Annotated in this window: 102 protein-coding genes, 2 tRNA genes, 3 rRNA genes and 1 pseudogene (2 of these 108 cut by a window edge); 78 read left to right on the forward strand and 30 right to left on the reverse strand. The window is 50.9% G+C overall.

All coding sequences use genetic code 11. The features are described 5' to 3' along the window. From speA to ACWAU0_RS08355, 6 genes are all read left to right on the forward strand, one after another. A protein-coding gene (gene speA / locus ACWAU0_RS08330) for a biosynthetic arginine decarboxylase (RefSeq protein WP_033156804.1) crosses the window boundary here: on the forward strand, nt 1–516 show its end. Its footprint begins 1,311 nt before the window's first position; the window shows 516 of its 1,827 coding nt (coding positions 1,312–1,827); the start codon falls outside the window, past its left edge; the stop codon is at nt 514–516. A gap of 64 nt (nt 517–580) precedes the next feature. Next, a complete protein-coding gene (locus ACWAU0_RS08335; RefSeq protein WP_458138893.1) occupies nt 581–1,189 on the forward strand; it encodes a GDSL-type esterase/lipase family protein in 609 nt (202 codons plus the stop codon). Between the two features lie 71 nt (nt 1,190–1,260). Next, a complete protein-coding gene (locus ACWAU0_RS08340) occupies nt 1,261–2,127 on the forward strand; it encodes an NAD(P)-dependent oxidoreductase (protein ID WP_445367649.1) in 867 nt (288 codons plus the stop codon). 16 nt (nt 2,128–2,143) lie between these two features. Further along, nucleotides 2,144–3,463: a UDP-glucose dehydrogenase family protein gene (locus tag ACWAU0_RS08345; RefSeq protein ID WP_458138894.1), complete on the forward strand. Its 1,320-nt coding sequence runs from the start codon at nt 2,144–2,146 to the stop codon at nt 3,461–3,463. Between the two features lie 32 nt (nt 3,464–3,495). After that, the gene (locus ACWAU0_RS08350) at nt 3,496–3,762 is read left to right on the forward strand and encodes a DUF4160 domain-containing protein (RefSeq protein ID WP_458138895.1); all 267 of its coding nucleotides are present in this window, start codon (nt 3,496–3,498) and stop codon (nt 3,760–3,762) included. A 13-nt stretch (nt 3,763–3,775) separates the two neighbouring features. After that, entirely contained in the window at nt 3,776–4,018 is a 243-nt protein-coding gene (locus ACWAU0_RS08355; protein ID WP_458138896.1) for a DUF2442 domain-containing protein, read from the forward strand. 1,475 nt (nt 4,019–5,493) lie between these two features. On the opposite strand, the gene ACWAU0_RS08360 is transcribed toward ACWAU0_RS08355, so the two are convergent. Then, nucleotides 5,494–6,891 (reverse strand): amino acid permease, encoded by a 1,398-nt coding sequence (locus ACWAU0_RS08360; RefSeq protein WP_033156798.1) that lies wholly within the window; start codon nt 6,889–6,891, stop codon nt 5,494–5,496. A 13-nt stretch (nt 6,892–6,904) separates the two neighbouring features. Then, nucleotides 6,905–7,660, reverse strand: a complete 756-nt coding sequence (locus tag ACWAU0_RS08365) for a pentapeptide repeat-containing protein (protein WP_458138897.1) — start codon at nt 7,658–7,660, stop codon at nt 6,905–6,907. A gap of 290 nt (nt 7,661–7,950) precedes the next feature. Here ACWAU0_RS08365 and ACWAU0_RS08370 point away from each other — a divergent pair, with 290 nt between their 5' ends. Genes ACWAU0_RS08370 through ACWAU0_RS08385 form a run of 4 tightly spaced genes read left to right on the forward strand, consistent with a single transcriptional unit; the run spans nt 7,951 to nt 11,889 of the window. After that, entirely contained in the window at nt 7,951–9,390 is a 1,440-nt protein-coding gene (locus tag ACWAU0_RS08370) for a UbiA family prenyltransferase (RefSeq protein WP_458138898.1), read from the forward strand. A gap of 3 nt (nt 9,391–9,393) precedes the next feature. Next, entirely contained in the window at nt 9,394–9,759 is a 366-nt protein-coding gene (locus ACWAU0_RS08375) for a DMT family transporter (protein WP_033156796.1), read from the forward strand. Nucleotides 9,760–9,784: 25 nt separating this feature from the next. Continuing rightward, the gene (locus tag ACWAU0_RS08380; RefSeq protein WP_494522853.1) at nt 9,785–11,428 is read left to right on the forward strand and encodes a hypothetical protein; all 1,644 of its coding nucleotides are present in this window, start codon (nt 9,785–9,787) and stop codon (nt 11,426–11,428) included. Then, a complete protein-coding gene (locus tag ACWAU0_RS08385) occupies nt 11,425–11,889 on the forward strand; it encodes a DciA family protein (protein WP_458138900.1) in 465 nt (154 codons plus the stop codon). Before ACWAU0_RS08380 ends, ACWAU0_RS08385 begins: the two co-directional genes overlap by 4 nt. Nucleotides 11,890–11,961: 72 nt before the next feature. Here the strand turns inward: ACWAU0_RS08385 and lpxC are convergent, their stop codons facing one another. From lpxC to ACWAU0_RS08490, 21 genes are all read right to left on the reverse strand, one after another. Further along, nucleotides 11,962–12,888: a UDP-3-O-acyl-N-acetylglucosamine deacetylase gene (gene lpxC / locus ACWAU0_RS08390; RefSeq protein ID WP_033156794.1), complete on the reverse strand. Its 927-nt coding sequence runs from the start codon at nt 12,886–12,888 to the stop codon at nt 11,962–11,964. Nucleotides 12,889–12,998: 110 nt separating this feature from the next. After that, entirely contained in the window at nt 12,999–14,159 is a 1,161-nt protein-coding gene (gene ftsZ / locus ACWAU0_RS08395) for a cell division protein FtsZ (RefSeq protein ID WP_033156793.1), read from the reverse strand. Nucleotides 14,160–14,182: 23 nt separating this feature from the next. After that, nucleotides 14,183–15,409: a cell division protein FtsA gene (gene ftsA / locus ACWAU0_RS08400; protein ID WP_020483769.1), complete on the reverse strand. Its 1,227-nt coding sequence runs from the start codon at nt 15,407–15,409 to the stop codon at nt 14,183–14,185. A gap of 20 nt (nt 15,410–15,429) precedes the next feature. Continuing rightward, nucleotides 15,430–16,173 (reverse strand): cell division protein FtsQ/DivIB, encoded by a 744-nt coding sequence (locus tag ACWAU0_RS08405; protein ID WP_458138901.1) that lies wholly within the window; start codon nt 16,171–16,173, stop codon nt 15,430–15,432. Then, the gene (locus ACWAU0_RS08410) at nt 16,160–17,110 is read right to left on the reverse strand and encodes a D-alanine--D-alanine ligase (RefSeq protein WP_458138902.1); all 951 of its coding nucleotides are present in this window, start codon (nt 17,108–17,110) and stop codon (nt 16,160–16,162) included. Before ACWAU0_RS08410 ends, ACWAU0_RS08405 begins: the two co-directional genes overlap by 14 nt. Beyond that, nucleotides 17,107–17,985 (reverse strand): UDP-N-acetylmuramate dehydrogenase, encoded by an 879-nt coding sequence (gene murB, locus ACWAU0_RS08415; RefSeq protein WP_033156791.1) that lies wholly within the window; start codon nt 17,983–17,985, stop codon nt 17,107–17,109. Before murB ends, ACWAU0_RS08410 begins: the two co-directional genes overlap by 4 nt. Continuing rightward, nucleotides 17,985–19,412, reverse strand: coding sequence for a UDP-N-acetylmuramate--L-alanine ligase (murC, locus tag ACWAU0_RS08420; protein WP_458138903.1), 1,428 nt, complete (start codon nt 19,410–19,412; stop codon nt 17,985–17,987). The genes murB and murC overlap by 1 nt, the downstream gene beginning before the upstream one ends. Beyond that, nucleotides 19,409–20,473, reverse strand: coding sequence for an undecaprenyldiphospho-muramoylpentapeptide beta-N-acetylglucosaminyltransferase (gene murG / locus ACWAU0_RS08425; RefSeq protein ID WP_445367660.1), 1,065 nt, complete (start codon nt 20,471–20,473; stop codon nt 19,409–19,411). Before murG ends, murC begins: the two co-directional genes overlap by 4 nt. After that, nucleotides 20,470–21,636: a putative lipid II flippase FtsW gene (ftsW, locus tag ACWAU0_RS08430; protein ID WP_051669999.1), complete on the reverse strand. Its 1,167-nt coding sequence runs from the start codon at nt 21,634–21,636 to the stop codon at nt 20,470–20,472. The genes murG and ftsW overlap by 4 nt, the downstream gene beginning before the upstream one ends. Beyond that, nucleotides 21,630–23,000 carry a UDP-N-acetylmuramoyl-L-alanine--D-glutamate ligase gene (murD, locus tag ACWAU0_RS08435; RefSeq protein WP_445367662.1) on the reverse strand — a complete coding sequence of 457 codons (1,371 nt, stop codon included), beginning with the start codon at nt 22,998–23,000 and terminating at the stop codon, nt 21,630–21,632. The genes ftsW and murD overlap by 7 nt, the downstream gene beginning before the upstream one ends. A 2-nt stretch (nt 23,001–23,002) precedes the next feature. Next, the gene (gene mraY / locus ACWAU0_RS08440) at nt 23,003–24,085 is read right to left on the reverse strand and encodes a phospho-N-acetylmuramoyl-pentapeptide-transferase (protein ID WP_033156788.1); all 1,083 of its coding nucleotides are present in this window, start codon (nt 24,083–24,085) and stop codon (nt 23,003–23,005) included. Then, nucleotides 24,085–25,449 (reverse strand): UDP-N-acetylmuramoyl-tripeptide--D-alanyl-D-alanine ligase, encoded by a 1,365-nt coding sequence (locus ACWAU0_RS08445; protein ID WP_445367663.1) that lies wholly within the window; start codon nt 25,447–25,449, stop codon nt 24,085–24,087. The genes mraY and ACWAU0_RS08445 overlap by 1 nt, the downstream gene beginning before the upstream one ends. Continuing rightward, nucleotides 25,446–26,906, reverse strand: a complete 1,461-nt coding sequence (locus ACWAU0_RS08450; protein WP_494522855.1) for a UDP-N-acetylmuramoyl-L-alanyl-D-glutamate--2,6-diaminopimelate ligase — start codon at nt 26,904–26,906, stop codon at nt 25,446–25,448. Before ACWAU0_RS08450 ends, ACWAU0_RS08445 begins: the two co-directional genes overlap by 4 nt. Next, the gene (locus ACWAU0_RS08455) at nt 26,903–28,630 is read right to left on the reverse strand and encodes a peptidoglycan D,D-transpeptidase FtsI family protein (RefSeq protein ID WP_445367665.1); all 1,728 of its coding nucleotides are present in this window, start codon (nt 28,628–28,630) and stop codon (nt 26,903–26,905) included. Before ACWAU0_RS08455 ends, ACWAU0_RS08450 begins: the two co-directional genes overlap by 4 nt. Further along, complete coding sequence (ftsL, locus tag ACWAU0_RS08460; RefSeq protein ID WP_020483757.1) at nt 28,631–28,903, reverse strand: cell division protein FtsL; 273 nt, start codon at nt 28,901–28,903, stop codon at nt 28,631–28,633. Beyond that, nucleotides 28,903–29,832, reverse strand: coding sequence for a 16S rRNA (cytosine(1402)-N(4))-methyltransferase RsmH (gene rsmH, locus ACWAU0_RS08465; protein WP_445369916.1), 930 nt, complete (start codon nt 29,830–29,832; stop codon nt 28,903–28,905). Before rsmH ends, ftsL begins: the two co-directional genes overlap by 1 nt. A gap of 5 nt (nt 29,833–29,837) precedes the next feature. Then, nucleotides 29,838–30,326, reverse strand: coding sequence for a division/cell wall cluster transcriptional repressor MraZ (gene mraZ / locus ACWAU0_RS08470; protein ID WP_020483755.1), 489 nt, complete (start codon nt 30,324–30,326; stop codon nt 29,838–29,840). Between the two features lie 372 nt (nt 30,327–30,698). Next, the gene (gene gpsA / locus ACWAU0_RS08475) at nt 30,699–31,700 is read right to left on the reverse strand and encodes an NAD(P)H-dependent glycerol-3-phosphate dehydrogenase (protein WP_458138905.1); all 1,002 of its coding nucleotides are present in this window, start codon (nt 31,698–31,700) and stop codon (nt 30,699–30,701) included. Nucleotides 31,701–31,705: 5 nt separating this feature from the next. Next, nucleotides 31,706–32,179, reverse strand: a complete 474-nt coding sequence (gene secB, locus ACWAU0_RS08480) for a protein-export chaperone SecB (protein WP_171697287.1) — start codon at nt 32,177–32,179, stop codon at nt 31,706–31,708. Between the two features lie 33 nt (nt 32,180–32,212). Continuing rightward, on the reverse strand, nt 32,213–32,503 hold the full coding sequence (locus ACWAU0_RS08485; protein WP_319961664.1) for a rhodanese-like domain-containing protein: 291 nt from the start codon (nt 32,501–32,503) through the stop codon (nt 32,213–32,215). Nucleotides 32,504–32,682: 179 nt separating this feature from the next. Next, nucleotides 32,683–32,994, reverse strand: coding sequence for an ArsR/SmtB family transcription factor (locus ACWAU0_RS08490; protein ID WP_458138906.1), 312 nt, complete (start codon nt 32,992–32,994; stop codon nt 32,683–32,685). A gap of 390 nt (nt 32,995–33,384) precedes the next feature. Between ACWAU0_RS08490 and ACWAU0_RS08495 the strand changes: the two genes are divergently transcribed. Together ACWAU0_RS08495 and ACWAU0_RS08500 are read left to right on the forward strand one after the other, a co-directional pair. Beyond that, nucleotides 33,385–34,596, forward strand: a complete 1,212-nt coding sequence (locus ACWAU0_RS08495) for a murein hydrolase activator EnvC family protein (protein WP_458138907.1) — start codon at nt 33,385–33,387, stop codon at nt 34,594–34,596. Nucleotides 34,597–34,633: 37 nt separating this feature from the next. After that, complete coding sequence (locus ACWAU0_RS08500) at nt 34,634–35,998, forward strand: S41 family peptidase (RefSeq protein ID WP_033156778.1); 1,365 nt, start codon at nt 34,634–34,636, stop codon at nt 35,996–35,998. A gap of 111 nt (nt 35,999–36,109) precedes the next feature. On the opposite strand, the gene ACWAU0_RS08505 is transcribed toward ACWAU0_RS08500, so the two are convergent. Beyond that, nucleotides 36,110–36,565 (reverse strand): DUF934 domain-containing protein, encoded by a 456-nt coding sequence (locus ACWAU0_RS08505; RefSeq protein ID WP_458138908.1) that lies wholly within the window; start codon nt 36,563–36,565, stop codon nt 36,110–36,112. After that, entirely contained in the window at nt 36,552–38,204 is a 1,653-nt protein-coding gene (locus ACWAU0_RS08510) for a nitrite/sulfite reductase (RefSeq protein WP_458138909.1), read from the reverse strand. Before ACWAU0_RS08510 ends, ACWAU0_RS08505 begins: the two co-directional genes overlap by 14 nt. Before the next feature lie 212 nt (nt 38,205–38,416). Between ACWAU0_RS08510 and nhaD the strand changes: the two genes are divergently transcribed. The 3 genes from nhaD (at nt 38,417) to rpmE (ending at nt 41,861) form a co-directional block, all read left to right on the forward strand. Beyond that, nucleotides 38,417–39,724 (forward strand): sodium:proton antiporter NhaD, encoded by a 1,308-nt coding sequence (gene nhaD, locus ACWAU0_RS08515; protein WP_458139208.1) that lies wholly within the window; start codon nt 38,417–38,419, stop codon nt 39,722–39,724. A gap of 334 nt (nt 39,725–40,058) precedes the next feature. Then, a complete protein-coding gene (locus ACWAU0_RS08520; RefSeq protein ID WP_458138910.1) occupies nt 40,059–41,366 on the forward strand; it encodes an AmpG family muropeptide MFS transporter in 1,308 nt (435 codons plus the stop codon). Nucleotides 41,367–41,660: 294 nt separating this feature from the next. Beyond that, nucleotides 41,661–41,861 (forward strand): 50S ribosomal protein L31, encoded by a 201-nt coding sequence (gene rpmE, locus ACWAU0_RS08525; RefSeq protein ID WP_081607938.1) that lies wholly within the window; start codon nt 41,661–41,663, stop codon nt 41,859–41,861. A gap of 71 nt (nt 41,862–41,932) precedes the next feature. Here the strand turns inward: rpmE and ACWAU0_RS08530 are convergent, their stop codons facing one another. After that, a complete protein-coding gene (locus tag ACWAU0_RS08530; RefSeq protein ID WP_458138911.1) occupies nt 41,933–44,296 on the reverse strand; it encodes a penicillin-binding protein 1A in 2,364 nt (787 codons plus the stop codon). Between the two features lie 210 nt (nt 44,297–44,506). Here ACWAU0_RS08530 and ACWAU0_RS08535 point away from each other — a divergent pair, with 210 nt between their 5' ends. From ACWAU0_RS08535 to ACWAU0_RS08765, 47 genes are all read left to right on the forward strand, one after another. Next, nucleotides 44,507–45,568, forward strand: coding sequence for a pilus assembly protein PilM (locus ACWAU0_RS08535; RefSeq protein ID WP_020483743.1), 1,062 nt, complete (start codon nt 44,507–44,509; stop codon nt 45,566–45,568). Beyond that, entirely contained in the window at nt 45,568–46,140 is a 573-nt protein-coding gene (locus tag ACWAU0_RS08540; protein ID WP_458138912.1) for a PilN domain-containing protein, read from the forward strand. The genes ACWAU0_RS08535 and ACWAU0_RS08540 overlap by 1 nt, the downstream gene beginning before the upstream one ends. Next, nucleotides 46,137–46,763: a type IV pilus inner membrane component PilO gene (locus ACWAU0_RS08545; RefSeq protein ID WP_458138913.1), complete on the forward strand. Its 627-nt coding sequence runs from the start codon at nt 46,137–46,139 to the stop codon at nt 46,761–46,763. The genes ACWAU0_RS08540 and ACWAU0_RS08545 overlap by 4 nt, the downstream gene beginning before the upstream one ends. Next, a complete protein-coding gene (locus ACWAU0_RS08550) occupies nt 46,760–47,317 on the forward strand; it encodes a pilus assembly protein PilP (RefSeq protein WP_084153287.1) in 558 nt (185 codons plus the stop codon). Before ACWAU0_RS08545 ends, ACWAU0_RS08550 begins: the two co-directional genes overlap by 4 nt. A 2-nt stretch (nt 47,318–47,319) precedes the next feature. Beyond that, entirely contained in the window at nt 47,320–49,563 is a 2,244-nt protein-coding gene (locus tag ACWAU0_RS08555; protein ID WP_033156770.1) for a type IV pilus secretin PilQ, read from the forward strand. A 141-nt stretch (nt 49,564–49,704) separates the two neighbouring features. Further along, nucleotides 49,705–49,830 carry an LPS translocon maturation chaperone LptM gene (gene lptM / locus ACWAU0_RS08560; RefSeq protein ID WP_084153286.1) on the forward strand — a complete coding sequence of 42 codons (126 nt, stop codon included), beginning with the start codon at nt 49,705–49,707 and terminating at the stop codon, nt 49,828–49,830. A 3-nt stretch (nt 49,831–49,833) separates the two neighbouring features. Beyond that, nucleotides 49,834–51,084: a diaminopimelate decarboxylase gene (gene lysA, locus ACWAU0_RS08565; protein ID WP_101052638.1), complete on the forward strand. Its 1,251-nt coding sequence runs from the start codon at nt 49,834–49,836 to the stop codon at nt 51,082–51,084. A gap of 5 nt (nt 51,085–51,089) precedes the next feature. Continuing rightward, entirely contained in the window at nt 51,090–51,917 is an 828-nt protein-coding gene (gene dapF, locus ACWAU0_RS08570; RefSeq protein ID WP_458139209.1) for a diaminopimelate epimerase, read from the forward strand. Continuing rightward, a complete protein-coding gene (locus ACWAU0_RS08575; RefSeq protein WP_458138914.1) occupies nt 51,914–52,603 on the forward strand; it encodes a DUF484 family protein in 690 nt (229 codons plus the stop codon). Before dapF ends, ACWAU0_RS08575 begins: the two co-directional genes overlap by 4 nt. Before the next feature lie 5 nt (nt 52,604–52,608). Beyond that, on the forward strand, nt 52,609–53,502 hold the full coding sequence (xerC, locus tag ACWAU0_RS08580; protein ID WP_458138915.1) for a tyrosine recombinase XerC: 894 nt from the start codon (nt 52,609–52,611) through the stop codon (nt 53,500–53,502). Nucleotides 53,503–53,903: 401 nt separating this feature from the next. Beyond that, nucleotides 53,904–55,437: ribosomal RNA gene (locus ACWAU0_RS08585) — 16S ribosomal RNA — on the forward strand. Between the two features lie 60 nt (nt 55,438–55,497). After that, nucleotides 55,498–55,574 (forward strand) — tRNA-Ile (locus tag ACWAU0_RS08590). A 117-nt stretch (nt 55,575–55,691) separates the two neighbouring features. Then, nucleotides 55,692–55,767: transfer RNA gene (locus ACWAU0_RS08595), tRNA-Ala, on the forward strand. 322 nt (nt 55,768–56,089) lie between these two features. Continuing rightward, nucleotides 56,090–58,984: ribosomal RNA gene (locus tag ACWAU0_RS08600) — 23S ribosomal RNA — on the forward strand. Between the two features lie 198 nt (nt 58,985–59,182). Further along, nucleotides 59,183–59,298 (forward strand): 5S ribosomal RNA (rrf, locus tag ACWAU0_RS08605). The 16S, 23S and 5S rRNA genes sit together here with 2 tRNA genes alongside, the layout of an rRNA operon. 136 nt (nt 59,299–59,434) lie before the next feature. Beyond that, complete coding sequence (gene grxD / locus ACWAU0_RS08610; protein ID WP_458138916.1) at nt 59,435–59,755, forward strand: Grx4 family monothiol glutaredoxin; 321 nt, start codon at nt 59,435–59,437, stop codon at nt 59,753–59,755. A 1,976-nt stretch (nt 59,756–61,731) separates the two neighbouring features. Then, entirely contained in the window at nt 61,732–62,484 is a 753-nt protein-coding gene (gene amoC, locus ACWAU0_RS08615) for a bacterial ammonia monooxygenase, subunit AmoC (protein ID WP_033159228.1), read from the forward strand. A gap of 117 nt (nt 62,485–62,601) precedes the next feature. Next, nucleotides 62,602–63,351: an ammonia monooxygenase, bacterial type, subunit AmoA gene (gene amoA / locus ACWAU0_RS08620; protein ID WP_458138917.1), complete on the forward strand. Its 750-nt coding sequence runs from the start codon at nt 62,602–62,604 to the stop codon at nt 63,349–63,351. A gap of 89 nt (nt 63,352–63,440) precedes the next feature. Continuing rightward, nucleotides 63,441–64,685 (forward strand): bacterial ammonia monooxygenase, subunit AmoB, encoded by a 1,245-nt coding sequence (gene amoB / locus ACWAU0_RS08625; RefSeq protein ID WP_020483729.1) that lies wholly within the window; start codon nt 63,441–63,443, stop codon nt 64,683–64,685. A 116-nt stretch (nt 64,686–64,801) separates the two neighbouring features. Then, a complete protein-coding gene (locus ACWAU0_RS08630; RefSeq protein WP_033159243.1) occupies nt 64,802–65,206 on the forward strand; it encodes a hypothetical protein in 405 nt (134 codons plus the stop codon). Between the two features lie 733 nt (nt 65,207–65,939). Further along, nucleotides 65,940–67,307 carry a type VI secretion system-associated FHA domain protein TagH gene (tagH, locus tag ACWAU0_RS08635; protein ID WP_458138918.1) on the forward strand — a complete coding sequence of 456 codons (1,368 nt, stop codon included), beginning with the start codon at nt 65,940–65,942 and terminating at the stop codon, nt 67,305–67,307. Between the two features lie 79 nt (nt 67,308–67,386). Then, on the forward strand, nt 67,387–68,727 hold the full coding sequence (gene tssK, locus ACWAU0_RS08640; RefSeq protein ID WP_458138919.1) for a type VI secretion system baseplate subunit TssK: 1,341 nt from the start codon (nt 67,387–67,389) through the stop codon (nt 68,725–68,727). Nucleotides 68,728–68,731: 4 nt separating this feature from the next. Beyond that, nucleotides 68,732–70,042: a type IVB secretion system protein IcmH/DotU gene (icmH, locus tag ACWAU0_RS08645; protein WP_458138920.1), complete on the forward strand. Its 1,311-nt coding sequence runs from the start codon at nt 68,732–68,734 to the stop codon at nt 70,040–70,042. A gap of 45 nt (nt 70,043–70,087) precedes the next feature. Beyond that, nucleotides 70,088–73,600 carry a type VI secretion system membrane subunit TssM gene (tssM, locus tag ACWAU0_RS08650; protein WP_458138921.1) on the forward strand — a complete coding sequence of 1,171 codons (3,513 nt, stop codon included), beginning with the start codon at nt 70,088–70,090 and terminating at the stop codon, nt 73,598–73,600. Then, nucleotides 73,597–75,144 carry a type VI secretion system-associated protein TagF gene (gene tagF / locus ACWAU0_RS08655; RefSeq protein WP_319963150.1) on the forward strand — a complete coding sequence of 516 codons (1,548 nt, stop codon included), beginning with the start codon at nt 73,597–73,599 and terminating at the stop codon, nt 75,142–75,144. The genes tssM and tagF overlap by 4 nt, the downstream gene beginning before the upstream one ends. A 697-nt stretch (nt 75,145–75,841) precedes the next feature. Then, nucleotides 75,842–76,873 carry a type VI secretion system protein TssA gene (gene tssA, locus ACWAU0_RS08660; RefSeq protein WP_523070782.1) on the forward strand — a complete coding sequence of 344 codons (1,032 nt, stop codon included), beginning with the start codon at nt 75,842–75,844 and terminating at the stop codon, nt 76,871–76,873. Nucleotides 76,874–76,918: 45 nt separating this feature from the next. Beyond that, nucleotides 76,919–77,449 carry a type VI secretion system contractile sheath small subunit gene (gene tssB / locus ACWAU0_RS08665; protein ID WP_033159221.1) on the forward strand — a complete coding sequence of 177 codons (531 nt, stop codon included), beginning with the start codon at nt 76,919–76,921 and terminating at the stop codon, nt 77,447–77,449. Nucleotides 77,450–77,452: 3 nt separating this feature from the next. Beyond that, entirely contained in the window at nt 77,453–78,940 is a 1,488-nt protein-coding gene (gene tssC, locus ACWAU0_RS08670; RefSeq protein WP_026603012.1) for a type VI secretion system contractile sheath large subunit, read from the forward strand. 166 nt (nt 78,941–79,106) lie between these two features. Then, a complete protein-coding gene (locus ACWAU0_RS08675) occupies nt 79,107–79,589 on the forward strand; it encodes an Hcp family type VI secretion system effector (RefSeq protein ID WP_033159220.1) in 483 nt (160 codons plus the stop codon). Between the two features lie 60 nt (nt 79,590–79,649). After that, nucleotides 79,650–80,456 carry a type VI secretion system accessory protein TagJ gene (locus ACWAU0_RS08680; RefSeq protein WP_101053069.1) on the forward strand — a complete coding sequence of 269 codons (807 nt, stop codon included), beginning with the start codon at nt 79,650–79,652 and terminating at the stop codon, nt 80,454–80,456. Next, nucleotides 80,456–80,959 (forward strand): type VI secretion system baseplate subunit TssE, encoded by a 504-nt coding sequence (gene tssE / locus ACWAU0_RS08685; protein WP_033159218.1) that lies wholly within the window; start codon nt 80,456–80,458, stop codon nt 80,957–80,959. Before ACWAU0_RS08680 ends, tssE begins: the two co-directional genes overlap by 1 nt. 2 nt (nt 80,960–80,961) lie before the next feature. Continuing rightward, nucleotides 80,962–82,848 carry a type VI secretion system baseplate subunit TssF gene (gene tssF / locus ACWAU0_RS08690; RefSeq protein ID WP_319963149.1) on the forward strand — a complete coding sequence of 629 codons (1,887 nt, stop codon included), beginning with the start codon at nt 80,962–80,964 and terminating at the stop codon, nt 82,846–82,848. After that, a complete protein-coding gene (gene tssG / locus ACWAU0_RS08695; protein ID WP_101053073.1) occupies nt 82,830–83,885 on the forward strand; it encodes a type VI secretion system baseplate subunit TssG in 1,056 nt (351 codons plus the stop codon). Before tssF ends, tssG begins: the two co-directional genes overlap by 19 nt. Nucleotides 83,886–83,918: 33 nt before the next feature. Further along, on the forward strand, nt 83,919–86,612 hold the full coding sequence (gene tssH, locus ACWAU0_RS08700; RefSeq protein WP_458138923.1) for a type VI secretion system ATPase TssH: 2,694 nt from the start codon (nt 83,919–83,921) through the stop codon (nt 86,610–86,612). Nucleotides 86,613–86,715: 103 nt separating this feature from the next. Continuing rightward, complete coding sequence (locus ACWAU0_RS08705; RefSeq protein ID WP_205451567.1) at nt 86,716–87,300, forward strand: hypothetical protein; 585 nt, start codon at nt 86,716–86,718, stop codon at nt 87,298–87,300. Nucleotides 87,301–88,015: 715 nt separating this feature from the next. Continuing rightward, nucleotides 88,016–88,546 (forward strand): putative adhesin, encoded by a 531-nt coding sequence (locus ACWAU0_RS08710; protein ID WP_205451566.1) that lies wholly within the window; start codon nt 88,016–88,018, stop codon nt 88,544–88,546. A gap of 331 nt (nt 88,547–88,877) precedes the next feature. Further along, nucleotides 88,878–89,345, forward strand: coding sequence for a hypothetical protein (locus ACWAU0_RS08715; RefSeq protein ID WP_205451565.1), 468 nt, complete (start codon nt 88,878–88,880; stop codon nt 89,343–89,345). Next, nucleotides 89,342–89,647 (forward strand): hypothetical protein, encoded by a 306-nt coding sequence (locus ACWAU0_RS08720; protein WP_205451564.1) that lies wholly within the window; start codon nt 89,342–89,344, stop codon nt 89,645–89,647. Before ACWAU0_RS08715 ends, ACWAU0_RS08720 begins: the two co-directional genes overlap by 4 nt. Nucleotides 89,648–89,720: 73 nt before the next feature. Beyond that, nucleotides 89,721–90,314 carry a DUF6931 family protein gene (locus ACWAU0_RS08725; RefSeq protein WP_033159211.1) on the forward strand — a complete coding sequence of 198 codons (594 nt, stop codon included), beginning with the start codon at nt 89,721–89,723 and terminating at the stop codon, nt 90,312–90,314. Nucleotides 90,315–90,324: 10 nt separating this feature from the next. Next, the gene (locus ACWAU0_RS08730) at nt 90,325–90,618 is read left to right on the forward strand and encodes a PAAR domain-containing contractile injection system baseplate protein (protein ID WP_101053084.1); all 294 of its coding nucleotides are present in this window, start codon (nt 90,325–90,327) and stop codon (nt 90,616–90,618) included. A gap of 46 nt (nt 90,619–90,664) precedes the next feature. Further along, complete coding sequence (locus ACWAU0_RS08735) at nt 90,665–92,617, forward strand: type VI secretion system Vgr family protein (protein ID WP_458138924.1); 1,953 nt, start codon at nt 90,665–90,667, stop codon at nt 92,615–92,617. 151 nt (nt 92,618–92,768) lie between these two features. Then, entirely contained in the window at nt 92,769–97,202 is a 4,434-nt protein-coding gene (locus ACWAU0_RS08740; protein ID WP_458138925.1) for an RHS repeat-associated core domain-containing protein, read from the forward strand. Beyond that, entirely contained in the window at nt 97,199–97,681 is a 483-nt protein-coding gene (locus ACWAU0_RS08745) for an immunity 26/phosphotriesterase HocA family protein (protein WP_458138926.1), read from the forward strand. The genes ACWAU0_RS08740 and ACWAU0_RS08745 overlap by 4 nt, the downstream gene beginning before the upstream one ends. A gap of 211 nt (nt 97,682–97,892) precedes the next feature. Further along, the gene (locus tag ACWAU0_RS08750; protein ID WP_458139210.1) at nt 97,893–100,211 is read left to right on the forward strand and encodes an RHS repeat-associated core domain-containing protein; all 2,319 of its coding nucleotides are present in this window, start codon (nt 97,893–97,895) and stop codon (nt 100,209–100,211) included. 7 nt (nt 100,212–100,218) lie between these two features. Next, the gene (locus tag ACWAU0_RS08755; RefSeq protein ID WP_458138927.1) at nt 100,219–100,662 is read left to right on the forward strand and encodes a hypothetical protein; all 444 of its coding nucleotides are present in this window, start codon (nt 100,219–100,221) and stop codon (nt 100,660–100,662) included. Nucleotides 100,663–100,697: 35 nt separating this feature from the next. Then, on the forward strand, nt 100,698–101,153 hold the full coding sequence (locus tag ACWAU0_RS08760) for an RHS repeat-associated core domain-containing protein (protein ID WP_458139211.1): 456 nt from the start codon (nt 100,698–100,700) through the stop codon (nt 101,151–101,153). Between the two features lie 57 nt (nt 101,154–101,210). Beyond that, nucleotides 101,211–101,543 carry a hypothetical protein gene (locus ACWAU0_RS08765; protein ID WP_458138928.1) on the forward strand — a complete coding sequence of 111 codons (333 nt, stop codon included), beginning with the start codon at nt 101,211–101,213 and terminating at the stop codon, nt 101,541–101,543. Nucleotides 101,544–102,018: 475 nt separating this feature from the next. On the opposite strand, the gene ACWAU0_RS08770 is transcribed toward ACWAU0_RS08765, so the two are convergent. Next, nucleotides 102,019–102,141 carry a hypothetical protein gene (locus ACWAU0_RS08770; protein WP_458138929.1) on the reverse strand — a complete coding sequence of 41 codons (123 nt, stop codon included), beginning with the start codon at nt 102,139–102,141 and terminating at the stop codon, nt 102,019–102,021. Nucleotides 102,142–102,239: 98 nt separating this feature from the next. On the opposite strand from ACWAU0_RS08770, the gene ACWAU0_RS08775 reads away from it, so the two are divergent. The 4 genes from ACWAU0_RS08775 to ACWAU0_RS08790 all read left to right on the forward strand — a co-directional run bounded on the left by ACWAU0_RS08775 (nt 102,240) and on the right by ACWAU0_RS08790 (nt 105,424). After that, the gene (locus tag ACWAU0_RS08775) at nt 102,240–102,956 is read left to right on the forward strand and encodes an RHS repeat-associated core domain-containing protein (RefSeq protein ID WP_458138930.1); all 717 of its coding nucleotides are present in this window, start codon (nt 102,240–102,242) and stop codon (nt 102,954–102,956) included. Continuing rightward, a complete protein-coding gene (locus ACWAU0_RS08780) occupies nt 102,934–103,656 on the forward strand; it encodes a hypothetical protein (protein WP_523070783.1) in 723 nt (240 codons plus the stop codon). Before ACWAU0_RS08775 ends, ACWAU0_RS08780 begins: the two co-directional genes overlap by 23 nt. Before the next feature lie 118 nt (nt 103,657–103,774). After that, a complete protein-coding gene (locus ACWAU0_RS08785; protein WP_503428547.1) occupies nt 103,775–104,602 on the forward strand; it encodes an RHS repeat-associated core domain-containing protein in 828 nt (275 codons plus the stop codon). 153 nt (nt 104,603–104,755) lie between these two features. Then, on the forward strand, nt 104,756–105,424 hold the full coding sequence (locus tag ACWAU0_RS08790) for a hypothetical protein (RefSeq protein WP_458138933.1): 669 nt from the start codon (nt 104,756–104,758) through the stop codon (nt 105,422–105,424). Between the two features lie 59 nt (nt 105,425–105,483). Here ACWAU0_RS08790 and ACWAU0_RS08795 read toward each other — a convergent pair whose 3' ends face one another. Next, nucleotides 105,484–105,699 carry a hypothetical protein gene (locus ACWAU0_RS08795; protein WP_458138934.1) on the reverse strand — a complete coding sequence of 72 codons (216 nt, stop codon included), beginning with the start codon at nt 105,697–105,699 and terminating at the stop codon, nt 105,484–105,486. Between ACWAU0_RS08795 and ACWAU0_RS08800 the strand changes: the two genes are divergently transcribed. The 3 genes from ACWAU0_RS08800 (at nt 105,625) to ACWAU0_RS08810 (ending at nt 107,497) form a co-directional block, all read left to right on the forward strand. Continuing rightward, on the forward strand, nt 105,625–106,152 hold the full coding sequence (locus ACWAU0_RS08800) for an RHS repeat-associated core domain-containing protein (RefSeq protein WP_503428548.1): 528 nt from the start codon (nt 105,625–105,627) through the stop codon (nt 106,150–106,152). The two genes, ACWAU0_RS08795 and ACWAU0_RS08800, sit on opposite strands and share 75 nt — an antisense overlap. A 96-nt stretch (nt 106,153–106,248) precedes the next feature. After that, entirely contained in the window at nt 106,249–106,998 is a 750-nt protein-coding gene (locus tag ACWAU0_RS08805) for an IS5 family transposase (protein ID WP_129871393.1), read from the forward strand. A gap of 109 nt (nt 106,999–107,107) precedes the next feature. Further along, nucleotides 107,108–107,497 carry a hypothetical protein gene (locus ACWAU0_RS08810; RefSeq protein WP_458138936.1) on the forward strand — a complete coding sequence of 130 codons (390 nt, stop codon included), beginning with the start codon at nt 107,108–107,110 and terminating at the stop codon, nt 107,495–107,497. Here the strand turns inward: ACWAU0_RS08810 and ACWAU0_RS08815 are convergent. Beyond that, nucleotides 107,463–108,560, reverse strand: a complete 1,098-nt coding sequence (locus tag ACWAU0_RS08815) for an IS5 family transposase (protein WP_458138937.1) — start codon at nt 108,558–108,560, stop codon at nt 107,463–107,465. The genes ACWAU0_RS08810 and ACWAU0_RS08815 overlap by 35 nt on opposite strands. 188 nt (nt 108,561–108,748) lie before the next feature. On the opposite strand from ACWAU0_RS08815, the gene ACWAU0_RS08820 reads away from it, so the two are divergent. Beyond that, complete coding sequence (locus ACWAU0_RS08820) at nt 108,749–109,564, forward strand: hypothetical protein (protein ID WP_458138938.1); 816 nt, start codon at nt 108,749–108,751, stop codon at nt 109,562–109,564. Between the two features lie 80 nt (nt 109,565–109,644). Here ACWAU0_RS08820 and ACWAU0_RS08825 read toward each other — a convergent pair whose 3' ends face one another. After that, a complete protein-coding gene (locus tag ACWAU0_RS08825) occupies nt 109,645–109,905 on the reverse strand; it encodes a hypothetical protein (protein WP_458138939.1) in 261 nt (86 codons plus the stop codon). Between the two features lie 31 nt (nt 109,906–109,936). On the opposite strand from ACWAU0_RS08825, the gene ACWAU0_RS08830 reads away from it, so the two are divergent. The 8 genes and pseudogenes from ACWAU0_RS08830 to ACWAU0_RS08865 all read left to right on the forward strand — a co-directional run. Continuing rightward, on the forward strand, nt 109,937–110,419 hold the full coding sequence (locus ACWAU0_RS08830) for an Imm26 family immunity protein (RefSeq protein WP_458138940.1): 483 nt from the start codon (nt 109,937–109,939) through the stop codon (nt 110,417–110,419). 82 nt (nt 110,420–110,501) lie between these two features. Then, a protein-coding gene (locus ACWAU0_RS08835; RefSeq protein WP_458137018.1) for an IS3 family transposase occupies nt 110,502–111,685 on the forward strand; the annotation gives its coding sequence in 2 pieces (ribosomal slippage) (nt 110,502–110,766 and nt 110,766–111,685; 1,185 coding nt in all). A 425-nt stretch (nt 111,686–112,110) separates the two neighbouring features. Then, complete coding sequence (locus tag ACWAU0_RS08840; RefSeq protein ID WP_458138941.1) at nt 112,111–113,091, forward strand: integrase; 981 nt, start codon at nt 112,111–112,113, stop codon at nt 113,089–113,091. After that, nucleotides 113,088–113,285 carry a hypothetical protein gene (locus ACWAU0_RS08845; RefSeq protein ID WP_458138942.1) on the forward strand — a complete coding sequence of 66 codons (198 nt, stop codon included), beginning with the start codon at nt 113,088–113,090 and terminating at the stop codon, nt 113,283–113,285. The genes ACWAU0_RS08840 and ACWAU0_RS08845 overlap by 4 nt, the downstream gene beginning before the upstream one ends. Nucleotides 113,286–113,336: 51 nt before the next feature. Beyond that, a pseudogene (locus ACWAU0_RS08850) lies at nt 113,337–113,582 on the forward strand (Imm10 family immunity protein); the annotation flags it as partial. A 371-nt stretch (nt 113,583–113,953) separates the two neighbouring features. Next, the gene (locus ACWAU0_RS08855) at nt 113,954–114,358 is read left to right on the forward strand and encodes an SMI1/KNR4 family protein (RefSeq protein ID WP_458138944.1); all 405 of its coding nucleotides are present in this window, start codon (nt 113,954–113,956) and stop codon (nt 114,356–114,358) included. A 151-nt stretch (nt 114,359–114,509) separates the two neighbouring features. Continuing rightward, nucleotides 114,510–114,917 carry a hypothetical protein gene (locus tag ACWAU0_RS08860; protein ID WP_458138945.1) on the forward strand — a complete coding sequence of 136 codons (408 nt, stop codon included), beginning with the start codon at nt 114,510–114,512 and terminating at the stop codon, nt 114,915–114,917. 291 nt (nt 114,918–115,208) lie between these two features. Then, a protein-coding gene (locus tag ACWAU0_RS08865; RefSeq protein WP_458138946.1) for a hypothetical protein crosses the window boundary here: on the forward strand, nt 115,209–115,343 show its 5' portion. The gene runs 39 nt beyond the window's last position; the window shows 135 of its 174 coding nt (coding positions 1–135); it begins with the start codon at nt 115,209–115,211; the stop codon falls past the right edge of the window.

Genomic DNA, 115,343 nt, shown 5'->3' on the forward strand with positions numbered 1-115,343 from the left:
TTCTGCAATTTCTCCTTGTTTCAATCGATGCCGGACATTTGGGGTATCGATCAGATTTTCCCGATTATGCCCATTCATAATCTGCAGCAGCAACCCAACCGGCGTGCGGTCCTGCAAGACTTAACCTGCGATTCCGATGGCCGTATCGATCAATACGTCGATCATCAGAACATCGCCAACACCATGCCGCTGCATAGCATTGCCGAAGATCAGGACTATCTGATCGGCTTTTTCATGGTCGGCGCGTATCAGGAAATTTTGGGTGATATGCACAATCTATTCGGCGACACGCATTCGATCAATATCGAACTGGAGGGAGACAGCTATCGTTTCGGTGACTTCATGGAAGGCGAGGATGTCAGCGAACTGCTGGATTATGTGCATATCAATACCGAAGCGTTAAAAACCGCCTACCGGCAAAAGTTGGGTGTCAGCGGATTAACGGCTGCGCAAAAGCAGGCTTTCGAGCAGGAGCTGTTGGCCGGACTGAATGCTTATACCTACCTGGAAAAATAGCTAAGGCGATAGAAGGATAGATAAGGGTGCTGCGCCCCAGGCGCTTAAAGGATCGAGGGCGAGCATGAAAATAGTTCTGATGGTTGTGGCATTGCTATTCGGTGGTATGGCTTGTAATAAACCAAAGCCAGCCTTAAGCAAGCTGCCGGATAACGCCGTCATTCTGGCCTTTGGCGATAGCTTGACTTATGGAACCGGTGCTTCGGCCCAGCATGATTACCCCAGCATACTCACGCAACTGACCGGCCGCGAGGTCATTAATGAAGGTGTTCCTGGAGAAATCAGCAGTGCAGGCCGGCAGCGCTTACCGGCATTGCTGGATGAATACAGGCCCGATCTATTAATTTTGATACACGGCGGCAACGATATTTTGCAACAAATCGCGGCGGAGCAAACCCGCGATAATCTGAAAGCCATGATAGCCGAAGCCAGGCAACGCAATATCCCGGTAGTGATCTTCGGTGTGCCGGCGTTTGGGATCGTGTTTTTACATAGCGCGAAAATTTATGAAGAGCTGGCTGCATCTGAAGGCGTGCCGAGCGATCTGGATAGTTTGCCTAAGATTCTGGCAAATAACGAGCTTAAGTCGGATACGGTCCATCCTAATGATAGGGGGTATCGGCTTTTGGCGGAAAATGTTGTCGCGTTATTACAAAAACACGGAGCGTTATAATCGCCCGCACGGTCTGTTAGTACCCAACTAAGACGCTATAATGGTCCAGACCATATTTCGGGGGATATAACATGCGGGTAGGCTTGATCGGATTGGGGGCAATGGGCCTAGGCATGGCGCGTAATCTTGCCAAGGCCTGCCACTTAACCGCGGTTTACAATCGGACCTTTAGTAAAGCCGAGGCATTGGCGGCGGAATTGCAAATCCAGGCTTGCGAGACTATCGAACAACTGGCCGGTCAAGTCGATGTCGTGTTGATTTGTGTGTCGGCGGATAAAGACGTATTGATGGTGGTGGATGCAGTCGCTAAAACCGTTCGCCCTGGTAGTGTGGTGGTGGATATGTCCACGGTCAGCAGTGAAACGGCTACCGTCGCGGCGCAAAAACTTGCGGAAAAGCATGCGGCTTTCCTCGATGCACCGGTATCCGGCGGCGTGGAAGGCGCCAACAAAGGCACGTTGGCCATGATGGTCGGCGGCAGCGCGCAAACCTTGGAGCAGGTTCGGCCGGTTTTGGCGGCCATGACCGCACGTATCGAACACCTGGGCGATGTCGGTGCCGGGCAAGCCTGCAAGGCAGTGAACCAGATTATGTGTGCGGGGATTAACCAAGCGGTGACCGAAGCTTTGGCGTTTGCGGAAGCGCAAGGTTTGCCGATGGACAAAGTCATTGAGGTCGTCAGCGGCGGTGCGGCGGGTAACTGGTTTCTGGAGCATCGCGGCAAGAGCATGACGCAACACCAATTTCCGCCAGGATTTAAACTGGCGCTTCATCACAAAGACTTAAAAATTGCGCAACATATGGCGCAACATGCCGGCGTCGGTTGTCCGTTAACCGTCACCACGCTGGCCGATTATGCCAAGCTGATGGCTAAAGGTTATGGCGACGAGGATATTTCCGCGTTGTATCGATTAAAACAGAAACGATCTTCCAATTAGTTTACAAGGTGTAACGATGAAAATTACGGTGTTTGGCAGTGGATATGTAGGTTTGGTGACGGGCGCCTGTTTGGCAGAAGTGGGTAATCAAGTGCTGTGCATGGATGTCGATCAGCGCAAAATAGACCAACTCAAACAAGGGGTCATTCCGATTTACGAGCCGGGTTTGGACGAAATGGTCAAGGACAATGTCGCTGCCGGTCGCTTGAGCTTTACCACCGACGTGAAAGAAGCCGTGGACTTTGGTTTGTTTCAATTCATCGCGGTGGGTACGCCGCCGGACGAAGACGGCTCAGCCGATTTGAAATACGTGTTGGCGGTGGCGAAAAGCATCGCCGAACACATGAGCGATTACAAAATCGTCGTCGATAAATCTACCGTGCCGGTCGGCACTGCCGACAAGGTCAAACAGGCCATCAAGGATGTATTGGCCGAGCGCAGTCAGGAATTGGAGTTTGACGTCGTCTCCAATCCCGAGTTTTTGAAAGAAGGCTCGGCGTTGGACGATTTCATGAAGCCGGACCGTATCATCATCGGCACCGACAACCCCAGAACTGCCGAATTGCTGAAAGCGCTGTACGCGCCGTTCAACCGCAGCCGGGAGCGGGTGATCACGATGGACATCCGTTCCGCCGAGCTGACTAAATACGCTGCCAACGCCATGCTGGCGACCAAAATCAGCTTTATGAACGAGCTGGCCAATCTGGCGGAAAGACTGGGTGCCGACATCGAAAACGTCCGCCACGGCATTGGTTCCGACAGCCGCATCGGTTACAGCTTTATCTATCCCGGCTGCGGCTACGGCGGCTCCTGCTTTCCAAAAGACGTGAAAGCCCTGGAACGCACCGCCCGCGATTACGGCTATCAAGCCGAATTGCTCAGCGCGGTGGAAAACGTCAATGACCGGCAAAAGCACCGCTTATTCGAGAAAATCTCCACCCATTACCCAAATGGCGTGAAAGGCAAAACCTTTGCGTTGTGGGGCCTGGCGTTTAAACCCAACACCGACGACATGCGCGAAGCACCCAGCCGGGTATTGCTGGAAGCCTTGATTGATGCCGGTGCCACAGTGCGAGCCTACGACCCGGAAGCAATGGAAGAAGCGCACCGTATCTACGGCGATAAAGCCGGATTGGTGTACTGCGCCAAGCAGGCGGACACTCTAAGCGACGTGGATGCATTGATCATCGTCACCGAATGGAAGCAGTTCCGCAGCCCGGATTTCGATGACTTGGGCCGTTTGTTGAAAGACAAGGTGATATTCGATGGGCGGAATATGTATGAGCCTAGGTTGGTTAAGCAGTTTGGGTTGCAGTATTACGCGATTGGGCGGTAAATTGTTTTTGGTGTTGGGGTAAGGAGTTCGTTTTGCCTACCATCTCGGTATTTTACGGCATCATCATTCGTATGTACTTTGCACCTGGCGAGCATCCTCCGCCACACTTTCACGTTTATTATGCTGAATACAAAGCGACAGTCGATATACGGACTAGCGAGTTATTGGAAGGTAATTTACCAAGAAAGCAATTAAAACTTGCTTTGGCGTGGGCGGAATTACACCAAGAAGAGCTTATGCAAGATTGGGATTTAGTTATGAATGGCGAGGAGCCTTTCAAAATACAGCCATTACAGTAATAGGAGATGTCATATGTATCCTTCGGTAATAGCGGTTGCGCCTAGAGATGATTATGTGTTGGATATTGCCTTCAATAATGGCGAAACCGGCACGTTGGATATGAAACCTTATTTGGATTTCGGCATTTTCAAACGTATTAGAGACTACAGCTGTTTCGAAAAAGTATCGGTGGCATTTGATACGATTGAATGGGAGTCTGGGGCTGATCTTGATCCTGAGTTTGTTTACGATAAGTGTCGAATTAATTCGGATTGATGGTTTTGTTCTGTCGGAACAGATGGTGAATTTGTGTCGCTGGCGCGACGGTTTATTTAATGTCGGTTCGCGGACCGACAACCGCGATACTTTCTTTTGCTTGGCCAAAAGAAAGTATCCAAAGAAAAGGCCACCCGGATGTCGCTTATTCCCTGCGCTCCGAAACTTTCGCCGGGGGTTGACGAAAGGGGCTTCCTGCCCCTTCGTCAACGTGCGGCATCCCTGCCGCACCCCTTCGGGCTATTCCCGCCGAAAGCTCCGGTGCTCGGCGCGGCATACGGGAGACCCCCGCCCCAAATCGCAGCTTATTGTTTACGAAGTTTTCTCTCGTTTCCACGCGCCGCGTGGGAATCCAGACTATCCGCGCCAGCGGTAACATCAGTTTTGTAGGGCGCATTAGCGATAGCGTAATGCGCCGAATGATTTAAGGCCGATATACGGCGCAATGCGGCTGAGCCTATTGACGCCCTACGAATTGCGCCTTACGGCCTTGCGTTTCACCTAGACTATTTGCATTATGGGATTTTTTATCTTTTTTATCATTCTGATCTCGCCAGTTATATTGGCATTGCTTATACATATATTCCGCGACTTACGCGGAAAGGCTAGAAATATTCGACAGGAATGTTATTCATGCGGAACCCCTGTCTCGATGACGAAATATCGAGTCATTTGTCACCACAGAGGCGGAAGGTATATTTATTGTGAGCAATGTGCGGATCGTCATGAATTATGGTCTGGCATTGCTATGTCCACCATGGGACTCGGAGTGGCAACGACTCTTGTTGTGCTATCTATCTCTGAATTTGACATCAGTCCACAAAAGTCGCTTCTGTTTGCTGGACTAGCTTTAGCGATAGTCGTAATTGTTGTTTTGGTCGCTGCTCGCTACATCTTCAAGAAAACCAAGTAATTAATTCGTCGATTCAAGCAATGAATGACTGTTTTCCGGCTTTCTTCACGTGCATAGGGTGCATGTAGGGCGTCAATAGGCGTAGCCCAGTAGCGTGGGCACGATTTAGTGCCCACGCGGGGTGAAAGCCAAATGGTGGGCAAAATTGCCCACCACACAGGGTGGTTTTTCTCCCGTATGCCGCGCAGAGCACCGGAGTTTTTGAACGGATCAGCCCGTTAGGGGCGCTGCAGGGATGGATTGCGTTGCCGAAAGGGGCAGGAAGCCCCTTTCGGCGACCCCGTTCAAAAGCGAGGAGCGCAGGGAATAAGCGGCGTCCGGGTGGCCTTTTCTTTGGATACTTTCTTTTGGACAAGCACAAATTCGCCTGGAGCGAATTTGAACAGCCGATAGGCTGGCACGAAGGGCGAAAACCAGGGATCGTTTTCGTAGCGAGAGTATCTCGGCTGTCGGGCCGAGACCCGATATTAAAACCAGCCGTCGCGCCAGCGACACATCACAATTAGCCCTTCGACCAACTCAGGGCGAACGTACCAGTTGTAAGCGAGTCAGCCTAAAAAAGTTAGGAAGACCGCAGCTGACTATGCTTCACCCCATACCCAAAATAAATCAAAAACCCAATCACCAGCCAAACGAATAACCGAATCCACGTATCAATCGGCAAGCCCGCCATCAAACTCAAACACACCAAAATCCCGCCAATCGGCACGTAAGGCACGGCCGGGCATTTGAAGTGGCGTTCCATTTCCGGATGGCTGTTCCGCAAGATCCAGACACCGCCGCAGACCAGCACGAAGGCAAACAAAGTACCGATACTGACTAGCTCGCCAAGCTTCTCGATAGGCATGAAGCCGGCGAGTAAGGAGACTGCGACGCCGACCAGTATGGTCGATAAATGCGGTGTTTGGTATTTCGGATGCACCTGCGCGAATAGCGGCGGTAACAATTGATCCTTGGCCATTGAGAAGAAAATCCGGCTCTGCCCCATCAACAGCACCAACATCACCGAAGTCAAGCCGGCGATGGCGGCTATTTTAATGATCGGTGACAGCCAGCCCATGCCGACATGGTCGACCGCCAGCGCAATGGGTGCCGGGACGTTGAGTTCGGTGTAGGAAATGATGCCGGTCAATACGCCTGCCACCAGAATGTAAAGCAAGGTGCAGACTGCCAGCGAACCTATGATGCCGATAGGTACGTCGCGCTGCGGGTTGATGGCTTCCTGGGCGGCGGTGGAAACGGCGTCGAAGCCTATGTACGCAAAGAAAATTACCCCGGCCCCGGTCAATACGCCACCGAAGCCGAAAGGCATGAAGTTGGACCAATTTTCCCCGGTTTCGATGTGTTGGGAGCCGGCGATGATGAAGACGACAATTACCGACAGTTTGATTAACACCATGACGAAATTGAAGATCGCCGATTGGCGGATGCCGATTACCAGCAGGCCGGTCAGCAATAAAATGATTGCTACCGCCGGTAGATTGATGAAGCCGGCCGCGGGGTTGGCCAGATAGGCCGTGGTGAGATAAGTGGGTAAATGTACGCCAAAATTTTCCAGAAAGCTGGTGAGATAACCGGCCCAGCCTATTGCCACCGTGCTGCTGGCCAGAGCGTACTCCAGGATTAAATCCCAGCCTATGATCCAGGCCATCAATTCGCCCATCGTCGCGTAAGCGTAACTGTAGGCACTGCCGGAAACCGGAATCATCGCCGCCAGTTCGCTGTAACACATGGCCGCCAGGCCGCAGGCGATGCCGGCCAGAATGAACGATACTACAATGGCAGGACCGGCATATTTAGCGGCGGCGATGCCGGTCAAGACGAAGATGCCGGCGCCGATCACCGCGCCTATGCCCAGGATGGTCAAGTCTTTGGCCGTCAGTGTTTGCTTTAAGCCGTGCTGAACATCGGTCAAGGCCTCGACGGATTTGCGTTGCAGTAATTGCTTGGGGATTTGCATGAAGTCGTCTCGATTATTTGGAAGAGGTGGGCTTTACGGAATCGGGCAGGTTTTGGGCGCCGTCAAAGCGGGTGCCGGTAGTGACCGCCTCGGTGAAAATCGCGTCGTGCAGTTTGGCTTGCGAGAAATTGGCATTGGTCAGATTGGCGCCGGTCAGATTGGCGCCGTCCATTTCGGCGGAATACAGGTCGGCGTTTTGTAAATTGGTGTTATTTAATTTGGCGTGTTTTAACATGGCCCGGCCAAGCTGGGCGTTGCTGAGATTGGCGCCGGTTAAATTGGCGCCTTTCAAGCTGGCGCGCATCAGGCCCATCGATTGATTCTTCATGTCCGCCGCCCATTGCACATTGCTGAGATTGGCGTGGCTTAAATTCGCGCCATCCATGATCGCCACTACCCGGCTGCCGCTCATATCGGCGTTGCTCAGGTCGGCGTGCATCAGGCTGACGCCGAAGATGCTGGTGTTGGCTAGATTAGCGGCGCTCAGCTTGATATTGGTCATCACCGTCAAATCCAGCGTCAGGCCTTGCAGATTGCTTTTATTCAGATTGGAGCGTCGCAGGTCGGCGCCCCATAAGTCGGCATTGCGAAAATCCAGATTCGACAAGTCCAGGTCGGTTAGATCCTTACGGCGCAGGTCGGCGGGGTGTTGCTTGTCGGCCTTGGCCAGCATTTGCTCGACTTGGGCGCGGGTGAGATCGGCGGCATGGGCTATGCTTTGACTCGCCAGAAATAGCGCTAGAAATGTTTTGATCGATAAGTTTGTCATTAAAACCTCCGCAATATTGTCATTGTTGATTCGGATAATCCGCTTGGCAGGACCGTATTGTCGTTGATAGTAACAGGGTCACAGACAGACTCAACGAGAAAAATGCTGCCCGGATTGTACTTGGAATTTTCTGGGGATTAAGCGGGACGCAGCCAAGGGAGGTTGTGGGTGGCCGCGCGGGCCCAGTTAAACGTAGCTTGCGGAATTGCTGTTACATTACAATGCCTTCGATCAGCCAGATATTTTCGATTTTTTCAGCGTTGCACCAATCACTCTAAAAGAAACATAACATGACAGAAACTTCGCTAGCCGCGCTTGTCGTTGATTTGGATGGCACGCTGACGCCCACCGACACCTTGGTCGAATCGGTATTACAGGTCTGTAAACGGCAGCCGCACGCTATATTCAAATTACCGTTTTGGTTAGCGAAGGGGCGAGCGGCGTTTAAAGCGCGCGTGGCGCAAGCATCGTCGCTTGATGTCGAGAGTTTGCCTTATCGGACTGATTTGCTGGAGTATTTGCGCGCGGAAAAACGGAAGGGCAGGCAGTTGGTGCTCGCCACCGCAGCACATACCGATATAGCCGATGCGGTTGCCAAGCATCTGGATTTGTTCGATAAAGTGTTAGGCAGCGATGAGAACCATAATCTTAAAGGTGTCAACAAGCTGGAGGCCATCCGCGAGGCAGTGGGGCCGAATTTTGTCTATGCGGGTGACAGCAAGGCCGATTTGCCGATTTGGCGAGCCGCACATGCCGCAATCCTGGTTAATACCTCAAAGCCGGTCGCGAAATTCGTGCGGGAACATACACCTATAGAGCAGGAATTTACCGCCAACCTGAATCAAATCCGGTTGTGGTTACGCGCGCTGCGGGTGCACCAATGGCTGAAAAACCTGTTGATATTCGTGCCGCTGCTAACGGCTTTTTCGTTTGATGATTTGGATAAGTTGGGTACCGTTGTAATGAGCTTCTTCGGGTTTTCTTTGGCCGCGTCCGCCACATATATGGGTAACGATTTGTGGGACCTGGACAGCGACCGTAATCATCCGCGTAAGAAATTTAGGCCGTTTGCCAGCGCCGAATTGCCCATTCTGAAAGGTCTGGCAGCCGCTTGCGGGCTATTGCTGAGCGGCCTGATGTTAGCGCTCGCCGTGTCGCAGGCATTTTTGGGTATGTTGCTGCTGTATTTATTCGTCACCACTACTTATACATGGCTATTGAAATCTTATGTATTGATCGATGTAATGGTGCTATCTCTGCTGTATACGCTCAGGATTATTGCCGGTTCCGTGGCCGCGTCGGTAGCGACCAGTTCCTGGCTGTTGGCTTTTTCGGTGTTTATCTTTTTCAGTCTGGCTTTAGTCAAGCGTTGTTCCGAACTGGTCGCTTTGCAACAAAAAGGCCGGGAAACCACACACGGCCGCGATTATCGGGCGGTGGATCTGGTAGTGCTCTGGCCCTTGGGTGTCAGTTCCGCGTTGTGCGCGGTGGTGGTGTTTGGTTTATTTATTACCTCGGCGGAGACCCAGATACGTTACCTAAATCCGCAGCTATTATGGTTTGTGGCGATAGGCCTGATTTATTGGTTAGCACGCCTGTGGATAAAAACCGCTCGCGGCGAAATGCACGATGACCCGCTGGTGTTTGCGGTGCGTGACTTCGGTAGCCGGATCACAGTGCTCTTGATGCTGTTCGCCACATTAGCCGCTCATTTTTCACATTGGGAATAAGCCATGCAAATTCTACTGATCGCTATTTTTAGCATCGTCCTGTCTGTCGCCGCGCAGTTTATGTTGAAACTTGGCATGTCCAGTGTGGATGTCAAGCAGGCGATGGCCGGGCCGCTGACACCACGCCTGCCTTGGATCGTATTTACCAACAAATTTGTGTTTGCCGGGTTTACATTATACGGTGTCGGCGCCATAGTTTGGTTGAAGGTTTTGGCATCCTGGGATGTCAGTAAAGCCTATCCCTTGGTAGGCCTGGGTTTCGCATTAACCGTGCTGATCGGCATGCTGCTCGGCGAGACTGTCACTGCTTTCCGCGTCTTGGGCATTTTGCTGATTTGCGAGGGCGTTTGGCTGGTAGCCAATTCATGACCCTGTTACGAGATAACTAATAAGTATGACTTGGCAACTCAGAGCTCTTTTACATCAATTATGCATTCTGTCGGCGATATCGCTAGTGATGATGGTGCATATGCACTACCGGTCGCCGAGTTTTCCGTTTACGCCTGACAGCGCCAGCTATATCGAACAAGCCAGAAATTTTCTCAATTCAGGCAGCTTGCTGATTACTCCGTATGGCTTGGCGCCGGGAGATCAGGATCAGGTCGAGAATCGTTTGTTTCCCGTGGGTTTTGCTGTCGTTCTGGCGGCCGTTTCCAGTTTCGGTATCGATGCGAAAGATGCCACGATAGGTTTGGCGCATTTTTCCGCCATTACATTGCCGTGGTTATTATTTTTCAGTTTTCGGCAGAGCCTTGGACCACTTTATGCTTTGCTGCTGGCCGGATTAGCAGCGTTATCACCCGGTGTGCTCAAGCATTCGCTGATGGGGCTGACCGATGTATTCGGTTTATGGTTAGCGGTGGCTGTTATTGGGTTGACGCTTAACTCGCGATCCATCGTCGGCTTTATCTTCGCTGGTTTGCTTGCCGGTATGGCTTACGCAATCAGAAATGCGCATTTAGCGCTGCTGGCTAGCGTTATTTTATATTTTTGTTATTGCTGGTTAAGCAGTGCCGCTGGGGAACGGCGCGTTGTTTTGCTGCGCGCTGTCGCGGCGATGTTTGGCATGGCCGTGGTCGTAGCGCCGCTGCTGCTCAGAAATATAGTGATGTTTGGGTCGCTGAATCCCTATGTGATGGGGCCAAGCACGATAGGTTTTGTCGAGAATTTACGCACCTATATCGAGGCTTTGCTAAAGGATGCAACGGCTTGTAGCGAATGTGCCCGGTATGTGGCTTGGTCGCTGCCTGGTTTACTGGGATTCGGGGTTTTGATTATCGCCGCTGCCTACGTGGCTTATAAATACCGTTGCTCCAATCTACCGACTTTCGGGAAAAAAGCCTTGGCTATTTCAACTATTTATCTGGTAATGGGGTCCTGTGTGGTCGTTGCTGCCCGTACCCGCTATCAATGGGGCGAGGTGATTAATCTTCGCCACACCCTGCAATATTCGCCTTTTTTATGGGCTGGAATGTTTGCGCTGTTGGCTGATCATGGCAGGCAGTCCGCTATTATTGCCTGGAAGCAGGCCAAATTGGCGATTTCTGTTTGCTTGGTGTTTTTCCATGCTAGCTATGCGGTCAATTCGGAGAGTTTCCGCAACAGCGATAACGACTACCCGAAATTGGCGCAGGCATTTTCAATTGGAAAAGCCTATTTGTGCGGCAATCAGGCAGATACTTACTTGGTATCGAACTGGGCGCATGTGTTTCGGATAGAGTGCGGCGCACGAGTCCGCCAGATTGAAGCCATTGCCGCAGGGACAAAGGGTGGTGAAATGCGAGCATTCATGTCCGCAGGTGATGGGTATATGTCAGTGCTCGAAGCTGTCAGTGACATAAAACAGCAAGCCGGCAGCCGACCAATTCGCGTCGGTTTATTTCCGGGCCGATTCGGTGTCGAATCTGAAAATTTGCCTTTGTCAGCCGTTGATGAACGGCAAATAGTGGCAAATGGCTGGCATATTATTAAAAACGATCAACAGGGCCTGATTCTGGAATATCCAAAAGTCGGCTCAGAGCAAATGAATTTGCAATGACTCGTTATCGCAAAAATGTGTTTAAGACCGCGCTGGATTTTGACAACAAGCAGTTGAATCTGTGTGTGGCCAAAATTAACGCGCAACAGGCCTTGCTGACCATTGTCAGGACGGCGTTACCGGCTGAGATTGCTCCGCATGCTCAACATTGCGTGGCGTCAGGTGCGCAGATACTGTTGTACTGCGATTCGGCCAGCTGGGCATCGCAAATTCGGTTTTTCAATCGAGCGATTTTAGACAAATTGCATGGTGCGGGGCATCCCTATATTGTCCGCTTGCAAGTACGGATTGTGCCGCCGACAGGCGAGCCGATTCGGCCAAAACGCACACCGCGCTTGCCGTCAGCGGAAAATGTCGGTTTGATCGCACAGCAGATTAAGCAGGCGGACCAGCAGGATGTTTTGGCGGCGGCTTTGGCGCGTTTGGGTGCTACGTTGGCGAAACGCTTGCGGGAAGATTAGTAGGTTTTGGCAGGATTGTGGCCGATCAAGTTGAACGGCCACGGCACAGCTTAATATCTGTGTGATGCGGGATTAGCCCGTCGCGCGTGCCGATGTTTGCGCGGAATGCATAAAGGAAATCGGTGCGTCCTCGGCATTTTCGAAAGTCACCATTTCCCAGGCGTCTTTGTCGTTCATCAGGCTTAGCAGCAACTTGTTGTTCAGCGCGTGGCCGGATTTAAAACCCTGGTATTCGCCAATCAGGCTGTAACCCAACAAATACAAGTCGCCGATGGCGTCGAGAATTTTGTGTTTCACGAATTCGTCCGCGTAACGCAGGCCGTCTTCGTTCAACACTTTATCGTCGTCCACCACGATGGCGTTATCCAGACTGCCGCCAAGCGCCAGATTGTTCTCGCGTAAAAACTCTATGTCTTTCATAAAACCGAAAGTGCGGGCCCGGCTGACTTCTTTAACGAAGGTCGTCGAAGAGAAATCCATCACCGCTGTTTTCAAATGCTCGGAAAACGCCGGATGTTCGAAATCGATGGTAAAGGTAACTTTAAAACCCTCGAACGGTTCGAACGCGGCCCACTTGTCGCCGTCTTCCACGCGGATTGCGCGCTTGATACGGATATATTGTTTGGGTACGTCCTGTTCGACCACGCCGGCCGATTGCAACAGAAACACAAACGGTCCGGCACTGCCATCCATGATAGGCACTTCGGCTGCGCTGACATCGACAATCGCATTGTCTATTCCCAAACCGGCCAAAGCCGACAGCAAATGTTCGACGGTGGACACCTTAACGCCGTCGCGGACCAAAGTCGTGGACAGCTTGGTTTCGCCGACATTTTCAGGGCGCGCGGCTATCATCACCGGAGTTTCCAAATCCACGCGGCGAAAACGGATGCCGGTATCGGGCTCGGAGGGGTGCAGGGTCAGATACACTTTATCGCCGGTATGCAAACCAACGCCGGTGGCTCTGATGGTGTTTTTTAAAGTACGCTGTTTAATCATGAAATGCCGACAAATAGGTAAAACAAAGCCGGGGAGTCTATCACAGATTATGCGATAGCTCCCCCCGAACTTGGTTGTGCAGCCTCATAAGGACTCGTCGCAAGCGGACCTTAGTCTGCTTGACGTCTCAAGAAAGCCGGTACATCCAAGTAATCCAAATCGACGTCGTTTCTAGGTTGCGCGCCGAAGCGGGATTCCCGAGTCGATTCCTGTTTTTGCTGGCGGACGATGGTCGGTTTGTCCAATTGATCGTAATTGATCTCGCCGGCCGCGACTTTTTTCACCAGACTGATAGGCGAAGCCGCTTGCTTGGCTTTTTCACCCATACCGGTGGCGACGACGGTGACTTTAATTTCCTGGCCCATGGCTGGATTAACTGCCATACCGATTTTCATGTCGGCGTCTTCGGAAGCGAAGGCGTGCATGATGCTGCCGATTTCGTCGAACTCGTTCAAGCCCAAGTCGCCGTTGGAGGTGACGTTCACCAAAATGCCGCGCGCGCCTTGCAGATTGTTGTCGTCCAACAATGGGCAGGCAATGGCTTTTTCCGCCGCTAAACGGGCGCGATTTTCGCCGCTGGCGACGCCGGTGCCCATGATGGCGCTGCCCATATTGGACATCACGGTTTTCACGTCGGCAAAGTCGACGTTCATCAAGCCAGGGTGAGTAATCAGCTCGGTGATACCTTGTACCGCGTCGCGCAACACGTCGTTAGCGGCGCGGAATGCTTCTACCAGCGATTTATTGTTGCCCAAAGTCGGCAGCAGTTTTTGGTTAGGAATGATGATCAAGGAATCGACCAGTTTTTCCAGTTCGCGTAAACCGGCATCGGCCACGCCTTTTTTCTTGGAACCTTCAAAATCAAAAGGTTTGGATACGACAGCGACTGTCAACACGCCCAGCTCTTTCGCCACTTCGGCAAATACCGCGATGGCACCGGTACCGGTACCGCCGCCCATGCCGGCGGTCAGAAACACCATGTCGGCGCCGGCAATGACTTCGCGGATGCGGTCGCGATTTTCTTCAGCCGCCGCTCTGCCGACTTCAGGGCGAGTGCCTGCTCCCAGGCCTTTGGTGAGTTCAACACCCAATTGCACGATGGACTCTACGTTCATTTCCCGCAGGGCTTGGGCATCGGTGTTGGCGCAGATAAACTGCACGCCGTCGATACCGTCTTCCACCATGTGGTTAACCGCGTTGCCGCCACCGCCACCCACGCCGATGACTTTGATAACCGCGGTGCCGCTACTATCCAATAATTCATATTTCATTTTCACACCCTCCAGACAAAAAATTAAAAATTTCCTTGAAACCAGCTTTTGATTTTTGACAACAGATCCGCGCCATCATCGTTCATGCCTAACGCCCGGCCGTGATGATCCTTGCCGTACAGCAACAAACCCACCGCGGTCGAATAAATCGGGTTTTCCGCTACATCGGTCAATCCGGATACATGCAGCGGTACCCCCATGCGAACCGGCATATGGAATATTTCCTCCGCCAATTCGACCAATCCCCTCACTTGCGAACTGCCGCCGGTAATCACCATGCCGGCGGCAATTAAATCTTCATAGCCACTTCTTCTTAACTCTGCTTGTACCAACAACATCAATTCTTCATAACGCGGCTCGACGATCTCAGCCAGATTCTGCGCCGAGATCTTGCGCGGCTCGCGGTCGCCGATGCTGGGCACCGCGATGGTTTGTTGCGGGTCCGCCAATTGCGTCAACGCGCAAGCATATTGGCGTTTGATTTCCTCCGCGTTTTTGGTCGGTGTGCGCAACGCCACGGCGATGTCGTTGGTGACCTGATCACCGGCAATGGGAATCACCGCCGTGTGCTTGATCGCGCCTTCCGAGAAAATCGCAATATCGGTGGTGCCGCCGCCGATGTCTATCAGGCAGACGCCCAGATCTTTTTCATCGTCAGTCAATACCGCCGCGCAGGAGGCCAGTTGCTCCAAAACGATGTCGTCCACATCCAGCCCGCATTTGCGGATGCATTTGACGATGTTCTGTTCGGCACTGACGCTGCTGGTGACCATATGCACCTTGGCTTCCAGACGGATACCGGACATGCCGATCGGCTCCTTGATGCCTTCCTGCTGGTCGATCACAAACTCCTGCGGCAGGATGTGCAGGATTTTCTGATCGGCCGGAATCGCCACTGCCCGCGCCGAATCGATCACTCTATCGATGTCGTGTTGGGTCACTTCCTTTTCCTTGATCGCCACGATGCCGTGTGAATTCAGGCTTTTAATATGGCTGCCGGCGATACCCGCAAACACCGATTTGATCTGGCAACCCGCCATCAATTCGGCTTCCTCAATCGCCCGCTGAATGGAATGCACGGTCGATTCCAGATTGACCACGATGCCTTTTTTCAAGCCCTTGGACGGCGCGGTGCCGATTCCGATCACTTCGATCTCGTCGCCACCGCGGTATTCACCAACGATGGCAGCGACTTTCGACGTGCCTATATCCAGCCCCACTAATAAATTTCGATCTGTCTTTTTGGCCATTGTTTATGCTCAGTAAGCGTTTAAATCAGGTTTTTATTTTTTTCCACGATTGCTTTCCAATCGATGTTGGTGACTTCCGGTTTCCAGGTCACTGCAAAGCCGTTCGGGTATCGGGTATCCACGCTGGCTATTTGCGCCAGCTGTTCCTCTCCCAACAAATCCATGGTTTTTAAAAAGCGTTGCATATTTTCCAGCGGCGCTTTTCTGCCCAATTGCATTTCCATGCCGCTGGCTAACTTAATCCGCCAGGCTCGCCGTTCGTTGACATGAAATTCCGCTAGCTGCATCGATTTATCCTTCAGCACGATGTAGACGCCTTTCATGATCTCCAGCAGCTTCTTTTCCTGGCCGTCCGGGCCGGTAATCAGCGGTAAATTTTTAAATTCGTCGATATTGTCCGGCACCAATAAATCGCCTTGTTTGTTCAGCAGCGCCGATTTGCCCCAGCGTACCACCGGCTTTTGCTCGGTGATTTTGATATGCACCGCATCCGGCCACACCCGCTTTACGTCAACCTTATCCACCAAGGGCAGCGCTTTGATCGCTTGATGAATCGCGTTCATGTCGGCCTGGTAATAGCCCTGTTTCATTTGCGGCGCCAATACTTCTTTCAGCCGATCTTTGCTGGTGTATTGGAACGCGCCTTCAATCTTGACGTAGCGGATCGGCTTGCTGCTCAGTGCGCTGGCGCCGAATTGCTGCCAAGCCCACCAGCCGCCGCCGATCAACAGCGCGGTCATTAAAATCACACTAAACCGGCTCACCTGCACCCGCCATGCTGGTTTCCAAAATCCGCCAGACTAATTCCTCGAAACTGATGCCGACCGCTTTCGCCGCCATCGGCACCAAACTGTGGTCGGTCATGCCAGGTACGGTATTTACTTCGATCAGTTGCGATTGGCCATTGCTGTCGATAAACACATCCACCCTCGCCCAGCCTTTTACGTTCAAGGCCTGGCAGGCTTGTACCGCCAAGGCTTGCAATTGTTGTTCGCGCTCCGCGCTCAAGCCGCAGGGACAATGGTATTTCGTGGTATTGGCCCGGTACTTGGCGTCGAAATCGTAAAAGGTATTCGGTGTTTCCAAACGGATAGCCGGCAGCGCTTCGCCGTCCAACACTCCTACGGTGAATTCCTGGCCTTGTACCCATTGTTCTGCATAAACGTCGCAACGAAATTGGCTGGCAAGTTCTAAAGCGGCCGCCAGTTCATCGCGATTAGTGGCTTTGCTCATGCCAATGCTGGAGCCTTCCTGTGCCGGCTTGACGATCACCGGAAAACCCAATTTGGCGACGCAGGCGTCAATATCGGCAGCACTTTTCAACACAAACCAAAGCGGCGTGCTCAAGCCCAAACCTTGCCAGCACAGCTTGGTGCGCAATTTGTCCATGCTCAATGCTGACGCCATGACGCCGGAACCGGTGTAGGGCAAGCCCATGACTTGCAATACTGCTTGCAACACACCGTCTTCGCCGCCGCGGCCGTGGATGACGTTGAACACTCTGTCGGCTTTAACACTCGCCAAGGCATCAATGGGGCTGGCGGTCACGTCTATCGCGACGGCGTCGATGCCTTGTGCTTTCAAGGCTTGATACACCGCATTGCCGCTGTTCAAGGATATTTCGCGCTCGGCAGCGGAGCCGCCCAACAGCACGGCGACTTTGCCGAAATCGGCGGCATTTTTGATGCGTAATGGCTTCATGCTTTTTCACCTACCCGGCAGACTTCAGTTTGCAGACTGATGCCGAATTGCGTTTGTACTTGGGTTTGAATATGTTCGATCAAGGCTTCTATGTCTTCCGAGCTGGCGTTGCCGCGATTTTCGATAAAATTGGCGTGCTTTTCCGACACCACCGCGCCGCCGATGGCAAAGCCTTTCAGGCCGCAGGCTTCGATCAAACGCGCCGCGTAATCGCCGGGCGGGTTCTTGAATACTGAACCGCAAGTCGGCTTGTTGGTCGGTTGCGAGGCGTTACGTTTTTCCAACAGCGCTTTAATATGTTGTTGGCTGGCTTCGCTGTTGCCTTTGCTCAACTTTAACTGAGCAGACAAAAACCATTCGTCGGCCAGTCCTTTGACTGAGCGGTAGGCCACTTCAAATTCGTGATGGTCGCGCAGAATGACTTCACCACGTGGGTTGATCATTTCCACTCGTTCCACAATGCTCCAGGTTTCACCGCCAAACGCTCCGGCATTCATTTTCAGCGCGCCGCCCATCGTGCCGGGAATGCCGGCCAGAAATTCGGCGCCGGTCAGGCCTAAATCCGCGCAAAAGCGGGCGACATGGGCGCAAGGTACGCCGGCTTCCACGTAAACCCGTTCGGAATCGGCCAGATACATTTCCTTCAGTCGGCCGCGGGTGTTGATCACAGTGCCGCGAATGCCGCCGTCGCGCACCAATAAATTGCTACCCAAACCCATCCAGTACAGCGGTTCGCCGGCCGGCAGGCTGGCGATAAATTCGATCAGATCGGCCTTGTTTTCCGGGATGTACAGGTGCTGGGCCGGACCTCCGACCCGCCAGCTGGTGTATTTCGCCAGTGGCTCGTTATTTAATAAAGTGCCTCTAGCCACCATCACTTTAGGGCCTCGGCCAATTGTTGCGGCAATTCGGCAGCGATCTGGCCGACGTTACCGGCGCCCATCGTCAATATCACGTCGTCTTTTTCGACGATGCCGGCCAGGATGGTCGCCAAGTCTTCACGGTTTTGCACGAATACCGGGTCAACCTGGCCGCGCACGCGAATTGAGCGGCTCAAGGCTTTGCCATCAGCACCGGTGATCGGCGCTTCGCCGGCTGAATACACGTCCAGCAAAATCAGTACGTCGACGCTGGACAATACTTCCACGAAATCTTCGAACAAGTCGCGGGTGCGGGTGTAGCGGTGCGGTTGAAACACCACGACTTTACGGCGGCTCGGCCAGGCTTGGCGCAAGGCTTCCAGCGTGGCGGCCAATTCGCGCGGATGGTGGCCATAATCGTCAACCAAGGTCAGCTTGCCGCCTTGGAAATCCACGTCGCCGTTGATTTGAAAACGCCTGCCCACACCTTTGAATTCCGCCAGACTTTTGATAATGGCGGCATCGTCCACGCCCAGCGCGGTGGCGATAGTCGTGGCCGCCAAGGCGTTCAGCATGTTGTGCCAGCCAGGCAGGTTCAGCGTGACTTGCAGCGGCGGCAATCCGCCCCAGCGCAGCACGGTGAAATGGGTGCGCAAGCCGTCCTGTTTGATGTCTATCGCCCGAACGTCCGCGTCTTCGTTGACGCCGTAGGTTTTCACCGGCTTGGATATGTTCGGCAATATCGCGCAGACGCCGGGGTCGTCTATGCACATCACCGCCAAACCGTAGAACGGCAATTGATGCAGGAATTTCAGGAAAGTGTCCTTGAGTTTGCTGTAGCTGCCGCCATAGGTCTCCATATGGTCTTGGTCGATGTTGGTGACAATGGCCATCATTGGCTGCAGGAATAAGAACGACGCATCGCTTTCGTCGGCTTCGGCAACCAAATATTTACCCAAACCCAGTTTGGCGTTGGCGCCGGCGCTGTTTAAGCGGCCGCCGATCACAAAAGTGGGGTCCAGGCCACCTTCGGCCAGCATCATCGTGGTCAGGCTGGTGGTGGTGGTTTTGCCGTGGGTACCGGCGACGGCAATGCCAAATCTGAAACGCATCAATTCCGCCAACATTTCCGCGCGCGGAATTACCGGGATGCGGTTTTCGTAGGCGGTGACGATTTCCGGGTTGGTTCTATCGACAGCGGTGGAGGTGACGACCACATCGACATCAGTCACATTGTCGGCGTGATGGCCAAAATAGACTTTCACGCCCATCGCTTGCAGGCGGTCGGTAACCGCCGAGCCTTTAATATCGGAGCCGGACACGCTATAGCCCAAGTTGGATAGCACTTCGGCGATACCGCTCATGCCGGTGCCGCCGATGCCGACGAAGTGGATTTTGTCGATGTCGCCCAGTGCTTGGTTTTCGATGTGGGGGCGGTTCATACGGCGGCCTCCGCAACGCAAATATCCGCTACGGTCTGAGTGGCGGCGAGTCTAGCCTTGGCTTTGGCGGCCCGGCTCATGGAAGTTAATGATGTCATGGCTTGTTCTAGGGTTTTACGCAGATTGTCCGCGTTTAATTCGGGTTGCGGCAGCAAGATGGCTGCACCGGCTTCGCTTAAATATTTGGCATTGGCGGTTTGATGATCGTCGATGGCGTGCAGCAAGGGCACAAAAATCGCCGGCAAACCGCAGGCCGCTACTTCGCTGACCGTCATTGCGCCGGCCCGGCAAATAATCAAATCAGCCCATTGATAGGCGCCGGCCATATCCTCGATAAAGGCCAGGGCTTCGGCATTCAGATCCAGCTTGCGGTAGCGCTCGGCCACTTCGGCTTGCATCGCGCTGCCGGTCTGGTGCTTTACCTCCAGATTGCTCAATCCGGCCAATGCTTCTGGCACAGTGTCGTTCAGGACTTTGGCGCCCTGGCTGCCGCCCAGGATCAAAACCCTTAAATTGCGTCCGGCTTGCGGGTGCCATTCGGATTTTTCCGGCAGATCAATGAACGCATCCCTTAATGGATTGCCGGTGCAGACGGCGTGTACCGACTTGGCGAAGCTGTCCGGAAACGCTTCCAAGACTTTGCTGGCAGCGAGCTTTACTAACAAGCGGTTGGTGGTGCCGGGGACCCGGTTTTGTTCGTGTATTACCAGTGGGATGCCCAGCCATTTCGCCATCAATCCGCCCGGTCCGGCCACAAAACCGCCCATGCCCAATACCACGTTAGGTTGGCGTTGCTTCAGTATGCGCCGTGCTTGCAGGCAGGCTTGGATCAATTTAAAACCGGCGCCGAGTTTGGACAGCAAGCCCTTGCCGCGCATGCCGGCTACCGCCAGCCAGTCGATGTCTATGTTGTTGGCGGGCACCACGCGGCTTTCTAAGCCTTTCTCGGTGCCAAGCCAGCTGACTTGCCAGCCGCGTGTTCGCATTTCCTGGGCGACCGCTAGTGCCGGAAACACGTGTCCGCCGGTGCCGCCCGCCATGATCACGATGCGGCCGCTCATGCGTGTTTCCCCTTCACATTGCTTTTATTGTGTTCGGTCACTTCGTAGTGAATCCGAAACAATACGGCCATTGCGCCGCACATCACGATCATACTGCCGCCACCGTAGCTCATCAGCGGCAAGGTCAAACCTTTGGTGGGCAGCATGCCCATGTTGACGCCCATATTCACGAAGGATTGGAAGCCAAACCAGATACCTAAGCCGTAAGCCGCCAAGGCGGAAAATTTTAGACCGGCTTGCTCGGCTTGCTCGCCAATCGCAAAGGCGCGCACGACCAGGGCGGCGAATAGGCCGATGATCAGCAGCACGCCGAGCAGGCCGAGTTCTTCACCCAATACGGAGAACAAAAAGTCGGTATGCGCTTCCGGCAGGTAAAACAGTTTTTGCAGACCGTTGCCCAAGCCAACGCCGAAAAATTCGCCGCGACCGAAAGAAATCAAGGCCTGGGTGAGCTGAAAGCCGGTATCTCTGGCATCGGCCCACGGGTCCATGAAGCTGGTGACCCGCGCCAGTCGATAGGGCGACTCAATGACCAAGATCACCGCCAAACTGGCGACCAGGCCCAATAAAATAATGAATTGAGAAATACGGGCGCCGCCGAGAAACATCATGCCCATAGCAATGATCAGAATCACCACCGCCGAGCCGAAGTCGGGCTCAAGCAATAACAGTACGCAAGCCACCGAAAACAGCATCAACGGCTTGACCAAGCCGAATGCGGAACGGCGGACGTGGTCGGCATGACGGGTGACGTAACCGGCCATATAAATCACCGAAATGAATTTCACGACTTCCGATACCTGGATCCGCAAACCCAGAATCGATAGCCAGCGGATACTGCCGTTAACCCTGATGCCTACACCGGGAATCAATACCACCAGCAGCAAGGCCAGGCCGGCGATGAACAGGGTTTGGCCCATTCTTTCCCAGCTTTGCATCGGTATGTTCAAAATGATCGCGGAAAAGCCCAAGCCAAAAGCAATATGAATGAGTTGCTTGAAGGGATAGTGCGAAATGTCGTCGGCCATTTTGACGCCCAAATGCAAAGAGGACGAGGTGACCAGCATAAAACCGATGCCCAGCAGGCTGAAGCACGCCAACATCAACACCGGGTCGACGTGCAGGCGGTTTTGCGCGCGGGGCTTGGGCGTCGGTTTCAACATAAGGGCAGACTCATCACGGCTTCGGCGAACTTATTGCCGCGGTCAACATAGCTGCGGTATTGATCCAGGCTGGCGCAGGCCGGTGACAGCAGCACGCTGTCGCCTTCGCTGGCCAAACTGGCGGCGATGGTGACCGCTTCTTTCATGTTGCCGGCGAAATGGACAGGCACACAGTTATTCAAAGCTTGTGCGATCAATGGTGCATCTTTGCCTATCAGGACCACGGCCTTGGTTTTTTCGGTGACGGCAGGCACTAATTCGCTCATGTCCGCACCTTTAGTTTCGCCGCCGGCAATTAAAACAACTTTATGCTCGTAGCCGTTTAGCGCGGCGATACACGCACCGATGTTGGTGGCTTTGGAATCGTTAACCCAATTAATGCCGCCTTTTTCCGCGACTTTTTGCATGCGATGCGGCAGGCCTTTGAATTTTCTAAGCGCATCGCACATTTTGGTGATGCTTAGGCCGGCAGCCGTGCCCAGGGCCAGCGCCGCCAACGCATTGGCGATGTTGTGGCTGCCTTCCAGGCGCAATTTACTGGCTGCCATCAGGGCTTGTTCGCCTTGCATTAAAGTATCGATTTCGCCGCGACGCAGATAAAAATCGGCTTGAGTTTGGGTGGAAAAAGTCAATGTTTGCCGGGCGGGATCGCGCATGGCCATGACCATCGGGTCGTCGGCATTCAAGATCATCACGCCGTCACCCCGAAACACCCGCTGCTTTTCCGCCGCATAACCGGCCATGCCGTCATGGCGATCCAGATGGTCCGGACTGACGTTTAATACTGTGGCGACTTTGGCGTTTAAAGCGGTGGTGCGCTCCAATTGGAAGCTGGACAGTTCCAATACGTAAAGTTCGGCGTCTTGTTGCAGCAAATCCAGCGCCGGTGTGCCGAGGTTGCCGCCGATGGCGGTTTTGACGCCGGCGGCGTTAGCCATTTCGCCCAGCATGGTGGTAACCGTGCTTTTACCGTTGGAGCCGGTGATGGCGATAGCCGGTTTATCAGTGGCGCAAGCGAATAAGTCGATGTCGCTGAGTACGGTAACGCCCGCCTGTACGGCCTTTTGGATGGCCGCTTCGTGTAAAGATACGCCAGGACTGACCAGCAAATGAGTGGCGACATCTAGTGCGGACTGGTCGAAACCGCCGGAAAATACCGGTACGTCCGGCATTTGTTCGCGCAAATTATCGATTAGCGGCGGATTTTTCCGGCTATCGATTACGGCGAATTTAATCGGGGTCTTTTGCAAAAATTGAGCAGCCGAATAGCCGGTAGCGCCTAGACCGACGATCAATAGGCGAGCGTTATCCGGATTTAAGTTGAAATGGGTTTCCAGATTACTGACTAGGGCGGTGGTGTTCATGCTTATCTCAGTTTCAAAGTGGCCAGACCGATCAACACCAAGATGACCGAGATAATCCAGAAACGCACGATGATGCGTGGCTCCGGCCAGCCTTTCAATTCGTAATGATGGTGAATCGGCGCCATCAGAAACACCCGCTTTTTACGGGTTTTGAAGGAGGCAACCTGGATAATCACCGAGATGGTTTCCATCACGAAAATACCGCCCATGATCACCAAAACGATTTCTTGTCTAACCAACACCGCGACGATGCCCAGCGCAGCACCCAGGGCCAGTGCGCCGACATCGCCCATGAACACCATGGCAGGATAAGTGTTGAACCACAAAAAGCCCAGGCCGGAACCGACCAGGGCCGCGCAGAACACCACCAACTCGCCGGCTTTGGGGATGTGCGGGATAGCCAGGTATTGCGAGAAATTAACGTGGCCGGATAAATACGCAAAAATCGCCAAGGCGGCGGCGATCATCACGGTCGGCATGATGGCCAGGCCATCCAGGCCGTCAGTCAAGTTGACGGCATTGCTGGAGCCGACGATGACGAAATAGGTCAGTACGACGTAGCCCCAGCCGATGTCGACGGTGACGTTTTTGAAAAACGGCACGATGAATTGGGTTTCCGCCGCTACTTGAGCGGTGTTGTATAAGTATAAGGCGGCGCTCAGTGCCACCAGCGATTGCCAGAAATATTTGGCGCGGGCGGATAGGCCGTCGCTATTGCCGAGCAGGACTTTTTTATAGTCGTCGATAAAGCCGATTACGCCATGTGCCAGTGTTACCAGCAACACCACCCAGACATAACGATTGCTCAAATCCGCGCAGAGCAGGGTGCTGATCGCTACGGCGAACAGAATCATCGCGCCGCCCATGGTTGGTGTGCCGGATTTGGAAAAATGGCTTTGCGGGCCGTCGTCGCGCACGCTTTGGCCGATTTTTTTGCGAGTCAATTTTTCGATCATGGCCGGGCCGACCATCAGGGAAATAATGAGCGCGGTCAGCACGCCCAAGATGGCGCGAAAGGTCAGGTAATGTAGCACCCTGAAGCCGCTGTCGATATTGCTTAAATAATCCGCGAGTAAAAGTAACATTAGGCTGCTCTGAAATTGTTGACCATCGCCGCCACCACGTTTTCCATTTTCTGGGCGCGCGAGCCTTTAACCAATAGGGTTTCCTTACCTGTGACAGCTGTTGTCAGTGTGTCTATTAATTGTTCCTGATCGTCGAAAAACTGGCCGCCGTCGCCAAAGGCTTCAACGGCATGTTTTGCCAATGCGCCGGTCGCGAACAAACGCTTCACTGATTTTGCTTTGATTAATTCGCCCATTTCCCGGTGTATCGCCGGGCTGTCCGGGCCGAGTTCGCCGAAAGCGCCCAATGCTACCCACGCTTCGCTGCCGCAATCGGTCAGTACGTCCAACGCGGCTTTCAAGGAGTTGGGATTGGCGTTGTAGGTGTCGTCGATGACGATGTTGCCCTTGCGGCCTAATAAAGGTTGCATGCGGCCGGTGACCGGTTGGAGTTGTTCCAGGCCTTGTTTAATGTCTGACAGGCTGATGCCGAATTGCAGTGCTACTGCCGCTGCGGCCAAAGCGTTTTTCACATTGTGGGTGCCGGCCAGATGCAGGCGGATTGGTAAACTGTCGGTCGCCGTTTTTAATTCGAAATAGGTGTTAAAGCCGTGCGAATCTAAGGCTGTGGCAATATTTAACGCAGTAACGTCGGCTGCGGGGTGCAAGCCGAAAGATACGCTGCGACGGTTGCCGGCCATGGTCAGCAAGAAATCGTAAAAAGCGTCATCGCGATTTAATACCGCCACGCCGCCCTCACCGAGGCTTTTGACGATTTCGCTTTTGGTTTTAGCCACGCCTTCGATGCTGCCGAAACCTTCGATATGGGCGGCGCCAATATTGGTGATGACGCTGACATCGGCTTGCGCATAGCGGCTGGTATAGGCAATTTCACCGGGATGATTGGCGCCCATTTCAATGACTGCGTAGCGATGAGAGTCATCCAGTTTGAGCAGTGTCAGCGGCACGCCGATGTCGTTGTTCAGATTGCCTTGGGTCGATAGGGTGTGGCCTTGGGTGGCGAAAATCGCCGCAATCATTTCCTTGACGGTGGTTTTGCCGTTGCTGCCGGTGACGCCGGCTACTTTGACCGACAAGGTTTTGCGCCAGTATCCAGCCAATTCCGCCAACGCCAAATGCGTATCGGCGACGATGATTTGCGGTAAAGCGGATGGCGCGGCTCGCTCGAGTAACAGCGCTGCCGCACCGGCTTGCTCGGCTTTATCGATAAAGCTGTGGCCGTCGAAGTTTTTGCCTTTTATTGCGATGTACAGCGCGCCGGCTTGTAAGGTGCGGGTATCGATGCCGGTGGCGCGAATTTCTTTGTCTTCCCCGATTAGCTTGCCGTTGACGGCTTGGGCTATTTCGCTGAGTTGCAGCTTCATGGTTTGCTCCACGCCGCCAGTGCTTGCTTGACGACAGCGCTATCGCTGAACGGCTGCTTTACGCCGCCGATTTCTTGGTAGTCCTCGTGGCCCTTGCCGGCTATCACCACGCAATCGTCTGGGTCTGCTTGTCGTATCACTGTGTTTATGGCCGTGGTTCTATCGTTAATGACCGTTATTTTTTGGCTTTGGCAGCCGCTCAAAATATCTTTAATAATCGCTGCCGATGCTTCGCTGCGCGGATTGTCGTCGGTGACGATGACTTGATCCGCCCAGGTTTCGGCAATCAGGCCCATTTCCGGACGCTTGCCTTTATCGCGGTCGCCGCCGCAACCGAATACCACTCGCAGATGGTGCGCGCCTTTTACTGCTTTAAGTACTTTTTCCAAAGCATCCGGGCTATGGGCATAATCCACGAATACCGTGGGTTTGCCGTTGCCGCCGAATTTTTCCATACGGCCGGCAATGGCGTTTAATTTGGCCAGTTGCGCGACGGCGGCGTCGAATTCGCTGCCGGTCGCCAGCAATACACAAAGCACGGCTAGCACGTTATCCAGGTTAAAGCCGCCAACCAGCGTTGTCGTTGCCCGGCGTCTTTGCTCGCGCCATATCACATCGAATTCGATGCCGGCAGCGCTATGTTTTACTTGCTCGGCACTTACGGCTTCCTTAGCAGTTCCGCGTTGGCCGGTCGCGCTATAGGTCCAGCTTTGCACGGCGTCCGGCAGGCTTTGCAATACCTCGGCGCTGCTGGCGTCGTCCAGGTTGACCACGGCAAACTGCAGGCCAGGCGTTTTAAACAAGGCCAGTTTGGCTTGCAGGTATTCCGCCATGCTGCCGTGATAATCCAGGTGGTCCCGGCTCAAATTGGTAAAAACCGCGCCTTTAAAGCTAACCCCGTTAACCCGGCCTTGGTGTAAACCGTGCGAGGAGACTTCCATGGCCGCGTTACGCTTATCCTGCTTTACGAATTCGTTCAGCATCCGCTGCACGGCCAATGCATCCGGCGTGGTGTTGGCGGTCGGCTGCAAATTGCCGACATCGCCCCAACCCAGCGTGCCTATCACGCCGCAAGCCGGCAAAGCTTGCGCGATTAATTGGCTGCAGGTGGTCTTGCCATTGGTGCCTGTTACACCGATCACATCCAATAGTTGCGACGGGTTGCCGTAAAATCTTGCGGCGATTTCGCCCAACTTTTGCGCTAAATCGGTTATAGCCACGCTTGGTACTGTTACTTTGCTGACGATCTGCGTCTCCGCGCCGCTTGGATCGTAAATTACCGCGACCGCGCCGTTGGCAACAGCTTGTTCCGCATGCGCAATACCATGCTGGACGGCACCGTTCAACGCAATGAATGCGTCGCCGGCTTGGATGTTTCGGCTGTCCAAACACAATCCGCTGATTGCCAAATCCGGCGGATTTACGGTCATTCCGTGTAGCAATTGGGCTAGCTTCATTGTTTGCTCAACAATAAATGCATGTTGTCCATGCCGTCCGGCTCAACGCCGTATACTCGTAATGCGCCCGCCATCACTTTCGAGAAAGCCGGTGCCGCCACCAGGCCACCGTAATATTGGCCGGTGGTAGGTTCGTCCACCACAATCGCGATAATGAAACGCGGATTGCTGGCCGGGGCCATGCCCACAAATACCGATAAATATTTGTCTTCGCTGTAACCGCCGGCTGCGGCTTTTTTCACGGTGCCGGTTTTACCTGCTACCCGGTAACCTTCGACTCTGGCCTGGTATGCCGTACCTTCTTTGCTGATCACGTGCTCCAGCATTTCCCTGACCTTTCTGGCGGTTTCGGGTTTGAAAATCCGTTGGGCATCGGGATCTTCATCGCGCTTGAGTAAAGTCACGGAATGAATGATGCCGTCGTCCGCCAAAGCGGTATACGCTCTGGCCAATTGTAAAATCGAGGTGGAAACCCCGTAACCGAACGATAAAATCGCCTGGTCGAATTCGTGCCAGCCCTGATAATCCAGCAAAGAGCCGCTGGCTTCTCCCGGAAAACCAACACCGGCGGAGGTGCCGAACCCCAGCCTGCTGTATACGCCCCAAAAATACTCCGGCGGCATGCTCATCGCGATTTGCGTGACCGCGATATTGCTGGATTTTTGCAGTACGTGGGTCAAATCCATTGTGCCGTAGTTATGCACGTCCTTAACGACGTTGCGACCCAAGTGATAGACACCATGGGTTTCTATCAACACGTTGGGTTTGATATAGCCACCATCCAGCGCCGCCGCTACCACGAAGGGTTTGACCGTCGAGCCGGGTTCGAAGCTATCCACCATGGCCCGATTCCGATAGCGGTTACTGCTCAATTCCTTACGGTTGTTGGGATTGAAAGCCGGTTGGCTGACCGTCGCCAATACATCACCGTTCTTGGCATCCAGTACCACCAAGGATGCCGAATGCGCTTTGTTCTGGATCATTGCGTTCTGCAATTCCCGATAAGCCAGGTATTGCAGGCGCTCGTCGATAGTCAACACCAGGTCGCGGCCCGGGATGGCTTCCTCAATATTTTCTACGTCCTTGATGATCTGCCCCTTGCCGTCCTTGATCACGCGCTTTTTGCCGGGCTGGCCGCGTAGAATGTGCTCGTAGCCGTGCTCTATGCCTTCCTGGCCGATGTCGTCGATATTGGTAAAGCCCAATAAATGGCCCGATACCGCGCCGGCTGGATAGTAACGCTTGAACTCCCGCTCGAAATACACACCGGTAATTTCCAGCGCTTTGACCTTTTCGGCTATATCCGGGTTAATCTGCCTGCGCAAATAGACGAAACGCTTATTGGCGTCTTTTTCCTTTTTTAACAGCGAACGCAGTTCCTTTTCCGGAAAACCGAGGATTTTCGCCATCGGTGTTAATTTGTCCTGTTCCGCATCTCGCAGTTGCCGCGGGTTGACCCAAATTGACTGCACCGGAGTGCTGATCGCCAGCGGTTCGCCGTTCCTATCCTTAATCTGCCCGCGATAAGCCGAAACCGACACCACGCCGACGTGCTGCATATCGCCTTTGTCCTGCAGGAATTCTTTATCGAGAATTTGCAGGTATACCGCGCGGCCCACCAAGGCCAACATGGCCAACAACATCACCGAAAGCAGCAATCTGCGCCGGATCACAAAATCTGTATTGTGGCGCGGTATCGTGCCCGCACCGGTGGCAATTCGCATTTACGGCTTTATATAAATAATTTTGTCTTGGGCCGGCAAAGTCAGCATCAGCCGTGTCCTTGCTTCGATTTCAACCCGGTTTTCTTCGGTGAGCGTCGTCAATTCCAGTTGTAGCCGACCCCATTCCACTTCGTAGTCGTCGAGCTCTTTTTCTTTTTTCTGAATGTCGATAAACAGCAGTCGCGATTGGTATTTGCTGTAGATCACGGCAATGCCGGAGATCATCAGCATCGCCACCAACAGTGTCAGCAGGATATTTCTTGCAATCGCCATCAACGTTTCTCCCCAACTCGCATGACCGCGCTACGTGCGCGTGGGTTTTGTTGCAATTCCTGTTGTTGTGCCCTTATCGACTTGCCTATTTTGCGTAACTGGCCTTGTTCTATGTCCTGCTCTTTAATCGGCAGCTTGCCGGGATTGGTTTTCGGGCCTGCTTGGTCGCGAATGAAGCGCTTGACGATGCGGTCTTCCAATGAGTGGAAAGCGATCACGACTAAACGTCCACCTGGCGCCAATACCTCCACAGCTTGTTTCAATCCGGTTTTAATCTGTTCGAGTTCTTGGTTAATCTCTATCCTGATCGCCTGGAAGCTGCGGGTGGCAGGATGTTTGTGTTTATCTCGAAACGGCACGCTATTTTCGATCAATTTTGCCAATTGCAGAGTTGTCTGCAGCGGCTGCTGTTGGCGTTGGCTGACAACCGCGTTGGCAATCCGTCTGGCAAAACGCTCTTCGCCATATTCAAACAGCACGCGAACCAATTCTTTTTCCTCGACTCGCGCCAAATAATCCGCTGCCGATAAGCCGTAATTGCTATCCATACGCATGTCTAAAGGACCATCGCGTAAAAAACTGAACCCGCGTTCCGCATTGTCTAGTTGCGGGGACGATACGCCCAAATCCATCAGAATGCCGTCGATTTTGCCCGTATAGCTGTGCTGTTCAATGACGGTACTCAGGTCTGCAAAGCTGGCGTGATTTAAACTAAAACGGCTGTCTTCCGATAGGCGTTTGGCTTCGTCGCTAGCGATGGCGTCCATGTCTCTGTCAAGCGCCAGTAATCTGCCGGTGCTATTCAGTAATTTCAGAATGCCGCTGCTGTGCCCGCCACGCCCGAACGTGCAGTCCAGATAAATACCGTCCGGTTTTATGTTGAGTTGCTCTAGGGCCTCTTCGTACAAAACCGTCTGATGGGCGGTCATCTCCGTCAAAACGACAGCGAGCCAAGTTCTTCAAGGCCCTCTGTGTCGTTACCGTCCATCCATTCCTGTTCTTTGGCCTTCCAAGCAGCTTCATTCCATATTTCAAATTTGTTGAGCTGACCAACCAGCATGATGTGCTTTTCCATGCCGGCAAACTCTCTGAGGGTTTCCGGCAGCAGCAGGCGGCCTTGGCTGTCCATTTCGCATTCCGAGGCATTGCCGATCACAAAACGCCGCAGCTTGCCGGCCATTTTGTTTAATGTCGGCAGTTTGCTGATGGTTTGTTCGAGCTTTTCCCATTCCGGTAACGGGTATAGCCATAGGCAACCCGGTTCGCCGACGCATTTGTCGTCAACTGCAACGGTCACAACCATTTGGCGGTCGCAGGACTCCTGTAACTCCTCCCGATAGCGGGTAGGAATTGCAATGCGCCCTTTCGCATCCAAACTGATTGAACTTATGCCTCGAAACAAGATGAACCTCAAAAATTCCAAAAAAATCCATTTTTGACCACTTTACATCACTTTTGCACCACTATAGTTTTCAACGGGTGCTTAGTCAAGAGGCATTTAAATTAAATTCTTTCTTTTTCTACAAGGACTTACGCAGGATTGGTGCGTATTAGGCGGTATATGCGAGGGTTTCGAGTAAAAATGATTTGTATCAAAAAGTTAATGATGGTTTTTGATGTGAATTGCAATTATTAGGTGCTAATTCTCACTTTTTGCACGCGGTTTGCTGTAGCAAGCTGTTTGGACGGTTAGCGGTAAGGCTGGTTTTTCTGAGCAAAAGATTGGCGGCTGTGGTTTGGGATAAATAGTGGTAGAGCCCTTAGATTGAGTTCGTTGGGCTATTTCAGACGAGATTTACAAACTTTCCGGCTTTTGATCGCGTGTCAGCAGGTTTTGGACGGCTTGTTTGGGGGAGAGTTGTTCGAATAAGACTTTGTAAACTTGTTCGGTGATTGGCATTTCGACACCGTATTTTTGCGATAAACGGTGCGCTTCTCGGGCTGCGGATACGCCTTCGACTTCCTGATTGATTTCGCTTAATGCGTACCTTTGGTCTTTGCCTTGGCCTAATGCCAAGCCAAAGCGGCGGTTTCTGGATTGATTGTCGGTACAAGTCAAAATCAGGTCGCCCAGACCGGCTAGGCCCATAAAAGTGTCGGCTTGGCCGCCAAGCTTGATGCCTAGTCTCATGATTTCCGTTAGACCGCGAGTGATTAGTGCTGCCCGTGTGTTAGCGCCAAAGCCAAGGCCGTCGGCTATGCCTGCCGCGATTGCCAAAACATTTTTGCAGGCTCCGCCTACCTGAACGCCAATAATATCGTTGCTGGTGTAGATCCTAAATCGTTGGTTGTGCAATCGTTCGCTAAGTTGGGTGGCGAAGCCTTCCGAGTTAGAGGCGATGGTGAGTGCGGTTGGTAGGTCGGCAGCTACTTCTTGGGCAAATGTGGGGCCGGAGAGTGCGGCGCATTCGATATTCGCCCCCAGTATTTGCGTCGCCACCTCGCTTAACAAGGCGCCGTTTTGGGAATCGAAACCCTTGGTGGCCCATGCGATGCGGGAGCTTTCACTGAGCGTGGGTTTGATTTGCGCTAATAAGTCTCTAAAGGCGTGGCTGGGGACCGAAATAAGCAATACCGCGCTGAACCCCACGGCTTCCGCAAGATTGTCGGTGAATTGCAGGTTTTCTGGAAAATGGACGCCGGGTAAATAGCGTGCATTTTCGCCGGTTTGCTTTAATGTGGCTATGTGTTTGGGATTATGGCCCCACAACAGGGTATTGCAGCCATTTCTGGCTGCCTGTACCGCTAAAGCTGTTCCCCATGAGCCGGCACCAAGTATACTGATAGATGGTGGCATTCCGCTTAATTTAGCGTTTTAGCTTCAGGTTCCTGTTGGGTTTGCGCTTGTTGCAGGTGCTGCATATACAATGCGTCGAAATTGACCGGAGCCAAGATTAACTGTGGAAAACCGCCTTTATTCACTAGGTCGGAAATGACCTCTCTCGCATAAGGGAACAAGACGTTGGGGCAAAAGCTGCCTAGCATTGGTCCCATTTCTTGTTCGCTGAAACCGGCTATTGAAAAAATTCCGGATTGATTGACTTCAACTAAATAGGCCGTTGTGTCTGCAATTTTTACGGTGACAGTTAATGTCAGCGATACTTCGTACATCGAGTTTTCGATGGGTTGAACGTGCGTGCCGAGATTAAGATCCAGCGCGGGTTCCCACTTTTGCGTGAATATTTTTGGAGCATTGGGGGTTTCAAAAGAAATGTCTTTGGTATATATCTTTTGAATCGCGAACTGCTTTTCGCTGGATGCGTTGATTTCGGCCATGATGATTACTTGTTAAGGTTGGTTGATTAATCTTTAGTTTTTACTGCTGACTTTGATGGGGAGCTTGTTATCTTCCCAGGATTGCATGCCGCCCGTCATATTGAATACATGCTCAAATCCGGCTTTGGTCAGTGTTTTGCAAGCGGCTACCGAGCGGGCACCAGTCTGGCAGGTCACGATCATAGGATGATTTTTATGCTTTTCCAGAGAGCCCAGTTGTTCTTCTACTTTGCCTAAGGGAATGTTGATCGCGTTTTCGATGTGGCTTTTGGCGAATTCGTTGGTTTCTCGCACGTCAAGCACAACGACATCGTCACTGTTCATTTTGGTGACTGCAATCAACGGAGAAATGCTTTCGTACTTATTGAATGAGTTCGCGAGCAAATCCTGGATTAGCAAAAAAATAACGCATACCAGCGAGAATGCTAGCAAATAGTGATTGGTGGCAAATTCTATATATTGGTCCATCGCGTGGGTTTATTTTAGTGGTTATTGAATGCTGTTTACGTGCCGCAAAAAACGCTGCGCATCATTTGAATCAGGTGTATTACGCGCTCATCGTCGATAAAGTAGTAAACCCGATTGGCTTCTTTTTTGTAATCGAGAATGCCCTTGTCTCGCAGTATTGCTAAGTGCTGGGAAATATTGCTTTGACTCGTGCCAACTTGCTCAACGATGTCTTGCACGCTGATCGAGTTATTACCCAGTACGCACAGGATTTTTAGGCGCAACGGATGGGACATTGCTTTCAAACAGCGTGCCGCCCGGTTAATATCGCTGTCGTCGTAGTGGATGGTATCGTTTTTGTCTTCCATTTAATAACGATGATCGAGGCTAAGGTTAAGAACAGTGAGCGAACAATGGTACTTTTCGAACTATGACGACATCCTTGTACTGGTATAATGTCGCTACGGCGCAAGTGGGTTTAATTGCTTGCGCTAAAGCAATAAAAGGTGAGCAAATCTAACAGAGTGGGCTTTATTGTTCAATACCCTCGGCTAGAGGCTTAGGAAAATAGCTCGGGGCTGCTTGGGTTGGCTCGTTTTTTGACTAGGCCAAATTTTATCTGCCTTAACGCCCGCAAAACTAATGTTTGGAGTCTGTAACACATGGTCAGTCCAGCAAAGCCATTATTGCTGCTCTCCGCGTCAATGATTGGACGGTTATTGCCGGTTGCCTAATCGATGCATGTTTACCGATATTTTTTGACCGCTTGGATTGCGATTGTCTGCGCATTGCCGGCTAAGGGCGATCCCGTAAATGCCCGTAGCTTGGTAGAAGTGCAATCGCAAATCCAGCAAGTTGGCGATGACGTCAAAAGCCTGGGGGTTGAAAAGTCTCGGTTGTTAGAGCAGTTGCAAAAGCTGGAGCGGCAATACGGGGAGCTTGCGAATAGTCTGCGAGCTATCAAAGCTGAAATCAGGCAGCAAGAACAGGCATTGCAGGAAGTTCGGAATAAAAGCGTTGCCACGCAAAAAGACATGCGTAGTCAGGAGAAGGAGCTTGAGGGGCTGATTAAGTCGGTTTATGCAATGGGTGGCGATAAGGAAGGGCTGAAAGTTATCCTTAACCAACGTAATCCGGCGTTATCGAGTCGCATGTTGGTTTACTACGATTACATTAGTAAGGCCCGCTTACAAAAGCTTCAGGCCATGGCTGAGGATTTCAAGGTTTTGCGGCAGTTGGAAGCCCAAAAAGACACGGAAACTCAGTTATTGCAAGTGTCTCTCGACAAGAAACAACAAGAAACCGAGGCGATGCAGACGCTGAAAAAACAGCGAGAAGCCTTGCTTGCCGACATTCAGCAAGACTATGCGTCGAAAAGTGCCCTGCTGGCTGGCTTGATGCGTGACGAGAAAAAATTGCAAGCCTTGGTAGCATCATTGCAGAAAACTGATGATAATGAACCAGCGGTTGCACCGGAGCGCGTGCTTGATAAGCACGAAAAGCCTGTCGAACAACCCGAGCCGCCAAAAAAATCCGAAGTCAATCCTGTTCGCGAACCGGCGGGTCTTTCTTTTTCCGAGTTGCAAGGAAAGCTGCCTTGGCCGGTGCAAGGGGCGATAACCGATCGTTTCGGCAGTCGCCGCTACGAAACAACCTGGGACGGCGTGGTGATTAGCGCTCGCGAAGGTGCCGATATTCATGCGGTCAATGCCGGGAGAGTTGTTTACGCCGATTGGTTGCGGGGTTATGGTTTGATTATCATTGTTGATCACGGTAAGGGTTATATGAGTTTGTATGCATTCAATCAAAGCTTGCATAAAAGCGTGGGAGAGCATGTTAGAGCCGGTGAGATATTGGCTTCGGTTGGGCGTAGCGGGGGGCGTGCTGATGCGGCATTGTACTTCGGCATTAGGAAACAAGGTCGGCCCATAGATCCCGAGCAATGGTGCCGTAAGCCGGGCAAGGGTTAATCATTTACAGGAACAGGTTGTTGGAGTTTTAAAACACATGCTAAAAAACAGAAATATAGTGATTTTATTGGTCGGGTTTATTTTGGGTGCGACGCTGAGTTTGTGCAGCAGTGTCCTGGCGGAAAAGGAAGCACCTGTTTCGACCAAGGTAGATGATTTACAGGCTTTGCCGTTTGATGAGTTGCGGACATTTACCGAGATATTCGGGCGTATCAAACAGGACTATGTCGAACCCGTATCCGACAAAAAACTGTTGGAAGATGCGATTCGCGGTATGTTGTCCGGCCTTGATCCGCACTCGGCTTATTTGGCTAGCGAAGAATATAAAGAGTTGCAAGAAGGCACCACTGGTCAGTTCGGCGGTTTGGGTATTGAGGTGGGTATGGAAAATGGCTTTGTTAAAGTCGTTTCGCCGATTGATGATACGCCCGCTCAGCGCGCCGGCATCAAGGCGGGCGATTTGATCGTGCGTCTGGATGACAAGCCGGTTAAAGGCATGACTCTGGCCGACGCAGTGAAAATTATGCGTGGCGAGCCAGGTAGCGACATCGTGTTGACTGTGGTTCGAGAAGGCGAAGAAGCGCCACTTAAATTTACCTTGACCCGCGACATTATCAAAGTCAAAAGTGTTAAAAACAAACTGCTGGAAAAAAATTACGGTTACTTGAGGATCAGTAGTTTTCAATCCGGTACCGGTCAAGGTTTGTTGGATGCGGTCGACGAGCTGAAAAAAGAAAACGAAGGCCCGCTGAAAGGTATTGTGCTGGATTTGCGCAACAACCCCGGCGGTGTATTGAATGCTGCTGTTGATGTCAGTGATGCGTTTATCGAGTCCGGTTTGATCGTTTACACCGAAGGCAGAATCAAAAACTCAGAAATGCGTTTTAGTGCAACACCGGATGATATTATTAATGGTGCGCCGATTGTGGTGTTGATTAATGGCGGTTCGGCATCGGCATCCGAAATTGTTGCTGGTGCGTTGCAGGATCACAAACGAGCCATCATCATGGGTGAAAAGTCTTTCGGGAAGGGTTCGGTGCAAACCATTCTGCCGACCAGCAACGGTGCCGCGGTGAAATTGACCACAGCCCGGTACTTTACGCCTTCCGGTCGCTCAATTCAGGCGCAAGGCATCGAGCCTGATGTGACTTTGGCGAGAGTTAAGCTGGAATCATTGGAAAAAGCCAAGATAGAGTCGATTAAAGAAGCTGATCTGACGCACCACTTGACTAACGGTAACGCGAAGCCGGAGAAAAAGTCCGAAGAAGAGGATAAAGATGATGCGAAAGACCCTTCTGAAAAAGATGGCGATACCAACGAATCTTCAGAAGCGGAAATTCGAGACTATCCTTTGCATGAAGCGTTGAATCTGCTGAAAGGTATCAGCATTATGAAAAAGTAGCTCAGATATAGGGCAAAGAAAAACCCGCTTGACGATATTCGTCAAGCGGGTTTTTTATTGTGTGGCTTTTGTTTCTTGTCAGGTATTTAAAGACAATTTGCCGGTTTTGGCTTAGTTTGTCGATGCCTGATAGCGTACCGAGAAATTGTTCATGGCTGCCAGGGCCTCTTGGATATGGTTTGGGTCGGAAAACTCAAACGCATTCACGCCCACCCGCGCCAAATAAAATACCTGATCAGGCAGATAATCGCCGACGGCTCTAATTTCCCCTTGATAGCCGTCGCGGCTCCTTAGTAAGCGTGCTTGCGAAAAAAGCCTGCCATCGCCGAATATCGGAAAATTAAGCTCGATCACGCCAATTTTGCTTAAGTCGTTAGTCAGCGGTTCAATTTGATCGCTGGGAATGAGCCGAACGCCGGTTTGGCTGGAGCGTTTGATTAGTTGTTCTTTATCTGTCAGCCAACGCACTAATGTGACTGTAATGTCACCATTTTCTGGTAACGGATTGTCGTCGGCAATAAAAGTCCAGGTGTTTTCTACCAACTGTCGATCTTTAATGATTTGCATAAACTCTTTCTTTGAATGGTTCCAGGCCAACACGCTTGACGGTCTCTAAAAATGCTTCGTCTTCCAGGCGTTGCTTGATGTAAACGTCTAATATCGTTGTGATGGTCGAGGTGATTTGGTCTTTGGGAACTGATGGTCCCAGGCGTTCGCCTATTGCTGCTTCGTTTTCAGAAGAGCCGCCCAAGGTGATTTGATACCACTCCTCACCATGTTTATCCACGCCCAGAATGCCGATGTGGCCGACACTTTGATGGGCGCAGCCGTTCATGCAGCCAGACATATTAATTTTGATGTCGCCGATGTCGTGTATGTAATCCAAATTATCCAATGCTTCGTTGAGTTCCTTTGCTACGCCAATAGAGCCGGCATTGGCCAGCGAGCAAAAATCCAGGCCCGGGCAACAGATCATGTCGGTGACGGAGCCGATGTTGGGTGTAGCCAATTTGAGGGCGTTTAGTTGCTGCCATACTGTCAACAGGTCGGCTTGTTTCACGTCAGCCAAGACCAAATTTTGTCTATGCGTACTTCTAATTTCGCCAAAGCTGAATTGGTCAGCCAAATCGGCTACCGCTTCAAGCTGTTTATCAGTCATGTCGCCAGGAGGAGAATCCGGGGCTTTTAGTGAAACGTAGACACCGCGATAGCCGGTGATTTTGTGTTCGACGGTATTATATTTGAACCACTTCGCAAAATCGGCGTTGCCGACCAAATGCTCCGTCAGGGCGTTGTCATCCGCAGCGCTAGGATCGTAAGCGGGAGGTAAAAATTGCGCTTTAATTTCCTCAATGCGTTCATTGCTCAGGATCATATCTTCCTTAATGCGCAGCCATTCCTTTTCGACCATGGCGGTAAACTTCTCCAATCCTGTTTCCTTGACCAGAATTTTAATGCGCGCTTTATATTTGTTGTCGCGCCTGCCGAATAGGTTGTAGATCCGTAAGATCGCTTCCAAATACGACAATAGATGTTGTTTTTCAAGAAAAGGTCTAACGGTTTGACCAATGATGGGAGTTCTGCCCAGGCCGCCGCCGGCCAAAATTCTGAAGCCAATTTCGCCTGCATCGTTTTTGACGATGTAGACGCCGATGTCGTGGAATTGCACGGCGGCGCGGTCATGCGCCGCACCGCTAACGGCGATCTTGAATTTGCGCGGCAGATAAGCAAATTCCGGATGCAGTGTCGTCCACTGTCTAATGATTTCGCAGTAGGGTCGCGGATCTTCGATCTCGTCTTTGCAAATGCCCGCTAAGGGGTCTGAGGTGGTATTTCTCAGGCAGTTGCCGCTGGTTTGAATGGCGTGCATTTGCACCGTCGCAAGTTCGGCAAGCAGGTCGGGAACTCGACTAAGTTCCGGCCAGTTGTATTGCACGTTTTGGCGGGTGGTGAAATGGCAATAACCGCGATCATAGTCGCGAGCTACCGATGCCAGTTTGCGTAATTGCTTGGACGAAAGCAGTCCGTAAGGTACTGCGACACGGAGCATCGGCGCATGGGTTTGCACGTACAAACCATTCATCAGTCGCAAGGCTCTAAATTGGTCCGGGCCGAGTTCGCCGTTTAAAAAACGTTGGGTTTGTCCGCGAAACTCGCTAACGCGCTCTTCGATAAGTGTTTGATCTTGCTTGTTATATTGATACATTTAAGGGCGATGCTTGGTTTACATACTATTTTGCTAGGTATCTGAATAATATACTGGCCGGGATTAAATGACAAAGAATATTGTATGGTGATAACATGCCCGGTTAGTTTTTTCCGCTTTCAATAATGACTAAAACATAGAGGATAAAGGGGGCTATCTTGTTGCGCTTACTGTTAATTTTGGCCGGCTTGCTGTTTTTGCCGGAAATCGCCATGGCTGAAGAGTTTCATAACCTGGGCTTAACCGGAACCGAGCGGGGTATTTATACCGTTCTGATCTTTTTGGTGGCGTATGGTTTCGTGATGGCAGAAGAGTTTACGCATTTGCGTAAATCCAAGCCGGTTATCTTTGCCGCTTCCGTCATTTGGGGGCATGTGGCGATATTGGCTCAAGAGGCCGGTGTTTCCGGTGAAGAACTGCATAAAGCTTTCGAACATGATTTGAAAGAGTACGCAGAGTTGATGTTGTTCTTGCTGGTGGCGATGACCTATATCAACACTATGGCGGAACGTAATGTGTTTGAAGCGCTTCGCTCCTGGTTGATTCGTAAACAATTTGGCTACAAGCAATTGTTCTGGATAACCGGCATCATTACCTTCTTCCTGTCTTCGGTAGCTGATAACCTGACTTCTGCTCTGCTGGTTGGTGCCGTGGTGATGGCGGTGGGCGCGGATAACGAAAAATTCGTTTCTATCGGTTTCGTCAACTTGGTGATCGCGGCAAATGCCGGTGGTGCCTTTTGCCCATTCGGTGACATCACGACCTTGATGGTATGGCAAGCTGGTTATGCTGAGTTTTTCGATTTCTTCAAGTTGTTCATTCCCTCTGTCGTCAATTTCGTCGTGCCCGCCTTCTTCATGGCGCAAGCGATTCCAAGTGGTCAGCCGAAAGCAACTAACGAGGCCGCTGTTGAATTGAAGCCCGGTGGTTGGGTGGTTTGCGGTTTGTTCGGCGTTACCATTGGTTTGGCCGTCAGCTTCAAACAATTTCTGCATTTGCCACCATTCATGGGCATGATGGCAGGTTTGTCCATATTGATGTTATTTATCTACTACATAAAAATGCGCTTCGCATCGGCTGATGCTGTACATCTTGATGTATTTGATCGCGTAAAGGAAGCTGAATGGGATACGTTGCTGTTCTTCTTTGGTGTGGTCTTCGCGGTAGGCGGCTTGGGTTATATCGGTTACCTGGAGTTGTTGTCCGGCGCGATGTACGACGGCTTGGGTCAAACCACCGCCAACATCCTGGTCGGTATTATTTCAGCAATAGTTGATAACATCCCGGTGATGTTCGCGGTACTGAATATGAATCTGGATATGGATTTGTATCAATGGTTGTTGGTGACATTGACTGCCGGTGTGGGTGGTTCATTGTTCTCGGTGGGTTCTGCGGCAGGCGTTGCGTTGATGGGGCAATCCAATCACAAATACACCTTCTTCAGTCACTTGAAATGGACGCCGGTTATTGCTGCAGGCTATGCGGCGAGTATCGTTACCCACTATCTGATCAACGGTTAATTCGTCGATTTTTGATAAAACTGCAATAAAGTATGGGAAAGCGCGTGACAAAGACTATTGATAGTTGGCGTAGCGCTTTCTCTACTTTTACGCAGTGGCGTGTTCTGAGTGTGGTATTTCTCGGTTTCAGCCGGACTTCCTTTCTAGTTGGTTTCTTCGCCTGTATCGGTTTGGCTGGCCGATGGACAGGATTATCTGTTGGTTATAGGCTCTTTTACTCTGGTGGGCGTAGGGCCTTACTCGATTAAAGTACTATTCCTGCATGAGCACACCGACGCCCGTCCCCCCTAATTCGGCTGATAAGCCGTCGCCAACAATCCAATCAACCCCCGTTGTGCGCCGCAAGCGCTCCGCTTTGGAAGTGTTGCATGAACTCAAGCAGCCCAAGGTGGCCGTCATGTTGACGCTGGGCTTTGCCTCGGGCCTACCCTTCTTGCTGACAGCCAATACCTTCGGCTACTGGCTGCGGGACGATGGCACGAGCCTGGTTGCCATCGGCTTCATGTCCTGGGTTGGCTTTGCGTACGCCTTTAAGGTGTACTGGTCGCCGCTGGTGGATCATATCGATGTGCCGCTGCTGGGCCGTCTGGGGCGTCGTCGCGGCTGGATGCTGCTGTGCCAGATATTGATCGCCGTCGGGCTGCTGGGCATGGCCACTGTTGGGACGGCAGGCGGGCTGGTGGCTATTGGTGCCTTCGCGTTGTTGACGGCCTTCGCGTCAGCTACGCAGGACATCGCCATCGACGCTTGGCGAATCGAATCCGCGTCCGACGACGCCGACGCGGGGTTGATGACTTCGGCAGCGCAGGTCGGATACCGTATCGCTCTCATTATTACTGACGCCTTAATCATTGCTGCGGCGGCCCGTGTCGGGTGGAGCATGTCGTATGTTGCCATGGCGGTATTGATGGCACTTTGCACCGTAGCAACCCTATGTGCCTCTGAGCCAACCCGCGCTGATGTGGCGCGGCGCCAGAAGTCTCCGCTATGGACCTTGCGCGGCCTTGCCGATGCGATCATCGGCCCGTTTATCGACTTTTTCGTCAATCACAAGGTTGCAGGACTCCTTATGCTGCTGATGGTGGCGCTCTATCGCCTGCCTGATTTCGTGATGGGGCCAATGTACAACCCGTATTATCATGATCTCGGGCTTTCCAAGGACACGGTGGCCTGGGTGCGCGGCTCATTCGGGCTGGTTGCAACCTTTTTCGGTATTGCCTCGGCGGGTCTCAGTGCCGTGCGATTCGGCCTGTTACCAACGCTGATCGCGGGGCTTGTGTTCGAGGGGGGTGGCACGGCGGCATTCGCCTTACTCAGCGTCAATGCAGACACAGCGATTTTCGCCGCAGTCATGACGCTCGACGCTTTTGCCCAGTCCTTCGCGGGCGTCGCCTTGGTAATTTATATGTCGAGCCTGACCAGTTTGGGCTACACCGCCACTCAGTACGCCATGCTGTCGTCAACCTACGCCTTGCTTGGCAAATTCCTGAAAGGATTCTCCGGGGTTGCGGTCGAAACGCTCACGCCCATATACGGGTTACCCGGAGCCTATGCTACTGCATTTGTGGCTACTGGCCTAACCGCGGTGCCGCCGCTGCTGATATTGCTGCTGCTTTGGCGCGTGCAGAACATCAAGCGATAGTCCTTGTGATCAAAGTATTGATAGCGCCTAATTTGATAGCAAATTACACGAAATGTTTAGTAGGCTTTCAAAAGCGCTATCCTGTTCTGAGCGCCTGTTCGTGATGCCGGTTCAATCCGGCACTGCCTGCTGGGGTTTTAATATGTTATTGATGCGGACTGGTGATTAGCGGTGATGGTCTGAGGCGCTAAGGTAGTGTTTAGCACTGTTTTTTGTGTTGCAGATTGCCTGTCGAGATCGTATCATAAGCAGTTCTCTATCAAGTATGTAGCCCGGAACGGGTATGTGAGCGCTATGAAACCAGAAATACATCCAGAATATAAACAAATTACCGTTACTTGCGGGTGCGGCAATACTTTTCAAACCGGTTCTGTGCTGGCTTCTGATTTACACATTGAGGTGTGTTCTTCTTGCCATCCGTTTTATACCGGTAAACAGCGCGTCGTTGATACGTCGGGTCGTGTTGATAAATTCCGCAAAAAATTCGGAAAATAATAGTTTTCGAGAAGTCTTGTTCGGCCGTCGGTCAACTGGCGGCCAGATTCTTCCCAGTTATGCGAAGTGTTTTAAAATAACGCTTCTTCTGCAAATAATTCATCCTCTTCGGGTTCTTCAGCTTTTGGTGCCGATTTTGCCGTTGGTACGGTTTCTTCACTGAAATATTCCCAAATGCCTCCTCTCGCTTCTTGATCTAGCAATAACCCGTCTGCTGGGTTGATGTAAGCCTGGACTATCCCAGCTGGTTGCGTTAATGGTTTTTCCGGGAAGTTTTGTTGTACGGCTTTCATGAATTTAATCCACATCGGTAAGGCGGCTTTGCCACCAGTCTCACCATGTCCAAGTGGTAATGAATTATCGAAGCCTATCCATGCAGATGCCACTATATCGGTAGCAAAACCGTTAAACCAAGCGTCTCTCTGTTCGTTGGTGGTGCCTGTTTTACCCGCCAAATCGTTACGGCCCAATTGTTTGGCCTGAGTTGCCGTGCCGCGCTGTACAACATCTCTCAGCAGGCTGTTTGCCAGGAAATTAATTTTTGCTGAAATAGCGCGCGGCGCGCGGTTTGGTGACGGTGGGTCTTGGTCTGGGCAATCGGCACACGCCAGGGGTGGGTTGGCTTGGAACAACAGGTTACCTTTGTGATCTTCGATGCGTTCGATGAGGTAGGGTTTTACCAAAAAACCGCCATTGGCAAAGACCGCGTAGGCCGACGCCATACGCAACGGTGATGCATAGCCGCTACCCAAAGCCAGAGACAGCGTGCCGGGCAATTGTTCTTTATCGAAACCAAAGCGCATGGCTGTATCGATTGCCTGAGGTATTCCGATTTCCTGCAGCAATCGCACTGAGACCAGATTGATCGATTCCCGGAGCGCAACCCGCAATGATGTCGGCCCCAGAAAGCGGCGGCTATAGTTTTCCGGACGCCAGTCGTTTTCTTGCGAAGGGTCCTCGATTACGATGGGGGCGTCGTTAATGATGCTGGCCGCGGTGAAGCCTTTCTCCAAGGCAGCAGTATAAATAACAGGCTTGAATCCCGAGCCCGGTTGGCGTTTGGACTGCGTAGCCCTGTTATATTTGCTGTGATAAAAATCAAAGCCGCCGCATAAAGCTAAAATCGCGCCATTGTTGGGATTAAGCGCTACAAAAGCAGCTTCAGCACTCGGAATTTGCGTGAGTGCCCATTCGTTATTTTCTAACTGCCTGACCCAGATGATGTCGTTGGGTTTGAGAAAAGCTTTGCCGGTGCCGATATTTTTTTCCGGGTACGGTCTTGCCCATTCAATATTTTTCCAGCTTATGTCGATCTGCGTATGGTCATAGAATGTTGCGACCACACCGGAATCAGTTGCTGCTGTTACTAAGGCTTGCCGGGTATCTCCAATAACAGTGTCCTCAATTTGAATCCCCTTTTTTTGTAAATTCTTATGTGGAAAACCGCGATAGCCGTGGCGCTCGTCATATTCATGCAAGGTTTTTTGCAAAGCGTCTTCTGCTGCTAACTGAAATTGACTAGGGACGGTGGTGAAAATTTTCAAACCCAAGGTATAGGCTGTCTCGCCATACTTGGACATAACTTCTTGCCTAACCATTTCCGCGATGTATGGCGATTGTAGCTCGACATTTATCGGCTGGATCTCCGCGTTATCTAATGTTTGTACAGCAATTTCGTAATCGCGCTGGCTTATATAGTTTAAATCCAGCATTCGGCGTAACACGTAATTCCGCCGCTCTATGGCACGCTGAGGATTGGTGATCGGATTGTAAATGGATGGTGCTTTTGGTAAACCGGCAATCATCGCTTGCTGGTGAAGGGCTAGCTCGGAAATATCTTTACCATAATAGGTTTGCGCGGCCGCTGCGACGCCATAGGCGCGTTGGCCCATATAAATTTTGTTCAAATAAAGATCCATAATCTGATCTTTGGAATATTGCCGCTCTATTTTCAGGGCAAGAATGATTTCTTTGAGCTTACGCAAATAAGTTCTTTCGTTACTCAGCAGAAAATTGCGGGCAACTTGCATAGTGATGGTACTGCCGCCTTGGCGCTTTTTGCCGGTGAGGGCTAATTGGCTTAACGCTCGCAGCAGGCCTTTGAAATCCACGCCGTTGTGTTTGTAAAAGCGGTCGTCTTCCGCAGCGATAAACGCCTTGATCAATTGCGGCGGTACTTGCTCAATGTTGATCGGGATTCGGCGCTTCTCGCCAAACTGAGCTATCAATAGCTTGTCTTGGCTGTAGATGTTCAACGGCATTTGATATTGAACATGTTGTAACTGGTCGATGTCCGGCAGTTCCTTATCGAGTTCGATTAGGAAAAAATAAGTGGCGATCAGAAATGTGCCGATAAAAGCGAAAAAGAAGAAGGCCAGCCACTTAAAAAGTGTCTTGATCAGAGACTTGGGTTTGGGAGCTTTCTTAATGGGCACTGAAATTCAAACGCACTGCTAAAATACAAATTGCCGGTCAAAATAAACCCTTTTGATAATAGGAACAACCTAAAGTTACTTATAAAGTGGTTTATCTAAGAGGATGAAATTAAAAAAACCTACTATACTTCTGACCCATGTGGGTTCTGCACCTCGTCTGAGCATGCTTGAGCCAAATTCAATCATATTCGATCTAAAAAGGGTTCATTCATGAGCTGGTTGAGCAGGAATCCGTCGGCTGTGCTGGGTGTGGATATTAGTACAGCTGCGGTTAAATTGTTGGAATTGAGCCGGGTCGGTGCTCGTTACCGGGTAGAAAGTTACTCGGTGGCGCCCTTACCTCAAGATGCGATAGTCGATAAGAACATCACCAATATAGAGCAAATCGGCGCGGTAATAAAAGCGGCGGTCAAGCAATCCGGTACTCGGGCAAAGCAGGCGAGCGTTGCGGTTGCCGGTTCCTCGGTGATGACCAAAATCATTTCGATGCCCGCCTCCTTGTCTGATAGGGACATGGAGGAGCAGATCATGGTGGAAGCGGATCAATACATTCCTTATTCGCTGGACGAGGTTAATCTCGATTTCGAAGTTCAGGGCATCACCAAAAATAACCCGGATATGGTTGATGTGTTGCTGGCGGCTTCTCGGCGGGAAAACATTGAAGACAGGGTGGCAGCACTGGCCTATGCCGGCCTTAAGGCTGTCGTCGTCGATGTGGAAGCTTTTGCAATGGAAAATGCGTTTTCGTTGTTGGCGGATCAGTTACCGGAAGGTGCCGGCAATATGACTGTTGCGATTGCCGACATTGGCGCCACCATGACCTCTCTGAACATTCTGCATGAAGGTAAAACTGTTTATACCCGGGAGCAGGGCTTTGGCGGAAAACAGCTAACTGAAGAGATTCAGCGCCGCTATGGCCTGTCGTATGAAGAAGCCGGTCTGGCCAAGAAGCACGGCGGCCTGCCGGATAATTACGTCACGGATGTGCTGGAGCCCTTCAAAAAAGCCATGTTGCAGCAAATCGCCAGATCGTTGCAATTCTTTGTTTCCTCTAGCGCCAATCGCGGCGTCGATGCCTTGGTACTTGCCGGTGGTTGCGCGTCAATCGCGGGTTTGGACAAATTGGTGGAACGCGACCTCGGCATCCCGTCTTACATTGCCAATCCATTTATCAATATGGCGCTTTCTAATCGGGTCAAACCGCAAAGTCTGAGCAACGATACGCCTGCGATGATGATAGCGTGCGGTTTAGCGCTAAGGAGTTTCGATTAATGGCAAGAATTAATTTACTCCCCTGGCGAGAAGAGCTGCGTAAAAAAAAGCAGCAGGATTTTGTGGCGGGTATTGGTGCCGGTATTTTGGTGACAGCACTGATTTTGGTCGTGGTCTATATGTATATCGAAGGGATCAAAGAGTATCAGACCCGCAGAAACACGCTACTACAAAACGAAATAGCCATCTTGGATAAGCGAATTCAAGAAATCAAAGAAATCGAAGATAAGAAAAACCGGTTATTGACCAAAATTGAAGTCATCCAAAAGTTGCAGGAAAGCCGTCCCGAGGTGGTGCATTTATTCGATGAATTGGCCAAAACCACGCCGGATGGTATTTACCTGACGAAGTTTGCCCAGGCAGGAGCGGTTTTGACGCTGGATGGGAAGGCGGAATCGAATGCGGGGGTGTCCGCTTATATGCGGGCTATCGATAACTCGCCGTGGATGAATACCTCGGTACTGAATGTTATCAAGGGCGAGGGTAAGAAGGATGGGCAGATGAATGACTTCACCCTAACTGCCAAGCAAGGTAAGAAGGTCGATAAGCCTCAACCAGGAGCCGTCAAATGAATTTGTCTGAAATCAATTGGGACATTAATTCGGCGGGCAGCTGGCCAACGCCACTAAAAATCATCGTCATTCTTATGTTTGCGGTATTAACAGCGGCGGCTGGCGTTTACTTTGTGACGGTGCCGCAGTTGGATGAATTGGATGTGCTTGAAAAACAAGAAGAGAGTTTGAAAAGTGCGTTTGAAGTTAAGCAGAAAAAGGCTGTCAATCTCCAGGATTACCGCGATCAGCTGGATCAAATCGAAGCGTCGCTAGGTGAGATGTTGAAGCAGATGCCTACCAAAGCTGAAGTTGCCAGCTTGTTGGTTGATATTTCCCAAACCGGATTGGCAAGTGGCCTAGAGTTTAAATTGTTCCAACCCAGTACCGAAATTAACAGAGAGTTTTATTCTGAATTACCAATTGGTATCCATGTCGTCGGGAAGTATGAAGAGCTGGGATTATTTGTCAGCGGTTTGGCTTCCCTACCCCGGATTGTGACGGTGCACGATGTGGTCATGACGCCGATGGGTAAAGAAGGCAAAGATGGTATGAGCATGACGGCAACAATAAAAACCTATAACGAGGGCGAAACAGCGCAAGCCGCTGGCGGACCGGCTGCTAAGAAAAGGAGAGGGCAATGAGGTGCGTCGGTGTGAAAGTTTTTCCGACCCTGCCGATGTTAAGTTTGCTTTTGGTTGGGATGGTCGGATGCGGTGGCGACGATGTCAGCGATTTGACCAAATATATTGAAGAGGTAAAAGCTCGTCCCAAGGCCGCTATCGAACCCTTGCCTGAAATTAAAGTGGTTGAATCGTTTATATTCAAGCCCGATGGATTGAGGGATCCGTTTAGGTCAATTGAAAGAAAAGATGACGATAGCAATGTCGACGTCTCCGGTATCAACGGTATTAGACCTGATATAGAACGCCGGAAGGAAGAGTTGGAAGCCTACCCTCTGGACAGTCTGCGCATGGTTGGAACGCTACGTAACGACAAAGGCTATTGGGGTTTGGTAAGAGCTAGAGATGGGACTATCCACCGCGTACAGGTTGGGCATCACATGGGGCAAAATTACGGCAAGATACTGCGTATTCTTGACGACAAAATAGAGCTAATGGAAATCGTACCTGATAAACCGGGCACTTGGCGCGAACAACAGTCTTCACTAGCATTGGCCGATGAAAAAGGGTTATAGAAATGAGTATTAAACAAAATAAAAACGGATGGAAAGTGGCCGGCTTCGGTTTCTGGTGTTCAGTGTTGCTGAGTTGTTTTGTGCATGTTGCGCTGGTGCACGCCGATGATGGAGCGATAAACAACTTAGAGTTTTCCACCTTGGCCGGAAACCAAGTGCAAGTGCAACTGGAAATGGATGGTCCGATAGTGGAGCCGAAAATCTTCCAGACCGATAACCCTTCCAGAATCGCATTGGACTTTGCCGGCGTAAAAAGTAATCTGGCAAAAAAAAGCTTTCCGATCAATCAAGGTGCTGCAGGCACGGTATATGTGGTTGAGGCTTCGGGGCGGACTCGGGTTATTATCAATTTGGTAGAAAAAGTGCCTTACGAAACCAAAATCGAGGGCAATAAATTTTATGTGGTGTTGAAGTCCAGCGGGACCGTTGCTGCGGTAAACCGAGCCGTACAGCAAGCGCCTGTCGCGAAGGATTCGGTGATTAGTAAATTTTTGCCGGAACAAAACATAAAAAGTATTGATTTTCGACGCGGGCCAAACGGTGAGGGGCGTTTGTTGCTGGGTTTATCAGCGGCAAATACTGTAGTCGACGCTAAACAAAATGCCGGTAAAGTGGTTTTAAGTTTCCTAAACACCAAGTTGCCGGAGTCTTTAGTTAAAAGTTTTGACGTATCCGATTTTGCGACACCTGTACAAAAAATCGAAGCCTCTCCCAGAGGCGATAGCGTCAACATTGTCATAACACCCAACAATGGTAATTACGATTACTCGTCCTATCAGTCCGATAATTTATTGACGGTTGAGTTTCGGCCGTTGACACCGGCGGAAAAAGAAGCGCAGCAAAAAGAAAAATTCCCGTATATCGGCAATAAGTTGTCATTGAATTTTCAAGATATCGAAGTGCGTTCGGTGTTGCAAATTCTGGCCGACTTTACCGAGCTGAATATCATTGCTGCTGATTCGGTGGCGGGCAATGTCACGCTTAGATTAAACGATGTACCTTGGGATCAGGCTTTGGAGTTGATTTTAAAATCCAAAGGCTTGGCAAAAAGACAGAACGGCAATGTGGTGATGGTGGCGCCGGTTGCTGAGATCATGAAAATCGAGCAGGAGGAGCTGGATTCGAAAAAAATATTCGAAGAGTTGGAACCGTTAAAAACCGAAAATATTCAGATCAATTACGCAAAAGCAGGGGAGATTTGCGGTGTATTAATGGGGGTGGGGAATAGCTCGCAAGGTGGTCAGTCCGGTGCAGGTGCAAGCAGTGGCGGAGGTGGTGGTTGCGGCGGTGGTAGCGGGAGTTCCGTCGCGTCGCAACAGGCCGGTTCCGGCCAGAATAGCCAAGGTGGCGGTCCAGCAAGTATGCGATTGCTATCGCCACGCGGTACGGCGATTGTCGATGCCAGAACCAATACGCTGATTGTCAAGGATACGGCAAAGGCTATGGAAGATGTACGCAGAATGATCAAACTATTGGACGTGCCTGTGCGCCAAGTGTTGATCGAATCGCGAATCGTCATAGCGGATACTTCGTTTGCGCAGAACTTGGGTACCAAATTTGGGGTGGCTCATAAAGCCGACGTAAATAGCGGAACGCAATACGGAATGACGGCCAGTGGTGCGGAAACCAGCGAAAATTCGCAAATTCTGTCGGATTTGGGATCTGCATTGGCAGCTTCCAGCGGAGGTGCTTTGGCCTTGACCTTGGCACGCGGAGCGGATTATCTTTTGAACCTTGAGATCAGTGCATTGCAAGACGATGGTAAAGGCGAGTTGGTGTCCAATCCGCGGGTAATGACTAGCGACATGGTGCAAGCTTCAATCAAACAAGGTGTGCAGATTCCGTATCAAACCCAAAGCCAGGCGACTGGTCCGGTGACGGAGCTGGTCGATGCGGTGTTGGAGCTGAATGTCACGCCGCAGATTACGCCAAGCGGCAGTGTTATCATGCTGCTCGACATCAAAAAAGATTCGCCGGGAACACCTTTGGCTACAGGCGGTAACGCAACGGTACCTATCGATACCCGGCAGTTGAAAACCAAAGTTCAAGTTGAAGATGGCGAGACGGTAGTGTTGGGCGGCATCTATGAGTCGACTGTTCAGGAATCTTACAATACTGTGCCTTGGGTGTCGGATTTGCCGGTGATTGGCTGGATGTTCAAGAAAAGTGTAAAAAACGATACCAAAAAAGAGTTGTTGGTGTTTATTACGCCTAAAGTGGTGAAAGAGTCGATGACGATAAAGTGAGTCTTCGTCTGGCCTAGCGACAAAAAGGGGCTTCATGCCCCTTTTTTTGTGGCTTGCCGAGATTGGTTAGCTGTCTTGCGTTCGTTCTTTTAAGCTGTCGGCTATGCTATATTCCGCACTCACCCGATAATCGTTACGAACATGACGACAAACAAAATTTTAACTCTAGTTCTTTGGGCTCTGTTGCTGCAAGCCTGCGGTCAAACCGGGCCCTTATATATGCCGGATAGCCCGCCGCCAATTTACGTACCGAAACAAGATAAATAAGCCATGGATTTTTTTAATTATCGGCAACACGAGCTGTTTGCCGAAAGCATTCCTGTTGACAAAATTGCCGAAAACTACGGTACTCCCTGCTATGTCTATTCGCGCGCGACCTTGGAGAGGCATTGGCAAGCCTTCGATCAAGGCTTTGCCGGGCACCCGCACCTTATTTGTTATGCGGTAAAAGCCAATTCAAATATTGCGATTCTCAACGTGCTGGCGCGACTTGGGTCTGGGTTCGACATCGTGTCGCTTGGCGAAATGCAGCGCGTGCTAGCTGCGGGCGGCAGTCCTGACAAAATTGTGTTTTCCGGTGTCGGTAAACGCGAGGACGAAATCTTAGCGGCGCTGAAAATAGGTATACGCTGTTTTAATGTTGAAGTCAGCGGCGAACTTGATCGGATCAACCGATTAGCCGGTGAGCTGGGTGTTATTGCTCCCGTGTCTTTCCGGGTCAATCCTGATGTTGACGCCAAGACGCATCCCTATATTTCCACCGGCTTGAAAGAAAATAAATTCGGGATCGATATCAAGCAAGCCATTCATGAGTATCGGCGTGCCGCGCAGATGCCGAATATCCAAATAGTCGGTATCGATTGCCATATTGGCTCCCAACTAACTGAAACAGTGCCGTTTTTGGATGCGCTGGATAGGGTGTTGGCGTTAGTCGATGAACTGCAAGAGGAAGGTATTGAATTGCACCACCTCGATTTAGGGGGCGGGCTGGGTATTTGTTATCGCGATGAGCATCCGCCGCAACCTTCTGAATATATTGCAGCTCTGCTGCAGCGTTTAGCGGGACGGAGCTTTGAAATTCTATTGGAGCCGGGGCGCGCCATCGTCGGCAATGCGGGAATATTGTTAACCAGAGTGGAGTACCTTAAGCCAACAGAGAATAAAAACTTTGCCATTGTCGATGCGGCCATGAATGATCTGGTCCGGCCGGCTTTATACGGGGCGTGGCAGGCAATCATTCCGGCGAACACTGAAAGCGATCAGTCCGAGTTGGATTGGGACATCGTGGGGCCGGTTTGCGAGACGGGTGACTTTCTGGGCAAAGCGCGGTCGTTAAAATTGAAACAAGGCGATTTATTGGCGGTTCGTTCAGCGGGAGCCTACGGGTTTACGATGAGTTCAAACTATAACTCGAGGCCACGAGCGGCGGAGGTAATGGTGGATGGCGATAAAACGCATCTTATTCGATCCCGAGAAACTCTGGAGCAACTATGGGTTGGCGAGCAGCTTCTACCTGAGTAGCGATGATGATTTTTTTCACCAAAATGCAGGGCTTGGGCAATGATTTTGTCGTGATCGACGCTATAAACCAGCCAATACAATTGACGACATCACAGATTCGATTTTTGGCGGATCGCCATTTTGGCGTGGGCTGCGATCAATTGTTATTGGTGGAAAAGCCGGTTAGCGATAACGCCGAGTTTAAATACCGGATTTTCAATGCTGACGGTAGCGAGGTTGCGCAATGTGGAAACGGTGCGCGTTGCTTCGCACGCTTTGTGCGCGACAAAGGCTTAAGTAATAAGGACGAAATTACTGTTGATACCGATGCGAGACAACTGACGCTTCGATTCGATGCGGGCGGTTTGATCACCGTTGACATGGGAGTTCCTGCGCTTGAGCCTGAGCAAATACCGCTAAAGGTTTCCGAACAGTCCACGTTATATAAAGTGACTTTGGCGGACACAGAAGTTGCATTCGCAGCTGTTTCTATGGGGAATCCTCATGCGGTTATCCTGGTTGATGATGTAATCAGCGCGCCCGTTTCATCTATCGGCGCTAGGTTGGAGAGTCATGAGCTGTTTCCGGAGCGAGCTAATATTGGTTTCATGCAAATTGTTAATCGTCGACAAATCAAGTTGCGAGTTTACGAGCGTGGCGCAGCCGAAACGCTGGCTTGTGGCAGCGGGGCTTGCGCTGCTGTTGTGGCCGGTATCGAGCAAGGTTTGTTGGAGCAGGATGTTCAGGTTCAGCTGCCTGGCGGGGAATTAATCGTTAGCTGGCTTGGTAGTGGCCATCCTGTCATGATGACGGGAGCAGCGACTACGGTATTCGAAGGACAAATAAAGTTATGAGCAGTGAACCAAAAGTCTTATTGACCGAAGCCCTCGTTAAGGCCTATCTGCAAGAACATCCCGAGTTTTTCCAAAATCATTTGGATTTGCTGGAGAAGATGCACATCCCGCATCCCAGTGGTAATGCAATATCGCTAATATCCAAGCAACTTGAAATTTTTCGGGCGAAGCATCAGGAGCAAGAAAATCAATTGACCGCGTTGATCGATATTGCCCGGGAAAATGACGCTTCTTTCAATCGCATGCATGAGTTGACTCTGGCCATGCTGGAAGCAAATTCCCTGGAGGATGCGGTAGCAAATTTAAGTGAGGTGTTGGCTGAGTGTTTTTTCACTGACTTCGTGGCCATTAAAATCATTAAAGAGCAACCGCTATCGCCTATCAGTAATTTATTCGTTGGGGCTGATGATGCTAACTTGAAGCATTTTTCCAATGAATTAACCACAAACCAGCCGAAATGCGGTCGGCCGACCTTAGCGCAAGCGAGGTTTTTGTTTGGCGACGTGGCCGCGGAAGTTCGCTCGTGTGCGATCATTCCTATGGTGTTTACGCAGCTTGATGGGTTGTTGGCGATCGGCAGTCGCGATGAGTCGCGCTTTCACTATAGTATGGGCAGCATATTTCTTACTCAAATGAGTGAAATTATCGGGACTCGTCTTATATCATTGCTACACCAAACGGATTGATTGTCATGCATGCCGAAGCGGATGAGGCATTGCTGCGGTATTTTCGCTATTTGGTTTCGGAAAAGCGCGTTGCAGATCATACGTCAACAAACTACCAAAGGGATTTAAAACGTTTTCAAAGTTTTTGCTCTAGGCAAGAGCTCATGTTTTGGCAGCAAGTTCAGGATCGTGATGTACGGAATTATATTGCCGGGCGTCATAAAAACGGTATCGGTAGCAAGACGATTCAGCGCGAACTCGCTGCTTTACGCAGTTTTTATCGATTTTTACTCAAAGCCAAGCAAGTGGAGCATAACCCTGCCCAGCATGTGCAAGCGCCCAAAGTTTCAAAAAGGTTGCCACATGTTTTGGATGTCGATCAGGTTGTGGGGATGTTAAATGCGACGCCGGATTCGATTTTGGAAATCCGCGATTTGGCGATGTTTGAATTGTTTTACTCATCTGGGTTGCGACTGAGCGAGTTGGTAATGCTTGATTTGTCTGACATCAATCTTAGCGAAGGCTTTTTGAGGGTGCGGTTTGGTAAAGGCGGCAAGCAAAGGCAATTGCCGGTTGGTAGTAAAGCACTTGATGCGCTTAAGGTTTGGCTGGCAAGTCGGCCTGAGGGGGAGTGGCAGGCAGTGTTTGTTTCCCTGAAGGGGCTTCGATTATCTCAAAGAAGCGTGCAACTTAGATTGGATCGTTGGGGCAAAAAAAACGGAATAGCCGAGCACCTTCATCCTCATATGTTAAGGCATTCGTTCGCAAGCCATTTGCTTGAAGCCAGTAAAGATATTAGGGCTGTGCAAGAGTTGTTAGGGCATAGCAATATATCGACTACTCAGATATACACGCACCTGGATTTTCAACATTTAGCGGCTGTTTATGATCAAGCACATCCGCGCTCGCGCAAGGGTTGAAGGCTGTTGAATAAAAAATTTCTTGACGCGAGGATGTTGGGTGATTAGAATGAGCGGCTCTTCACTGCTCTGGCTTTTAAGTTTTAGCGGTGAAGCGGTCGACTTAGTTCGGCGGGTTTGAGGTTGTTGATTGACGGGTTTGTTTTTTTAGTTTCTGTTTTTGAAGCGACTTAAAAATAAATTTGACAAACACTGAAAACGCTGTAGAATATGTCGGCTCAATAGGGCGAAATGCTCTGGCTCTTTAACAAACGAAATCGAAATAATTTGTGTGGGTATGTGTAGCGACTATGTGCTGTTTAAAAATAGTCGACACAGAAACCACGTCAATTCGCAAGAAAAGATGTTCTGTAGTCGAGCCAAGATTGGTTGCTAATCTTATTTAGTAACAGTTAAAAATTAAACTGAAGAGTTTGATCATGGCTCAGATTGAACGCTGGCGGTATGCTTAACACATGCAAGTCGAACGGTAGCAGGCCTTCGGGCGCTGACGAGTGGCGGACGGGTGAGTAATGCATAGGAATCTGCCTATTAGTGGGGGACAACGTGGGGAAACTCACGCTAATACCGCATACGCCCTACGGGGGAAAGCTGGGGACCTTCGGGCCTGGCGCTAATAGATGAGCCTATGTCGGATTAGCTAGTTGGTGGGGTAAAGGCCTACCAAGGCGACGATCCGTAGCTGGTCTGAGAGGATGATCAGCCACACTGGGACTGAGACACGGCCCAGACTCCTACGGGAGGCAGCAGTGGGGAATATTGGACAATGGGCGAAAGCCTGATCCAGCAATACCGCGTGTGTGAAGAAGGCCTGAGGGTTGTAAAGCACTTTCAATAGGAAGGAATACCTATCGGTTAATACCCGGTAGACTGACATTACCTATACAAGAAGCACCGGCTAACTCCGTGCCAGCAGCCGCGGTAATACGGAGGGTGCAAGCGTTAATCGGAATTACTGGGCGTAAAGCGTGCGTAGGCGGTTGTTTAAGTCAGATGTGAAAGCCCTGGGCTTAACCTGGGAACTGCATTTGATACTGGGCAACTAGAGTTTAGTAGAGGGGAGTGGAATTTCAGGTGTAGCGGTGAAATGCGTAGAGATCTGAAGGAACACCAGTGGCGAAGGCGGCTCCCTGGACTAAAACTGACGCTGAGGTACGAAAGCGTGGGTAGCAAACAGGATTAGATACCCTGGTAGTCCACGCCGTAAACGATGTCAACTAACTGTTGGGTTCTTAAAGAACTTAGTAGTGGAGCTAACGTATTAAGTTGACCGCCTGGGGAGTACGGCCGCAAGGCTAAAACTCAAATGAATTGACGGGGGCCCGCACAAGCGGTGGAGCATGTGGTTTAATTCGATGCAACGCGAAGAACCTTACCTACCCTTGACATCCAGAGAATCTGTTAGAGATAGCGGAGTGCCTTCGGGAACTCTGAGACAGGTGCTGCATGGCTGTCGTCAGCTCGTGTTGTGAAATGTTGGGTTAAGTCCCGTAACGAGCGCAACCCTTATCCTTAGTTGCCAGCGGGTCATGCCGGGAACTCTAGGGAGACTGCCGGTGATAAACCGGAGGAAGGTGGGGACGACGTCAAGTCATCATGGCCCTTATGGGTAGGGCTACACACGTGCTACAATGGCCGGTACAGAGGGCTGCGAACTCGCGAGAGTAAGCGAATCCCAAAAAGCCGGTCCCAGTCCGGATCGCAGTCTGCAACTCGACTGCGTGAAGTCGGAATCGCTAGTAATCGCGGATCAGAATGCCGCGGTGAATACGTTCCCGGGCCTTGTACACACCGCCCGTCACACCATGGGAGTGGGTTGCAAAAGAAGTAGGTAGTTTAACCTTCGGGAGGGCGCTTACCACTTTGTGATTCATGACTGGGGTGAAGTCGTAACAAGGTAGCCCTAGGGGAACCTGGGGCTGGATCACCTCCTTACAAAGACGGCACACCGTTACACGTACTCACAACAAATTATTTCGATTGAAAGACGCACCTGGGTCTGTAGCTCAGTTGGTTAGAGCGCACCCCTGATAAGGGTGAGGTCGGAGGTTCAACTCCTCCCAGACCCACCAACGCATAAAAGGCGAAAGCAATAAGGCGAAACACAATCAGACCACACGCCTGGTTAGAATAACTGGCGCTGTGTCTAGTCACGTTTCGGCTTGAGTCTTGGTCTTTAGTCTGCTTTAGGGGCCATAGCTCAGCTGGGAGAGCGCCTGCCTTGCACGCAGGAGGTCGGGAGTTCGATCCTCCCTGGCTCCACCATCATGCTGAACGCTGAGGGTCAACCAGTTCGTCAAACGTAAGAAAAATAGTGGGTGAACATCAACGCTATACAGTTTTATCAGCGGCAGCGGATAAAGACTTTATAGCATTGGTATTCGTACCGATAGCTCTTTAACAATATGGAAATCTGTAACTATAGTAATGATCAGCAATGATCAACACTAAAACGAGTTGCGGTTTGAATGACGTCGTTCTCGAAAGGGAAAGGCAGAAAACAAACGGCATGTCGTTCTCAAGCAGAAAAATCAGCGAAAATGTCAGCTGACAGTATAACCAAAGTACAGACGTATTCGGGTTATATGGTCAAGTGAATAAGCGCATACGGTGAATGCCTAGGCAGTAAGAGGCGATGAAGGACGTTGTAGCATGCGAAAAGCTTTGGGGAGCCTGCAAACCGGCTGTGATCCAGAGATGTCCGAATGGGGAAACCCGGCGCGCATAAGCGCGTCATCTTTGAGTGAATACATAGCTCACTGAAGCGAACCCGGAGAACTGAAACATCTAAGTACCCGGAGGAAAAGAAATCAACCGAGATTCCCTAAGTAGTGGCGAGCGAACGGGGACTAGCCCTTAAGCTAGGATAAGGTTAGTGGAACGGTCTGGAAAGTCCGGCGATACAGGGTGATAGCCCCGTACACGAAAACCTTTTTCTAGTGAAATCGAGTAGGTCGGAGCACGTGAAACTTTGACTGAATATGGGGGGACCATCCTCCAAGGCTAAATACTCCTTACTGACCGATAGTGAACTAGTACCGTGAGGGAAAGGCGAAAAGAACCGCGGAGAGCGGAGTGAAATAGAACCTGAAACCGTATGCGTACAAGCAGTGGGAGCCCCTTCGTGGGGTGACTGCGTACCTTTTGTATAATGGGTCAGCGACTTACATTTTGTGGCAAGCTTAACCGAATAGGGGAGGCGTAGCGAAAGCGAGTCTTAATAGGGCGTTTAGTCGCAAGGTGTAGACCCGAAACCGGGCGATCTATCCATGGCCAGGCTGAAGGTTGGGTAATACTAACTGGAGGGCCGAACCCACGTCTGTTGAAAAAGACGGGGATGAGCTGTGGATCGGAGTGAAAGGCTAATCAAGCTCGGAGATAGCTGGTTCTCCTCGAAAGCTATTTAGGTAGCGCCTCGTGTATCACTGCTGGGGGTAGAGCACTGTTTCGGCTAGGGGGTCATCCCGACTTACCAACCCGATGCAAACTCCGAATACCAGCAAGTGCCAGCACGGGAGACACACGGCGGGTGATAAGGTCCGTCGTGAAAAGGGAAACAGCCCAGACCGTCAGCTAAGGTCCCCAAATCTATGCTCAGTGGGAAACGATGTGGAAAGGCACAGACAGCCAGGAGGTTGGCTTAGAAGCAGCCATCCTTTAAAGAAAGCGTAATAGCTCACTGGTCGAGTCGGTCTGCGCGGAAGATTTACCGGGGCTAAGCATAGTACCGAAGCTACGGATTTACACGTAAGTGTGAGTGGTAGAGGAGCGTTCCGTACGCCTGCGAAGGTCGATTGAGAAGTCGGCTGGAGGTATCGGAAGTGCGAATGCTGACATAAGTAACGATAAAGGGGGTGAAAAACCCCCTCGCCGAAAACCCAAGGTTTCCTGCGCAACGTTAATCGACGCAGGGTTAGTCGGCACCTAAGGCGAGGCTGAAAAGCGTAGTCGATGGAAAACAGGTTAATATTCCTGTACCAGTAGTAACTGCGATGGGGTGACGGAGAAGGCTATATCAGCGGTCGGTTGGAAGTGGCCGTTTAAGCAGGTAGGCATGCATCTTAGGCAAATCCGGGGTGCTCTATGCCGAGACGTGATGACGAGCGGTTCGAAAGAACAGCGAAGTGATAGATGCCCTGCTTCCAGGAAAAACCTCTAAGCTTCAGGTTACTAGTGGCCGTACCCTAAACCGACACAGGTGGGTGGGATGAAAATTCTAAGGCGCTTGAGAGAACCCAGGTGAAGGAACTAGGCAAAATGATACCGTAACTTCGGGAGAAGGTATGCCCTCATTACGTGAAGGTCCTCGCGACTGGAGCGGAAGGGGGTTGCAAAAAATCGGTGGCTGCGACTGTTTAGCAAAAACATAGCACTCTGCAAACACGAAAGTGGACGTATAGGGTGTGACGCCTGCCCGGTGCTGGAAGGTTAATTGATGGGGTTATCTTCGGAGAAGCTCTTGATCGAAGCCCCAGTAAACGGCGGCCGTAACTATAACGGTCCTAAGGTAGCGAAATTCCTTGTCGGGTAAGTTCCGACCTGCACGAATGGCGTAACGATGGCCACACTGTCTCCACCTGGGACTCAGTGAAATTGAAATCGCTGTGAAGATGCAGTGTACCCGCGGCTAGACGGAAAGACCCCGTGCACCTTTACTATAGCTTGACACTGGACTTTGAACCTACTTGTGTAGGATAGGTGGGAGGCTTTGAAGCGGGAACGCCAGTTCTCGTGGAGCCAACCTTGAAATACCACCCTGGTATGTTTGGAGTTCTAACCTCGATCCATTATCTGGATTAGGGACAGTGTCTGGTGGGTAGTTTGACTGGGGCGGTCTCCTCCTAAAGAGTAACGGAGGAGCACGAAGGTACCCTCAGCCTGGTCGGAAATCAGGCAATGAGTGCAAAGGCATAAGGGTGCTTGACTGCGAGACGGACAAGTCGAGCAGGTACGAAAGTAGGTCTTAGTGATCCGGTGGTTCTGTATGGAAGGGCCATCGCTCAACGGATAAAAGGTACGCCGGGGATAACAGGCTGATACCGCCCAAGAGTTCATATCGACGGCGGTGTTTGGCACCTCGATGTCGGCTCATCACATCCTGGGGCTGAAGCAGGTCCCAAGGGTATGGCTGTTCGCCATTTAAAGTGGTACGCGAGCTGGGTTCAGAACGTCGTGAGACAGTTCGGTCCCTATCTGCCGTGGGCGTTTGAGATTTGAGGGAAGCTGCTTCTAGTACGAGAGGACCGAAGTGGACGAACCTCTGGTGTTCCGGTTGTCATGCCAATGGCATTGCCGGGTAGCCACGTTCGGACAGGATAACCGCTGAAAGCATCTAAGCGGGAAGCCCCTCCCAAGATGAGATCTCACTGGGACTTTAAGTCCCCTGAAGGGCCGTCGGAGACTACGACGTTGATAGGCACGGTGTGGAAGTCCAGTAATGGGCGTAGCTAACGTGTACTAATTGCCCGTGAGGCTTGACCATATAACACCCAATGCGTTTGGGTGTCACTGGCACGCTGATAAACGTAAGAAAACGACACACTCGATACAGATTTCCATGAAAAACAGGACGGGGAACAACCTAAGTTAAATGCGAACGCATCACCCAAAGGTATTTTCCTAAAAGCAAAAGCTTATAACCTGTTTATGACGGCTGACTAAAAGCAGCCAAACCAGTTTGCTTGGTGAACATAGCAAGCGTGAACCACCCGATCCCATCCCGAACTCGGAAGTGAAACCGCTTAGCGCCGATGATAGTGTGGCAGGTTGCCATGTGAAAGTAGGTCATCGCCAAGCTCTTAAACCAAAAGCCCTGCTTACCCATAGCAGGGCTTTTTTTTTTGACCCCAAATCACCCCTTACTGCTGCTCCCTTCTCTTTTGCGGACGGGGTTGTTAGAATCCCCTCTCATCAATGTTTAACGAGAAAACGCATGAGTGCAATAGACAGAATCCAAGCCCAATTAGCCAGCCATCCTGTGGTCTTGTACATGAAAGGCACCCCGGACTTCCCTCAGTGTGGATTTTCCAGCCGGGTGGTGCAAGTCTTGCAGGCTTGCAATGCGGATTATGCCCACATCAATATCTTCGAAGACCCTGAAGTGCGTGAAGCCTTAAAAGAATACTCGCACTGGCCTACCTATCCCCAACTGTATATCAACGGCGAATTAGTCGGCGGCTGCGACATCGTCATCGATCTCTTTAATAAAGGTGAGCTTAATAATATGCTGGCGAGCGTGACCGCAAAGCTATAGGTCTGCAGTCTTGGTTCTGTGCGCCAATTAAAGGAAACGCTACAGGAGAATCGCTATTTTGCCGACAGATTTTTTCAGGCATATTGTTAGAAAAATCGGCAAAAATGACGCGACCGTTTATGCCTTCAGTGCTCCGATTTTGTCCACGTCACCTCGTTGCGACCCAGCACGAGGTTGGGGGTGACTCTCGCATGACTTGACGTGGTGTCGCAATGCCATGCAGGTTTTTTCCATTTTGCTGCGAAAACCCGCCCGGCCTGAGGCTTCCGGGGGGCTATTCAGCCTGCGATTGATTATGCTTCGTTTCCACGGTTTCGCGTCGTTCGTTTGCTGAATCGAAATGCCAAACAGCCGCTTCGCCAGCCAAACGGCCTGGACCCAAGCGAAAATATCAAGCCGAGGTGTTGCCAGGGCCGTTGAAGTGCATCGGGTTCAACAGCGTCAACCGTGCGGCAGGCGCTTGAAGGCGGTGATCCTGGGCGCTTACTCAATCATTTGCGCGTCCTACATCCCAAGGGTTTGTCCGGCACTAAGCCTGGCTAGCTGTTAACAGCTCAAAATCCCATTCGCAATCATCATTTGGACGAAGCTCCGCCAAGCTTAGTAGAGGTCGGTACGGTTGCTCACTGCGGCAATTTGGTGGCCTGGGATTTCGTCTGGACCTTAGCCATGACTGGGTTTTTAGCTGGCTGGACCGAAGTAAGGGCACTTGGAATAAGAGCTCTCAAGGCGTTCTGGAGTAGATCCGGTTTGTAGCTGTTCTCGTTGAAGGGCTTCGATTGCGATACCCGGACTCGAGCAATGGTTCTGAATTTCTCAATCATCACTCGGTTCGCTATCTTACCGACCAACCTCGACACCCTGTCCTCAACCACTACAGAGAAAAACGCCACGACGGAGTCAAAATCAATAAAAATACTACGCCCCGCAACGGCCTTACAAGCGCATCCGCGATCAACTCGACATTCCGGAATCCATCCAACAGCATCTTTGGGAGCATCACGTCAAGCGCAATCCCGTTACTAGCTCGCCTTTGAGCAATTTTTGAAACTGATTTTTTCAAAAGCTCAGGTTAGATCTAATGTGAGGATATAACTTTGATCCTTCGGGCACCTTTTTTCTTAGAGGCACTAAGGGAGCAGTTAATCCTATAACGAATGCAAGTCTGGTTGTTCTAGAAATTGACGATATAGTTGGTTGCGTCTCGGATAGTCTCGGCGTGATTGGTAGTTGTCGCGCTGTGCAACATCTTACAGTGGTAGGCTATTCTTGCTGTCGGCGGCCGCTACAATGCATAAGAAGCCGAGATCTATTTTAGTAATTTATTATCCGTCCGCAATTGCTGATTCGTGGTTGGTCCGATTGCTCGGCTTACACCTGCTTGCCCCATCGCCCCCTATCTTCTCATTCTGCTAGAGGTCCAGGCAAATCTGGGTCACCGTTCAGCCGTTGCTCCTGAATCGTTTTCCCTAATTGCAGTTTGAATACAGCTTCATAATGCCGTCATTCTGTTTCATCCATTTCGCAAAGTGAAGGTTTATTAAACTACTTGGGTGTGAATTTTTACTGGATCGCTACGTTTTGAGCTAGATGTTTTTTTGGTGCCTGAAACACAAGTGGGGGGTAAGAAAAAATGCGAGGCGATAGATGGCGGAGTTTGGATCCAATCAATTAGGCTGCGACTTATCACATGCACAGTATTTGGTAACCTATCTATCCTAATTGAATTCGAACGGGAATTTTATCGAAACGTCGCTTAAATAGGTGTTCGAGTTTTGTTAACAGTAAAATTGCAAATGGGTGACAGCGCGCACCCAGCTAAATTAGCTTAATTTATCTTGACAAGGATTTGGCAAGTGGTAGACTGCCACGCACCTCAAGGGACCGGGGTGTCTTCGAAATGAAGGCTAATAACATGGAAAAACAAAGAACTCCCGATTCGATCGGGGATTTAGATAATCTTTTAGGAGGTAGAAATGGCTGCTACAACTGAATCAGTTAAGGCTGATGCTGCGGAAGCACCGCTTTTAAATCAAAAAAACCTGTGGGCAGGTATCACCCTGTACTTGGTTTTTTATTCTTTCATTCGTTGGTACGAAGGTGTTTACGGCTGGTCAGCTGGCTTAGACTCATTTGCTCCAGAGTTTGAAACATACTGGATGAACATGCTGTATATCGAGATCGTTATCGAAGTACTGTTGTTTGCTGGTATCAATGGCTATATCTGGAAAACTCGTGACCGTAAAGTTATGTCAATCACTCCACGTGAAGAGTTGAGAAGACACTTTACACACTGGACATGGTTGGTTTGCTACGGCTGGGCTATCTACTGGGGTGCTTCTTACTTCACAGAGCAAGACGGTACATGGCACCAAACTATCGTTCGTGATACTGACTTTACTCCAAGTCACATCATTGAGTTCTATCTGTCATACCCAATCTACATCATCACTGGTTCAGCTTCTTTCATGTATGCAAAAACAAGATTGCCTACATACCACGAAGGTCTGCACTTGATGTATCTGATTGCGGTTATCGGTCCATTCATGATCCTGCCTAACGTAGGTTTGAACGAGTGGGGTCACACATTCTGGTTTATGGAAGAGTTGTTCGTTGCTCCATTGCACTACGGTTTCGTATTCTTTGGCTGGGCTGCTCTGGCTATAATGGGTGTTGTGAACACCGAAGTAATGGCAATTGCAAAATTGCTGAAAAAAGATCTGGCTTAATAGCTTATCTTTAAAAGTAAAAATACTATCTCCTTTCCTGCCGCTGCTTTGTTTAAGTGGCGGTAGGATAAAGAGAAGTGAAAAAAATATAATTTTAATTCTTTAGGAGGTAAGCTAATGAGCGCATCTCAATCAGCTGTACGTTCACGTGCGGAAGCGGTTCAAGTTTCCCGTACGTTTGACTGGATGATTCTTTTTACACTGTTCACAGCGGTTCTGGGCGGTTACCACATTCACTATATGTTGACTGGCGGTGACTGGGATTTCTGGACCGACTGGAAAGATAGACGTCTATGGGTAACCGTAGCTCCTATCGTTTCTATTACGTTCCCTGCGGCTGTTCAAGCATGCTTGTGGTGGAGATACCGTTTACCAATTGGCGCAACTTTGTCTGTTGTTGCTCTGATGATTGGTGAGTGGATCAACCGTTACATGAACTTCTGGGGCTGGACATACTTCCCAGTAAACATTTGCTTCCCATCTAACCTGTTGCCAGGTGCGATCGTTCTTGACGTTATCCTGATGATGGGTAACAGCATGACTCTGACTGCTGTATTAGGTGGTTTGGCTTACGGCTTGTTGTTCTACCCAGGTAACTGGCCTGTTATCGCTCCATTGCACGTGCCTGTAGAGTACAACGGCATGATGATGACTTTGGCTGACTTGCAAGGTTACCACTATGTTCGTACCGGTACACCTGAGTACATCCGTATGGTAGAGAAAGGTACATTAAGAACTTTCGGTAAAGACGTTGCTCCAGTATCAGCGTTCTTCTCTGGATTCGTTTCTATCATTATTTACTTCTTGTGGCACTTCTTCGGCAGATGGTTCGCTAAAACCGACTTCATCGCTGACGACGCGTCTTAATTAGAAGAATAGTAAGAAAATGAACCTGGTGGTTCTAGATAGCTACCAGAAAGTCTTAATTAAAATTCTCTAGTGATAGAGGAGGAAATATGAAAATAATAAAAGACAAAGTTGCAAAACTGTCCTTTGTCGCACTGTTGGTCGCAATGACAGCAGCGATGTTCTATGCTCCAACAGCATCTGCTCACGGTGAAAAATCACAGGCTGCGTTCATGCGTATGCGGACGATTCACTGGTTTGACCTGAACTGGTCAAAAGAAGAAGTGCCTGTTAATGAAACTATGACAATTTCTGGTAAATTCCTGGTATTCGCAGGCTGGCCAGAAACTGTTGATAAACCAGAAGTTTCATTTTTGAACGTTGGTATCCCTGGTCCTGTATTTATCCGTGCAGGTTCTTGGATCGGCGGTCAATTGGTTCCTCGTTCAGTGTCTTTGGAATTGGGCGAAGTTTACGAGTTTAAAGTTCTGCTGAAAGCTCGTCGTCCAGGCGACTGGCACGTTCACTCAATGATGAACGTACAAGGCGGTGGTCCTATCATCGGCCCAGGCAAATGGGTAACCATTACTGGTTCTATGAGCGAGTTTGTTAACCCAGTCACAACATTGACTGGTCAAACAATCAACTTGGAAAACTACGCTCTGGACAACGTTTATTTCTGGCACGCAGTATGGTTCGCAATCGCGTTCGCATGGTTGTTGTTCTGGATCAAACGCCCATTGTTCGTTCCACGTCATATCGCTGTTAGCACTGGCAAAGCAGATTCTCTGATCTCAGCTGGCGACAAAAAAATCGGTATGCTGTTCGGCGTAGGTACTTTGGTTATCGTTGCTGCTTCTATGGGCGCTACCAACGAAAAATACCCTGTAACTACTCCTTTGCAAGCTGGTTTGTTGCGTGGTATGAAAACTTATCAAATGCCTGAAGCTAACGTTTCAGTTAAAGTTGATGATGCCACATACCGTGTTCCAGGTCGTGCAATGCAAATGACTTTGACCATTACAAACAACGGTGATTCAGCTGTTCGTTTGGGTGAGTTCAACACAGCAGGTGTACGTTTCTTAGATCCAGCGGTTCATGAAGATGATACTGCTTACCCAGACGATTTGCTGGCTGAAGAAGGCTTAACTGTTAGCGATAACAGCCCTCTGGCTCCAGGCGAAACACGCACTGTCGAAGTTACTGCTTCTGACGCTGCTTGGGAAGTATATCGCTTAGCTGACTTGATCTACGATCCAGACAGCCGCTTCGCAGGTCTGTTGTTCTTCTGGGATGAAAAAGGTAACCGTCAATTGGTAACAGTTGATGCTCCTCTGATCCCAACTTTCATCTAATAGTGAAAGTTTCCTAAGTCGAAATACTTAGGAAGAAATTGAAAGCCCTCGCTATTGAAAGATAGCGGGGGTTTTTTTTAGGTAATATGCTCGGAAACCGCAGGAAAATGTTAAAAATGAAAAAAGTGCTAGTAATTTTGGGGGTTTTAGTGCTGAGCGGTTGCTCGGAAAAAGAAGAATATCAGTCCGTAGTATTGGAACAGATGAAGCAAGATAAAGATATTAAGGACTACGGAATTGAGCCGGAATTAATGACAAAATGTGTCGTCGATACTTCGTCGAATGCTATGCCAGGGTTATTCATATTAGATCCTGAAAGGCGTAAAGCATATAAAAATTACGCGAAAATGTTGGATATTAATAAGTCAACGGATCCACAAAAAACATTAATCGAATTACGAGAAAGTTTCGGTGCAGCCAAAGAGCTTGCAGAAGCACATTCAAATTATGTCGAAAGCGTAGTCGAATGTATGTCTGGTTTAGTGACTGGCGGAGAGGAAAAGTTAAAAAATACAAAATAGGATGACGTTTTAACGAAAGCTATTTTGGTTATTACTCAAAAGTGAAATGCAAACCCAAATATGAGCAAGGCGAGTCTTAGGAGGGTTGTTGGTATATTCAGGAAAAAATGAATTAAAAAGGAGTTTATGTTGCAAAGAACCTCTGATTACTTCGGTTTTGCAAGACAACTAGGTGCCCATCATTGATTTAATTTACGCTGAAATTCGATGTTACGAATTAATCAGAGACTCCCAAAGCGACGACATCAGAAAGGTAACTAATGGCCCGAAACGTTACCGAAACTGCCGCTAGCTTAATGCGTCACCGCCGTTGTTATCCTTAATCTTACAGAGCTGTAAATTACTTACTTTGATGTTTGGGAGCTTCTTAAGGTCATAAGATAATCTGATCCAGTAATATCTCGGCTCAACTCGCCGGGATATTAAGTAACGAGAGGAACCTCTTTGTATAGAAATGCGTTCCTACAATGAGATTAAAGTGGCAAAGTCGGCGGATTCAGTTTGCATTCCTCGCGTTTGAAAGGCGACATATTTTAGAAGCTACTAAAGCAGGAGTTTTTCATCCATCGCATAACTATAATTTCGACAACCAACAATCTGCGATGACTGTTCTTCTGATTGAGAATAGCGTCATTTGATAAGATTAGACTGCTATAAAATGACTAAGTTTTTAGATAAAAGCTGACGTAAGTTGCTAAGCTATTTAACTAATGCTAACGGTAGGACGACAATCGTGCCAATTATCTTAAAAGTACTTTCTTACAAAGGTTTACCACTACCTACTGAATTGAGTGCCGAATTCGGTCAGTTAGGCGGAACAATAGGCAGAAAAGCAGGAAATACCTTGGTATTGCCTGATGCGGAAAACTTTGTATCAGGCCACCATGCTGAAATCATTTATGAGGACGGTGGTTACTTAATAAAAGACACAAGTAAAAATGGTACATATTTATCAAATGCCGGACTGAATATAAACGATGCACAAGCAAGATTATTAGATAGTGAAATTTTGCGGATCGGAGAATATGAGATTATTGTAGAGCTGCCATCAGCCGAAATATCACCAGCTTCACCCATTAGCGTCGAGAGTATTTTGCCTTCACCATTTGCCCAACCGTTTCAAAATGATCAACAGTCAATAGTCAACGAACCTCTGAATTTCTCGATTCCGCACGACGTAGCGAGTTCTCCCTTTGGAGAGCGTCCTCCTGCTTCCCCTTTTCACGATAGCTTTACCGCGCCTGAGGTGCTACCTCCCCAGAGAGATGGTAAAGATATTGCCGAATTCTTAAAAGGCTTAGATTCCTTAGGTGCGTTGGATGCACCCCTCGGCGAGTCTTCCGGGTTAGAGTTCCCGAGTTTGGAAGCAATAAATTTATCCGAGCCTATTCCTTCGAGCATAGCGTTAGATTCTAAAGACGTATTCCAAAATACGCCTAATATTGAGCGTGAAGATGGGCAGGCGGCTTCGCAAGCCAGTGTAGAGATTACGCTAGCACCCAATACGGAACCATTTGTCAGGTCTAAATCGGGTGATGCGACGCTCATGAAGATGTTTCTGGATGGTGCGGGAATAAAAGATCAATCGTTTTTGATGGAAGAGCAGTGGCCGGAGGCGATGAAAGCGACCGGTGTGTTATTCCGAAATTTGATCGAAGGCTTGATGGATGTTTTACGCGCACGCGCAGAAATGAAAAGTGAATTTCGAGTTTCCGTCACCACAATCCGCTCATTTGACAATAACCCGCTAAAATTCAACCCAGATGTGGAAAGCGTGCTGAAGCTGATGCTCGCACCGAATAATCCAGCGTTTATAAATTCAAATGATGCGGTAACTGAAGCGTTTAGGGATGTTAAGTTTCATCAATTGGCGATGACGGCAGGTATTCAGGCTGCACTAGGGGAAATTTTGCATCGTTTCGACCCAGACACCTTCGAAAAGGTGTTGGGCGAAGGGATTGTTTTTCAGCGAAAAGCCAAGTGTTGGGAGCTTTTTTGCGAAAAATATCCGGAACTGAAAACACAAGCAATTGAAGGATTTTTTGGAGAAGAGTTCGCTGAAGCTTATGAAAAGCAGATGCGTCTATTTGCGAGGCGGTGAAAGTTTGCAACTCAATTGAAGTGGTAGCGAAAATTTCATAAGTCATTGTTAATAAATAATAAACGGTACCGAATAGAGTATGTCAATCAATAACCGGATTGTTTGGTCAGAAGGCATGTTCCTTAGACCTCAGCACTTTCAACAACATGATCGTTATCTTGAAAGTCGTATTGATGGTCGTTGCTATGGAATCAGGGCTTATGATTGGGGATTTTCGTCGCTAAAACTAGATGCAGGGCAATTGGCGATAGGAAAAATCACTCTGGCAGCTGCTAGAGGGATTTTCCAGGATGGTACCCCATTCCATTTGCCAAACGAGGACGAGCTGCCGCTACCACTTGATGTCTCTGAAGACATCGCCAATGAAGTAGTGTATTTAGCATTGCCGCTGAGTCGTCCTGACTCTGTTGAAGTTGATAGCGACAATAACCCCGATGGATTGGCGAGATACCGCATCACTCATAGGGATGTCAGAGACAACAACGCGGGGTACGACGCACGTTATCCCGTGCAAATAGGCAGTATTCGTCCAAGACTTATGCTTGGCAACCAAGAAAGATCAGGCTATCTGTGCTTAGGGGTCGCCAATATCGTTGAGGTGCGCGCCGACAAAACAGTCGTACTGGATGAGAAATACATTCCCGTGGTGCTGCAGTCTTCAGCCACTAGTATTTTGAACGGCTTCGTCCGGGAGTTGCAAGGTCTGTTGCATACCAGAGGGGAGGCGTTGGCAGCCCGCGTGGCGGGAACGTCTCATGGTGCAGGCGTCGCAGAGGTTGCAGACTTTATGTTGCTGCAAACCATCAATCGTTACGAACCCTTGCTAGCACATTTGGCGGGGGATGCGCTGCTACATCCGGAAACTTTGTTTTCCTTGGGCCTGCAGTTGATGGGAGATCTAGCAACCTTCTACCGTCAAAATAAGCGACCCGCAGTGTTGCCCGAATATAGGCATGACGACTTGCGTATTTGCTTTATCCCGTTAATTGATGAGCTACGGCGCCTGTTAAGCATGGTGCTTGAACAAAATGCGATTCAAATTCCGTTAACCAAACATAGCCAGTCGGTTTATTACTCGGGTCGCCCCGATGTGAAATTATTGGAGCAGGCAATCTACGTATTGGCTGCCAGTGCGCAAGTATCTTCGGAGATGTTGCGCACGCATTTCCCACCGCAGGTGAAAATTGGCCCGGTGGAAGAGATCACGCAATTGGTCACTGCTGCTCTGCCCGGTATTTCAATTCATCCTTTGCCCGTTGCCCCAAGGCAATTGCCATACCACGCTGGATGCTCTTATTTCGAATTGGATAAGCAAAGCCCATACTGGAAGAAGATGATGGATTCCGGCGGTTTTGCCTTTCATATTGGCGGTAATTTTCCGGGATTGGAGTTGGAATTCTGGGCAATAAAAAAAGGGTGATGACATGGTGCAACAAGGACCTTTCGGCGATGACGACAAAACAGTGTTGCGGCCTTCGCCAGGTGGACGAATGCCGCAGCAGCCATCAGTAACACAAATACCGCCATCTCCGCCGCCCCAGCAGCCGACCTCAAATATCAACATTCCGTCGCTCAGTGTGCTTTCCGGAGCGGATAGCGGTTCATTATTGACTTTATCAGCCGGCATTCTGTCCTTGGCGGCTAGGCTCAGAACAACCGTTAGCTATTCCGGGGTTGATGAACTAAAGCAAAAGTTGGCTAAAGAAGTCAGAGAATTCGAGAACCGTGGCTTGAATGCAGGGTTTCAGCAAGAAACCATGCGTATGGCGAGCTACGATTTATGTACTTTTCTGGATGAAATTATCCAAAACACGCCTTGGGGCTCACAGAGTAATTGGGGGCATCAAAGCCTGCTTATCCTATTTCATAAAGAAGCCTGGGGCGGTGAACGCTTCTTCCAAATACTCGAACATCTGGTGAAACAGCCCGCGCAAAATTTGCCGCTCATCGAGCTTTGCTATGTGTTGTTAAGTTTTGGATTCGAAGGCAAATATCGGGTCATGGCCAATGGCGCCAACGAATTGGAAAAACAACGGCTTGAGTTGTACCAATTAATCCAGCGAGTAAGAGGGGATTTTCCAACGGAGCTGTCGCCACGTTGGCAAGGGCAAAAAAGCGGAAATAGCTCGTTGATAACGCAAGTGCCCTTATGGGTGTTCGCCAGCGTAGCAGGTGGCCTGTTGCTGCTTTGTTATCTGGGTTTTGCATTTTTTATTAATTCGGCATCCGATCCTGCCTATCGGGAGCTACTGAAATTGGCCAAGGAGCCGGTACAAATGGCAACGGCTGCTACGATCACTCCGTCTGCACCGGTTATCGCCAACAGATTGGAACGCTTTAAACCGTTATTACGCGATGAAATTGCCCAGAATATGGTCGAAGTGGTCGACGATAGCATCATTCGCGTTCGTAATTCCTTCCCCTCCGGTAGCGATCAAGTTAAACCGGAGTTTTTACCGATGTTGAAAAAAATCGCCAAAGAACTCGAGAATGAACAAGACTCGATTTTGGTAACCGGGCATACCGACGACAAGCCCATTGTGTCGGCCCGCTTTCCGTCCAATTGGCATTTGTCTGCGGCACGCGCTAAAAACGTCTTGGCAATTTTGACTGCGTCCGCCCAACTAAAAGGTGCGGCCAGAGCAGAAGGTCGGGCCGATGGTGAGCCTTTGGCGCCCAATGACACTCCCGAACATCGAGCCCTAAATCGGCGCGTCGACATCTTGATTAAGTGAGAATACCGCGTGGAACGGATAATCAGTTTTTTTAAAACAAAGTGGGTGCTTGAACTGATCGGTATCGTGATTTTGTCGGTACTGATTTGGTTTGTCGGGCCTTTAATCGCAATTGCCGGCAGTGTGCCGTTGGAAACCGATTTAAGCCGGATTATAACGATAAGCGTCATATTCGGATGTTGGTTGCTTTACCGCTTGGTCGCGTGGCTGTTATCGCGCAAACGCGAGCAACGTTTGATGGCCGATTTGGCTGGCGGCACTGATGCAAACGATGCGCAATCGGCCTCGGCGGCCGAGCTGGATGTGCTGAATCGCGGCTTCGATGAGGCTTTGGCTTTACTGAAAACTACCAGTGCTAAACAACACGGTCGGAAGCAGTATCTTTACGAATTACCTTGGTACGCCATTATCGGCGCGCCGGGCTCCGGCAAAACCACAGCATTAATCAATTCCGGATTACATTTTCCCTTGGCCGAACGCTTGGGCAAGCATTCGGTAAAAGGTGTCAGCGGCACGCGAGATTGTGATTGGTGGTTCGCTGACGAAGCGGTGTTATTGGATACTGCCGGTCGCTATACCACCCAAGATAGCCATCAAGAAGTGGATGCTACCGCCTGGCACGGTTTCTTGCAGCTGTTAAAAAAATATCGACCACGCCGCCCTCTGAACGGGGTATTTGTGGCGGTGAGTGTCAGTGATTTAATTCAGCAGACCGAGGAAGAATTACGCCAACATGCCGCAGCAATCAGGCGGCGGATTACGGAACTTAATGCGCAACTGGGTGTGCAATTGCCGGTCTACGTGCTGTTCACGAAAGTGGACCTCGTGGCGGGATTTAGCGATTTTTTCGCCAATTTAACCGAAGACGAGCGTAGCCAGGTGTGGGGTGAGACGTTTATTCGTGCCGACAACGATAAAGAAGATCTGGCCGCTCACTTGGTGCAATTCGAAAAGGCCTATGACGAATTGACCGAGAGGTTGGTACAACGCCGTTTGAAGCGTATCCAGGAAGAGCGCGATGTGCAGCGGCGTACGGCTATTTTCGATTTTCCTCAACAAATGATGCTGTTCAAATCGGTGGCAACCGGATTTTTGGATGCCGGATTTGCCACCAATCGCTACGAAGAGCCTTTCCTGTTGCGCGGCGTTTATTTCAGCAGCGGCACCCAAGAGGGTACGCCGATAGATAGAGTGATGGCGGCGTTGGCCTCAAGCTTTAGATTGGAAAGGCAAGCAACACCGTTAATGAGCGGGCGCGGTAAAAGCTACTTTCTGACTAAGCTTTTGAAACAAGTGGTGTTTCCAGAAGCCGAATTGGTTGGCTTGGATCCAAAGGTCGAGCGGCGTTTTCGTTTGATGAACCTCGCCGGCTTTGCCGCCACCTTTGCGCTTGTGGCGATAGCGGTAGTGGTGTGGATGGTCAGTTTTGCCACGAATAAGTCGGCGATTGCCGATGTCGAAAAACAGGTAGAAATTTACCGAGCCAGTAATCTTGTTCCCACCGATTCGCGCTCCGGTTTTTTGGCCTTGTTGCCCAAGCTTAATGCCTTACAAGCCGCCAAAGACGTGTATGCACAAACCGGCTGGAGCAGCGGTTTTGGTTTATACCAAGGCGACAAAATCGATTCAGCCATCGATATTGCCTATCAGCGCTTGCTTCGTGAAAATTTTCAAGCCTTGATTACGCTGCGCTTGAAAGAGCGGATGCAAAGCGATGAAGGCAAAAATCTGGATGTACTTTACCAATTATTGCGTGTTTATCTGATGTTCGGCGAGCCGCAACGGATGGATGCCAAGGTTGCACAGCCTTGGGTGAAATTGGATTGGGAGCAAATGTTCGCCACCGACCCGGAGACCCAAGCCAAATTACAGTTACATCTGGATAATTTGTTGGCTTTGAATTTGGATCCAGCTGCTATCGATAACAGTTTTGTCGACGCAGTGCGTAATAAATTGACGCAAATTCCTCTGGTCAATCAACTTTATAGCCGTTTTAAAAGTGAGGCGCTGTTTGATCGCAGCCACGACATTTCGGTTGCCGGACAATTAGCGCCGAATGGCGGCCGAGTGTTTACCGCGAACGGCAAGGAATTGGATACATTGGTGGTCCCCGGCTTGTTTAGCAGTTACGGTTATACGGAGTTGTTTCTGAAAAAAGGCATGGTTTACGTCAAGGAAGCCAGCGAACAAAATTGGGTACTTGGCGTAAACGGCGCAAGTACGCCTGTCGAAATTGATCGTTTATATAGCGATTTCAAACGCCTGTATTTGGGAGATTACCAAAAGACCTGGGATAGCGTGCTGACGGCGGTAAAGTTCCGCCCGCAGCCCAGCAATAATCAGCTGGTAGATACGCTGGATCTGCTGTCGCGCCCCGATTCGCCATTGAAGCTTTTGTTGGAGTTGGTCGAAAAAAATACTGCGTTAAGCAAACTCTCGTCCGAATTGGCCGATGCGTTGGCAAAATCCACCAGCGGGGCCTTGGCGGTTCCGGAGGCTGCTACCCAAAAACTGCTGGCGATGGCTAAACAAAGCGACGGCGGTGTGGACCCGGTCAAGGCTTTGGAAACTTACTTCGAACCTTACAATATGCAAGTGCGGGGCGCTGCCGACAGGCCGGCTCCGATCAATGCGACGATGGCGAGTATCAAAAATCTGCACGATTATCTGATGCAGATTGGCTCGGCACCCAATAGTGGCGGTCAAGCCTTGTCTACCGAAGCGGCGCGATTTGCCGGCGGCGGTGTTGACCCTCTGCAAGCAGCCAAAATGGAATTTGCCCGTTTGCCCGGTCCGGTTGCAGCCTCGCTGAATGCGTTGACTAGCACGGGCGGGCAACAAATCAAAACCGGCGCGAAAGGGCAACTCAACGAAATGTTGAAAACCGCGGTGACGATGCCCTGCAAAAGCGCTTTGGCCGGCCGTTATCCGTTTGCAAAAAATACTCAGCAGGACGTGTTGATGGCTGATTTCGGCAAAGTTTTTGCCGCTAACGGGATTGTCGATCAGTTTTTTAACGCTAACCTCAAGGCATTTGTCGATACCGCAGCGGTGCAGTGGCAGGAGCTTAGTTCTGATAAGGCTTTAGGCTTATCGGCAGCCAGTATTCGCCAGTTTCAGATTGCATCGAAAATTCGTGACGCATTTTTTCCCGGCGGCGGCGCGGTGCCGCAAGTGCAATTCGAGTTAAAACCCTTGGCCTTGGACGACAAAGTCAGCACCTTCAGATTAAATGTCGAAGGCCAGGAGTTGGTTTACCGCCACGGTCCTGAGCAACTCACCAAGTTTCAGTGGCCCGGCACCAATAATAGTGCCGGGGTCAGAGTGGTGTTCGAAGGTTTGGACGGCAAACAAGTCAGCAAATCTAAGGAAGGGGCCTGGGCATTGTTCAGGATGTTCGACGAATTCAACATCCAACCCACTGGCCTGCCGGACCGCTTTAATTTGACCGTACAACTGGAAGGTTATACCGCGAAATTTGAGTTGCGCGCGGCCAGTGTCAATAATCCATTTGGCATCAGCGAATATCAAAGCTTTCGTTGTCCGGAGTCACTATGAGTTCTATGGATGGGTTGAGCGTCGGCTTTTTCGGAAAAGTGCCGGGCCTTGGCGATTTTGTCAGTCGGCGGCTGCCCAGGCACTTTATCGAGCCATGGGACCAGTGGTTACAGGCGTCGATGCGTTCCAGTCAGGAAACATTAGGAGAGAGTTGGTTATCCTTGTTTTTGGTTAGCCCGCTTTGGCGCTTTGCTTTGAGACCTGGTGTGTGCGGTGCGAGTGCTTGGGCCGGTGTCATGATGCCCAGTGTGGATAGGGTCGGTCGCTATTATCCGTTGACGTTGGCGCAAGCCGTCAGTGCGGAGTCTTTGTTGTCATTGTTTTCGCCGGAATCGGCATGGTTTGCACAATTGGAAGACGCTGCGCTATCGGTGTTGAACGACTCCTGCGATCTGGATCAGTTTGATAAGGGGCTGATGGAAATCGGTTCTGCTGACAGCCTGACACCGCAGTATTTTCAAGCTGATTCTAGCGGCGGATTAACGGCATCCAACGGCAAGCTCGCATTTCGTTTCGATTTGGAGGGCCTGGATCAGACGGATGTAGTGTTTCCGCACTTGAGTCAGCGTTTGTTGGATTGCTTTATGCCGGGTTACAGCATTTGGGCAAGTGAAGGCGGCCAGTCGAATCGCCCCAATCTGCTGATTTGCGAAGGCTTGCCGCCTATCGATGCTTACGCGAGTTTTTTGCAGGGTATGCCGCAGGCTGGCAGATCTTGGCAGGTGCAGAGCTATCGCCAAGACCAAAGCGTCAAAAAAATCGAGAGAGAGCCGAGCGCCTCTGCGGTAGGCGCAACGGCGAGCCAGGACATAACGCTTCCGAACTCGACAAAGTGGGCTTCCTACGGGGTTACGGTGGTCGGCAATAAGCGTAAGCACAATGAGGATGCTTTGCTCGATTGCCCGTCACTGGGGCTGTGGGTGGTTGCTGATGGCATGGGGGGGCATCAATCCGGCGATGTTGCCAGCCGCTTGGTGGTGGATTCTTTATCGACCTTGGAATTTACCGAAAACCTGGATAATCAGGTCGAAGCCGTTTCCCGCAAATTACATAAGATTAACGACGATTTATGCCGTTTTGCTTCGGGCATTCAGCAAGGCAGTATTGTCGGAACCACGGTAGTCGCCTTGCTGGCCAAGGGTGACCAGTGCGCCGCCATTTGGGCGGGAGATAGCCGTTTATACCAATTACGCCAAGGCGAGTTTACGCAGATTACCCGCGACCATACCTTGATCGACGAATTGATGGATTCCGGTGTGATGACCCGGGAAGTGGCGGCCCAGCAAGTGGGAGCGAATGTGATTACCCGCGCGGTGGGTGGGCAATTGACGCTGGCGTTGGATGTGCTGCGCTTTCAGGCTGCCGGCGGTGATCGTTATCTGCTCTGTAGCGACGGCTTGGATAAAGAATTATCGGAAGCCGAAATTGCGGAATTGATGGGCTCAGGCAGTTGCCAGTCGGCCGCCGAAGCCCTGATTAACCAAGCCTTGAGCAGAAGCGGTCGAGATAATATTACCGTGTTAGTCGCCGAATTTAGTGGTTAAGCCGAAATCAGGATGTCTTAGGTCTCGGTATCTTTTGGAAGAAATACGCTTCAACAATCTTATAAGCGCGTAGATTCTCAGATGGACGGCTGTGGTCGGTAGTGTCTTTGGGGAATGGCTGTCAACGTGCGCTTAGTACAGATAGACCCAAGATGTGAAGCAGCCGATGTGAGCATTCGGCGACGCTAGAACGCGAGAGGCTTTTGCACCACGAAACAATGGACGGATTTTTTGAATGGAAAACGGTATTTCCCCTCGCGGTAGCCAGGCACCGCAAGTACCGAATATCGTATCCGTTACGAAATATCGTGCCGACTTGGCGCTGCAATGGTGTGTGCATGTTGTGATTTAGCACGCCGTTTGAATTTTTAATTATGTTATATCAATGTCTTACGGTTTTGTAGGCGTAGGGTTCATGAGTTGGCATGTTAAATGATCCCGATGCCTTATCTATTGATGAGCAAATGCAACTTGATAGGTATAAGATTCCGCGACATTTAGGGTTTTTTAGTTTAAAGCGTGACATGAAAAACCGACTAGACTAATGCGAATTGGTTTTGGGCTTAATACAGGCGTAACAAGTCCGGGGCACTATAGAATTGGGTCGATTGTAAGAAACGGGGCGCAAGGCACAAGGTTTCGTTACCGCTTTTCAATCGGTTGATGTTAACAATTGGATTACCATAGAGGCTTAAAAATGGCGGATTTGTCCGGATTACTAGAACCTGTTTCGGCGGAGCAGCCTTGTGGTGATAACCTTGAGTATGACAATGCCAGGGTGGCATTGGACACCAATATCTTAGGGACCCCGGAAAATCAGTTTTCTGGCGAGAAGGCGTTGCCGCCTAACTGGCGCGAGGTCTACAAGGAGGCTTTGGCGTTATTGCAGCGTTCCAAGGATTTGCAAGTCATTTTGTACTTGATCCGGACACTGATCAATGTTGAAGGTTGGAGAGGTTTTCGCGATGGACTGAGCTTTCTGGAAGAGTCCTTGACCCGTTATTGGGATTCCATACACCCTCAACTCGATCCCGACGACGGCATGGATCCGACGTCGCGAATCAATATTTTGGAAGAGCTTGCCAGCTTCGACCTGATAATCAGGCCTCTTAGTTTGGCGGTGCTGGTCGAGTCGAAAGCCATCGGCAGGTTTTGTTTGCGTGACATTCAGTACGCAACCGACCGGCTGGAAGTGCCCAAGGGCCTGGCAAAGCCAGACAACGGCGCCATCAATGCGGCTTTTCTGGATATGGATGACGCGGCGTTAGCTGATAATTATCAGGCCTTGGTCGACAGTATCAAGATCGTCGAGCGGATCGATGCTTTCGTCAACGAAAAAGTCGGAGCCAGCCAAGGCGCGGTATTGACGCCGTTGAAAGCTTTACTGAAGGAAGTCAGGGATGATTTCGATCATTACGCGGGGTCGCGGTTGTCCAGCGACGCCGAGACTGAGGCAAGCGACGATGGCAGCAGCGCTGAGGCGGGTGATGAGGTAAAGCCCGTTAAATCCAAAGCGGTGAGCGGCGCCATTGAGTCGCGCCAAGATGTGGTGAGAACGTTGGATGCGCTTTGTAAATATTATGCGGACTACGAGCCGTCTAGCCCCGTGCCCATTTTGTTGCGTCGGGCCAAGCATCTGGCAACTGCAGATTTCTTGGAAATCGTCCAAAACTTAATGCCGGATGCGCTTTCCCAAATAAGTGCGATAAAGGGTCCCGACCCAAGTTAGAAACTGATTTTTGGTAGTCCTTCTTAATGTCAAGCGGAGAATACAATGGCTGAAAGTAGTCAGAAGTTTATACAACGAAACCGGGCACCCCGGGTACAGATTGAATACGATGTTGAACTCTACGGTTCCGAAAAAAAGGTGCAGTTGCCGTTCGTGATGGGCGTCATGTCGGATTTGTCGGGTAAACCAGCCGAACCTTTAGCACCAGTGGCGGATCGCAAATTGTTGGAAATCGATGTCGACAATTTCAATGATCGATTGAAATCGATGAAACCACGGGTCGCATTCCAAGTTCCCAATACCTTGACCGGCGAAGGTAATTTGAATGTCGATATCACCTTTGAAAGTATGGATGACTTTTCTCCCGCAGCGGTTGCCAAAAAAGTGGCGGGCTTGGATAAAGTCTTGGAAGCCAGAACCCAGTTGTCCAACTTGATTACCTATATGGACGGTAAAACCGGCGCGGAGGAATTAATCGCGAAGTTAGTTAACGACCCCGCGTTGCTACAAACCTTGGCGGCGTCAGCGAAACCGGCGGAAGCAGGCGGTGATGCCGCTGAAGGAAAAGGGGAGTAAGCCATGGCCGAATTAGAAACCCAAGGCGGACAAGGCGCAACACAAACCCTGGAGTTGGACGATTTTTCCGCATTATTGTCCAAGGAGTTCAAACCAGGCACCGAGGCAGCCAATCAGGTCAATACCGCAGTAACAACGCTGGCGCAATATGCGTTGCAGGATGTTTCCAAAGTATCCGACGATGCCATAAAAACGATCCAGTCGATTATCGCCAGCCTGGATCAGAAAATCACCGAACAATTAAATCTCGTCATACACCATCCCGATTTTCAAAAACTGGAAGGTGCCTGGCGCGGCTTGCATTACTTGGTCAACAACACCGAAACCGACGAAATGTTGAAAATTCGCGTGTTGAATATCACCAAAAACGAGTTGGGTAAAACCCTGAAAAAATTCAAAGGTACCGCCTGGGACCAAAGCCCGCTGTTCAAAAAACTGTACGAAGAAGAATACGGCACCTTTGGCGGCGAACCCTTCGGTTGCTTGGTGGGCGACTACCATTTCGATCACAGTCCGCAAGATGTGGAATTGTTGGGCGAGATGGCAAAAATCAGTGCCTCCGCGCATACCCCGTTCATTTCCGGCGTGGCGCCATCGGTGCTGCAAATGGAAAGTTGGTCCGAATTGGCCAATCCGCGTGATTTGACCAAAATTTTTCAAACGCCGGAATACGCGGCTTGGCGCTCGTTGCGCGAGTCCGAAGATTCCCGTTACCTCGGTTTGGCTATGCCGCGCTTCCTGAGCCGTTTACCTTATGGCTCGAAAACCGATCCGGTCGAAGAGTTTGATTTCGAGGAAGACACCTCGGGCGCTGATAGCAGTAAATATACGTGGTCTAACGCTGCTTACGCGATGGCAGTCAACATCAATCGCTCGTTCAAATATTACGGTTGGTGTTCGCAGATTCGCGGTATTGAATCCGGTGGCGCAGTGGAAGGATTACCGGTGCATTCGTTTCCGACCGACGAAGGCGGCGTCGACATGAAGTGCCCGACCGAGATCGCCATTACCGACCGCCGTGAAGCGGAATTGGCCAAAAGCGGTTTCATGCCCTTGTTGCACAAAAAAAATACCGATTTCGCCGCATTCATCGGCGCGCAATCGCTGCAAAAACCTGCGGAATACACCGATCCGGATGCCACCGCCAACGCCAACTTGGCTGCGCGCCTGCCGTATTTGTTTGCTACCTGCCGGTTTGCGCACTATCTGAAATGCATCGTTCGAGACAAAATCGGATCGTTCAAGGAGCGCCAAGACATGCAGGCGTGGTTGAACACCTGGATCAGCCAATACGTGTTGACCAATCCAGCAGTGGCCACCGAAAAAGACAAAGCGCGTCGGCCATTGGCCGGTGCGGAAGTGGTGGTCGAGGAAGTCGAGGGTAATCCTGGATATTATCAATCTAAGTTTTTCCTTAGACCGCACTATCAGTTGGAAGGGTTGACGGTTTCCTTGCGACTGACATCTAAATTACCGTCGCAAAAAGGTTAAGTCCTATTCGTTGAATAAGGCTAGGAAGTACGCTATTTGCCGGGGCAGCAATACGAAATTCCCGGCAGTGGCGGTTAGTCGTTTTATATCCCGGCTTGCCGGAGCTGTAAATCTGTGGGTGGATGCCCGTTTGTATTTTTATCACTAACTTCGAAAGGAGAGCACTATGATCTTATTAAAATTCGCGACCGAAATTAAAGGCGATAGCACCGTAGCCAGCCATACGGACTGGATTACCGTAGACAGTTTGCAAATGGGCGTAGGTCGTGCCATTTCGACCAGCGGCGTCGGCAAAGACCGCGATACCAGCAATCCTTCGTTTTCCGAAGTCACCCTGACTAAAAGCATGGACATCGCGTCCGTCGACCTGTGGATGCAGTCCATCTGCGGCAAAAGCTTGGGTACAGCAACATTCCATTTCATCCAAACCGGCGGCGCGGATGCCAAGGGTCAAGTGTATCTGGAAATCGAACTGGCCGACGCTATCATCAGCGGCTACAGCCAATCCAGCGGCGGTGACCGCCCTCACGAGAGCATATCCATCAACTTCAACGAAGTTAAAATGAAGTACAACACTTTCGGCGAAGGCGAAGCACCAGCCGCCGGCGCATTCAAAGGTTGGAACTTGATGAAAAACGAAACCGTGTAATCGCCGACCCCGGTGGAACCAACACCACTGGGGTTATTTTTGCACTCATCGGAGAATCGTATGCAGGACGTTTCACGTCTTATCGCCGAAGGCGAGCTGGATGCGGCATTGCAGCAAACCCAGCAGTACATCAGGCAAAATCCGGCCGATCCTAAATCGCGGATCCTGCTGTTTCAGCTGTATTGCGTGCAGGGCCTGTGGGATAAGGCGCTAAATCAACTTAATGTGTTGCGCGACTTGGATGCCTCCACCTTGTTGATGGTTAGTACCTACGAACAAGTTTTACTCTGTGAAGCCTTACGTAAGGACGTGTTTGCCGCACGCAAAACGCCGCTGATTTTTGGCGAGCCGCCAGCATGGCTGGCTTTACTGTTAGAAGCGCTAATACGGGAAAACAGCGGCGATTTTCAGCAGGCCGTGGCATTACGAACTGATGCCTTACAGCAGGCGCCGGCTACCGCTGGAGCGTTGGACGGTACGCCGTTTGAATGGCTAGCAGACGCTGATAGCCGTTTGGGACCGGTGTTGGAGGCCGTCGTCAATGGCCGCTACTACTGGGTGCCGTTTATGCAGATCAGCAAGATACAGCTGGAAAAACCCACCGATTTACGCGATTTGGTATGGATACCGGCGCAATTTACCTGGATCAATGGCGGCGAAGCCAGCGGCTTGATACCTTGCCGTTATCCGGGTTCGGAAGCCGACTCGGACGCTCGCATCCGCCTGTCCCGTTTAACCGAATGGAATGAAGTCGCAGACGGTTTAATGCATGGCAAGGGACAGCGCCTATTGGCTACCGACGTCGACGATTACGCGCTGTTAGATGTCCGTACTATTGAATTCAATGCGCCGGCAGGGCTGGAATAATGGCCGATTTACTGCACGCGGAACGTCTCCAACCGTCCTTGCTGGATCGGTTGACCGACGAAGCTCCCGATAAACGCGCGGAAACCCGCGAGCAACGTGTCATGTCTCTGCGCCAGTTGCGGCAAAGCGTATTGCGCGATTTAAGCTGGCTGCTGAATACCGCAGCGTTCGAGAGCATGGTCAATTTGACCGACTATCCGTTTGTGGCTCGTTCCGTATTGAATTACGGGACACCGGTCTTGTCCGGCGTATCGCTGACCGGGATTGACGTTAAAAAGATCGAACGCAAAGTTAGACAGGCAATTAACGATTTCGAGCCGAGAATCTTGGCGGACTCGCTGTCGGTAGAATTGGCAAAAGCCGATGATCAAATGAATCACAAGGCGCTGTCGTTTCGTATCGAAGGCGATTTGTGGGCGCAGCCGTTGCCGATACATTTATACATTCGCAGCGATCTGGATCTGGAAACCGGCGAAATCAGCGTCAAGGAACTGGACGGTTAACCATGGATCCCCGGCTGCTTAAATACTATAACCGCGAGTTGCAATACGTCCGTGAAGTAGGCGCGGAGTTTGCCGCAGAGTTTCCGAAAATAGCCAATCGCTTGGGTTTGGATACTTTCGAATGTTCCGACCCGTACGTAGAGCGCTTATTCGAAGGCTTCGCTTTTATGGCGGCTCGAGTGCAATTGAAGGTCGATTCCGAGTTTCCCAGCTTTACCCAGCAATTATTGCAGATTATCTATCCGCACTATTTGTCGGCTACGCCATCAATGACGGTGGTGGAGATGAAACCCGATTTTGCCGAAGCGGCTCTGGCAGACGGGATCACGATAGCCAAGGATACCGTGTTGCGCAGCCAGATCGCCAGAGGCGAACAAACCGCCTGCGAGTACCGTACTGCGCAAGACTTGCAACTGTTACCGTTGCAGATAGGCCAAATTGAATATCTGCCGAGTCTGGCTGCCGTGTCCAGTCGCGGCTTGACGGCCAAACATTTTCGCGGACCGGTCAAAGCGGCCTTACGTATCGTCTTGAATAGTGTGGGCGGTTTAAAGTTCAACGAAATTGCCCTGGACCGGCTGCCGTTGTTTCTGCGCGGTGTCGGCAATATCCCGTATCGCTTGTACGAACAACTGTTGGCAAATGTAAGCGGCATCGTCGGCAGTTTCCATAACGGGGTCTCGACGGAAATTCGCACGCTGTCTGCTGGGGGGGTACGCGGTCTGGGGTTCGAACCGGACGAGGCTTTACTCAGACAGACGCCGCGCTCGTTCGACGGTTATCGAATATTGCAGGAATATTTCGCATTCCCGGACCGTTACCTGTTTGTCGAACTCGGTGGACTGGGAGAGCTAGCAAGTAACTGTGACAGTGAACAGATTGAGTTGTTCGTGCTGTTCGACCGCAGCGAACCGCAACTGATTAATGTGTTGGATCAGAACAATTTGGCCTTGTTCTGCGTGCCGGCTATCAATTTGTTCCCTAAACGTGCCGACCGGATCCATATCGACCAGCGGCAGTCTGAATATCACATCGTGGTGGATCGCAGTAGGCCAATGGATTATGAAGTGCATAGCGTCAATGAAGCCACCGGTTTCGGTGCCGATCAGGAGAGCGAACAGGCCTTTCTGCCTTTTTACGGCTCTAAAGCGTCCTACCAGCACGCCGGGGAAACTGCGTTTTTCAGCTTACGGCGAGTGAATCGCGTGCTGTCGTCAAATCAACGTCGCAAGGGAGTGCGTTCCAGTTATATCGGCAGCGAAGTTTTTGTGTCCTTGGTCGATGCGGCCCAGGCGCCGTATTCCGGCAAGTTGGCGCAATTGGGGCTGGATACCTTATGTACCAATCGTGATTTGCCGCTGGTGATGCCGGTAGGCCAAGGTGATACCGATTTTACCTTGCAAGTTAGTGCGCCGGTGAAATCGGTGCGTTGTATCGCCGGCCCGACCCGGCCGCTGCCGGCTGCGTATGAGGCGGATACCGTGTGGCGCCTGATCAATCATTTGTCGCTGAACTATCTGTCGCTGCTGGATACCGATGCCAAGAGCGGTGCGGCGGCATTGCGTGAATTGTTGGGCCTGTATGCCGACCAGCGCGAACCGGCCATCAAGAAACAGGTTGAGGGCGTGCTTTCCGTGGCTTCAAAAAATGTGGTCAGACGCATCGATGCAAAGGGGCCGATGGTGTTTGGGCGCGGCTTGGAAATTACCGTCATGCTGGACGAGTCGGCGTTTGAAGGTGGCGGCTATTTTCTGCTGGCAACGGTATTGGAGCGGTTTTTCGCTCGGTATGTATCGATCAATTCTTTCGTCGAGACGGTGATACGTACCAGCGACCGCGGTGAAGTGGCGCGTTGGCCTGCGAGGATGGGATGTCGCCACACGATTTAATCGGTGAATTGACGAAGGATGCGTCGCGCTTCGATTTTTTCGAGGCGGTGCGTTTAATCGAATGTCTGAATAGCGATAAGCCTCGTTTCGGGACCAGTGTAAAAGCGGCTGACGATGCCGTGCGTTTTTCCCAGGAGCCGGAACTGGAATTTCCCGCTACCGCTGTAGATTACTATTCGCCGGGCGGGACGGGGCTGGGTAAACCGAGATTGGCGGTGAATTTTATGGGTTTGTTCGGTCCCAACGGCCCGCTGCCGCTGCATTTGACCGAGTATGCCCGAGAGCGGCAGCGCCACCATCACGATCCGACCTTCGCCCGTTTTGCCGATGTCTTTCATCATCGCATGATTAGTTTGTTTTACCGGGCCTGGGCCAATGCCCGCCCGGAAGTGCATTACGACCGGCCGGATACAGACCGCTTTGGTTTTTACGTGGGAGCCATGCTGGGTATTTCCGGGGCGCCGTTTCAGAACCGGGACGCACTGACCGACCGAGGCAAATTGTTTTATGCCGGGCATTTTGCCGCGCAGACCAAACATCCAGGGGGTTTACAGGCCATTGTCTCGGATATTTTTAAAGTGCCGGTCCGCGTCGCCGAATTTGTTGGCGAATGGATGGACATTCAACCCCGTGAGCAAACTCGTTTGGGCTGGAGCAAAGACACCTGTTCTCTGGGGAGCTCTGTTGTGATCGGCGCTAGCGTTTGGGGTTGCCAGCATAAGTTTCGTGTCGTTATCGGGCCGTTGCGCCGTAGCCTATATTTGGCCTTGCTGCCGGGCGGGGCGTTATTGCCCAAGTTGGTGGCCATCGTCCGCAATTATGTCGGCGACGAAATGGTCTGGGACGCACAATTGATTTTGGAAAAAGCCGAAGTACCGGAAGAGCTGGCCTTAGGAAAACCCGAAACGACCGGCGCGAATAGTATGAACGGCGATGCGCAATTGGGTTGGAGTACTTGGTTGGGACCGCGCCGCGGTGCAGGCGATGCCGATGATTTAACGCTTAATCCGTTTATACAGGCTGATGCTGCCTGCTGAACCACACTTAAACTTTAGCGAGGAATAAACACCATGGCGGAAATTAGCCGAGTCAAGTTGTTTGGGAAATTGAACAAGGTTTGTTACAAAGCCGTCGAGGGTGCGACGGTGTTTTGCAAACTAAGAGGCAACCCCTATGTCGAGTTGGTGCATTGGTTAAGCCAACTGCTACAACTGCAAGACTCCGATTTGCACCGCTTGGTGAAGCATTACGGTTTGGATGCCTCGGTGATTGCCAAGGACGTGACTAACGCGCTGGACCGCTTGCCGCGCGGTTCTACGGCTATTTCCGATTTTTCGCCGCATATCGAGGATAGTGTCGAACGCGGCTGGGTCTTCGGCACATTGTTGTTCGGTGAGTCTCAGGTGCGCAGCGGCCATTTATTGGTCGGTATGTTGAAAACCAAATCCTTGCGCAACGAGTTGCTGGGAATTTCCAAAGAGTTCGAAAAACTCAAACCGGATACGGTTTCCGACGAGTTGCCGAAGATTGTGTCCGGTTCACCGGAAGACGGATTGGTTGCCAATGATGGTTCGCTGGTTGGCGCTACGCCCGGCGAAGCCAGCGGTGCGATTGCACCGGCAGCGATGGGCAAGCAGGAGGCGCTGAAACAATTTACCGTTGACCTGACCGAGCAGGCGCGTAACGGCAAAATAGATCCTATCGTGGGCCGTGAGGAAGAGATTCGGCAGGTCATCGATATTCTGATGCGCCGCCGGCAGAACAATCCGATTCTGACCGGCGAGGCCGGTGTCGGCAAAACGGCGGTAGTTGAGGGTTTTGCTTTGAAAATTGTCGCCGGCGACGTGCCCCCTTCATTACGCGATGTGAGCTTGCGGACCTTGGATGTTGGCTTGTTACAGGCCGGTGCCAGTATGAAAGGCGAATTCGAAAACCGCCTGCGGCAAGTCATCGAAGAAGTGCAAGCCTCGCCAAAACCCATCATTCTGTTTATCGACGAAGCCCATACCTTGGTGGGTGCGGGCGGCGCGGCAGGTACCGGCGATGCCGCCAATCTATTAAAACCGGCGCTGGCACGCGGCCAATTGCGCACCGTCGCGGCCACTACCTGGGCGGAATACAAAAAACATATCGAAAAAGACCCGGCCTTGACCCGACGTTTTCAGGTCGTGCAAGTGCTGGAGCCGAGCGAAGCAAAAGCCATCGGCATGATGCGCGGCGTGGTCTCGGTGCAGGAAAAACATCACCAGGTGTTGATTCTGGATGAAGCGCTGGAAGCGGCCGTCAAATTATCCCATCGCTATATCCCGGCCCGGCAATTACCAGATAAGGCTGTCAGCTTATTAGACACCGCCTGTGCCCGGGTCGGCATCAGCCAACACGCGGTGCCCGCCGAAGTGGACGACTGCCGTAAACGCATAGAAGCCTTGGAAACTGAGTTGGCGATTATCGGCCGGGAAAAAGCCGTCGGTGTCGAAGTGGCTGCGCGGGAGCAAGTAGCTAACGAAAAATTGGCTGCCGAACAGGAGCGGCTGGCTGGTTTGGAAGAGCGTTGGAATGCCGAGAAGGAATTGGTCGGCAAGATTTTGGAATTGCGCGGCAAACTCAGATCGGCTGGACACGCTGTCGATACAGCCGAACCGGCGGAAGGCGATACTGGTAGCGAAGCCAACGATCGCGACGCCTGGCTGACCGAATTGAAAGCCTTGCAGGCTCAACTCCACGCACAACAAGGCGAGTCGCCGCTAATTTTGCCAACCGTCGATCAGCAGGCTGTAGGCGCTGTTGTGCAAGATTGGACCGGCATTCCGGTTGGCCGGATGGTCAAAAATGAAATCGAAACGGTACTGAAGCTGCCGGATTTGCTGGAGCAGCGCATCATCGGCCAACGCCACGCACTGGAGATGATAGCCAAGCGCATCCAGACCTCGCGCGCAGGCCTGGATAATCCGAACAAGCCCATCGGCGTATTCATGCTGGCCGGTACTTCCGGTGTGGGTAAGACAGAAACCGCGTTGGCGCTAGCCGAAACCTTATATGGCGGCGAGCAAAACGTCATCACCATCAACATGAGCGAATACCAGGAAGCGCATACCGTTTCCACCCTGAAAGGCGCGCCTCCGGGCTATGTCGGTTACGGCGAAGGCGGCGTGTTGACTGAAGCGGTAAGGCGCCGCCCCTACAGCGTGGTATTGCTGGACGAAGTGGAAAAAGCCCACCCCGATGTGCACGAGATATTCTTCCAGGTGTTCGACAAAGGCTGGATGGAAGACGGCGAAGGCCGGGTTATCGATTTCAAAAATACCTTGATTTTGTTGACCACCAACGCCGGCACAGACCTGATTGCCAACTTGTGCAAAGACCCGGATTTAATGCCGGAGCCGGAAGGCATTGCCAAAGCTTTGCGGGAACCGTTGTTAAAAGTATTTCCGCCAGCCTTGCTTGGACGTTTAGTCGTTATTCCTTACTACCCTCTCAACGACGAAATGATAGGCGCAATCGCCCGGTTGCAATTGGGCCGAATCAAAAAGCGCGTCGAAGAATCGCACAAAGTCCCGTTCAGTTACGACGACGAAGTCATCAAACTGATTGCCAGCCGTTGTACTGAATTGGAAAGCGGCGGGCGGATGATAGACGCGATCTTGACCAATACCGTGTTGCCGAAGATTAGCGAGGAGTTCTTGACCCGAATGATGGAGGGTACGCCTATCCAAAGAGTGCATGTGAAGGTTGAGGACGGTGAGTTTGGGTATGGGTTTTCCTGACACCTTAAGTTGGTCTGATGCTCCACTCGGGGCCATAGATGACAAAGTTTAAGGGGCTCGTTGTAGTTTTCCGAATGTTCAATTTTAAGTAGAGGATAAAATCATGGCGGTCAGTAAGAGCATTGCGGAAGCGGCGGTGAGCGGTATTAATATGGATGTGGCGTCCGCTTTGGCAGGTTATTTCGCAGGTCATAAAGACGGCAAACATCGTTCTAAGACTTTGGCGATGGCTCATAAAACTGGAGCTGCACGAGTTACGTTTTTTCAAAAAAAAGTAACTCGTTCAGTTAAGACAGGGGAAAAGGAAGAGGTTGTTATAAAGAAGGGGTGGCATGGCACTTCCACCGAGGAGATTGTCAAGGTGCCTATTATGACTCCGCAGATTTTTTGGGAGGATCAGAAAGAGGAAGACGAGCAGCAACTTGTATCGTTAGCGCTTAAAAGTTCGCCGTCGCCGACCTACTATAAGCATGTTACGTATCCTGATAGCAGGTTTCATTTCGTAAGTCCGTTACCCAGTTTTGTTAAGGCTTATGAAGTGATACTAGGAAATGGGGGGAGTAAATCTATTGCCGAATTAGACAGGCTTAGCATAGTAATTATTGTCGGTCAGGGGACGAATCATCGGATAGTAACTGTGATGGCTGAGTCGTCGGTTGATGTTGCGAATTGGCAAAAACTTGTTTGAAATTTAACTATCGCTTTTTAGATTAGGTTCGAATACTCGGTTGCGAGTTGGTTATTTGATTGTATTTTCATGCCTAAAGAGTGGTTGCTGGTGAATTAATACGGGCTGTCGGAAAACAGAGTAAAAGTTTGTTTAGAGAGTCTGGAGTGAAATCAATTTTTACAAGAAAATATAGGCCATAAAAAATTGATTTTAAATGCGCGTTTAAAGTTGATATGAAGAATTGATTTGATGATGGTTTGGCTTGTTTTTTGGGTATTTAATAATACGGAAGAGTGATTTTTGAATTATTTAGATGGGCTATTTTTTACGGCGTATTTGTTTGGTAAGTGGTTGAAAGACTATTTGTTAAAAGTAAGTTAGGATGCAAAATATGTGCAATTCCGAGTATTGGCTCAGGGTGTAGGGAAGCAGGCAGCATTAAAATTAGATGGGTCAATTGGCAGGCTGGTAACGCTAGACCCAAAATCGAGATTAGTGTCGGTTAATAACCTAGCACCGGGGGGCTCAAACTCAGGTGAGCTATTTGGACGACTTGTTAATTTATAGTCGAATAGAGCGCGTTGATATTGTGTGAAAAATCTGCTTTAGGTTCCAGTGTCTGACACATCGGATGCCTATCCGTTGCTCAGTCCTTGTCGCTGGGTTTGTTACAAATGATTGAAGCTTTTAGATCATTAAACTATTTGCTCAATAAAAAATAGGGGAGTTGAAAATGAAATATTTTATGACAGGGCATGGTGGTTGGACTGTGTCGGATGGATACTTTGATCTGCCAAAAGGAACAACCGTTAAGTTTTATACTGAGAATGCAAAGCTCATGCTTTCGAGCGATGTTTATAAAATTGTCAATGGAACCTTTAAAGGTAGCCCAACAAACATCGTAGGTGAGTATCGTAGCTGCCAGAATATGACGCTGTATCCCGATGATGCAGAATATATCGGACCAACTGATGCTGCGTTGGCTCAGAATCCGGATTCTGCCAATTGCAGAGTCTATCGAGTTACCGCAGCGAAGAAACTCAAGGATATTGTTAAGGACTTGGCTGGACATGAAATTATCTGGTGTTGCTGTCGAGACCTAAGCCTACGCGCCAGTGCAACTCAAGTTTACGACCCCAAGCTAAAGCAATTTGTCCCAGGTGTTGGCTCGAATTTGGCGACAAAATCTGGGATTAACGCCGGTGTCGAATTGGATACGGGGAAGTTCCTAAATTTCAATAAGGCTACGTGGAATTGGGATTAAATTTGTAAATAGAGATAGCGGTAACGCTTGCAGCGTATATAAAGACACAATTCTGGGGAATGTATTTTCGTAATTGTGGCCTGCGCCGTCCATATTTAGTTATCCAGGTCATTATCACTCTATGCAAGAAAACCGTAAGAATCCAAGATTCCCGCTTATCGGGAGTAATGGCTAAGGGGTTCTAAGAACTGAAGGTCCGAGTAGTGAAACGTATTCTAGGAGTCATTCCTTAGAATACGTTAACGCTATTCTGAGCTACGATAGCTTTCGCCTATTTTGACAATTTAAAAAAGTCTGGGGTACTTCACAATGATAATCTCTGTAAGTAAAGATGACACATTTAAATTCAGTCAATGATTTGCGGGAATATATTAAGGGGCTGGGGGAGTTTCGGGCTCGGCCTATTGTTGCCGGACAGCATCCGACTTTGTATTTGGATCAAAGTCAAGGAGCTATGATTGAAGGTATACGAGAAAAAGATTATCTTTTTTCGCCGTGCAAAAACTGGGTGGAACCGCATGAACAAATGGGGCTTTCATTTTCGGCTGGATGGAATCATTTAAAAGATCAGATCAAATTAAAACGTAAATGGAATAAAGATAAGCCAATTGATATTAATTGGTTATTGGCGAGCTTTGAATTGCCGGCTGGGCTCAAGTTTGTACAAGATACTCGGGATAATCAGCACTATTTGTTAACAGTTACCGAGCGTATGACCATCGACGCCTTAGCGGCAAAACTATTGATGATTGCCGATAGAATGGCAGTATATCCGCATGTGGAAAGGTTCTTGAAATGATTGCCTACAAGTATCCTGAGGAAAAAGAAATACTCATGCACTATGCTCATAAACTACAAGCAAATGGCATCATCGAGATTATTGACAAAGGATATGTAAAAAACGCCCACGAGGCCAAACTGCTGACGGCGTTTTTCTGGCAGATGGTCGACGAGTCGGTTAAAGATGCTGAGCAAGGGTTTGATGCCGCTGGTCATCGCGATCTTCAAGCCTATGATGAGTACATCATGAACACACTAAGATCTTATCTGGTTAACGCCGGATATGAAAAAGAATGGAGTGACGATGATGAGTCTGCGTAGTGAGATAAACGGCATAATAAGCTGAACGGTTTTTCGATTTATATTTGAAAGGTGAACGGAAAGTGGGGAATACATGGCTGGCGCAGTGTCATTAACTAAAGTATCGATACCTAAAGCCTCGGCGATTTGCCAGGATATTCAACTGGATCAGCAAGCAACTGCAGGCCTACTTGCGGACCCTGCGCCGGTTGATTTTTTGAATAAATTGCTCGAACAGCAACTTTATCCCGATGCCGTGCGTTTTATGGCCAGAGCGTTACCCAAGCGCGAAGCGACCTGGTGGGCCTGCCTTTCTGCGCGCAGTGTGGTGAGCCCGCAAACACCCCCTGAAGTCGTTAAAGCGCTCGATGCTGCAGAGTTGTGGGTATTTAAGCCAACCGAGCCTAATCGCCGGGCCGCCAACGCTGCCGCTCACAGCGCATCCTTCGAAAACCCTGCCGCATGGGCAGCCATGGCCGCGTTTTGGAGTGATGGCAGTATGGCGCCGGAAGACGCACCATCGGTTCCTCCTGCGGATAATCTGACGGCCAAGGCGGTGGCCGGTGCGGTAATGTTGGCGGCGGTATTGACTCAGCCGGAAAAGGCCTATGAGAAATACCAATTTTTTATCGATCAGGCTATTGATATTGCCAACGGCGGTAACGGCCGACTTTGGCAGGCGGCTTAAGGAGATTGCGATGGGACAGCCGGCCGCACGATTAACAGATATGCATGTTTGCCCGATGTTTACGGGACCGGTCCCGCATGTCGGCGGACCGATCAGCGGCCCCGGTGCGCCGACCGTCATGATAGGCAATATGCCTGCGGCGCGCGCGACTGATATGTTGGTCTGTGTTGGGCCGCCAGATACCATCGCAAAAGGGTCGGCAACCGTGATGATAGCCAACATGCCGGCCGCCAGGATGGGTGATATGTGCGCCCATGGCGGCACCATTATTCTCGGTTACCCTACGGTACTGATCGGTGGCTGACGCCGGCTTTATCTCAAAATTATCGTTTTAGCGTTAGGATTTCACCATGCCACTTTCTCAAGAATCTCGCACCGCTTCGGTGGTGACAGCCGCCGGTGCGGATACCTTTGTGCTGTATCGGATGACTGGTAAAGAACAATTGAGCAGTTTGTTCGAGTACGAGTTGGAATTGCTGAGCGAGAACGGCGATATTGATCTGCAAACGGTCTTGGGCACCAGCATTACCGTCAAATTGCAACTGGATAACGGTGCGCTACGCCCGTTCAACGGCATTGTCACGCAGATTAACCAATTCGGTATGCTCGGCGACCTGTATTTCTACCGAGCTATTGTGCATCCGAAAGTTTGGTTACTGACGCAAGCCAGTAACTGTCGCGTTTTATCGCCGGCGCCGGCGACCAAAAATGTACCGGACATGGTCAAGGCTGTCCTCGCCGAGCATGGTTATACCGACGTAACGACAAAGTTTTCCACCACCTACCAGCCCCGCGATTTTTGCGTGCAGTATCGGGAGACCGACTTCAATTTTATTAGCCGGCTGCTCGAAGAAGAAGGTATCTACTATTACTTCACGCATACCGACAGCATTCATTCGCTGGTGTTGTGCGACGACATTACCAAGTTGGCGGCAGCGACACCGGCCACGGTCAAATACTACCCTGCCGCAAACCAGGGCGGGCGCGACGAGGAGCATTTTTATGAATGGCGGCTTGGACGGCAAATTCGTTCCGGCAGTTACCGCTTAAAGGATTTCGATTTCGAGGCGACAACCGCGCCTTTGGACAAAGTCAAAGATTTGCCTGGCGAACATGCTCAAGCCAGCAAAACCGTCTACGACTATCCGGGGGAGTTCAAAGTAGACAGCGAGGGTGAGCGATACTCACGCCTGCGCATGGAAGAGCTACGCGCGGAGCACGAGCAAACCGTTGCGCTCGGCAATGTGCGCACGCTGGCGGTAGGACAAAAATTCACCTTGTCGGAATTTCCGCGTGCCGATCAAAACCGTGAATATCTGACGGTATCCACCCAATTCCAGATCCAAAACAACGACTACGGTATCGCCGAAGCGGGCGGCATGGACGAGTTTCAATGTACCTATTCCGTTATTAGTACCGAATACGCCTACCGTCCGCCGCGGCGTACCCGTGTGCCGGTAGTGCAGGGTGTGCAAACCGCCATAGTCGTCGGCGGCAGCGGCGACGAAATCCTGACCGATCAATATGGCCGGGTTAAGGTGCAATTTCACTGGGATCGGCTTGGCACAAAAAATGAAAATAGCTCATTTTGGGTGCGGGTTGCGCAGATTTGGGCCGGCAATAACTGGGGGTCGATGTTTATTCCGCGCGTCGGCCAGGAAGTGATCGTCGATTTTCTGGAAGGCAATCCGGATAACCCCATCATCACCGGGCGCGTGTATAACGCCCAACAAATGCCGCCTTATAGCTTAGATGCCAACAAAACCCAAAGCGGGATTAAAACCCGCAGCACGCCAAATGGGGCCGCTGAAAATTTCAACGAAATTCGCTTCGAAGACAAGAAAGGTAGCGAAGAGCTCTACATGCACGCCGAGAAAAACTTTACGCGCATTGTTGAAAACAACGACGTGCAAAAAATCGGCTTTGAGAAAAAAGATGCCGGCGACCAAACCGTGGACATCTACAATCACCGCACCATCACGCTGGACCAAGGCAACGACAAATTGACGGTCAAGACCGGCAATCACACCGTGGAAATCGACAAAGGCAACGACAGTTTGACCGTCACCCAAGGGAACCGGACCGTCAAAGTCAACGCCGGCAGCATTTCCGAAGAAGCCGGGCAGTCCATAGAGCTTAAAGTGGGCTCCAACAGCATCAAAATCGACAATAGTGGCGTCACGATCAAAGGCATGACCGTTAAAATCCAGGCAGACACCCAGGCCGAATTGAAGGGCTTGCAGACCACGGTGAGTGGCGATGGCATGCTGACCCTTAAAGGCGGGATGGTGATGATCAACTGATGATCATTTTTCCGCCGCGCGAAACCAACCGGATAGAGTAAGGATAATGCTGGAATATTACAGGGATAAGGGACGCCGGGCCGGCGTCGAGCTGGGTCGCGACGACAATGCGTCCATCCAGACTACAGCGTGTGCCTGGATGGAGGTATAGATGGCCGGATGGAAAGATCCCAGGCCAACGGGCTCCGAGATCCGGCCGCGCAACATCGATGCCGGCACGACGATCCGCGATGCTACGCCACGGCCGACACCCATAGGCGTATTACCCGGCCAACCGGCCAAGGCAGCACCGCGCATAGTAGCGACTCGTAGCGGTTTACCGACATTAAAGCCGGGCTCGCAAGGTGCCGAGGTTCGGCAGTTGCAAGGCTTACTTAACGCCTGTATTAGTCCATCGCCAAACTTGGTCCTTGATGGGCGGTTTGCTCAGGCTACCGCGAATGCCGTGCGCCAGTATCAACAAAGTGTCGGCATTAACGCGGACGGTATCGTCGGTAAAGACACCTGGTTTTATCTGCTGAAGGGTGATAAAGCGAAAGTCGCAGCGCCGATGCCTCCACCGCCACCCGCAACTGCCAGTACTAGCGCGGTCCAATCGGCTCCCGCACCTAATATGCCTATGCCGATACCGGTGGAAACGGTGGGGAGCTGGACGCTGGAGCGCAAATTTTCCGAAGCCTTGCGTTTAACCGCACCCAAACTGCCCGGCAGTATGCGCCGCGAGTTTGAGGCGCTGCTCAGTCCGGAAAGCTTGGCGATCATGGCCGCAACATTGGTTATTTGGGCTGGCGCCCACGTGTTTGGCGTTGGCGAAATCGTCGATATTCTGATGCTGGTCGGCGGCATCCTGATGTTCGGGCTCGCGGTATTCGGCGTCGCCCGCGACCTGGGCGAATTTTTGGCGATCACCGCCACTGCCGGAAGCGAACAAGATCTAGACGAAGCTGCCACGCATCTGGCGGAAGCCATCGCGGTGATCGGTGTTGCGGCCTTCGTCGCGCTGTTGGCAAAAGTGCGTTCTTTACGCGGAAAAAAAGGTTTGGCCCGCGAATCGGGAGCCGCCTCGGAAGCAGTAACGCCATCGCAAGCAACCGGCAAATCGGCATCCGGTAAAGCGCCGGCTCGCGCGGGTGCGGCGGCGGAGGGAGAAGCTGCAGGTCCCGCAACTTCCAGTAAACCCGCCGAACCGGTTGGCAGCCAATGCGTCACTAAAGGCTGCCCAATCAGCATGGTGACCGGCGAGGAAATGCTGGAAAAGGTGGATTTTACCTGGGACGGACCGCTGCCTTTGGAATGGCGGCGTTTCTATCGAAGCGGCCAGTCCGACATCGACCGGCAACTGGGTTACGGGTGGCTGACGCCGCTGGACGAATGGCTGGAGATCGGCGAGGCCGTCACCTTTTGTAATGCCGACGGCCAGCGTGTCGAATTGCCGTTACCGAAGCCGGGCGCTCATAGCATTAATATATCCGAACAACTGCGCTTGTATCGGGAAAACGGCCAGTATCGCATCGTCGATCCTAGCGGCTTAGCAAGAACCTTCACCGGTCGGTCTGGCCGTTGCCCTCTGCGGGCCTGGCACAACAGCCAGGGCCAAAGCCTGTATTTTCACCGCGACGCCAACGGCGACGTCGAGCGCATCTCCGCCAGTTGGAATAAGCATTTACTGCTGGAACGGCAAGGCCGGCGCGTCGTCGCCATTCGTCCCGGCAAGCGCAGCGGAAACGGATTCGAAGCGGCCGGCCAGCCGCTGGTAAATTATCTTTATAGCGAAGAAGGCGATTTAATCGGTGCTCGCGACCGGCTCGATCAAGGCGAAACCTACGCCTACCGCAATCATGTCGTCGCCCGCCGCACCCTGGCCAGCGGCTTTAACTTTTATTTCGAATGGGATCAAGACACGCCGCAAGGCAAATGCTTGCACAACTGGGGCGATAACGGCGTTTACGACTACCGCTTCGAATGGTTGCCGGACGGCGTCAGTCATGCCATCGACTCGCGCGGCGGCGTCGCGATTTATCGGCACGATCCGCAAGGCCTGTTGCTTTCCGAGCGTAGCCCGGAAGGTCGGGAAACCCGCCACAGTTACAATGCCGATAACCAACTGGCGCAAACCGTGGCGCCGGACGGCGGCGTCACCCGCTTTAACTACGATAACGAAGGCCGTCTGATCGGCGTCTCCGATGCGCTGGGTTTTAGTCAGCGCGTCAAATACGACAAACAAGGCCGTCCGGTCGAACTGATCGATGCCTTGGATCAGCGTTGGCTGCGCCGCTACGACGCCAGCGGCCGCCTGGAAGAAACCGTCGCCGCCAACGGCGCGGTCACCCACTACCAATACAACGCCCAAGGCGTGCCGGTGCGTATCACCGATGCACTGGGCCGCACCCGCTCGCTGTTGTGGGACGAACAGTTGCGCCTGGTCGGCGAGATCGGCTTTGAGGGCATCAAGACCCGCTACCAATACGACGATGATGATCGTATCGTCGCCATCGTCGATCAAGACAAACGCACCACCCGTTACGGCTACGACGCGGCCGGCCGCGTTATCGCAGTGCAACACGCGGACGGCAGCACCGTGCAACTGCGCTACAACGCCGCCGGTTTATTGACCCATTACATCGATGGCCTGGGCCACACCACCGAATACCGCTACGACGACGGCCTGTCCCAACCCACCGCCCGCATCGATCCGCTGGGCCACGAAATGCGTTATCGCTACGACAGCGAACGCAACCTGATCGGCCTGATCAACCCCAAAGGCGAAACCTACAGCCTCAACTACGACCGCGACGAAAACCTCATCGAAGAAATCGGCTTCGACGGCCGCATCCAACGCTACCGCTACAACGCCGCCGGCGCGCTGGAAGCCTATCTGCAACCCGGCGCCGACGGCGATTGGAGCGTCACTCGCTTCGAACGCGACCGTCTCGGCCGCTTAATGAAAAAACACGCCGCCGACGGCAGTCTGAGCCAATACGGCTACGATCCGCTGGGCCGCTTGCAACTAGCCAAAAATGCCGACAGCCTGGTGCTTTTGGGTTACAACGCCCTGGGCCAGATCAACCAGGAAAACCAGAACGGCGCCATCGTCCGCCACAAATACGACCTGCTGGGCCGGCGCATCCACACCGAAACCCCGGACCGGCACCGCATCGACTACCGTTTCGGCGAGCGCTACCTGGACAGCATCGAATTCGACGGCCAAACCCTCACCAGCCACCGCTACGACGATCTGGGCCGGGAAATCGGCCGCAGTCAAGGCCCACTCAACACCGACTACGACTACGATCCGCTGGGCCGCCTGTTGCGGCAACGTGTCGCCGGCAAGGGCCAGGCGCCGCTGATCGGTCGCCAGTACAGCTACGATACGGCCGGAAAACTCCGCGAACTGGACGACCTGCGCCAGGGCCGCAGCCAATACCACTACGATCCCGCCGCCCGCCTGATCCGCAGCGAAGGCCTCAGCCCGGAAAGCTTCGTCCACGACCCGGCCGGCAACCTGCTGGGCGCCAGCGCCGAAACCGGCCGCGTCGAAGGCGACCGCTTGCTGATGATGGGCGACCGCCACTACAGCTACGACGTCGCCGGCAACCTGATCGAAGAAAAACGCGGCAAGGCCGGCCACAGCGTCACCCGCTACCAGTACGATAGCGACAACCGCCTGATTCGCGCCGAAACGCCGAATGGCACGACGCAATACCGCTACGACGCCCTAGGCCGACGCATCGCCAAGCACACCGCGCAAGGTGAAACCCGCTTTCAATACGACGGCCCACGCCTGCTGGCGGAAACCGATAGCCAGCGCAGCCGCACCTACCTATTCGAACCCGGCAGCTTCCGGCCCTTGGCGCTGCACGAGCAGGACCACACCCAAGCTAGCGGAAGCACCTACCACTACCACCTGGACCATCTCGGCACGCCCAGGGAGCTGACCGATACCGATGGCAGAATCGTCTGGTCCGCCCGCTACCGCGCTTACGGCAACCTGGCTCTGGCGGATGTCGAAGCCATCGACAACCCGCTACGCTTTCAAGGTCAGTATTACGACCAAGAAACCGGTTTGCATTACAACCTGAACCGGTATTACGATCCAAATGCCGGAAGGTTTATTCATCAGGATCCGATTGGGTTGGCCGGAGGCTGCAATCTTTACCAATATGTCCCAAATCCAGTGAATTGGATTGATCCACTTGGATGGGTTCACGAAAGCACGTCTGGCTATAGTGTGTACGGGCTGTTCGACAAAGGAGCGGATAAACCATATTACGTAGGAATTTCTAACGATCTCACCAGGAGAGGAGGAGAGCATTTGGATTCTGGACGTTTAACTGATGGAGCAACTTTACGTCCTTTGGACAGAAATGTAACTTATGGGCAAGCGCGAGGTTATGAACAAGCTTATATGGAGCAATATGAAACAAAGACCGGTAGGATTGGAGAAGAAATATCAGGCACGAATCGAGGTAATAAAGTCAACTCATTCGATCATGAGAATACGACCCGTGATCCAACTCGACAGGCCGACTTTGAAAATAATTATAAGGCAAAGATGAAAGCGCTAAATGGAGGTGACTGCGGATGAAATTATCTAATGTCAAAGAGTGGGGATCAAAGCCTCGTACAATGTTACGTTTTATTAAGTGCGGTGATATTTTTGTGTTTAAACTTTATGAGGGGAAGTTTGGATTTGGTAGAGTTTTAGCAAAAGTAGATATTGGGCACGTTGTTGAGGTATTTGACAAAGTTCTAAAATCTCCATCCGTTACAACTGAATTGATTGAGCAAGCAAAGCGCTTAGGTTCGCCGATTATCTTAGATTCCTACAGCTTATTTGACAGGCGTCTGGAAGGTGATTGGCAGATTATTGCCCATCATGATGGGTTTCGGATGAGCGATACCGACAATGTATCGTTCGTCTATGGACATCCTAACGCATGGAAGAAAATTGATGTTTTAGGAAATGAATCTGCCATATCAGACAGTGAAGCGAGCCTTCTTCCCTTCTACAGTCCGACCCGTGATGCTTCGGTAAGAAGTTTATTTATACCTGATACCCCATAACTTAACGCCTAACATGCCTGCGAAATATTTTGACGGAATAGCTGATGTGCCGAGGCCATTAATATATTCAAAATATTGCACATCCCCATTTGCATAGGATGTGAAATTCAATAAGCGAAATGCTTGTGCAACGATGCCACTACTTCTAATGACTGGCGTCCGCAGGACTTAGCCTCGCTTTAGCTACGACCAGGAAGGCCGTTTGGTCGGCGTGTCCGATGCCTTGGATCAGCGTTGGCTGCGCCGCTACGACGCAGGCGGCCGTCTGGAGGAAACCGTCGCCGCCAACGGCGCGGTCACCCACTACCAATACAACGCCCAAGGCGTGCCGGTGCGTATCACCGATGCACTGGGCCGCACCCGCTCACTGTTGTGGGACGAACAGTTGCGCCTGGTCGGCGAGATCGGCTTTGAGGGCATCAAGACCCGCTACCAATACGACGATGATGATCGTATCGTCGCCATCGTCGATCAAGACAAACGCACCACCCGTTACGGCTACGACGCGGCCGGCCGCGTTATCGCAGTGCAACACGCGGACGGCAGCACCGTGCAACTGCGCTACAACGCCGCCGGTTTATTGACCCATTACATCGATGGCCTGGGCCACACCACCGAATACCGCTACGACGACGGCCTGTCCCAACCCACCGCCCGCATCGATCCGCTGGGCCACGAAATGCGTTATCGCTACGACAGCGAACGCAACCTGATCGGCCTGATCAACCCCAAAGGCGAAACCTACAGCCTCAACTACGACCGCGACGAAAACCTCATCGAAGAAATCGGCTTCGACGGCCGCATCCAACGCTACCGCTACAACGCCGCCGGCGCGCTGGAAGCCTATCTGCAACCCGGCGCCGACGGCGATTGGAGCGTCACTCGCTTCGAACGCGACCGTCTCGGCCGCTTAATGAAAAAACACGCCGCCGACGGCAGTCTGAGCCAATACGGCTACGATCCGCTGGGCCGCTTGCAACTAGCCAAAAATGCCGACAGCCTGGTGCTTTTGGGTTACAACGCCCTGGGCCAGATCAACCAGGAAAACCAGAACGGCGCCATCGTCCGCCACAAATACGACCTGCTGGGCCGGCGCATCCACACCGAAACCCCGGACCGGCACCGCATCGACTACCGTTTCGGCGAGCGCTACCTGGACAGCATCGAATTCGACGGCCAAACCCTCACCAGCCACCGCTACGACGATCTGGGCCGGGAAATCGGCCGCAGTCAAGGCCCACTCAACACCGACTACGACTACGATCCGCTGGGCCGCCTGTTGCGGCAACGTGTCGCCGGCAAGGGCCAGGCGCCGCTGATCGGTCGCCAGTACAGCTACGATACGGCCGGAAAACTCCGCGAACTGGACGACCTGCGCCAGGGCCGCAGCCAATACCACTACGATCCCGCCGCCCGCCTGATCCGCAGCGAAGGCCTCAGCCCGGAAAGCTTCGTCCACGACCCGGCCGGCAACCTGCTGGGCGCCAGCGCCGAAACCGGCCGCGTCGAAGGCGACCGCTTGCTGATGATGGGCGACCGCCACTACAGCTACGACGTCGCCGGCAACCTGATCGAAGAAAAACGCGGCAAGGCCGGCCACAGCGTCACCCGCTACCAGTACGATAGCGACAACCGCCTGATTCGCGCCGAAACGCCGAATGGCACGACGCAATACCGCTACGACGCCCTAGGCCGACGCATCGCCAAGCACACCGCGCAAGGTGAAACCCGCTTTCAATACGACGGCCCACGCCTGCTGGCGGAAACCGATAGCCAGCGCAGCCGCACCTACCTATTCGAACCCGGCAGCTTCCGGCCCTTGGCGCTGCACGAGCAGGACCACACCCAAGCTAGCGGAAGCACCTACCACTACCACCTGGACCATCTCGGCACGCCCAGGGAGCTGACCGATACCGATGGCAGAATCGTCTGGTCCGCCCGCTACCGCGCTTACGGCAACCTGGCTCTGGCGGATGTCGAAGCCATCGACAACCCGCTACGCTTTCAAGGTCAGTATTACGACCAAGAAACCGGTTTGCATTACAACCTGAACCGGTATTACGATCCAAATGCCGGAAGGTTTATTCATCAGGATCTGATTGGGTTGGAAGGTGGGAATAACCTATACCAATATGCTCCGAATCCAATCGATTGGGTGGATCCTTTCGGATTGACATGCAAGCAGCATCTGGACGTAGCGCTTAAACGCCAAGGTTATAAATCTGGTGATCAATATCCATCTGGGTTCAAAGAAAAATGGTCTGAGAACGGATATGATTATGAAGTTAGGATACATGGGCCAGATTCTAAGGCTCCACCGGGAAGCAACTCCGCTACCGGCACGACCTATCGGGTAGCTAGACGTTCACAGGGCTTAAACGCCAACGGGCAAGGATCTGGGTGGGAGTATGGCGATGCCGCCGGGAACTGGTATCCCACCAGTTTTCTCAAAACTGCGCCAGTGAATCCCGCAGCAAACGTAGCCGCATCTGCAACTCATATTCCAATTCCTCTGACACCTATTCCTTAGCAGCATTATGGCCGATTATAGTGACAACTTACTTGAAATAAATAGAAAATTTTCCTCTGAGCATTGGCTAGACTTTGAAGTTCTAAGCCTGGAAGAGGGACAGCTTAAGATAGTGGGAAGCACTGATTTGTGCTATTACCATTTAATAGAAATAGACTTTCTCGGGCTCCGTTACTTTCAAGGGCCGATGTCTTGGGGCTCTAACCCTTCTGGTGGCGATATAATTTCATGTGCTGAAGATAGTGTTTCTAAGCATATAGTTGATAAATATGCGGTTGAGTCACCTAGTATCAGCATCCAATTTAACACCGATGCTGGCTTTCAGGTAATAGTCGTTTCAGCAGACATCAGCGTTAATTATGACACTGTCTATTACTATGATAGGGAGTGCCTTGGGCTCAACGAACGCATAGACCCGCGATTTTTACGCAGCCCGCTTAGGCAAGATTAGCGTCAGCGTAATCGTACGCTGGGAAACGTCGCCAAATCCCAAACCCGCTACGTTTCCAAGGCCAGTATTACGACCAAGAAACCGGTTTGCATTACAACCTGAACCGGTATTACGATCCGAATGCCGGGCGGTTTATTCATCAGGATCCGATTAGTTTAGAAGGTGGGGCCAACGTTTATCGTTATACACAGGATCCGGTAAATTGGATTGATCCGTTGGGGTTAACTGGTAAAGATTGTTCAAGTTCTACGACAAGATTGTGGCGGGCGGTCGAACCAGAGGAATTGGCTGATGTAAAGAAATATGGTGATTACAATATCCATCCGAATTCTACTTTCAAACGTTTTGCCTTTGATGAAGCTAGTGTTGACGAGTTTATTAAGGCAAATCCTGAGCGGGAATACACTAAGACTTTTATTGATGTTCCAACCGAAAAACTTGGTGAAATGTATCAACACGTTGATCCTGAGGGGGGAAGCCATCGGTATTGATGTTTACGAGCGCCCCGAGTTTTATGAATGGTTTAACACAGTAAATATCCTTCCAAAATGAGCGCTACAAGCTACAACTCAAAAAAACCTTACGTTTTAGTTGAAGTCAGGTTCAAGCCTTATAGCGAAGGGGGGCGGATATCGATGCCTGTCGGCAGCGGTTACGCTCCGTACTTGCGAACTGGCTTAGTTGCTGAAGATTTAGCGGTTCGAATCAATGAGGTGCCTAGTGGGGCGATGTTTGGAGAGTTTGTCGTCGTGTCTATAGAACTTATCTACCATCCACGGATCGACTATGGCCATCTTACCGACGGTGTTCCGATTCAGTTAATTGAAGGTACAAAGGTTGTTGCAGTAGGCTTTTGTCGATCAGAAATGGTATCGTCATAATCGTAATGCCTTGTCAAACCAGTTTACGCATTTCGACGTGTGTTACGACGTGAGAGTTGTAGGTTGGGGTGAGGTAACGAACCCCAACATTTTGGCGGGTTCGGCCTTGCCTGTTGGATGGTGATTTTGTGGGCTGACGGTCGTGGTTTTGATAGTCGCCGGTGGCTCGAATGTCGTCGTGTTGGGATTCCTGTCGTCTCGGCAATCGCCCCCGGTATTGCCCCTACTCATGCATCCATGCGGTCGCCCCCCAACCTAAATTCCCCCAAACCTGATTTTGCTAACAATGTAATTGCGTCGGTATTCCATGTACCTGATGCGATGCGGTGTATGGTTCTGAAAATATAGCCTGCGTAGATACTGTTAGCGTCAGCGTAATCGTACGCATGGAAGCGCTGATTGCAGTGATGTCCTGAATCAGAAAGCCTCGTCCACGGTCTGATCGAAGAAAAACGCGGCAAGGCCGGCCAAATCGTCAACCGTCACCCGTTACCAATACGATAGCGACAACCGCCTGGTCCGTGCCGAAACGCCGAATGGCACGACGCAATACCGCTACGACGCCCTGGGCCGGCGCATCGCCAAGCACACCGCGCAAGGCGAATCCGCTTTCAATACGACGGCCCGCGCCTGCTCGCAGAAACCGATAGCCAGCGTAGCCGTACCTACCTATTCGAACCCGGCAGCTTCCGGCCCTTGGCGCTGCACGAACAACACAACACCCAAGCCAACGGCACCACCTACCACTACCACCTGGATCATCTCGGTAGGCCTAGGGAACTGACCGATACCAATGGCGGAATCGTCTGGTCCGCCCGCTACCGCGCCTACGGCAACCTGGCCCTGGCCGACGTCGAAGCCATCGACAACCCGCTGCGTTTCCAAGGCCAGTATTACGACCAAGAAACCGGTTTGCATTACAACCTGAATCGCTATTACGATCCGAATGCCGGACGGTTTATTCATCAGGATCCGATTGGGCTGGAAGGCGGAAGTAACGTTTACCGGTATGCGCCTAATCCGGTGAATTGGGTTGATCCGTTGGGATTGACCGGGAAAGACTGTAGCGGGGGAAGGTTACCTCAGGACGTAAATGTTAACCCGACACCACCCGCAGCTTTACCAACTAATAGGCCGATTGGCAGAAGTCCTACTCAAAATGCCGCCGCGCAAGCTGAAGTGCAAAGAATGCAGCAGGCAGGCTATAGAGATATTCGCGTCAATCAGCAGCAAGTAAATGCGGAAGGCGTGCGTGTTGGAACAAATCGTCCTGATGTTCAAGAAACTAGTCCTGCTGGTCAGCGCGAATATATTGAGTTCGATACATCCAGTTCTACACGCGGTCCGGCTCACGAAGTGAGAATACGAGCCAACGACCCATCTGGTTCAGTTGAGCTTAGAACCCAAAATTAAACATATGATTGCGAATAGACATTTGGAACCCATCACCTCGTCGTGTGGACTGATTGATATGCCGTTAAACCAGGTTGTTGATGAGTTTATTGAATGGCAGCAGCCTATTTTGCAGCCCTTGAATAGTCGTCTGGAAATTGGCGATATAGTTGGGGGAGTCGATGTTGCTTTTCGATCACTTTTACCATTTACTTCCCCGGTTGCGACGAGATTTTTGTTCATGACGTCGAAGTCTGGTTGGACGGTATTTTTTGACAATGGATGGCGCGGAACCGATGCTGCTGGACCAATGGCTGTACTTGCTGGCAGATGTAGACGGCCAGCGCTACGTGTGGTCGCTCAGCGGCATACCATGCCGAGTATAGTGCTTCCTGAAAGTCGCGGTTATTTCGGCGCGTCAATTTTGGAGGTCTACAACGAAGATGGAACAGCCCGCAGAACTATTTTTGCGGCTAATGATGGTGGTAAGTGGAAGTTTGGACAGAGTGGTGAGCCGTTTGATTTCGAAGATATTTCTGCGTATTCGCGTAAGTCTCTGAAAGAACGTTTTACGATAGAGATGTTAGGTTCCTACTTGCGTTCGCTTGGTGTGGAGGCTTTCGACAAGGACTGTTTTTTGTGTGACGAAACTTCACCAGCAATTCTAATATCACGCATAGGAGGGCTCCCACCAAATTTATACGAGTATCAGCCCGCGTAGGTACGATTAGTGTCAGCGTAATCGTAAGCAAGGAAGCGTCGCCAAATCCCAAATCAGATAGTTTCTTCCTCGCCCGTGCGGCAACCTGATCGAAGAAAAACGCGGCAAGGCCGGCCACATCGTCACCCGCTACCAGTACGATAGCGATAACCGCTTGGTCCGCGCCGAAACGCCGCAAGGCACCGCCCAATACCGCTACGACGCCCTGGGTCGGCGCATCGTCAAACTCACCGCGCAAGGCGAAACCCGCTTTCAATACGACGGCCCGCGCCTGCTGGCGGAATCCGACTACCAGCGCAGCCGCACCTATTTATTCGAACCCGGCAGCTTCCGGCCCTTGGCACTGCACGAGCAGGACAGCACCCAAGCCAGCGGAACCACCTACCACTACCATCTGGACCATCTCGGTACGCCCAGGGAGCTGACCGATACCGATGGCGGAATCCTCTGGTCCGCCCGCTACAGCGCCTACGGCAACCTGGCCCTGGCAGATATTGAGGAAATCGACAACCCGCTAAGTTTTCAAGGCCAGTATTACGACCAAGAAACCGGTTTGCATTGCAACCTGAATCGATATTACGATCCTAACGCGGGGCGGTTTATTCATCAGGATCCGATAGGTTTAGAAGGTGGGGCTAACGTTTACCGGTATGCGCCGAATCCGGTGAAACGGATTGATCCGTTGGGACTGACAGGAAAAGATTGCGCAGGAGGGGCTAATGCTGGAGGGTATTCGAATTATAGTGATGAACAATTTATCACTGAGATAGCTCGAAGATCTGAACAGAAAGTTGGTGGTACCGGTGCAGTAGCGGGAACGCACAAACACACCTACGCTGAAAAACTTATGAATCGTTATCAGCGGATGACCGGACAAAGGCAGAATTTAGTCACCGAGCAATCATACCTTGGTGGCGTTCAAGTACCTAGGGGGCACGCCAGGTAGTTAGCGTCCTGATGTCTATGATCCAGTCACAGGGGACGTATTTGACTATAAATTTACCATCAATCCTGGCAGAGGGATTCCTACCAGACAGCTGAATCGGAATCTAAATAATCTGCCAAATGTCACTAGGCAAACTGAAATCAACCCATAACAATGGCAACTACAAAAGAAAAGCGAGAATTGTTAGAAGAGTGGAGCGCGTATTTTCCGCTGTACCAGAAATGGAAGGATCAATTCCTTATCCAGCGAAATGGTGGGGTCCTCTCAGGAATTTGCTTGGATACAACTCGTGATCCAAAGGCGTATAAGCCGACCTTCTTTTTTCATAATCTATTGGTGTCTTCGCCGACAATAACATTTTCATATGCGACTCCTTTACTTGTTAGAGGGGTTTACAAACCACTGAAATATGGCGTTTCAGCGGATGTTGATATCCGGGATTTCAAGAATCAAATTAAAGTTGTTTGTGAACCGATAACGTTTGGAATATTTTTCGATCATGTAATGGAAGCTCAACGTTGTGGGCGTGGTTACCTTCCCAATACGTTACGTGACTTAATTATAGTTGGAAGCTCGCTTGGAGACGGGGACTACTATGTTTCAACCTTGGAAGAAGCTGCTTCTGCCATTGAGGCAAAATCTGGAATCAACCTTAATATAATTGGAAGTATCAGCCAATGGATCAACACTGTTGGGAATTTGATAAAACAGGATCACGACGGGACTATAAGTAAACAGATAAAAGTACATAGATTACCAGCGCTTGAGGATCGAGGCATGCCTTACAGAAGGATCGAGGGATTTTGGAAGAGTCTTTCTTAAGTCTGCGCAGCTACGTTAGAGTAAGCCCAATCGAATGCATGGAAACGTAGTGATTCGCCTCAAAGTCTTGAATCAAAAAGCTTCGCTCGCTTACTGCCGGTAACCTGATCGAAGAAAAACGAGGCAAGGCCGGCCACATCGTCACCCGCTACCAATACGATAGCGACAACCGCCTGATTCGCGCCGAAACGCCGCAAGGAATCAGCGAATACCGTTACGATACCCTGGGCCGGCGCATCGCTAAGCACACCGCACAAGGCGCAACCCGCTTTCAATACGACGGCCCGCGCCTGCTGGCGGAAATCGACAGCCAGCGCAACCGCACCTACCTATTCGAACCCGGCAGCTTCCGGCCCTTGGCATTGCACGAACAAGACAACACTCAAGCCAACGGCACCACCTACCACTACCACCTGGACCATCTCGGCACGCCTCGGGAGCTGACCGACAGCCAAGGCAAAATCGTCTGGTCCGCCCGCTACCGCGCCCACGGCAACCTGGCCCTGGCCGACGTCGAAGCCATCGACAACCCGCTACGTTTCCAGGGCCAGTATTACGACCAAGAAACCGGTTTGCATTACAACCTGAACCGATATTACGATCCGAATGCCGGGCGGTTTATTCATCAGGATCCGATTGGGTTGGAAGGTGGGAATAACCTATACCAATATGTGCAAAATCCGCTTAATTGGATTGATCCTTTGGGTTTAGATTGGAATTATTTTTAACAAACGCTAGGGGCTGTTGCCATTTTGTCATAATCCCTTTGAAAATCGATTGGCGAGCCATATTGATTGAGTTTTCAATCAAACGATAACTAGCGAATGCCACGCCAACTGCTTACAGATACCCACTGGGAAAAGCTAAAAACGATTATGTTGAGTTTCAGCATTTACGACAAACCCGGTCTTCGGCAAACGGTCGAAGGGATTTTTTATCGCTTGCGTGTTGGCTGCCCTTGGCGAGACTTGCCCGTCGCTTTTGGCAAGTGGAATGCCGTGTACAAGCGCTTCAATGCCTGGTCACTGCAAGAAAAGCTGAGGGGTATCTTTCAAGCGCTAGTGATTGAGCCTGATTTGGAATGGCTATTTATTGATGGCAGCATTATTAAAGCCCATCAACACAGTAGCGGCGGCGCCCATGAAAATCCAACAGCCATCGGGAAATCGGTCGCAGGCAACACGACCAAAATCCATATGGCGGTTGATGCCGGTGGACTTCCCATCCAGTTCTCGATTACGGGGGGCGAAGTACATGACTGCAAAGAAGCGCCGGAATTTGTGGCCAAGCTCCCCCAGGCGGGCTACATGATTGCAGACAAAGGGTATGACAGCGAGCCGTTACGGATTCAAATTCGAGACCAAGGCACAGTCCCCATCATCCCAAGAAAACAAAATTCAATAGTCGGGAATGAGGAAATGGACTGGTGTCTCTATAAATATCGCCACCTCGTTGAAAACGTATTTGCGCGACTGAAACATTTTAGAGCTATTGCCACCCGATATGACAAACTAAAACGCAATTTTGAAGGTGCTATCGCCCTGGCTTGTGCATTTATATGGTTACCGATGTGAAACGGCAACAGCCCCTAATGGAGAAGTTTATTACCATGGCCGTGCCTCTGATAATGAGACTCTGGCAGATGTGATGGGGCGTCATTCCAGAACCAAAGGCGCGGATGGGATGAGATTTGGCGCAGGAGACAAAATATCACAGGTTACGCCAAATGGAACGCCTTATGATACGGTTAGAGGCATTGAGCAACGTGGTATCGCAGAAAATGAATTATTAGGCCGAGGAAGCTCGAATGTGAGGGGTAATAAAATTAATGGCATATCTGAAGTTAAACAAAACTCGGTGCAAGGCCGCCTTAGCAGGCTGGTGAAAAACCCGCCGATATTTCCCCTTACCCACGATGTTCGTGATTTTTTCGAGTTGAAATCGGTCATGACATCGAGTTTCAAGCGTTTTGCCCCGGTTTCAAGGGCTTTTTATTCGCCTGAAGCCGTCTGTGGACGGTTTTCAGGCGAACTTCACCCTAGGCGGGTGCACTCCACGCCGGTTTCGGCGTGAACACCAATAGGTTGAGCATGCGCGTCAGGTTGTAGGCGGCAAAGCAAAACAAGGCCTGACCCGCGACTTTGGCTAAGCCGATGTGACGGGTTTTGCGCAGGCCGCCGACCGTTTTGACCCAGCCAAAGGCTTCTTCGACGATTTTGCGGCGCTTGAGACTTTGGGCGTAACCTTTGCCGCGCGCGGTGCGGCCGTCGACGGCACTGCCAATCTTTTTGCGGGCCACATGGGCTTTGATATCACGGGACTCGAGTCCGTTGACGAACGCCGCTTGGTCATAGCCTTTGTCGGCACTGACGCTGCCACCTTGGGGCACGCGGCGTTTGATCATTTTTTGCGCGGCTTCGATTTCGGCGGTGCCGGTGGCTTGAGTGGTTTCGACATCGACAATCAGGCCGTTGCGATTCTCGGACAAGGCATGGGTGATGTAACGCAGTTTGGCCTCGGTGTATTCGCCTTTCTTGTAAAGCCGGGCTTCGGGATCGGTTGTACTTTGATGGGTGGCGTTGCTGCGCTTTTCGCCACTGAAGTCGATCTCGGGATTGCGGCCGGCGGGTTTATCGGGACCACTACCATCTTTTTTGACGAAGCTTTTGTGCGAGGCCCAGGCTTCAATGAGGCTACCGTCGACACTGAAGTGTTCGTCGGACACCAGATTTTGCCATTCGGCTATGGCCAGTACCCGCTCAAAAAATTCGCGACTCAGGGCTTCGGACAGCAGGCGTTCGCGGTTGGCACTGAACACTGTGCGTTCCCACACGGCGTCGTCGATGCCCAGACCGACAAACCAGCGAAACAACAGGTTGTAGTCCAGTTGTTCCATCAACTGACGCTCACTGCGAACGGTGTACAGCACTTGCAACAGCAAGGCGCGCAGCAGTTTTTCAGGGGCAATCGAGGGACGGCCTGTGTGCGAGTAACGCTCGGCAAAGACGGCATCCATTGAGGCCAATACGCCATCAACCAGTAGCCGTAAACGACGCAACGGATGCTGTTTGGGAATACGGTCTTCCAGGCTAACATAGCTGAACCAGCTGTTTTGAATGGCATCGTGTCCGCGCATTGAAAGGCTCCAAATTTAGGTAGCCTATTTTAACAGTTGGCCGCTCATCTATGCCTTAGCTTACTTGGCTTTTCGAGTTTTTCACCAGCCTGTTAGAATGGACACGGCAGACACACATCTAAAAGAAAATGGAGTTAATCGCGTGAGCGACCTTAAACCAATAAAGACCGAATGTGGGAAGTAGTTGTATGAATGAGGTAGATGAAAAAGCGCTCCATATATTGCGCAAGTATAATGTGACTCGCCCGGAAGATACTTTGCAAGCTGATTTCATATATGCAAAGGATAAAGGACTAATGTTCGATAAGGAGAATATTGACCATGACAAAGCCGTCAGGGCTTGCTTTGAGATTTTTTCCGATTGCCGCAAGGAACATTTTACTAATCTTTTTTTGGCTAGTCTTAGTAGCAACAGACTTGATTATCGGAGTGGATTGGCGGCATATGCGATCATGCAGACATTTCCTCATCACCAATTTGACATGCTGGATGGGCACTATTGCAAATTGTGCTCCTATCCAAAGCAAAGGGTTGTAGATCTTTCCGCGCTTAACAATTTGCGCTTTTTTTGTGGCGGATTATTTTCTGGAAGTCCAGCTGAGATTAGTTTTTTTCTTTTGCAGCATCAAAAGTTGTCTGATGTATATCCAAATACTTTGGATTTCGAAATATTTGGAAGCATTTTGCAGACAATCAGACGGACAGATCAATTAACTACAATTTCAACTCTTCAAAAGCAATTAAAAAATATTCTATCTTTTAAAGCGACCAAGGAGCAGATAAAAGTTCTCCTCGAAACACTTGGCTATTGTGGCGTTTTGCAAACACCAAGTCACGAAGGACTGTTGCATAGATATGTGAATATAAGTTTGGCTCCTAGAAAGACACGTAGTTCGGATTGGAAATACCCCGTGGATTTTTGGACAGGAAAAGATGGCGTGAATCGAGATAACTTTATGTATTGGTTCGGGCATTACAAAGAGTTGAAGCAGCAAATCAACTAGCCAATTATTCCGGGACAGCAACCTGAGCGAAGAAACGCTCGGAACAGCGGGCCAAATTAAGGCCGGCCAAATCTCATTCGCTACCATACGATAGTGACAACCGCCTGATCCGCGCCGAAACGCCGAATGGCACGACGCAATACCGTTACGACGCCCTGGGCCGGCGTATCGCCAAACACACCGCGCAAGGCGAAACCCGCTTTCAATACGACGGCCCGCGCCTGCTCGCAGAAACCGATAGCCAGCGTAGCCGCACCTACCTGTTTGAACCCGGCAGCTTCCGGCCCTTGGCGCTGCACGAACAAGACAACACCCAAGCCGGCGCCGCCTACCAAAGGCAAAGATGAGAGCGCTAAATGGAGGTAACTGCGGATGAAATTATCTAATGTCAAAGAGTGGGGACCAAAGTCTCGCACAATGTTACGTTTTATTACGTGCGGTGATATTTTTGTGTTTAAGCTTTATGAGGGAAACTTTGGGTTTGGTAGAGTTTTAGCAAAAGTAGATATTGGGCACGTTGTAGAGATATTTGACAAAGTCCTAAAATCTCCGTCCGTTACAACTGAATTGATTGGGCAAGCAAAACGTCTAGGTTCGCCGATTATCGTAGACTCCTACAGCTTATTTGACAGGCGTCTGGAAGGTGATTGGCAGATTATTGCCTATCATGATGGGTTTCGGATGAGCGATACCGACAATGTATCGTTCGTCTATGGACATCCTAACGCATGGAAGAAAATTGATGTTTTAGGAAATGAATCTGCCATATCAGACAGTGAAGCGAGCCTTCTTCCCTTCTACAGTCCGACTCGTGATGCTTCGGTAAGAAGTTTATTTATACCTGATCACCCATAAGCCCATCAACCAATATGTAGTGGTCTAATAATAATGGACACCGAGATAGGTTGATAAACTATCAATCTAGAAGGTGAACCTAATGAAACAAGAAAGACGAAGTTTTGATGCGGCGTTCAAGCTGCAAGTAGTGAAGATGATCCAGGAGCAAGGACTGACGGTGGCTCAGGTTTGCCAGGAACTCAAACTGGGTGAGACGGCGGTGCGTCGCTGGTTGAAGCAGGTGCAGGCGGAGCAATCCGGTCAGCCGGGTATGGGCAAGCCGTTAACCCCGGACCAGCAGCGGATTCGGCAGCTGGAACAGGAAAATCGGCAACTGCGTTCGGATAACGAACTGCTCAAAAAGGCTTCGGCCTTCTTTGCCAGAGAACTGCGATGAAACACCAAGTGATTCAGCAGCTAACAGCAGAGAAGGCCGTCACCGTACAACAGAGCTGCCAATTGCTGGGCGTCAGTCGATCTGGACTGTATGCGGCCCGACGGCGCGTTCGGCAGCCGCAAGCGCTTTGCGGCACGCGGGTTCGGCTGCGGAGCCTGTTTGACGCCACGGGTCAATGTTATGGCAGTCGCCGTCTGCGTAAAGAATTGGCGGGACAGGGCGTTGAGATCGGCCGCTATCGTGTGCGCAGCCTGATGAAGGAACTCCAGCTCAAGCCGATCTGGAAGCCCAAATTCGTGCATACCACCGACAGCAATCACAATCTGCCGGTGTACGAGAACGTGCTGGATCGCCAGTTTGAACAGACTGAGGCTAATCGTGCCTGGGTCTCGGACATCACGTATATTCGGACCCTGAGCGGCTGGCTGTATCTGGCGGTGGTGTTGGATCTGTATTCGCGCAAAATCGTGGGCTGGGCCATGGCGCCCAACATGCCGGCGGAGCTGGTTTGCACGGCCTTGCAGATTGCCATCGCCCAGCGCCGACCGCCGCCGGGCCTGATCGTGCATTCCGACCGGGGCAGCCAGTACGCCAGTCACGAATACCGGGATTTACTGGCACGCCATGGCTTTCAAGGCAGCATGAGTCGCAAGGGCAACTGTTGGGACAATGCGGTGATGGAGCGCTTCTTTCTCAATCTGAAAATGGAGCGCGTCTGGCGTCGCCAATATGCCAACCATACCGAAGCCAGCCGCGACGTGACCGACTATATCGTCAATTTCTACAACAGTCGGCGCTTGCATTCGTCACTGGGCTACCTGCCGCCCAATGGCTATGAAATGAAAATGGCAGATCAACAACCTATTTGGCTGTCCGAAAAAAGTTGACCACTACAATATGAACAAGCCAGTTGGCGCTAACTCGTGTAGGTACGATGAGCGAGAGCGAAATCATACGCATGGAAGCATTCTGATTCGTAGCGAAATCCTGCATCCGCAAAGCCTTGTGCACGTCCGGTCGGCAACCTGATCGAATGAAAACTCGGCAAAGCCGGTCAAATCGTCACCCGCTACCAGTACGATAGCGACACCGCCTAGTCCGCAGCCTGCTGGTGGAAACTGATCGTCAGCGCTGCCGCACCTGAGATAATTTGGCCTTGGATATTAATGCTGGAGGATACTATGGTTTATAGTTTTTGCGCGAATTACGTATTTTCGTCCGAATTGCCTCAAATTAAAAGTAACCCAAGGGGTCATTAAAAACGGGTCGTTGCCTCACATTGTGTGTAACCGAAATCAAGCGGGTTACCACCATGGGAAAACACGAACGACGAGCCTATTTACACGCCATCCAAAAACGTTATCGACAAAGTGATAGGGCCACGAAACAAACGATCCTGAACGAGTTTTGCGAAGTCTGCGGCTACGCCCGTAAGTACGCGATTCGTTTGCTGAATCGAAAAGCCAAGCCAACCGCTTCGCCTAGCAAACGGCCCGGCCCCAAGCGGAAATATCAAGCCGAGGTGTTGCTGGAGCCATTGAAGCGCATCTGGTTCGCTAGCGATCAACTGTGCGGCAAGCGCCTGAAAGCAGCGATACCGATCTGGCTACCGCACTACGAAGCGCAGTACGGCTCACTCTCCGATCAGGTTCGTGCCGACTTGCTAAAGGTTTCGGCGGCGACCTTGGATCGCTTGCTCAAACCCTTGCGCGTCCAGCACCCCAAAGGCTTGTCCGGCACCAAACCCGGGTCTCTGTTGAAAACCCAGATTCCCATCCGAACTCATTACTGGGACGAGACCCAGCCCGGTTTTGTCGAAGCCGATACTGTCGCTCACTGTGGCAATTCGCTGGCCGGAGATTTCGTCTGGAGCCTGACGATGACGGACATTGTCACCGGCTGGACCGAATGCCGGGCCACCTGGAATAAAGGCTCGCAAGGTATCCTGGAACAGATTCAGGCCATCGAGAACCTGTTGCCATTCCCTTTGAAAGGCTTCGATTGCGACAATGGTTCTGAATTTCTCAATCATCACCTGGTTCGCTATTTCACCGACCACCCGCAAAAGCCGGCGTTTACCCGCTCCAGGCCTTACAAGAAAAACGACAATGCCCACGTCGAGCAGAAAAACTGGACTCACGCCAGGCAATTATTCGGCTACGACCGGCTGGATAATGCCGCGCTGGTGCCGTTGATGAACGCGGTCTACAGCACGCTTTGGTGCCCTTTGCAGAATCATTTCTGCCCCAGTCTGAAACTTCAGAAAAACACCGAGACGGCGCCAAAGTCGTGAAAAAATACCATGCCCCGCAAACCCCTTACCAACGGGTGATCAATCATCCTGACATTCCGGAAACCACCAAACAGACTCTCCAGGAACATCATGCCAAACTCAATCCATTTGCTCTTAAGGCCGCCATTGAGCAACAATTGAAACTCATTTTTTCACAAGTCCAGGTTACCTCTAATGTGAGGCAACGACTCTGATACTTCGGTTACCTTTTTCTATGAGGCAATACGTCGTCGTCAGACGATGGTTATATGACCATGGTTGTGTTTTCTAATGATGAGCTTGATCCTTCTCGGTTTGTGCTTATTCAACAATCAAATAAATATAACGAGCAAGACAAGAAAATGGGGATGGATAAAATGCATATTCAAGTTGATGATCAGTCAAGATCGCATTATGGTGGAATTACTAAAATATCAATTGAGGGGAATATTTTGTTTTTTGAATTAGAAAAAAATCGCTCAAATAAGGCTACAAACCGACGGAGGTATTGAAATAAAAATGGATGGTCGCCAATTAGATTTTTCAACTGTCCTTTCACAATTAGAAAATATGGCGCATAACGAAAATGTGCAATTTGTAAAATCTGTGCACGATTAAAGGCGCAATTGTACGAAAGGATGTATCTCCAAATTGAATCAAAAAGCTTCGCCCGCTTACTGGTTCAACTCGCTACGTTTTCAAGGCCAGTATTTCGACTAAGAAACCGATTTGCATTAAAATCTGAATCGGTATTAAGCATCCTAATGCGGGAAGGTTGATCCATCAGGATCCGCTAGAATTACAAGACGGAAGCGACGATTATCAATGAAGGCGAAAAACATACATTTCCTTATCGAGGATAGTGGTTATATAGATGAAGCGATTGAGCGACACTGAAAGAGCCATTACTGAAGAAGAGTTTTCTAAGCTTGAATCAAGCTTTTCAAGAAAACTGCCTACTTCATTGAAGGCTCACTATTTGAGAAACAACGGAGGATTTCCGGATTCGAATTATGTGAAGGGAAGCAAACACGTATTTTCAATTGATGGATTTATCCCTATTAAATATGGAATCCTACCTATCGAGAGGTTAGTTCGGGATATGCGGGGACCTGAGCCCGTTGGTTGCTTTGTGCCTTTCGCCAATGATGCTGGTGGCAACATATTTTACATATCACTGCTGGATGATGACTATGAACGTGTTTATCTTTTCACCGCAGATACAGCCGAGAAGATATATGTATGCGGCTCCTTTGATGAGTTTATAGCCGCTCTTTATGACGACTGACTTATATTGCAAAAAGCTATATGTTGAAAACTCAAGTAGATAATACAAGGCTCGGTGAATATGAAATGAATAGTAAGCCAAATAAACTCCACTATCACCAGGAAACATGGCGCCCGGATAAAGTGGAGAATGTGCTATAGAGAAACCCCAAGTGAAAATTACAATAACTGATATTAAAAAATCAGATGGCAATACAGTTATTTTCTTCTGTTCTAGCTTAGGAAATGGCATGGCCACCTGGGCGAGCTCGGAAGCACCTTCTAAGACCTATCAATACGATGTTGAAATTGATATAGAGAAATCTATAGATCAGGTGCGGCTGGGCGGGTCAGATCATGATCATGATCATGATCATGAATATCGGTTAATGTTAGAGGGCTCCTCTGTGATTATGAATGGAACTATAGAATCCATTGAAGACGATGGTATGGCTTGTTATCGATTATCTCAGGATTGCATAATTATGATTGAATCTGGAAAGTCTGATCTTAAGAAAGGTGATTGGGTCAAGTTAAAGCTCAAATGTTCGGACGTGGAGATAACTGATCAAGGCATATAGTATGAAACCATTGAGGTAACGAATCCCAACGTATACCGTGATAGAAAAGAGCGTATCTTAAACCTGCACAGAGCTGGCGCAGGTAAGTCCGGGAATACAGAATTTCCGCCGTCATGGAACGATGAGACAATTCTGAAGGAAGTGTCAGATGTCGCAACAGATCCCAAATCGGCGATGGGGATAGGGAAATATGATTCCCCATATGCGATAGGCATTTTGGATGGGGTTGAAATACGGTGCGCAGATTTCCGCCGCTTACCCAACAAATGTTATTCCCAATCCACCATAACTATGAACGGGCAAGAAATATTTTTAAGGGCGAACAACTTGCTTCGGCGTTTGCTGGACGCGAACAAGCCAAATCTTGATTTAAAATCAATCGACGCAGTATTGCATTACCTGGATCATGATGAATACGAAATGGCA

This window comes from Methylomonas sp. Uni0009, from assembly GCF_054188105.3.

What these genes read in the sequence shown, in the direction of transcription:
- ACWAU0_RS08510 (WP_458138909.1), bottom strand. Translation starts at nt 38,204, where the DNA reads ATGTATCAATATAACAAGCAAGATCAAACACTTATCGAAGAGCGCGTT.
- ACWAU0_RS08445 (WP_445367663.1), bottom strand. Translation starts at nt 25,449, where the DNA reads ATGAAGCTGCAACTCAGCGAAATAGCCCAAGCCGTCAACGGCAAGCTA.
- ACWAU0_RS08740 (WP_458138925.1), top strand. Translation starts at nt 92,769, where the DNA reads ATGGCCGGATGGAAAGATCCCAGGCCAACGGGCTCCGAGATCCGGCCG.
- lptM (WP_084153286.1), top strand. Translation starts at nt 49,705, where the DNA reads ATGACGACAAACAAAATTTTAACTCTAGTTCTTTGGGCTCTGTTGCTG.
- ACWAU0_RS08370 (WP_458138898.1), top strand. Translation starts at nt 7,951, where the DNA reads ATGACAGAAACTTCGCTAGCCGCGCTTGTCGTTGATTTGGATGGCACG.
- ACWAU0_RS08630 (WP_033159243.1), top strand. Translation starts at nt 64,802, where the DNA reads ATGAAAAAAGTGCTAGTAATTTTGGGGGTTTTAGTGCTGAGCGGTTGC.
- ftsZ (WP_033156793.1), bottom strand. Translation starts at nt 14,159, where the DNA reads ATGAAATATGAATTATTGGATAGTAGCGGCACCGCGGTTATCAAAGTC.
- ACWAU0_RS08450 (WP_494522855.1), bottom strand. Translation starts at nt 26,906, where the DNA reads ATGAAGCTAGCCCAATTGCTACACGGAATGACCGTAAATCCGCCGGAT.
- tssE (WP_033159218.1), top strand. Translation starts at nt 80,456, where the DNA reads ATGGCCGATTTACTGCACGCGGAACGTCTCCAACCGTCCTTGCTGGAT.
- ACWAU0_RS08505 (WP_458138908.1), bottom strand. Translation starts at nt 36,565, where the DNA reads ATGCAAATCATTAAAGATCGACAGTTGGTAGAAAACACCTGGACTTTT.
- ACWAU0_RS08730 (WP_101053084.1), top strand. Translation starts at nt 90,325, where the DNA reads ATGGGACAGCCGGCCGCACGATTAACAGATATGCATGTTTGCCCGATG.
- ACWAU0_RS08725 (WP_033159211.1), top strand. Translation starts at nt 89,721, where the DNA reads ATGGCTGGCGCAGTGTCATTAACTAAAGTATCGATACCTAAAGCCTCG.
- ftsW (WP_051669999.1), bottom strand. Translation starts at nt 21,636, where the DNA reads ATGTTGAAACCGACGCCCAAGCCCCGCGCGCAAAACCGCCTGCACGTC.
- ACWAU0_RS08815 (WP_458138937.1), bottom strand. Translation starts at nt 108,560, where the DNA reads ATGCGCGGACACGATGCCATTCAAAACAGCTGGTTCAGCTATGTTAGC.
- lpxC (WP_033156794.1), bottom strand. Translation starts at nt 12,888, where the DNA reads ATGATTAAACAGCGTACTTTAAAAAACACCATCAGAGCCACCGGCGTT.
- ACWAU0_RS08335 (WP_458138893.1), top strand. Translation starts at nt 581, where the DNA reads ATGAAAATAGTTCTGATGGTTGTGGCATTGCTATTCGGTGGTATGGCT.
- tssF (WP_319963149.1), top strand. Translation starts at nt 80,962, where the DNA reads ATGGATCCCCGGCTGCTTAAATACTATAACCGCGAGTTGCAATACGTC.
- ACWAU0_RS08705 (WP_205451567.1), top strand. Translation starts at nt 86,716, where the DNA reads ATGGCGGTCAGTAAGAGCATTGCGGAAGCGGCGGTGAGCGGTATTAAT.
- ACWAU0_RS08805 (WP_129871393.1), top strand. Translation starts at nt 106,249, where the DNA reads ATGCCACGCCAACTGCTTACAGATACCCACTGGGAAAAGCTAAAAACG.
- ACWAU0_RS08490 (WP_458138906.1), bottom strand. Translation starts at nt 32,994, where the DNA reads ATGGAAGACAAAAACGATACCATCCACTACGACGACAGCGATATTAAC.
- rsmH (WP_445369916.1), bottom strand. Translation starts at nt 29,832, where the DNA reads ATGACCGCCCATCAGACGGTTTTGTACGAAGAGGCCCTAGAGCAACTC.
- ACWAU0_RS08360 (WP_033156798.1), bottom strand. Translation starts at nt 6,891, where the DNA reads ATGCAAATCCCCAAGCAATTACTGCAACGCAAATCCGTCGAGGCCTTG.
- ACWAU0_RS08840 (WP_458138941.1), top strand. Translation starts at nt 112,111, where the DNA reads ATGGGAAAACACGAACGACGAGCCTATTTACACGCCATCCAAAAACGT.
- lysA (WP_101052638.1), top strand. Translation starts at nt 49,834, where the DNA reads ATGGATTTTTTTAATTATCGGCAACACGAGCTGTTTGCCGAAAGCATT.
- ftsL (WP_020483757.1), bottom strand. Translation starts at nt 28,903, where the DNA reads ATGGCGATTGCAAGAAATATCCTGCTGACACTGTTGGTGGCGATGCTG.
- ACWAU0_RS08755 (WP_458138927.1), top strand. Translation starts at nt 100,219, where the DNA reads ATGGCCGATTATAGTGACAACTTACTTGAAATAAATAGAAAATTTTCC.
- tssB (WP_033159221.1), top strand. Translation starts at nt 76,919, where the DNA reads ATGGCTGAAAGTAGTCAGAAGTTTATACAACGAAACCGGGCACCCCGG.
- dapF (WP_458139209.1), top strand. Translation starts at nt 51,090, where the DNA reads ATGATTTTTTTCACCAAAATGCAGGGCTTGGGCAATGATTTTGTCGTG.
- grxD (WP_458138916.1), top strand. Translation starts at nt 59,435, where the DNA reads ATGAGTGCAATAGACAGAATCCAAGCCCAATTAGCCAGCCATCCTGTG.
- ACWAU0_RS08765 (WP_458138928.1), top strand. Translation starts at nt 101,211, where the DNA reads ATGAGCGCTACAAGCTACAACTCAAAAAAACCTTACGTTTTAGTTGAA.
- murB (WP_033156791.1), bottom strand. Translation starts at nt 17,985, where the DNA reads ATGGTGGCTAGAGGCACTTTATTAAATAACGAGCCACTGGCGAAATAC.
- ACWAU0_RS08385 (WP_458138900.1), top strand. Translation starts at nt 11,425, where the DNA reads ATGACTCGTTATCGCAAAAATGTGTTTAAGACCGCGCTGGATTTTGAC.
- ACWAU0_RS08550 (WP_084153287.1), top strand. Translation starts at nt 46,760, where the DNA reads ATGAGGTGCGTCGGTGTGAAAGTTTTTCCGACCCTGCCGATGTTAAGT.
- ACWAU0_RS08380 (WP_494522853.1), top strand. Translation starts at nt 9,785, where the DNA reads ATGACTTGGCAACTCAGAGCTCTTTTACATCAATTATGCATTCTGTCG.
- ACWAU0_RS08575 (WP_458138914.1), top strand. Translation starts at nt 51,914, where the DNA reads ATGAGCAGTGAACCAAAAGTCTTATTGACCGAAGCCCTCGTTAAGGCC.
- ACWAU0_RS08355 (WP_458138896.1), top strand. Translation starts at nt 3,776, where the DNA reads ATGTATCCTTCGGTAATAGCGGTTGCGCCTAGAGATGATTATGTGTTG.
- ACWAU0_RS08830 (WP_458138940.1), top strand. Translation starts at nt 109,937, where the DNA reads ATGAAATTATCTAATGTCAAAGAGTGGGGACCAAAGTCTCGCACAATG.
- ACWAU0_RS08485 (WP_319961664.1), bottom strand. Translation starts at nt 32,503, where the DNA reads ATGAACAGTGACGATGTCGTTGTGCTTGACGTGCGAGAAACCAACGAA.
- tssA (WP_523070782.1), top strand. Translation starts at nt 75,842, where the DNA reads ATGGCGGATTTGTCCGGATTACTAGAACCTGTTTCGGCGGAGCAGCCT.
- ACWAU0_RS08820 (WP_458138938.1), top strand. Translation starts at nt 108,749, where the DNA reads ATGAATGAGGTAGATGAAAAAGCGCTCCATATATTGCGCAAGTATAAT.
- ACWAU0_RS08340 (WP_445367649.1), top strand. Translation starts at nt 1,261, where the DNA reads ATGCGGGTAGGCTTGATCGGATTGGGGGCAATGGGCCTAGGCATGGCG.
- mraY (WP_033156788.1), bottom strand. Translation starts at nt 24,085, where the DNA reads ATGTTACTTTTACTCGCGGATTATTTAAGCAATATCGACAGCGGCTTC.
- icmH (WP_458138920.1), top strand. Translation starts at nt 68,732, where the DNA reads ATGGTGCAACAAGGACCTTTCGGCGATGACGACAAAACAGTGTTGCGG.
- ACWAU0_RS08535 (WP_020483743.1), top strand. Translation starts at nt 44,507, where the DNA reads ATGAGCTGGTTGAGCAGGAATCCGTCGGCTGTGCTGGGTGTGGATATT.
- rpmE (WP_081607938.1), top strand. Translation starts at nt 41,661, where the DNA reads ATGAAACCAGAAATACATCCAGAATATAAACAAATTACCGTTACTTGC.
- ACWAU0_RS08555 (WP_033156770.1), top strand. Translation starts at nt 47,320, where the DNA reads ATGAGTATTAAACAAAATAAAAACGGATGGAAAGTGGCCGGCTTCGGT.
- ACWAU0_RS08345 (WP_458138894.1), top strand. Translation starts at nt 2,144, where the DNA reads ATGAAAATTACGGTGTTTGGCAGTGGATATGTAGGTTTGGTGACGGGC.
- ACWAU0_RS08500 (WP_033156778.1), top strand. Translation starts at nt 34,634, where the DNA reads ATGCTAAAAAACAGAAATATAGTGATTTTATTGGTCGGGTTTATTTTG.
- nhaD (WP_458139208.1), top strand. Translation starts at nt 38,417, where the DNA reads ATGGCTGAAGAGTTTCATAACCTGGGCTTAACCGGAACCGAGCGGGGT.
- ACWAU0_RS08710 (WP_205451566.1), top strand. Translation starts at nt 88,016, where the DNA reads ATGAAATATTTTATGACAGGGCATGGTGGTTGGACTGTGTCGGATGGA.
- amoC (WP_033159228.1), top strand. Translation starts at nt 61,732, where the DNA reads ATGGCTGCTACAACTGAATCAGTTAAGGCTGATGCTGCGGAAGCACCG.
- ACWAU0_RS08545 (WP_458138913.1), top strand. Translation starts at nt 46,137, where the DNA reads ATGAATTTGTCTGAAATCAATTGGGACATTAATTCGGCGGGCAGCTGG.
- ACWAU0_RS08680 (WP_101053069.1), top strand. Translation starts at nt 79,650, where the DNA reads ATGCAGGACGTTTCACGTCTTATCGCCGAAGGCGAGCTGGATGCGGCA.
- gpsA (WP_458138905.1), bottom strand. Translation starts at nt 31,700, where the DNA reads ATGCCACCATCTATCAGTATACTTGGTGCCGGCTCATGGGGAACAGCT.
- ACWAU0_RS08455 (WP_445367665.1), bottom strand. Translation starts at nt 28,630, where the DNA reads ATGCGAATTGCCACCGGTGCGGGCACGATACCGCGCCACAATACAGAT.
- amoB (WP_020483729.1), top strand. Translation starts at nt 63,441, where the DNA reads ATGAAAATAATAAAAGACAAAGTTGCAAAACTGTCCTTTGTCGCACTG.
- ACWAU0_RS08675 (WP_033159220.1), top strand. Translation starts at nt 79,107, where the DNA reads ATGATCTTATTAAAATTCGCGACCGAAATTAAAGGCGATAGCACCGTA.
- ACWAU0_RS08810 (WP_458138936.1), top strand. Translation starts at nt 107,108, where the DNA reads ATGAGATTTGGCGCAGGAGACAAAATATCACAGGTTACGCCAAATGGA.
- ACWAU0_RS08745 (WP_458138926.1), top strand. Translation starts at nt 97,199, where the DNA reads ATGAAATTATCTAATGTCAAAGAGTGGGGATCAAAGCCTCGTACAATG.
- ACWAU0_RS08715 (WP_205451565.1), top strand. Translation starts at nt 88,878, where the DNA reads ATGACACATTTAAATTCAGTCAATGATTTGCGGGAATATATTAAGGGG.
- tssC (WP_026603012.1), top strand. Translation starts at nt 77,453, where the DNA reads ATGGCCGAATTAGAAACCCAAGGCGGACAAGGCGCAACACAAACCCTG.
- murC (WP_458138903.1), bottom strand. Translation starts at nt 19,412, where the DNA reads ATGAACCGCCCCCACATCGAAAACCAAGCACTGGGCGACATCGACAAA.
- tagF (WP_319963150.1), top strand. Translation starts at nt 73,597, where the DNA reads ATGAGTTCTATGGATGGGTTGAGCGTCGGCTTTTTCGGAAAAGTGCCG.
- murG (WP_445367660.1), bottom strand. Translation starts at nt 20,473, where the DNA reads ATGAGCGGCCGCATCGTGATCATGGCGGGCGGCACCGGCGGACACGTG.
- xerC (WP_458138915.1), top strand. Translation starts at nt 52,609, where the DNA reads ATGCATGCCGAAGCGGATGAGGCATTGCTGCGGTATTTTCGCTATTTG.
- ACWAU0_RS08790 (WP_458138933.1), top strand. Translation starts at nt 104,756, where the DNA reads ATGGCAACTACAAAAGAAAAGCGAGAATTGTTAGAAGAGTGGAGCGCG.
- secB (WP_171697287.1), bottom strand. Translation starts at nt 32,179, where the DNA reads ATGGCCGAAATCAACGCATCCAGCGAAAAGCAGTTCGCGATTCAAAAG.
- tssK (WP_458138919.1), top strand. Translation starts at nt 67,387, where the DNA reads ATGTCAATCAATAACCGGATTGTTTGGTCAGAAGGCATGTTCCTTAGA.
- tssG (WP_101053073.1), top strand. Translation starts at nt 82,830, where the DNA reads ATGTCGCCACACGATTTAATCGGTGAATTGACGAAGGATGCGTCGCGC.
- ACWAU0_RS08720 (WP_205451564.1), top strand. Translation starts at nt 89,342, where the DNA reads ATGATTGCCTACAAGTATCCTGAGGAAAAAGAAATACTCATGCACTAT.
- ACWAU0_RS08540 (WP_458138912.1), top strand. Translation starts at nt 45,568, where the DNA reads ATGGCAAGAATTAATTTACTCCCCTGGCGAGAAGAGCTGCGTAAAAAA.
- ACWAU0_RS08735 (WP_458138924.1), top strand. Translation starts at nt 90,665, where the DNA reads ATGCCACTTTCTCAAGAATCTCGCACCGCTTCGGTGGTGACAGCCGCC.
- tssH (WP_458138923.1), top strand. Translation starts at nt 83,919, where the DNA reads ATGGCGGAAATTAGCCGAGTCAAGTTGTTTGGGAAATTGAACAAGGTT.
- ACWAU0_RS08410 (WP_458138902.1), bottom strand. Translation starts at nt 17,110, where the DNA reads ATGAAGCCATTACGCATCAAAAATGCCGCCGATTTCGGCAAAGTCGCC.
- ACWAU0_RS08375 (WP_033156796.1), top strand. Translation starts at nt 9,394, where the DNA reads ATGCAAATTCTACTGATCGCTATTTTTAGCATCGTCCTGTCTGTCGCC.
- ftsA (WP_020483769.1), bottom strand. Translation starts at nt 15,409, where the DNA reads ATGGCCAAAAAGACAGATCGAAATTTATTAGTGGGGCTGGATATAGGC.
- murD (WP_445367662.1), bottom strand. Translation starts at nt 23,000, where the DNA reads ATGAACACCACCGCCCTAGTCAGTAATCTGGAAACCCATTTCAACTTA.
- ACWAU0_RS08365 (WP_458138897.1), bottom strand. Translation starts at nt 7,660, where the DNA reads ATGACAAACTTATCGATCAAAACATTTCTAGCGCTATTTCTGGCGAGT.
- amoA (WP_458138917.1), top strand. Translation starts at nt 62,602, where the DNA reads ATGAGCGCATCTCAATCAGCTGTACGTTCACGTGCGGAAGCGGTTCAA.